Origin of the sequence: Novilysobacter erysipheiresistens, assembly GCF_036663935.1 — a bacterium.
Taxonomy (GTDB): domain Bacteria; phylum Pseudomonadota; class Gammaproteobacteria; order Xanthomonadales; family Xanthomonadaceae; genus Novilysobacter; species Novilysobacter erysipheiresistens.
The window spans coordinates 1-114719 of record NZ_JAXGFP010000008.1; the positions used below are offsets into that span (position 1 = coordinate 1).

General features: G+C 69.0%; 95 protein-coding genes, 4 tRNA genes and 5 pseudogenes (1 of these 104 running past the window's edge). 42 read left to right on the plus strand and 62 right to left on the minus strand.

All coding sequences use genetic code 11. From position 1 onward, the window contains the following. The 12 genes from SNE34_RS13900 to SNE34_RS13955 all read right to left on the minus strand — a co-directional run. Positions 1–330 (minus strand): GTP-binding protein (locus tag SNE34_RS13900; RefSeq protein WP_332618216.1); only part of this gene is annotated, 330 nt, incomplete at its 3' end. Positions 331–365: 35 nt separating this feature from the next. After that, positions 366–441 (minus strand) — tRNA-Thr (locus tag SNE34_RS13905). Positions 442–476: 35 nt separating this feature from the next. Next, positions 477–550: transfer RNA gene (locus tag SNE34_RS13910), tRNA-Gly, on the minus strand. 100 nt (positions 551–650) lie between these two features. Next, a tRNA-Tyr gene (locus SNE34_RS13915) sits at positions 651–736 on the minus strand. 72 nt (positions 737–808) lie between these two features. Further along, positions 809–1900: a redox-regulated ATPase YchF gene (gene ychF, locus SNE34_RS13920; protein WP_332618217.1), complete on the minus strand. Its 1092-nt coding sequence runs from the start codon at positions 1898–1900 to the stop codon at positions 809–811. Positions 1901–1970: 70 nt separating this feature from the next. Then, positions 1971–2552 carry an aminoacyl-tRNA hydrolase gene (gene pth, locus SNE34_RS13925; RefSeq protein WP_332618218.1) on the minus strand — a complete coding sequence of 194 codons (582 nt, stop codon included), beginning with the start codon at positions 2550–2552 and terminating at the stop codon, positions 1971–1973. Between the two features lie 63 nt (positions 2553–2615). Beyond that, positions 2616–3287, minus strand: coding sequence for a 50S ribosomal protein L25/general stress protein Ctc (locus SNE34_RS13930; RefSeq protein ID WP_332618219.1), 672 nt, complete (start codon positions 3285–3287; stop codon positions 2616–2618). A gap of 115 nt (positions 3288–3402) precedes the next feature. Further along, a complete protein-coding gene (locus tag SNE34_RS13935; protein WP_332618220.1) occupies positions 3403–4362 on the minus strand; it encodes a ribose-phosphate diphosphokinase in 960 nt (319 codons plus the stop codon). Between the two features lie 57 nt (positions 4363–4419). Beyond that, positions 4420–4496 (minus strand) — tRNA-Gln (locus SNE34_RS13940). Positions 4497–4526: 30 nt separating this feature from the next. Next, on the minus strand, positions 4527–5402 hold the full coding sequence (gene ispE, locus SNE34_RS13945; RefSeq protein ID WP_332618221.1) for a 4-(cytidine 5'-diphospho)-2-C-methyl-D-erythritol kinase: 876 nt from the start codon (positions 5400–5402) through the stop codon (positions 4527–4529). A gap of 12 nt (positions 5403–5414) precedes the next feature. Next, the gene (lolB, locus tag SNE34_RS13950; protein WP_332618222.1) at positions 5415–6074 is read right to left on the minus strand and encodes a lipoprotein insertase outer membrane protein LolB; all 660 of its coding nucleotides are present in this window, start codon (positions 6072–6074) and stop codon (positions 5415–5417) included. Continuing rightward, positions 6071–7807 carry a tetratricopeptide repeat protein gene (locus tag SNE34_RS13955; protein ID WP_332618223.1) on the minus strand — a complete coding sequence of 579 codons (1737 nt, stop codon included), beginning with the start codon at positions 7805–7807 and terminating at the stop codon, positions 6071–6073. Before SNE34_RS13955 ends, lolB begins: the two co-directional genes overlap by 4 nt. Positions 7808–7906: 99 nt before the next feature. Between SNE34_RS13955 and hemA the strand changes: the two genes are divergently transcribed. The 4 genes from hemA to SNE34_RS13975 all read left to right on the plus strand — a co-directional run bounded on the left by hemA (position 7907) and on the right by SNE34_RS13975 (position 12649). Next, entirely contained in the window at positions 7907–9175 is a 1269-nt protein-coding gene (hemA, locus tag SNE34_RS13960) for a glutamyl-tRNA reductase (protein WP_332618224.1), read from the plus strand. A 101-nt stretch (positions 9176–9276) separates the two neighbouring features. Continuing rightward, complete coding sequence (gene prfA, locus SNE34_RS13965) at positions 9277–10362, plus strand: peptide chain release factor 1 (RefSeq protein ID WP_332618225.1); 1086 nt, start codon at positions 9277–9279, stop codon at positions 10360–10362. Between the two features lie 151 nt (positions 10363–10513). After that, on the plus strand, positions 10514–10966 hold the full coding sequence (locus tag SNE34_RS13970; RefSeq protein ID WP_332618226.1) for a GNAT family N-acetyltransferase: 453 nt from the start codon (positions 10514–10516) through the stop codon (positions 10964–10966). A 3-nt stretch (positions 10967–10969) separates the two neighbouring features. Then, the gene (locus SNE34_RS13975; RefSeq protein WP_332618227.1) at positions 10970–12649 is read left to right on the plus strand and encodes an O-linked N-acetylglucosamine transferase, SPINDLY family protein; all 1680 of its coding nucleotides are present in this window, start codon (positions 10970–10972) and stop codon (positions 12647–12649) included. Between the two features lie 55 nt (positions 12650–12704). On the opposite strand, the gene SNE34_RS13980 is transcribed toward SNE34_RS13975, so the two are convergent. The 6 genes and pseudogenes from SNE34_RS13980 to SNE34_RS14005 form a co-directional block, all read right to left on the minus strand. Next, positions 12705–14576: a S8 family peptidase gene (locus SNE34_RS13980; RefSeq protein ID WP_332618228.1), complete on the minus strand. Its 1872-nt coding sequence runs from the start codon at positions 14574–14576 to the stop codon at positions 12705–12707. Between the two features lie 109 nt (positions 14577–14685). Beyond that, a complete protein-coding gene (locus SNE34_RS13985; protein WP_332618229.1) occupies positions 14686–19764 on the minus strand; it encodes a YadA-like family protein in 5079 nt (1692 codons plus the stop codon). A 146-nt stretch (positions 19765–19910) separates the two neighbouring features. After that, complete coding sequence (locus SNE34_RS13990) at positions 19911–22319, minus strand: winged helix-turn-helix domain-containing protein (protein WP_332618230.1); 2409 nt, start codon at positions 22317–22319, stop codon at positions 19911–19913. Positions 22320–22537: 218 nt separating this feature from the next. After that, complete coding sequence (locus SNE34_RS13995; RefSeq protein WP_332618231.1) at positions 22538–22807, minus strand: acylphosphatase; 270 nt, start codon at positions 22805–22807, stop codon at positions 22538–22540. A 65-nt stretch (positions 22808–22872) separates the two neighbouring features. Beyond that, a pseudogene (locus tag SNE34_RS14000) lies at positions 22873–23448 on the minus strand (TlpA family protein disulfide reductase); the annotation flags it as partial. A 3-nt stretch (positions 23449–23451) separates the two neighbouring features. Beyond that, the gene (locus tag SNE34_RS14005) at positions 23452–24717 is read right to left on the minus strand and encodes a YihY family inner membrane protein (protein ID WP_332618232.1); all 1266 of its coding nucleotides are present in this window, start codon (positions 24715–24717) and stop codon (positions 23452–23454) included. 82 nt (positions 24718–24799) lie between these two features. On the opposite strand from SNE34_RS14005, the gene wrbA reads away from it, so the two are divergent. The 3 genes from wrbA to SNE34_RS14020 all read left to right on the plus strand — a co-directional run bounded on the left by wrbA (position 24800) and on the right by SNE34_RS14020 (position 26376). Further along, the gene (gene wrbA, locus SNE34_RS14010; protein WP_332618233.1) at positions 24800–25390 is read left to right on the plus strand and encodes an NAD(P)H:quinone oxidoreductase; all 591 of its coding nucleotides are present in this window, start codon (positions 24800–24802) and stop codon (positions 25388–25390) included. Between the two features lie 38 nt (positions 25391–25428). After that, positions 25429–25740 carry a DUF2069 domain-containing protein gene (locus SNE34_RS14015; protein WP_332618234.1) on the plus strand — a complete coding sequence of 104 codons (312 nt, stop codon included), beginning with the start codon at positions 25429–25431 and terminating at the stop codon, positions 25738–25740. Positions 25741–25890: 150 nt separating this feature from the next. Continuing rightward, a complete protein-coding gene (locus SNE34_RS14020; RefSeq protein WP_332618235.1) occupies positions 25891–26376 on the plus strand; it encodes an asparaginase domain-containing protein in 486 nt (161 codons plus the stop codon). A gap of 66 nt (positions 26377–26442) precedes the next feature. Here the strand turns inward: SNE34_RS14020 and SNE34_RS14025 are convergent, their stop codons facing one another. The 4 genes and pseudogenes from SNE34_RS14025 to sufT form a co-directional block, all read right to left on the minus strand. Next, positions 26443–28422: a M20/M25/M40 family metallo-hydrolase gene (locus SNE34_RS14025; RefSeq protein ID WP_332618236.1), complete on the minus strand. Its 1980-nt coding sequence runs from the start codon at positions 28420–28422 to the stop codon at positions 26443–26445. A 283-nt stretch (positions 28423–28705) separates the two neighbouring features. Then, positions 28706–29086: a proprotein convertase P-domain-containing protein gene (locus SNE34_RS14030; RefSeq protein ID WP_332618321.1), complete on the minus strand. Its 381-nt coding sequence runs from the start codon at positions 29084–29086 to the stop codon at positions 28706–28708. Then, positions 29075–30832 (minus strand): annotated as a pseudogene (locus tag SNE34_RS14035) (S8 family peptidase); the annotation flags it as partial. The pseudogene SNE34_RS14035 and the gene SNE34_RS14030, both read right to left, overlap by 12 nt. Positions 30833–31207: 375 nt before the next feature. Beyond that, positions 31208–31765 carry a putative Fe-S cluster assembly protein SufT gene (sufT, locus tag SNE34_RS14040; protein WP_332618237.1) on the minus strand — a complete coding sequence of 186 codons (558 nt, stop codon included), beginning with the start codon at positions 31763–31765 and terminating at the stop codon, positions 31208–31210. A gap of 137 nt (positions 31766–31902) precedes the next feature. Between sufT and SNE34_RS14045 the strand changes: the two genes are divergently transcribed. After that, positions 31903–32358: a hypothetical protein gene (locus tag SNE34_RS14045; protein WP_332618238.1), complete on the plus strand. Its 456-nt coding sequence runs from the start codon at positions 31903–31905 to the stop codon at positions 32356–32358. A 25-nt stretch (positions 32359–32383) separates the two neighbouring features. On the opposite strand, the gene SNE34_RS14050 is transcribed toward SNE34_RS14045, so the two are convergent. Together SNE34_RS14050 and SNE34_RS14055 are read right to left on the minus strand one after the other, a co-directional pair. Further along, positions 32384–33805 (minus strand): NAD(P)(+) transhydrogenase (Re/Si-specific) subunit beta, encoded by a 1422-nt coding sequence (locus SNE34_RS14050; RefSeq protein ID WP_332618239.1) that lies wholly within the window; start codon positions 33803–33805, stop codon positions 32384–32386. Continuing rightward, positions 33802–34131: an NAD(P) transhydrogenase subunit alpha part 2 gene (locus tag SNE34_RS14055; RefSeq protein WP_425604555.1), complete on the minus strand. Its 330-nt coding sequence runs from the start codon at positions 34129–34131 to the stop codon at positions 33802–33804. The genes SNE34_RS14050 and SNE34_RS14055 overlap by 4 nt, the downstream gene beginning before the upstream one ends. A gap of 173 nt (positions 34132–34304) precedes the next feature. Between SNE34_RS14055 and SNE34_RS14060 the strand changes: the two genes are divergently transcribed. Genes SNE34_RS14060 through SNE34_RS14070 form a run of 3 tightly spaced genes read left to right on the plus strand, consistent with a single transcriptional unit; the run spans position 34305 to position 35679 of the window. Then, positions 34305–34847: an RNA polymerase sigma factor gene (locus SNE34_RS14060; protein WP_425604552.1), complete on the plus strand. Its 543-nt coding sequence runs from the start codon at positions 34305–34307 to the stop codon at positions 34845–34847. Further along, positions 34844–35236 carry a hypothetical protein gene (locus SNE34_RS14065; RefSeq protein WP_332618243.1) on the plus strand — a complete coding sequence of 131 codons (393 nt, stop codon included), beginning with the start codon at positions 34844–34846 and terminating at the stop codon, positions 35234–35236. Before SNE34_RS14060 ends, SNE34_RS14065 begins: the two co-directional genes overlap by 4 nt. A 2-nt stretch (positions 35237–35238) precedes the next feature. Next, positions 35239–35679 carry a DUF3106 domain-containing protein gene (locus SNE34_RS14070; RefSeq protein ID WP_332618244.1) on the plus strand — a complete coding sequence of 147 codons (441 nt, stop codon included), beginning with the start codon at positions 35239–35241 and terminating at the stop codon, positions 35677–35679. Positions 35680–35834: 155 nt separating this feature from the next. On the opposite strand, the gene SNE34_RS14075 is transcribed toward SNE34_RS14070, so the two are convergent. Both SNE34_RS14075 and SNE34_RS14080 read right to left on the minus strand, forming a co-directional pair. Next, positions 35835–36980 (minus strand): NAD(P) transhydrogenase subunit alpha, encoded by a 1146-nt coding sequence (locus SNE34_RS14075; RefSeq protein ID WP_332618246.1) that lies wholly within the window; start codon positions 36978–36980, stop codon positions 35835–35837. A gap of 64 nt (positions 36981–37044) precedes the next feature. Further along, positions 37045–39285, minus strand: a complete 2241-nt coding sequence (locus tag SNE34_RS14080; RefSeq protein ID WP_332618247.1) for a DUF1631 family protein — start codon at positions 39283–39285, stop codon at positions 37045–37047. Between the two features lie 187 nt (positions 39286–39472). Between SNE34_RS14080 and SNE34_RS14085 the strand changes: the two genes are divergently transcribed. From SNE34_RS14085 to SNE34_RS14095, 3 genes are read left to right on the plus strand one after another with little or no spacing between them, the layout of a single operon-like run. Beyond that, positions 39473–40024, plus strand: coding sequence for a nitroreductase family protein (locus SNE34_RS14085; protein ID WP_332618322.1), 552 nt, complete (start codon positions 39473–39475; stop codon positions 40022–40024). Continuing rightward, positions 40012–40956, plus strand: coding sequence for a 5'-3' exonuclease (locus SNE34_RS14090; protein ID WP_332618248.1), 945 nt, complete (start codon positions 40012–40014; stop codon positions 40954–40956). Before SNE34_RS14085 ends, SNE34_RS14090 begins: the two co-directional genes overlap by 13 nt. Before the next feature lie 30 nt (positions 40957–40986). Next, positions 40987–41538, plus strand: coding sequence for an NUDIX hydrolase (locus tag SNE34_RS14095; RefSeq protein ID WP_332618250.1), 552 nt, complete (start codon positions 40987–40989; stop codon positions 41536–41538). A gap of 12 nt (positions 41539–41550) precedes the next feature. Here SNE34_RS14095 and pip read toward each other — a convergent pair whose 3' ends face one another. From pip to SNE34_RS14110, 3 genes are all read right to left on the minus strand, one after another. After that, positions 41551–42495, minus strand: a complete 945-nt coding sequence (gene pip, locus SNE34_RS14100) for a prolyl aminopeptidase (RefSeq protein ID WP_332618251.1) — start codon at positions 42493–42495, stop codon at positions 41551–41553. A gap of 99 nt (positions 42496–42594) precedes the next feature. After that, on the minus strand, positions 42595–43419 hold the full coding sequence (gene prmC / locus SNE34_RS14105; RefSeq protein WP_332618252.1) for a peptide chain release factor N(5)-glutamine methyltransferase: 825 nt from the start codon (positions 43417–43419) through the stop codon (positions 42595–42597). 89 nt (positions 43420–43508) lie between these two features. After that, positions 43509–46220 (minus strand): M1 family metallopeptidase, encoded by a 2712-nt coding sequence (locus tag SNE34_RS14110; protein WP_332618253.1) that lies wholly within the window; start codon positions 46218–46220, stop codon positions 43509–43511. Positions 46221–46478: 258 nt separating this feature from the next. Between SNE34_RS14110 and ahpC the strand changes: the two genes are divergently transcribed. The 3 genes from ahpC (at position 46479) to SNE34_RS14125 (ending at position 49839) form a co-directional block, all read left to right on the plus strand. Next, the gene (gene ahpC / locus SNE34_RS14115; protein ID WP_332618254.1) at positions 46479–47042 is read left to right on the plus strand and encodes an alkyl hydroperoxide reductase subunit C; all 564 of its coding nucleotides are present in this window, start codon (positions 46479–46481) and stop codon (positions 47040–47042) included. 283 nt (positions 47043–47325) lie between these two features. Further along, positions 47326–48912 (plus strand): alkyl hydroperoxide reductase subunit F, encoded by a 1587-nt coding sequence (gene ahpF, locus SNE34_RS14120; RefSeq protein ID WP_332618255.1) that lies wholly within the window; start codon positions 47326–47328, stop codon positions 48910–48912. Positions 48913–48924: 12 nt separating this feature from the next. Beyond that, positions 48925–49839, plus strand: a complete 915-nt coding sequence (locus tag SNE34_RS14125) for a LysR substrate-binding domain-containing protein (protein WP_332618256.1) — start codon at positions 48925–48927, stop codon at positions 49837–49839. Between the two features lie 120 nt (positions 49840–49959). On the opposite strand, the gene SNE34_RS14130 is transcribed toward SNE34_RS14125, so the two are convergent. Next, a complete protein-coding gene (locus tag SNE34_RS14130; protein ID WP_332618257.1) occupies positions 49960–50232 on the minus strand; it encodes a putative signal transducing protein in 273 nt (90 codons plus the stop codon). A gap of 153 nt (positions 50233–50385) precedes the next feature. Here SNE34_RS14130 and SNE34_RS14135 point away from each other — a divergent pair, with 153 nt between their 5' ends. The 5 genes from SNE34_RS14135 to SNE34_RS14155 all read left to right on the plus strand — a co-directional run bounded on the left by SNE34_RS14135 (position 50386) and on the right by SNE34_RS14155 (position 55365). Next, entirely contained in the window at positions 50386–52122 is a 1737-nt protein-coding gene (locus SNE34_RS14135; RefSeq protein ID WP_332618258.1) for a glutamine--tRNA ligase/YqeY domain fusion protein, read from the plus strand. Between the two features lie 25 nt (positions 52123–52147). Further along, positions 52148–52672 carry a hypothetical protein gene (locus SNE34_RS14850; protein WP_425604553.1) on the plus strand — a complete coding sequence of 175 codons (525 nt, stop codon included), beginning with the start codon at positions 52148–52150 and terminating at the stop codon, positions 52670–52672. A 14-nt stretch (positions 52673–52686) separates the two neighbouring features. Next, positions 52687–53262, plus strand: coding sequence for a nucleoside deaminase (locus SNE34_RS14145; protein WP_332618259.1), 576 nt, complete (start codon positions 52687–52689; stop codon positions 53260–53262). Between the two features lie 120 nt (positions 53263–53382). Further along, positions 53383–54441 carry a 23S rRNA (cytidine(2498)-2'-O)-methyltransferase RlmM gene (rlmM, locus tag SNE34_RS14150; protein WP_332618260.1) on the plus strand — a complete coding sequence of 353 codons (1059 nt, stop codon included), beginning with the start codon at positions 53383–53385 and terminating at the stop codon, positions 54439–54441. A gap of 120 nt (positions 54442–54561) precedes the next feature. Continuing rightward, positions 54562–55365 carry an EF-hand domain-containing protein gene (locus SNE34_RS14155; protein ID WP_332618261.1) on the plus strand — a complete coding sequence of 268 codons (804 nt, stop codon included), beginning with the start codon at positions 54562–54564 and terminating at the stop codon, positions 55363–55365. Between the two features lie 85 nt (positions 55366–55450). On the opposite strand, the gene SNE34_RS14160 is transcribed toward SNE34_RS14155, so the two are convergent. Then, a complete protein-coding gene (locus SNE34_RS14160) occupies positions 55451–56701 on the minus strand; it encodes an FAD-dependent oxidoreductase (protein WP_332618262.1) in 1251 nt (416 codons plus the stop codon). Next, a complete protein-coding gene (gene ubiH / locus SNE34_RS14165) occupies positions 56698–57975 on the minus strand; it encodes a 2-octaprenyl-6-methoxyphenyl hydroxylase (RefSeq protein ID WP_332618263.1) in 1278 nt (425 codons plus the stop codon). The genes SNE34_RS14160 and ubiH overlap by 4 nt, the downstream gene beginning before the upstream one ends. A gap of 42 nt (positions 57976–58017) precedes the next feature. Here ubiH and SNE34_RS14170 point away from each other — a divergent pair, with 42 nt between their 5' ends. From SNE34_RS14170 to SNE34_RS14210, 9 genes and pseudogenes are all read left to right on the plus strand, one after another. Further along, a complete protein-coding gene (locus tag SNE34_RS14170) occupies positions 58018–58593 on the plus strand; it encodes a DUF6580 family putative transport protein (protein WP_332618264.1) in 576 nt (191 codons plus the stop codon). 9 nt (positions 58594–58602) lie between these two features. Then, a complete protein-coding gene (locus SNE34_RS14175) occupies positions 58603–59157 on the plus strand; it encodes a cob(I)yrinic acid a,c-diamide adenosyltransferase (protein ID WP_332618265.1) in 555 nt (184 codons plus the stop codon). A 22-nt stretch (positions 59158–59179) separates the two neighbouring features. Continuing rightward, positions 59180–60139 carry a histone deacetylase family protein gene (locus SNE34_RS14180; protein WP_332618266.1) on the plus strand — a complete coding sequence of 320 codons (960 nt, stop codon included), beginning with the start codon at positions 59180–59182 and terminating at the stop codon, positions 60137–60139. An 88-nt stretch (positions 60140–60227) separates the two neighbouring features. Beyond that, positions 60228–62567 (plus strand): LPS assembly protein LptD, encoded by a 2340-nt coding sequence (gene lptD / locus SNE34_RS14185; protein WP_332618267.1) that lies wholly within the window; start codon positions 60228–60230, stop codon positions 62565–62567. Further along, entirely contained in the window at positions 62564–63922 is a 1359-nt protein-coding gene (locus tag SNE34_RS14190; protein WP_332618268.1) for a peptidylprolyl isomerase, read from the plus strand. Before lptD ends, SNE34_RS14190 begins: the two co-directional genes overlap by 4 nt. 1 nt (position 63923) lies before the next feature. Next, positions 63924–64916 carry a 4-hydroxythreonine-4-phosphate dehydrogenase PdxA gene (gene pdxA, locus SNE34_RS14195; RefSeq protein ID WP_332618269.1) on the plus strand — a complete coding sequence of 331 codons (993 nt, stop codon included), beginning with the start codon at positions 63924–63926 and terminating at the stop codon, positions 64914–64916. Continuing rightward, positions 64913–65773 carry a 16S rRNA (adenine(1518)-N(6)/adenine(1519)-N(6))-dimethyltransferase RsmA gene (rsmA, locus tag SNE34_RS14200; RefSeq protein ID WP_332618270.1) on the plus strand — a complete coding sequence of 287 codons (861 nt, stop codon included), beginning with the start codon at positions 64913–64915 and terminating at the stop codon, positions 65771–65773. The genes pdxA and rsmA overlap by 4 nt, the downstream gene beginning before the upstream one ends. A 73-nt stretch (positions 65774–65846) precedes the next feature. Further along, the gene (gene apaG / locus SNE34_RS14205; protein WP_332618271.1) at positions 65847–66245 is read left to right on the plus strand and encodes a Co2+/Mg2+ efflux protein ApaG; all 399 of its coding nucleotides are present in this window, start codon (positions 65847–65849) and stop codon (positions 66243–66245) included. 13 nt (positions 66246–66258) lie between these two features. Continuing rightward, a pseudogene (locus tag SNE34_RS14210) lies at positions 66259–67113 on the plus strand (symmetrical bis(5'-nucleosyl)-tetraphosphatase); the annotation flags it as partial. A gap of 122 nt (positions 67114–67235) precedes the next feature. Here SNE34_RS14210 and SNE34_RS14215 read toward each other — a convergent pair. The 8 genes from SNE34_RS14215 to SNE34_RS14250 form a co-directional block, all read right to left on the minus strand. Continuing rightward, on the minus strand, positions 67236–67733 hold the full coding sequence (locus tag SNE34_RS14215) for a dihydrofolate reductase (RefSeq protein ID WP_332618323.1): 498 nt from the start codon (positions 67731–67733) through the stop codon (positions 67236–67238). Between the two features lie 22 nt (positions 67734–67755). Further along, on the minus strand, positions 67756–68550 hold the full coding sequence (locus SNE34_RS14220; RefSeq protein WP_332618273.1) for a thymidylate synthase: 795 nt from the start codon (positions 68548–68550) through the stop codon (positions 67756–67758). Positions 68551–68583: 33 nt separating this feature from the next. Then, complete coding sequence (gene lgt, locus SNE34_RS14225) at positions 68584–69459, minus strand: prolipoprotein diacylglyceryl transferase (protein ID WP_332618274.1); 876 nt, start codon at positions 69457–69459, stop codon at positions 68584–68586. Between the two features lie 70 nt (positions 69460–69529). After that, a complete protein-coding gene (locus SNE34_RS14230) occupies positions 69530–70018 on the minus strand; it encodes a TPM domain-containing protein (RefSeq protein ID WP_332618275.1) in 489 nt (162 codons plus the stop codon). A gap of 10 nt (positions 70019–70028) precedes the next feature. Further along, entirely contained in the window at positions 70029–70958 is a 930-nt protein-coding gene (locus SNE34_RS14235; RefSeq protein ID WP_332618276.1) for a TPM domain-containing protein, read from the minus strand. 20 nt (positions 70959–70978) lie between these two features. Next, on the minus strand, positions 70979–71632 hold the full coding sequence (locus SNE34_RS14240) for a LemA family protein (RefSeq protein WP_332618277.1): 654 nt from the start codon (positions 71630–71632) through the stop codon (positions 70979–70981). Between the two features lie 114 nt (positions 71633–71746). Beyond that, a complete protein-coding gene (locus SNE34_RS14245) occupies positions 71747–72472 on the minus strand; it encodes a TerC family protein (protein WP_332618324.1) in 726 nt (241 codons plus the stop codon). 43 nt (positions 72473–72515) lie between these two features. Further along, a complete protein-coding gene (locus tag SNE34_RS14250) occupies positions 72516–72896 on the minus strand; it encodes a diacylglycerol kinase (protein ID WP_332618278.1) in 381 nt (126 codons plus the stop codon). A 261-nt stretch (positions 72897–73157) separates the two neighbouring features. On the opposite strand from SNE34_RS14250, the gene SNE34_RS14255 reads away from it, so the two are divergent. Then, a complete protein-coding gene (locus tag SNE34_RS14255; protein ID WP_332618279.1) occupies positions 73158–73640 on the plus strand; it encodes a VOC family protein in 483 nt (160 codons plus the stop codon). Between the two features lie 25 nt (positions 73641–73665). On the opposite strand, the gene SNE34_RS14260 is transcribed toward SNE34_RS14255, so the two are convergent. From SNE34_RS14260 to nudE, 6 genes are all read right to left on the minus strand, one after another. Further along, positions 73666–74631: an isoaspartyl peptidase/L-asparaginase family protein gene (locus SNE34_RS14260; RefSeq protein ID WP_425604556.1), complete on the minus strand. Its 966-nt coding sequence runs from the start codon at positions 74629–74631 to the stop codon at positions 73666–73668. Positions 74632–74727: 96 nt separating this feature from the next. Then, entirely contained in the window at positions 74728–76017 is a 1290-nt protein-coding gene (locus tag SNE34_RS14265) for a sensor histidine kinase (protein WP_332618281.1), read from the minus strand. A 16-nt stretch (positions 76018–76033) separates the two neighbouring features. Continuing rightward, on the minus strand, positions 76034–76744 hold the full coding sequence (locus SNE34_RS14270) for a response regulator transcription factor (RefSeq protein WP_332618282.1): 711 nt from the start codon (positions 76742–76744) through the stop codon (positions 76034–76036). A gap of 75 nt (positions 76745–76819) precedes the next feature. Then, positions 76820–77626 (minus strand): nucleoside triphosphate pyrophosphohydrolase, encoded by an 807-nt coding sequence (mazG, locus tag SNE34_RS14275; RefSeq protein ID WP_332618283.1) that lies wholly within the window; start codon positions 77624–77626, stop codon positions 76820–76822. After that, positions 77623–78417, minus strand: coding sequence for a 3'(2'),5'-bisphosphate nucleotidase CysQ (gene cysQ, locus SNE34_RS14280; protein WP_332618284.1), 795 nt, complete (start codon positions 78415–78417; stop codon positions 77623–77625). Before cysQ ends, mazG begins: the two co-directional genes overlap by 4 nt. Continuing rightward, on the minus strand, positions 78407–78982 hold the full coding sequence (gene nudE, locus SNE34_RS14285) for an ADP compounds hydrolase NudE (protein ID WP_332618285.1): 576 nt from the start codon (positions 78980–78982) through the stop codon (positions 78407–78409). The genes cysQ and nudE overlap by 11 nt, the downstream gene beginning before the upstream one ends. A gap of 53 nt (positions 78983–79035) precedes the next feature. On the opposite strand from nudE, the gene bioA reads away from it, so the two are divergent. Both bioA and SNE34_RS14295 read left to right on the plus strand, forming a co-directional pair. Then, entirely contained in the window at positions 79036–80502 is a 1467-nt protein-coding gene (bioA, locus tag SNE34_RS14290; protein WP_332618286.1) for an adenosylmethionine--8-amino-7-oxononanoate transaminase, read from the plus strand. Further along, complete coding sequence (locus SNE34_RS14295; RefSeq protein ID WP_332618287.1) at positions 80493–81230, plus strand: 16S rRNA (uracil(1498)-N(3))-methyltransferase; 738 nt, start codon at positions 80493–80495, stop codon at positions 81228–81230. Before bioA ends, SNE34_RS14295 begins: the two co-directional genes overlap by 10 nt. Positions 81231–81357: 127 nt before the next feature. On the opposite strand, the gene SNE34_RS14300 is transcribed toward SNE34_RS14295, so the two are convergent. Genes SNE34_RS14300 through SNE34_RS14855 form a run of 3 tightly spaced genes read right to left on the minus strand, consistent with a single transcriptional unit; the run spans position 81358 to position 85833 of the window. Next, on the minus strand, positions 81358–81861 hold the full coding sequence (locus SNE34_RS14300) for a chemotaxis protein CheW (protein WP_332618288.1): 504 nt from the start codon (positions 81859–81861) through the stop codon (positions 81358–81360). A 26-nt stretch (positions 81862–81887) separates the two neighbouring features. Beyond that, positions 81888–83279, minus strand: a complete 1392-nt coding sequence (locus SNE34_RS14305; RefSeq protein ID WP_332618289.1) for a chemotaxis protein CheB — start codon at positions 83277–83279, stop codon at positions 81888–81890. Next, positions 83269–85833: a response regulator gene (locus SNE34_RS14855; RefSeq protein ID WP_425604557.1), complete on the minus strand. Its 2565-nt coding sequence runs from the start codon at positions 85831–85833 to the stop codon at positions 83269–83271. The genes SNE34_RS14305 and SNE34_RS14855 overlap by 11 nt, the downstream gene beginning before the upstream one ends. A gap of 83 nt (positions 85834–85916) precedes the next feature. Between SNE34_RS14855 and SNE34_RS14860 the strand changes: the two genes are divergently transcribed. Further along, positions 85917–86510 carry a pentapeptide repeat-containing protein gene (locus SNE34_RS14860; protein ID WP_425604558.1) on the plus strand — a complete coding sequence of 198 codons (594 nt, stop codon included), beginning with the start codon at positions 85917–85919 and terminating at the stop codon, positions 86508–86510. 196 nt (positions 86511–86706) lie between these two features. Here SNE34_RS14860 and SNE34_RS14865 read toward each other — a convergent pair. The 5 genes and pseudogenes from SNE34_RS14865 to pilG all read right to left on the minus strand — a co-directional run. After that, positions 86707–89469: pseudogene (locus tag SNE34_RS14865) on the minus strand (Hpt domain-containing protein); the annotation flags it as partial. An 85-nt stretch (positions 89470–89554) separates the two neighbouring features. Continuing rightward, on the minus strand, positions 89555–91576 hold the full coding sequence (locus tag SNE34_RS14315; RefSeq protein ID WP_332618291.1) for a methyl-accepting chemotaxis protein: 2022 nt from the start codon (positions 91574–91576) through the stop codon (positions 89555–89557). A 64-nt stretch (positions 91577–91640) separates the two neighbouring features. Continuing rightward, positions 91641–92195, minus strand: a pseudogene (locus SNE34_RS14320) (chemotaxis protein CheW); the annotation flags it as partial. A gap of 29 nt (positions 92196–92224) precedes the next feature. Further along, positions 92225–92590 carry a response regulator transcription factor gene (locus SNE34_RS14325; protein WP_332618292.1) on the minus strand — a complete coding sequence of 122 codons (366 nt, stop codon included), beginning with the start codon at positions 92588–92590 and terminating at the stop codon, positions 92225–92227. A gap of 19 nt (positions 92591–92609) precedes the next feature. Further along, on the minus strand, positions 92610–93008 hold the full coding sequence (pilG, locus tag SNE34_RS14330) for a twitching motility response regulator PilG (protein WP_332618293.1): 399 nt from the start codon (positions 93006–93008) through the stop codon (positions 92610–92612). A gap of 232 nt (positions 93009–93240) precedes the next feature. Between pilG and gshB the strand changes: the two genes are divergently transcribed. Continuing rightward, entirely contained in the window at positions 93241–94194 is a 954-nt protein-coding gene (gene gshB, locus SNE34_RS14335) for a glutathione synthase (RefSeq protein WP_332618294.1), read from the plus strand. After that, complete coding sequence (locus SNE34_RS14340; RefSeq protein ID WP_332618295.1) at positions 94191–95066, plus strand: energy transducer TonB; 876 nt, start codon at positions 94191–94193, stop codon at positions 95064–95066. Before gshB ends, SNE34_RS14340 begins: the two co-directional genes overlap by 4 nt. Here the strand turns inward: SNE34_RS14340 and tsaB are convergent. Genes tsaB through mrcB form a run of 4 tightly spaced genes read right to left on the minus strand, consistent with a single transcriptional unit; the run spans position 95063 to position 100785 of the window. After that, complete coding sequence (gene tsaB / locus SNE34_RS14345; RefSeq protein WP_332618296.1) at positions 95063–95776, minus strand: tRNA (adenosine(37)-N6)-threonylcarbamoyltransferase complex dimerization subunit type 1 TsaB; 714 nt, start codon at positions 95774–95776, stop codon at positions 95063–95065. The genes SNE34_RS14340 and tsaB overlap by 4 nt on opposite strands. Further along, the gene (yoaA, locus tag SNE34_RS14350) at positions 95773–97851 is read right to left on the minus strand and encodes a DNA repair helicase YoaA (protein WP_332618326.1); all 2079 of its coding nucleotides are present in this window, start codon (positions 97849–97851) and stop codon (positions 95773–95775) included. The genes tsaB and yoaA overlap by 4 nt, the downstream gene beginning before the upstream one ends. A 1-nt stretch (position 97852) precedes the next feature. After that, a complete protein-coding gene (locus tag SNE34_RS14355; RefSeq protein ID WP_332618297.1) occupies positions 97853–98383 on the minus strand; it encodes a tetratricopeptide repeat protein in 531 nt (176 codons plus the stop codon). Further along, positions 98380–100785 (minus strand): penicillin-binding protein 1B, encoded by a 2406-nt coding sequence (gene mrcB, locus SNE34_RS14360; RefSeq protein WP_332618298.1) that lies wholly within the window; start codon positions 100783–100785, stop codon positions 98380–98382. The genes SNE34_RS14355 and mrcB overlap by 4 nt, the downstream gene beginning before the upstream one ends. Positions 100786–101181: 396 nt before the next feature. Here mrcB and SNE34_RS14365 point away from each other — a divergent pair, with 396 nt between their 5' ends. Together SNE34_RS14365 and SNE34_RS14370 are read left to right on the plus strand one after the other, a co-directional pair. Beyond that, a complete protein-coding gene (locus tag SNE34_RS14365; RefSeq protein WP_332618299.1) occupies positions 101182–102222 on the plus strand; it encodes a glycosyltransferase in 1041 nt (346 codons plus the stop codon). Further along, on the plus strand, positions 102219–103550 hold the full coding sequence (locus SNE34_RS14370; RefSeq protein WP_332618301.1) for a glycosyltransferase: 1332 nt from the start codon (positions 102219–102221) through the stop codon (positions 103548–103550). The genes SNE34_RS14365 and SNE34_RS14370 overlap by 4 nt, the downstream gene beginning before the upstream one ends. Here SNE34_RS14370 and SNE34_RS14375 read toward each other — a convergent pair. Continuing rightward, the gene (locus SNE34_RS14375; RefSeq protein ID WP_332618302.1) at positions 103547–104980 is read right to left on the minus strand and encodes a hypothetical protein; all 1434 of its coding nucleotides are present in this window, start codon (positions 104978–104980) and stop codon (positions 103547–103549) included. The two genes, SNE34_RS14370 and SNE34_RS14375, sit on opposite strands and share 4 nt — an antisense overlap. A gap of 209 nt (positions 104981–105189) precedes the next feature. After that, positions 105190–107397, minus strand: coding sequence for a RelA/SpoT family protein (locus tag SNE34_RS14380; protein ID WP_332618303.1), 2208 nt, complete (start codon positions 107395–107397; stop codon positions 105190–105192). Between the two features lie 82 nt (positions 107398–107479). Between SNE34_RS14380 and SNE34_RS14385 the strand changes: the two genes are divergently transcribed. Continuing rightward, positions 107480–108028 carry a hypothetical protein gene (locus SNE34_RS14385; protein WP_332618305.1) on the plus strand — a complete coding sequence of 183 codons (549 nt, stop codon included), beginning with the start codon at positions 107480–107482 and terminating at the stop codon, positions 108026–108028. On the opposite strand, the gene hrpA is transcribed toward SNE34_RS14385, so the two are convergent. Further along, positions 108021–112028, minus strand: a complete 4008-nt coding sequence (gene hrpA, locus SNE34_RS14390; RefSeq protein ID WP_332618306.1) for an ATP-dependent RNA helicase HrpA — start codon at positions 112026–112028, stop codon at positions 108021–108023. The two genes, SNE34_RS14385 and hrpA, sit on opposite strands and share 8 nt — an antisense overlap. Positions 112029–112112: 84 nt before the next feature. On the opposite strand from hrpA, the gene SNE34_RS14395 reads away from it, so the two are divergent. Continuing rightward, positions 112113–112697 (plus strand): Dps family protein, encoded by a 585-nt coding sequence (locus tag SNE34_RS14395; RefSeq protein WP_332618307.1) that lies wholly within the window; start codon positions 112113–112115, stop codon positions 112695–112697. A gap of 315 nt (positions 112698–113012) precedes the next feature. On the opposite strand, the gene SNE34_RS14400 is transcribed toward SNE34_RS14395, so the two are convergent. Then, complete coding sequence (locus tag SNE34_RS14400) at positions 113013–113231, minus strand: hypothetical protein (protein WP_332618308.1); 219 nt, start codon at positions 113229–113231, stop codon at positions 113013–113015. A gap of 94 nt (positions 113232–113325) precedes the next feature. Between SNE34_RS14400 and recQ the strand changes: the two genes are divergently transcribed. Beyond that, positions 113326–114719, plus strand: the 5' portion of a protein-coding gene (gene recQ, locus SNE34_RS14405; protein ID WP_332618310.1) for a DNA helicase RecQ. It continues 418 nt past the right edge of the window; 1394 of the gene's 1812 nt are visible here — the first part of the coding sequence; its start codon is at positions 113326–113328; the stop codon falls past the right edge of the window.

Genomic DNA, 114719 nt, shown 5'->3' on the forward strand with positions numbered 1-114719 from the left:
GTCAGCGGCCGAGCACACCAGGATCGCGCCGTCCATCTGCGCCGCACCGGTGATCATGTTCTTCACGTAATCGGCGTGGCCCGGGCAGTCGACGTGGGCGTAGTGACGGGTCTCGGATTCGTACTCGACGTGCGCGGTCGAGATCGTGATGCCGCGCGCCTTCTCTTCCGGCGCGGCGTCGATCGCCGAATAATCCTTGAACTCGCCGCCGAAACGCTCCGCGCCCACCTTGGTCAGCGCTGCGGTCAGCGTGGTCTTGCCGTGGTCGACGTGACCGATCGTGCCGACGTTCACGTGCGGCTTGGTGCGCTCGAACTTACCCTTGGCCATGGCTGCTTACCAATGGTGTGCGGTGGTAACGAATATGGTGCTCACGAAAGGAATCGAACCTTCGACCTCCTCCTTACCAAGGAGGTGCTCTACCGACTGAGCTACGTGAGCAAGTTGTTCCAGCAGGTACGACGTCGCGGCATCAATGGAGCGGGAGACGGGGATCGAACCCGCACCATCAGCTTGGAAGGCTGAGGTTCTACCATTGAACTACTCCCGCGCCGGACAAACCTGCTTGGGTACTGCGCCGGTTGCTGGTAAGGCATCCGGGTGGTGCATCTCCACCTGCCATGTCGACGTGTCGTATGTCGACGGGAAGCTGGTGGAGGGAGGTGGATTCGAACCACCGAAGGCGTAAGCCAGCAGATTTACAGTCTGCCCCCGTTGGCCGCTTGGGTATCCCTCCAAAGAGCCCGCAATTCTGGAGCGCGTTTGCCGGGAAGTCAATGCCGGATCGAGGATTTTTTCGCTCCGGCAACTACACGTTGAAACGGAAGTGCAGCACGTCGCCTTCCTGCACACGATACTCCTTGCCTTCCAGCCGCAGGCGCCCGGCATCGCGGGCACCGGCCTCGCCCTTGTACTTGATGAAGTCGTCGTAGCCGATCGTCTCGGCGCGGATGAAACCCTTCTCGAAATCGGTGTGGATGACCGCGGCGGCCTGCGGCGCGGTCGAGCCGCCCTTGACGGTCCAGGCGCGGACCTCCTTGATCCCGGCGGTGAAGTAGGTCTGCAGGCCGAGCAGCTTGTAGGCGGCGCGGATCACCCGGTTCAGCCCCGGCTCGTCGAGGCCGAGCGAGGCCAGGAACTCGTCGCGGTCGGCGTCGTCGAGCTGGCTCAGTTCTTCCTCGATCGCGGCCGACACCGGCACCACCTCGGCGCCCTCGGTGACCGCGCGGGCGCGCACGGCGTCGAGGTGCGGGTTGCCCTCGAAACCGTCCTCGAGCACGTTGGCGACGTACATCACCGGCTTCAGGGTCAGCAGGAACAGGTCGCGCACGGCGAGGCGGTCGTCATCGGACAGCTCCAGCGCGCGCGCCGGCTTGCCGGCGTCGAGGCCTTCGCGCACCCGCGTCAACACCTCGACCCGAGCCTTGGCGTCCTTGTCGCCGGTCTTGGCGCTGCGCTCGGCACGCTGCAGGGCGCGCTCGACCGAGTCCAGGTCGGCCAGCGCCAGTTCGGTGTCGATCGTGTCGATGTCGGCGATCGGGTCGATCCGGTTGTTGACGTGGATGACGTCGTCGTTCTCGAAGCAGCGCACCACGTGGGTGATCGCGTCGACCTCGCGGATGTGGGCGAGGAACTTGTTGCCCAGGCCCTCGCCGCTGGCCGCGCCGGCGACCAGCCCGGCGATGTCGACGAACTCGACCGCGGTCGGGATGCACTTCTGCGGGTTGACGATCGCCGACAGCGCATTCAGCCGCGGGTCCGGCACCGGCACCACGCCGACGTTGGGCTCGATCGTGCAGAACGGGAAATTGGCCGCGGCGATGCCGGCCTTGGTCAAGGCGTTGAAGAGGGTCGACTTGCCGACGTTGGGCAGGCCGACGATGCCGCATTTGATACCCATGACTGCTGAATCCGGGACGGGGAATTAGGGGCTGGCGACTGGCCACGGCCAATCACCACTCCGCAATACCCTAGGCTTTCGGGGTGTGCAGGCGCTTCATCGCCTCGTTGAAGTCGCCGTTGACCGCCAGCGGCAGGACGTCGATCGCATCGTCGATCGCGCGCAGGATCATTGCCTCGTCGTCACCACTGGCACGCCCCAGCACCCACGGGGTCACGCGGTCCTTGTGGCCGGGATGGCCGATGCCGATCCGCAAGCGCTGGAACTGCCCATGACCGAGCAGGCGCATGGTGTCGCGCAGGCCGTTCTGGCCGCCGTGGCCGCCGTCGAACTTGAGCCGCGCGGTGCCGGGTGGCAGGTCGAGCTCGTCGTGGGCGAGCAGCGACTTTTCGGGCTCGATCTTCCAGTAGCGCTGGGCGGCGGTGACCGACTTGCCCGACAGGTTCATGAAAGTGGCCGGCTTCAACAGCCAGACCGGCTGGCCGGCGATTTCGATCTTGCAGGTCTCCCCGAACAGCTTGGCGTCCACGTTGAAGCGGCCGCCGAACTTCTCTGCCAGGGCGTCCACAAACCAGAACCCGGCGTTGTGCCGGGTCCGGGTGTATTCGGGACCGGGATTTCCCAGCCCGACGATGAGGCGCAGATCGGCCATCTCAGGCGAACAAGCCGCACGCCGGCGCACCCGCAATCGCGGACACGCCGGCGCGAGTGCGGCTTATTCCTCGTCCTTCTCGACCTTGGCCGCCGGCACTTCGGCCGCGGCGGCCTCGGCTTCGGTGGCGCCCTCGGCGGAGTCCGCCTCGACCTCGACGCGACCCTGGCGGGCCACGGCCACGGCGACGTCGTGCTCCTTGCCGAGCTTCAGTTCCGGGATCTCCACGCCCTTCGGCAGCTTCAGCTCCGACAGGTGGACGGTCTGGCCCAGGGTCAGCTCGGCCAGGTCGACCTCGATGAACTCCGGCAGGTCCTTCGGCAGGCAGCTGATGTTGACCTCGTTGAGTTCGTGGGTGACCACGACGTCGGAGGCCTTGCCGGCCGGCGACTTGTCGACGTTGAGGAAGTGCAACGGCACCGCGACCTTGATCGCCTGCTTGGCGTCAACGCGCTGGAAATCCAGGTGCATGATCAGCTGCTTGTACGGGTGGCGCTGCATGTCACGCAGCAGCACCGGCTCGACCTTGCCGTCGATGTCCAGGTTCAGGATCGACGAGTAGAACCACTCGTGCTTGTTGGCCAGCCAGATCTGCTCGTGGTCGAGCTGGATCGGCTGCGGCGCGGCCTTGCCGCCGTAGACGATGGCCGGGATGCTGGCAGCGTGGCGCAGGCGGCGGCTCGCACCCTTCCCCTCGACACTGCGGCCAGTGGCCTCGATGGTGTGTTCGGACATTTCGATTACTCACTTTGCTTGCATTGAACCGCCTCGCGGCGGTGGAAACGCTCACCCGCGACCAGGTGAGCGCATTGCGATGCCGGACGGATCCGGTGTCGCGAATTCGGTTTTGTCAGTCGACGTACAACGAGCTGACCGATTCGCCGAAGGCGATCCGGCGGATGGTTTCGGCCAGCAACTCGGCGACGCTGAGCTGGCGGACCTTGCCGCATTCGCGGGCGGCGTCGGTCAGCGGGATGGTGTCGGTGACCACCAGTTCGTCAAGCTGCGACTTGCTGATGTTGCTGATCGCCGCGCCCGACAGCACCGGGTGGGTGCAGTAGGCGACGACCTTGGTCGCGCCGTGCTCCTTCAGAGCGGCGGCGGCGGCGCACAGGGTGCCGGCGGTGTCGACGATGTCGTCGACCAGCACGCAGGTCTTGCCCGACACGTCGCCGATGATGTTCATCACCGTGGCGACGTTGGCGCGCGGACGGCGCTTGTCGATGATCGCCAGGTCGGCGTCGTCGAGGCGCTTGGCGATCGCGCGGGCGCGAACCACGCCGCCGACGTCCGGGCTGACCACGATCAGGTTGTCGGTGCCGTGCGCACGCCAGATGTCGGCCAGCAGCAACGGCGAGGCGTAGACGTTGTCCACGGGCATGTCGAAGAAACCCTGGATCTGGTCGGCGTGCAGGTCGACCGTCAGCACCCGGTCGCAACCGACCGCACTGAACATCTTGGCCGCGACCTTGGCGGTGATCGGCACGCGCGAGGAGCGCGGGCGGCGGTCCTGGCGGGCGTAGCCGAAGTACGGCACCACCGCGGTGACCGAGCTGACCGAGGCGCGCTTGAGGGCGTCGATCAGGACCAGCAGCTCGACCAGGTTTTCGGCGCTGGGGGCGCAGGTCGGCTGGATCACGAACGCTTCCTGCCGGCGCACGTTCTCCTCGATCTCGACCTGAACCTCGCCATCGGAAAAACGGCCGATCTGGGCCTTGCCCGGGCGGATGCCGAGTTCCTTGCACACCGCCTGCGCGAGCGGGCGGTTGGCGTTGCCGCTGAAGACAAGCAGGCTTGGATCGTTTTGCATGTGTACTCCGCTTGCTCTGACCTGGCGGTGCCCGGACGCGGTGGTGCCGCGCGTGTTTGGCAGGGGCGGTAGGATTCGAACCTACGAATGCCAGGATCAAAACCTGGTGCCTTGGGCCTCTTGGCGACGCCCCTGCAGTGACTTGTTGTGAACTGACGCGTCGACTAAAGCGTGTTGGCCTCGAGCGCCAGGTGCAGCGGCGAGCGCGCCGCCCCCGCCGCCAGCCAGACCTTGAAGCCCGGTGGCAACGCCGCCAGCGCCGCCTCGGCGGCTTCGCGGCTTGCGAACTCGACGAAACAACCGCTGCCGGTGCCGGTCAGGTGCGGCGTGCCGACACGCGACAAGGCTGCAAACACGGCCTCGACGGCCGGTTCGCGCCCGCGCAAGACCGGCTCGAACGCGTTCCCGAGCGGTACGCCCGAAACGAAGTCGGCTATTGTCGCGGGCGGCGCATCGCGCGTCAATTCGGGTGCCTGGAATAATTCGGCGGTTGGCACATGCACGCCGGGATCGACCAGCAGGTACCACGCCGGCGGCAGTTCGAGCGGAGTCAACTGCTCGCCGACGCCTTCGGCCCAGGCATTGTCGCCGCGGACGAACACCGGGACGTCGGCACCGAGTTGCAGGCCGAGTTCGGCGAGCAGTTCCATCCCCAGACCGCAATTCCACAGCGCATCGAGCGCGACCAGCACGGTCGCCGCGTCAGACGAGCCACCGCCGAAGCCACCTCCGACCGGGGTACGCTTTTCGACGACAATGTCGACGCCTTTGATGATTTTTGCCGTTTTTTTCAGAAGTTTAGCGGCACGGACGACCAGATCATCGGCCTCGGCGATGCCCCCGACGGACTCGCCGTGGCGAACGATACGACCGTCGCCGCGCGGCCGCAGCCGGATCGTGTCGCCCCAGTCGAGCAGGCGGAACACGGTCTGCAGCAGGTGGTAGCCATCGGCGCGGCGGCCGGGGATGCGCAGGAACAGGTTGAGCTTGGCCGGCGCCGGCCAGACGCTCCAGTCGGGGCCGGAAAGGTGTTCGGTCATCGCGGAATCGCCCTACGCCCCGCCCCACTCGTCGACCAGCAGCTTCACCGTGGCCTCGCCGCGGCTGGCGTCGAGGCGCGAGGGCAGCTGCAGGGGTGGCGCCGGTGCAGCGGGATCGATTTCAGGCCACTGGTATTCGATCAGCCAGCCGCCCTGCTCGATCGACCACGGCAAGCCGTTGGCACCATAGGTGATGCGTGCCGGGCCGAGCGCCGGGGCGCGGGCGCCACGGACCCATTCCGACAGCGCGGTCACCGGAATGTCCCAGCCGGTCGCGCGCAGCAGCAGTTGGCGGGCGTCGTCGCCGCGGCGCGGACCGCCTTCAAGGCCTTCCAGCAGCGCGTGGTCGGCGTCGCCGGACAGGCGCCAGCCCTGGCGCGTCACCGGCGCACTCAGCGAAACCCGGTAGTTCGGGCCGTCCTGCGCCCAGTCGATCCGGCCGCTGCCGCCCTTGCCGCTGTTGGACACCGCGATCCGGCCGGACAACGACCAGTCCTGCTGCGTGCGCAGCGCCGCCTCGCGTTGAACCTGCGCGGCCTCGGCGGCGGCGACCTGAGCCGGATCGAGGTCGGGACGCACCGGTGCGGCGGTACAGGCAGCCAGCAGCAACGCCACCGCCAGGATGGCAACGGTTCGTGGGCTGAAGCGGTCGAGGATAGGGGTAAGCGTCATGCGCCGGTTTTTTCCAGTGCGCGCTGGAGGGCGCGGTTGTCGGGATCGATCTCGCGCGCCTGCTCGAAGTATTTGCGCGCCTCCTCGCGCTTGCCGAGCACCCACAGCACTTCGCCGAGGTGGGCGCCGATCTCGGCGTCCTTCTGCAGCGCGAACGCGCGGCGCAACTCGCCCAGCGCGTCTTCTGGGCGACCGAGGCGATACAGCACCCAGCCGTAGCTGTCGATGATCGCGGCGTTGTCGGGGTCGGCCGCGCGGGCGCGGTTGATCAGTTCCAGCGCCTCCTGGTAGCGGTCGGTGCGGTCGGCCAGGGTGTAGCCCAGGGCGTTGAGCGCGGCGACCGATTCGGGCTCGATTACCAGGATCTTGCGCAGATCGGCTTCGGCGCGGGCGATGTCGTCGCGGCGCTCCCAGGCCAGGGCACGGGCGTAGAGGATCTCGAGGTCATCGGGGAAGGCCGCCAGCCCGCGCGAGAAGGCGTCCATGACCGCCTCGTCATCGCCGGCCTCTTCGTGCAGCGCCGCTTCCAGCAGGTAGGCATCGCGCCGCGTTGGGTCGGGGGCGGCGGCGTCGGCCTGGACTTCATGCAGCGACGCATAAGCTTCGTCGGCGCGACCGAGCTCGTGCAGCACGTTGGCGCTGCGCAGCTTGGCCGGCCAGCGCTGGGGGCCGCCGGGAACGCCGCGGTACCACTCGAGCGCCTCGTCGAAACGTTCGAGGAACTCGGCCATCTGCCCAAGTAGCAAGCGCCGCTGCGGGTCGGGTTTGCTCGCGGTGCGGCGCAGTTCGTCGTACAGGTCGACCAGCGCGGTCTTGTCCTCGGCGCGCGCCAGCAACGAGGCTCGCAGGGCGTAGGTCTGGTCGTCCTGCGGGCCGCGGGCGAGGATCGCGGACGCGGCGGCGAGGTCGCCGAGGGCGTCGTATTCGTAGGCCATCGCGAGGCGCAGCTCGGCATCGCCGCTGGCCTGTTCGGCGACCGATTCGAGCACCTTGCGGGCCTCGTCGTCGCGGTCGGCCTCGCGCAACTGGCTGGCGCGCAACAGGGCGACGCGGGGCTCGCCGGGGAAGCGTTCGACCACTTCGGCGACGATGGTTTCCGCCAGCTCGGGCTGTCCCAGCCGCTGGGCGAGGCCGCCAAACGCCAGCCAAGCCTGCAGCAGGTCCGGGATCCGGCCGTCCTCGATCAGGTCTTCCAGCACCTTGGCGGCCTGCGCCGGATCGCGGGCGCCGCCGGCGATCACCCCCAGCGCCTGGCGCCAGCCATCGTCGCCAGGCACCTGCAGCAGTTCGACCAGGTGTTCACGGGCCTTGCGCAGTTTGTTGCCGCGCAAGGCCAAAGTGGCCTCGGCGGCCAGCAGAGTGACACCCTCGCCGCCTTGTTCACGCCACAGCTCCAGTGCCTGGGCGGCACGGGAGTTGTCCTGGGCGAGCAAGGCGATCCGGGTCGCGCGTTCGGCGAGTTCAACGTCCTGGGCGGCGCGCGCAGCGTCGAGGTACCAGCGCGCGGCGTCATCGAGGCGACCGGACTGGACCGCGAATTCGGCGGCCAGCAATGGCTCCAGCGCGCGCACGACCGGATCGGTCGATGCCTGCGGCGCAACCGGCTCGAACTCGACCGCCGCGGTTTCGAGGCGTTGCCGGGCCAATGCCGCGGTCGGCCACGCCAGCACCAGCAACACGGCGACGACGGGCAACCGCGACAAGGTCGTGAACGAACGCAAAGCTTCAGGCATCGGGCGCAAATCCCCACGTTGGTCAGGGCCGGTAGAATGGCGGCCTTCAGCAGCCAGCAGCTTATCGCAAGCACCTGAACGGGTAGCCCCACCTTCGTCATGTCCCTGTTTGTCCTCGGCCTCAACCACCAGACCGCGCCGGTCAGCCTGCGCGAGCGGGTGGCGTTCGCCGCCGACGCGGTTCCCGAGGCGCTGGCGGCGCTGCGCGCGCTGCCGCAGGTGCGCGAAGCGGCGTTGCTGTCGACCTGCAACCGCACCGAGGTCTACGCGGTCAGCGACGACGACGGCAGCGCGGTCGCCGACTGGCTGGCGACCCACCCCACCGACGCCGGCGACCTGCACGCCTACCTGTACTGCCATCGCGACGCCGATGCGGTGCGGCATCTGTTCCGGGTCGCCACCGGGCTGGACTCGCTGGTCCTTGGCGAGCCGCAGATCCTCGGCCAGGTCAAGGATGCGTGGGCCACCGCGCGCGCGGCCGGTTGCCTGGGCAGCCAGCTCGACCGGTTGTTCCAGCACACCTTCAGCACCGCCAAGCGCGCCCGCACCGATACCAGGATCGGCGCCAACCCGGTGTCGGTCGCCTCCGCCGCGGTGCGGCTGGCGCAGGAGTCGTTTGCGCGACTGGAAGACTCGACCGTGTTGCTGGTCGGTGCCGGTGAAACCATCGAACTCGCCGCGCGGCATCTGGTGCAAGCGAAGGCCAAACGCCTGCTCATCGCCAATCGCACGCTGTCGCACGCGCAGGAACTGGCCAGCCGCCACGGCGGCGTGGCATTGCCGCTGGGCGAGCTCGATCGTCACCTCGGCGAGGCCGACATCGTGCTGTCGGCCACCGCCAGCCGCGAACCGGTGCTGCAGCGCGCACAGGTCGCCGCCGCGCTGGCCAGCCGCAAGCATCGGCCGATGCTGCTGCTCGACCTGGCGGTGCCGCGTGACATTGCCGCCGACGTGGCCGGGCTCGACGACGTGTTCCTGTACACGGTCGACGACCTCGAACGGGCGATCGAGGACAACCGCCGCAGCCGCCGTGAAGCCGCGACCGAGGCCGAAGCGATCGTCGAACTGCAGGTCGCGCGCTTCATGGAAACCTTCGCCGCCAGCACCCGCACCGGCCCTCTCAAGCAGTTGCGCGGCCATGGCGAGCGCGCCCGCGCCGAGGTGCTGGCCAAGGCCCGGGCGCAACTGGCGGCCGGCGAAGACCCAGTCGCGGTGCTCGACTTTCTCGCCCACACCCTGACCAACCGCTTGCTGCACGCGCCGACCGTGGCCCTGCGCGAGGAAGCCCTGGCCGGCAGCAACGAGCTGGCACGCGCCACCGAGAAGCTGTTCCCGCCGACCGCGTCCGACGACGACGTCGCGCCCTAGCGTCGCCCGTTTATTCTTGTCGCGGCTCCGCGCCGATCCGCGGAGCGTTGCGATGTCGCGCCCGCGCCGCACCGCCCCATTTCCTCCAGCCGAAGCCGTCGATGACCCCCACCCTGCGCCGCAAGCTCGAAGCCCTCGCCGAACGCCGCGAGGAGCTCGAACGCCTGCTCGCCGACCCCGGCGTGATCGGCGACGCCAAGCGCTTCCGCCAACTCTCGCGCGAGTTCGCCCAGCTCGAGCCGATCGCCACCGCGCTGGCCGACGAGTCCGCCGCCAAGGCCGATCTCGCCGCGGCGCAGGCGATGCGCAACGACCCGGAGCTGGGCGAGCTGGCCGAGGAGGAGATCGCCGCCGCGACTGCGCGACTGGAACAGCTCGACGCCGAACTGCTCGCGCAGATGATCCCGAAGGACCCGCGCGACGACGGCGACATCTACCTCGAGGTCCGCGCCGGCACCGGCGGCGACGAGGCCGCGATCTTCGCCGGCGACCTGTTCCGCATGTACTCGCGTTACGCCGAGCGCCAGGGCTGGCGGGTCGAGGTCGAGTCGGCCAGCCAGGGCGAACACGGCGGCTTCAAGGAAGTGGTCGCGCGCATCGAGGGCCGCGGGGCGTATTCGCGACTGAAGTTCGAATCCGGCACCCACCGCGTGCAGCGCGTGCCCGAGACCGAATCACAGGGCCGCATCCACACCTCGGCGGCGACAGTCGCAATCATCGCTGTCGAACCCGAGGGCGAGCCGATCGAGATCAACGCGTCCGACCTGCGGATCGACACCTTCCGTTCCTCCGGCGCCGGCGGCCAGCATGTCAACAAGACCGATTCGGCGATCCGCATCACCCACATCCCGACCGGCTTCGTGGTCGAGAGCCAGACCGAACGCAGCCAGCACGCCAACCGCGACAAGGCGATGAAGCGCCTCGCCGCCAACCTGGCCGAGGCGCAGGCCGCCAAGGCCGCCGCGGCGATCGCGCAGGACCGCAAGCTGCAGGTCGGCAGCGGCGACCGCAGCCAGCGCATCCGCACCTACAACTACCCGCAGGGCCGGATCACCGACCACCGCGTCGAAGGTCTGACCCTCTACGACCTGCCGAACGTGCTGACCGGCGAGCTCGACGGATTGATCGCGCGGTTGCAGCAGGAGCACCAGGCCGACGAGCTGGCGCGGTTGACGCAGGGTGCGTGAAGAAGCTCGGCGGACTTTGCTGCGGCCCGGGCTGTCTGCTTTTGTAGGAGCGGCTTCAGCCGCGATCGGATGGTCGGTCGATCGTCCGACTCCCGATCGCGGCTGAAGCCGCTCCTACAAAAGCCCGGGTGTCGTCCGTAAGCTGGCCTCCATGACCATCAACATCCGCCGTGCCACCGCCACCGACCTCGACGCGGTCGCCCCGCTGTTCGACGCCTACCGGCGCTTCTACGGCCAGCCCGGCGACCTGCCGCGCGCGCGGGCCTTCCTCGCCGAGCGCATGCAGGCCGGGCAGTCGGTGGTGCTGCTGGCCGAGCGCGACAGCCATGCGGTCGGCTTCACCCAGTTGTTCCCGATGTTCTCGTCGGTGCGCACCGCGCGGATGTGGGTGCTCAACGACCTCTACGTCGACGCCGAGTCGCGGCGCGGCGGGATCGCCCGCGGGCTGCTCGATGCCGCCGCGCGATTCGCCCGCGACGACGGCGCGGCGCGCATCGTGCTGGAAACCTCGGTCGACAACACCGCCGCCCGCGCGCTGTACCGCACCGCCGGCTGGCACGAAGAGACCAGCCAGTGGTACGCGCTGCCATTGGACGGCGGCTGAGCGATGCAGCGCGCCGACCCGCGCCAGCAGGCCCGCCTGGCGACCCAACGCGCGCCGCACGATGCGATGGCCTGGATCATCCTTGCCGACGCCGAACTGGAAGCCGGCGACGCCGCTGCCGGCGAGATCGCCTGCCATCGCGCCCTGGCCTTGCGTACCGGCCACCCCGAAGCCCTCGCCCGGCTCGGTCGCGCGCAATGGATGCAGGGCCGTCGCGGCGACGCCGTGGCCAGCCTGCGCGCGGCCTCGGACGCCGCGCCAAACCATCCCGGCATCGCGGTCTGGCTCGGGCACGCGCTGGAGGACGACGGCGAGGCCGAAGCCGCGGCCGACGCGTACGCCCGCGCCCATGCGCTGGCACCGAACGAACCGCAACTTGCGGCCTACCTGCTGGCCTGGCGCCGCAAGCTGTGCGACTGGCGCGATCTCGAGGCATTGTCGGCGCAGGTGCGCGACGCCGTGCGCCGCGGCCATGCGGCAGTCGAGCCGTTCGCGTTCCTCAGCGAGGACGCCAGCGCCGCCGAACAATTGCAATGCTCACGGCTGCGCGCGGCGCATATCGCGCGCCACGTGCGTCCGTTGCCGCCACCGCCGCCACGCATTCCCAGCACAGTCCGCACCGGCTTCCTGTCCAACGGATTCGGCGCGCATCCGACCGGATTGCTGACGGTCGCGCTGTTCGAATCACTGGCAAGCCACGCCGACCTCGACATCCACCTGTTCGCGCTTAACCACGACGACGGCAGTCCGATCCGCCAACGGCTGCAGGCCGCGACCAGGTTGCACGACGTCGCCGGCCGCAACCACCGTCAAGTCGCCAACGCCATCCGCGATACCGGTATCGACGTACTGTTCGACCTGCGCGGCTGGGGCGGCGGTGGCGTACCGGAGGTACTCGCGATGCGAGCGGCGCCGGTGCAGGTCAACTGGCTGGCCTACCCCGGCACCTCGGGCGCGCCGTGGATCGACCATGTGCTGGCTGATGGCTTCGTGCTGCCGGAGGCGCTGGCGCCGCACTTCAGCGAGCGGGTCGTGCGGCTGCCGCGTTGCTTCCAACCGTCCGACACGTCGCGTGAACTGGCGCCACCACCGTCGCGCGCCGATTGCGGGTTGCCGGCCGAGGGCGTGGTGTTCTGCTGCTTCAACAACAGTTACAAGCTCAACCCGCGCAGCGTCGGCCGTGCGTTGGCGGTGCTGCGCGGCGTGCCGGGCAGCGTCTTGTGGTTGCTGTCGGGCCCGGGCCGGGCCGACGACCGACTTCGCGCTGTCGCGCAGGCACAGGGTGTCGATCCGCAGCGGCTGGTGTTCATGCGCAAGCAGCCGCATGCCGGATACCTCGCCCGCCTGCAGCATGCCGACCTGTTCCTCGACACCGAGCCCTACAACGCCCACACCACCGCGTCCGACGCGCTGTGGGCCGATTGCCCGCTACTGACCCAGCCCGGCGAGACTTTCGCGGCGCGTGTCGCCGGCAGCCTCAACCATCATCTCGGCCTGCACGCGATGAACGTCGATACCGACGATGCCTTCGTGGCCCGTGCGATCGCGCTGGGTCGCGACCCACAGGCGCTGGCGGATGTCCGTGCGGAACTGGCCGCTCGCCGCCGCGACAGCGGGCTGTTCGACATGGACGGCTTCGCGCGTGACTTCGCCGCGGCAGTACACGGCATGGCGAAGCGCTAACGCGCGGCGCAACGCAACGACGGCCGGCCCAAAGGACCGGCCGCCCGGCAAGACCTCAGTTGTGCCGCGCCTGCAACGTGACGGCCGCGAACGCCTTCACTCCGACCACCTTCACGTAGTAGGTACCGACCTGCGGCGTGGCGATGCGGATCGTCTCGTTATTGCCCGGCCGGGCCGAACTGAAATCAGCAGCGTCCTGGGTCGGCTCCGCGCCGAAGCTCACCAGCAGCGACACGTCACCGCTGCCGCCGTAGCTGATGAAGCTCAGGCCGGACGCGCCGGCCGGAACCTCGATCGAGAACAGTTGCGCCTCGTCGACGCCACCAGCCAGCCCGGTCACCGGGACCCGGTTGCTGATCGGGGTCGCTTCCGGCACCGGTTCGCACTCGTCGCCCTCGCACGGTTCGGCGACCGCCGCGACCGCGGCCTGCGCATCGAGGATGCCGCTGCCGACCGGCGTGCCGGCGGGGATCTCGACCGGGAACGGCCGCGCGGTATCTTTCAGCAGGGCGCGCATCTCGTCCGGCGCCAGCGGGGTTTCGGCCACGCTCTGCACCAGCGCGACCACGCCCGCCACGTGCGGCGCCGCCATCGAGGTGCCGGCCATGCCGCCGTAGGTCGGCGTGCCCAGTTCCGGCGAGGTCGCGCTGTCGTTGATGCTTTGCCAGACGTAGCCGCCGGGGTTGCCGTCGGCACTGCCACCGCCGCCGGGGCCGGACAGGTCCACGCGGCTGCCGTAGTTGGAATACCCGGCCCGGCCGCCGCCGATCCGCGTCGCGCCGACGGTGACCACGCTGGCGCAGCTGGCGGGCGTGAAACCGCCGACGTCGGCGTTGTCGTTGCCCGCCGCGACCACCACGGTGGTGCCGTTGGCGATGGCAGCGTCGATCGCGAGCTGCATCGTCGACTCCGCCCCGCAGGCAGCGGCGCCGCTCAGGCTCATGTTGATCACCTCGGCCGGGTTGGCGTTGTCGGGCACGCCGTCCACGCTGCCGCCGGAAGCCCAGACCACCGCGTCGGCGATGTCCGACAGGTAGCCGCCGCAGCGACCCAGCACGCGCACCGGCAACACCCTGGCGTCATGCGCGACGCCGGCCATGCCGATTCCGTTGCCGGTGGTCTCGGCCACGGTGCCGGCGACATGGCTGCCGTGGAACGAGCTGGGCGACACCGGGCACTGGGTCGGGTCGTCGTTCCAGTCCCCGTAGTCGTGCGCACCGGCGACCCGCTCATCGGTCTCGCGGCGCGAAAGGAAGGTGTCGGTGATGAAGTCGTAGCCTTCCAGCACGTTGCCGTCTAGGTCCTCGTGGTCGGTGATGCCGGTGTCGAGCACCGCGACGACCACGCCCTCGCCGCTTGTCGCGTCCCACGCCGCCGGCGCGCGGATGCCGCCGGTGGCGCTGTGCAGGTGCCACTGGTACTGGGCGTAGAGCTCGTCGTCGGGCACCATCGCCGGGCTCACTCGCGCCGGAAGGCCGGTGTGCGACAGGAGGATGTCCGGCTCGACATGCGCGACAGCGGGATCGGTGGCAATGCTGCGCATCAGCGCCGCGGCGCTCACGCGATCGAGTGGGCGCGAGACCTCCACCACGTCGCCACCCAAAGCAAGACTGCGCACGTGGCGGACAGACAGTCCCGCGCCGCCAACCAGGCCGGAACGGGCGACCACCTGCTGCAATGACTGCACCAGGCGCTGCGTGTCGTGGCGCTGCGGGCTGCCTTCGCGATAGCGGACGATGAAGCGGTCATGCTCCTGCCGGTCCGCCGCCAACGCGGAGGTGGCATCGGCAACCGGCAAGGGCGTGCTGTTGCCGGCCATGGCCAGCGGCGCCGACAAGCCGAGCAAGACCGCCGCGGCGAGGATGCCGGGCAGATGGTTGCGGAAGACGGGCCGGCGCTTGTGGGCACGGATGATCTGGATCGACATCGGATTCTCCTGGGAGGATTTCGCATGCCGTCTGTCGGCATGCCACGGGATTGCCGGAAAAGACAGCCGTCCGTGGCCGTCGGGGGTAAAAAGAAGAGCGGCGCTGCGATTACCAGCCGAAGCCGAGGCCGACGCCGACCGAGCTTTCGTCGTCGCTGAAGGCGCCACCGATGGTCATCGTTGCGCGGTCGCTGAACGCACGCTGGAAGCCGACCGAGAGCGCCTGCTCGCCGCCGGAGAATCCAACGCCGACACCGACCCGGTTGGACGTGCGGATGCCCGCGGCACTGGTCGCCATGTTGAGCATCGCGGCGTTCATCGCGCCCATGCGGTCGATGCGCTCGTCCTGTTCGATGAAGCGCTCGCCGACTTCGGTGCGCAGGTCGTCGATGGCCGCCATCGGCACCGCCACCGCCTGGGTGATCTTGGTGTCGGTGTAGGCGTTGGCCTGGCTCAGGGTCTGCGCGTTGGCGGTGGCGGTCGGCTGCGCGGCTTCGGAGTCGTCGGTCGCAGCAGTCGTCTCGGTGGTCACGCGGCGGGGAGCGTCAGCGCTGGCGGCGGTGATGGTTCCGCCGCTCCCGTGTTCCCCGCCATCCTCGCTGGCGACGGTCGCAGTGACGTCGACATCCCCTGCATCCGCAGTCGCAGCTGCCGATGGCGACGTGGCGGCGGTCCTTGAGGAGGCAATGGCCGTGGACGCCGTATCGCTTACGCCGTTCTCCAACCCATCCACACGCTGGTCGAGTGCGGCCAGACCATCATCAAGCGCGGTCAACGCATCGCCGACCGTACCGAATGCCGATTCCATCACGTGGTAGGTGGGCGCGATGATCCCCCCGGTCGCACTGAGCATGGCGCCACCGCCGAGGGCGTTGACCAGGGCCTGGTTAGTGTTGAACAGCTGCCCGCCAGTCACCGCCTCGCTGCTGGTCGCATTGAGCGTCCCGGCGGCGAGGTTGCCCAGCGTCGTGCCATCGGCACCGGCCAGGCGCAGGCTGGCTTTTGCATCGTCCTCGTAGGTCACGGCGTCGGCGACCGAACCTTCCGCGTCGACCAGTCCGATCTCGCGCAACTGCGCCAAGTTGACCGCGTCGGTGTCTTCAGTACCCGCCGCGACGTTGGTGATCTGGCGTTCGGCGCCGGCGCTGCCGACCGACACCGTGTTGTCGCGATGGGCGATCGAACCACTGCCCAATGCCACGCTGTTCGCCCCGATGGCGCTGCTGCGCCAGCCGAACGCGAGGCTGCCGTCCGCGCTGGCACGCGACTGGCTGCCCATGGCGATGCTGTCGGCGCCCGATGCATTGCTGCCGGTGCCCAGCGCCGTGCTGCTGTCACCACTGGCACGGCTGGACTCGCCCACCGCCGTGGCGAAGGCGCCCTCGGCAATGCTCGACGCGCCCAGCGCGGTGCCGGCACGCCCGCTGGCAATGCTGTTGGCGCCCACCGCGGTGGCATCGAAGCCGCTGGCCGCACTGTCGATGCCGTTTGCCGTCGACTGGATGCCGCTGGCATTGCTGCGGGTGCCGGTGGCGGTGGCTTCGTCGCCGGCGGCGGTTGAGTCCGCACCCAACGCAACGCCGTACTTGCCCAGCGCATAGCTGCGCATGCCCAGGACGGTACTCAGGTGGCCGCGCGACTCGGCGAACTGGCCGACCGCGGTGGAGCCGGTGCCAACCGCGAAGCTGGCGCTGCCGATCGCCACCGTGTGCGATCCGTAGGCATGGGCGTGGCGCCCCATCGCGGTCGCGAACTCGCCGCGTGCGGTCGCATCGGAGCCGACCGCGGTGGTGAAGTCCGCCAGCGCGCTGCTGGCGACGCCGAGCGACGTGGACGACGACCCGCGGGCGATCGCCACTCCGCCGAGCACCGTGCTGCCGTCGCCGGTGGCCTGCGAACCCGCGCCAACCGCCGTGCTCTGGTTGCCCGAAGCCAGCGGGTTCCACACCTCGAACTCACCGGTCTCCATGTTGAACATCTCGTAGCCTCCGCCCAACGCGGTGCTGGCCACCCCGGTTGCCTGCGCGCCCTCGCCGAACGCGGAGCTGTGCACACCGCTGGCGGTGGCGCCGTAGCCGACTGCAGTGCCGTAGTCGGCGGTGGCGAAGGAACCACTGCCAAAGGCCGACGTGCCGATGCCGAGCGCGTTGCTGCCCGAGCCGGTCGCGGTCGCGTATTCGCCTTCGGCCAGCGCATCGTCGCTGCCATCGCCGTTGCCGTTGGCCGCGAAGTAGTGGCTGGCCTCGCCAACACTGTCGGCGACGTCCTCGAGCTGGCCGAGGTTGACCGCGTCGGTCGCCTCGGTGCCGGCCGTCACGTGGGTGATCTGGCGCGTCTCCGGGAAGCCGTCGATGTTGGCGCCGGCCCCGACCGACACCGCATTGGCCCGATCGGCCACCGAGCCGGTGCCCAGCGCCACACTCTGCTCCTCCAGCGCGAAGGCGTAGTACCCCAGCGCCATCGCGCCTTCGGCATTGGAGAACGCCGAGCCGCCCAACGCCACGGAGCGGCGCGCGTAGGCCGATGCCGATTCGCCGACGGCAGTCGCACTGACCCCGCTCGACGAGGCGTTCCAGCCCAGCGCGGTCGACTGGATGCCGGTAGCACTGGCGCCCGCGCCGAACGCCGAGGCGCGATCGGCCGAGGCGGTGGTCGGGATATGACCCAGCACCCGCCCGGCAGGCTGACTGCCGCCCACCGCGGTGCTCTGCGCGCCGGTCGCCTGTGCCGATTCGCCGAGCGCGACACTGCTGGCGCCGGCGGCGTTCGCGCGCGATCCGGCCGCGGTCGACCACATGCCCGAGGCCATCGAGGCGGTCCCGAGCGCCGTGCCGAGTTCACCGCTGGCCTGGGCGCCGGCGCCGAACGCGCTCGTGGCGCCGCCACTGGCAACCGTGCTGCCTTCCAGTACTACCTGCTGGTGGGTTTCCGCATCTTCGTAGCTGTAGTCCAGCCGGCCGCCAACCGCCGTGCCCGAGGCCGACGAAGCCAGCGAGTCAACACCGATCGCGGTCGCGTTGTCGGCCACCACGGTGGCGCCGCTGCCGTACGCGGTCGCGCCGATGCCCAGCGCGTTGCTGGCCGAGCCCGACGCGGTGGCGTATTCGCCTTCGGCCAGCGCATCGTCGCTGCCGTCGTCGTTGCCGTTGGCCTCGAAATAATGGGTCGCGTCGGCGACTTCCGCGCCAAGTTCCCGCAGTTGCGCGAGATTGACCGCGTCGAATTCCTCCGTGCCCGCAGCGACATTGGTGATCTGGCGCTGGAACGGTCCCTGCCCGTTGAGCGGGCTGGTCACCGCGCTGCCCACCGAAACGGTGTCGGCACGGTCGGCATACGAGTACGCCCCTAGCGCAACGCTGTTCTCGGCGATTACGTCGGTCTCGGCACCCAGCGCGGTGGTGCGGTCCAGCCGCGCCCGGGCCTGGCGGCCGAACGCGCTGCTATGCGTGCCCGCGGTGCCGGACATCTGCCCGACCGCGGTGTTTTCGTCGCCGTAGGCAACGCCGCCGACCGCGACGCTGCGGTCGCCGTGGGCTTTCGCCCACGAGCCCAGCGCAGTGCTGAAGACGCCATAGCTGCGGGTCTGCTGGCCGATCGCCACGCTCCAGTCGCCGCGCGCGGTGCTGGCCGGGCCGATCGCGACGGTGCTTTCGCCACTGGCCTCCGACACCGCGCCGACCGCGACCGAACCGTAATTGGTCGCACGCGCCGCCACGCCCAGCGCGGTGCTTTCCTGGCCGGAGGCCACCGTCGACCAGGTTTCCTCCTCCCAGGTCTGGCCATTGATGACCGTCATCTGGCCGCCGATGGCGGTGCTGCTCTGCCCGCTGGCTTCGCTGCCGACGCCGTAAGCCGCGCTCCAGTCGCCGCTGGCAACGCTGTTGAAACCGCCCGCGGTAGCCGTCTCGCCGAGTGCGAACGCACCGCTGCCGAACGCCGACGCGCCAACGCCGAATGCGGCGCTGCTGGCGCCCAGGGCGGTGCTGTAGTCCGCATCGGCGATGGCATCGGCGCCAAGCGCTGTGCTGTCGCCTCCACCGGCGATGCTGCCGTAGCCGTTGGCGGTGCTGGCGAGGCCGCTCGCCTCGCTGAGTGTACCGGTGGCGGTCGCGTGCTCACCGCTCGCCAGCGCGCCGGCACCGACCGCGGTGGCGGCCTCGCCCTGCGCGCGGGTCTGCACGAGCTCGCCGGTCCACCCGCTGCCGTCGTCCGCCGCGCCGACGAAGTAGGCGCCACCGAGCGCGGTGCTGTTGGCGCGTCCGGCATTGGCGCCGACGCCGACCGCGGTGCCGGCATGGCCACTGACTCGGCTGTTGCTGCCGACCGCGGTTCCGTAATCGGCCGACGACGTGCTGTCCGGTCCGAGCGCCGCGCTGTTGTCCGCAGCCGCGTAGCTGCGCGCGCCCAGCGCGGCGCTGTTGAAGCCGGCCGCCTCGCTGCCGATACCGACGGCGGTGCTGTAGTCGGCGCTGGCACGGGATGCCGTGCCCAGCGCGGTGCTGTCCATGCCGTCGGCCAGCGACAGGTTGCCGAGCGCGCTGGCGTTCTGGCCCAGCGCGCGGGCGACGCTGCCGAGCGCGGTGCCGAAGTCGCCCTCGGCGGTGGCGCCGGCTCCGACCGCGACCGCATGGCCGCCGGTCGCCGATGTGTTCTCCCAGCCGGCGAAGGTGTTGAAGGCGCCGCCGATGGCGACGCTGGAGCCGCCGGCGGCGACCGCCTTGGCGCCGATCGCGATATCGCCGAGCGCGCTGGCGTCGGACTCGCTGCCGACCGCAATGCTCCACTGGTTGCTCGCGGTGGCCTCATGGCCGCTGGCCACCGAGCGGTAGCCGCTGGCGCTGCTGCCGGCGCCGCTGGCGACCGCGTGCTCGCCGGTGGCCTGGGCATCGTCGCTGCCGTCGCGGGCGCCGTCGGCCGCGAAGTAGTGTTTCGCGTCCTGGATGCTGGCATTACGGCTACCCTTGCCGGCGATCCGCGCCGCGGCAACGGGCGCGGCGCCATCGCATTCGACTACGGCCCGATAGCGACCCGACGCATCCGGTTCGCCCGCCTCGACGATCCGGCAGCCCTCCGCGGTATCGATGTCCGGCGTGTCTGCAGCCGGCCTGGGGGCTTGTGACTGGGCCCAACCCGCCTGGGGGGCGGCGAGCAATAACAGGATGGCGACGTGCAACGGCGTGCGCTTCATGAGGCGTGGATCTCCCGGAGTGGACGAACGCGCCCTGCCCGGGGGAGGGCAAGTCGCGGCATGGCTTCCGGACGCTGTCACGCCCCTGCAGGACCGTCATTCCAGTTGCATGACGATTGCATTACAGGGAGGTTTGTTCTTTCAAGTCAGTGGCTTGCGACCTCCTCGGGGTGCGTCGGCATCGTCGGCGACGGGGCCACCAGGGTCAGCTCGGCCGGGATGTTGCGTTCGCCGGCGAGGCGACGTGCATTCTCCAGTGCGCGTTGCCACGGGTCGTGCTGGCCGAGTTTCTGGAACAGGCGCGCCTGCAGCAGCGCGAGGTCGAAATCGCGTTCGGCCCAGGGCGCCACCCGACCGACCAGGGCGCCGGCATCATCGAGTCGGCTGCGCTCCAGCAGCCAGGTGGCATGAGCGTCTACCACCTCGGCGATCTCGGCGGCGATGCCGCGTTGTTCGGCCAGCGCCAAGGCCGCGCGATAGCTGGAATCGGCAGCCTGTTCATCCCCGCGCACCCGCTGTGTCACCGCACGTATCAACACTTCCGGCAGGCTGTCGCCGGAGTTGGCGACGCCCGCGTCTGGCAATGGCAGGTCGGCCCGCAGCGAAGCCTGCTGCCGACGCAGCCGGGTCCATGCCCGCAACCGCGGCCGCATGCGTTGCGGCCATTCGCGCAGGGCCTCCTCGGCCAGCAACGCCGCCGACCGCGGGTCACCCGCGTGCCACGCCAACTCCATCTGCAGGAACTCGCGACGACGGAAATCGCCCGGCACCACCGTACCGGCCTCCGGCCGCTGCAGCAGTTCGCGCGCTTCGCTCAGCTGGCCGGTGGCGATCAGCACCTCGGCGCGACCCAGCAGTAGGTTGGCGCGCTGGGCCGGGTCGCGTATCCGCTCGCGCAGCGCCCAGGCGCGCTCGCTCTCCTGCAGCGCCCGGGCCGGTTGCAGCAACTGCAGCCGGGCGGTCATCAGCATCCCGCTCATCGCCGCCAACTCGTTGACCGCGCCCATCGACGCGAAGTCGTCGGCGGCCTTGTCGAAGTAGCCGACTGCCTGGGCGGGGCGGTCGCGGTCCATCTCGACATTGCCCAGGTTGGCGTCGACCCTCGCCACCGCCAGCCCGTCGCCGGCACGGACGAGTTGCACGCGCGCCGTGCCGAGGTCGGCCAGGGCCTGGGCGAAACGTCCCTGCGAGGAGCGGGTGACAGCGCGTGCGTTCAACGCCCGACCCAGCTCGGCGGGGTACTTGCCGCCATCAAGCAGGCGCACCGCCCGGTCGTAGCTGCGCTCCGCCTCGGCATAGCGGTCAAGCCGGATGAGCATCGCCCCGCGCGCATTCAGCAGCCGCGCGTGAAACAGCGGGTCGGCCTGCAGTCCGGGCATTTCCAGCAACTCGTCGAGGCTGGCAAGACCGCGCTCGTACTCGCCAGCACGGAAGTCCACCTGGGACAGGCGGTAACGCAACTGCGGTTGCGAGCGCTGCAACTCCGGCGCCTCGTTGAGGATCCGCCGCGCGGTGTCGAGCTCGTTGGCCAACATCGCCGATTGGGCACGTTGCAGGCGCTCGGCCAAGCCAGGATCGGTCTCGGCCTCCGTCGCGGGCGGCAGGTGGCCGCCGAGCGCAGCCAGCAGGCGATCGCCGGCGGCACGGGTTGCATCGAGCAAGTCCTGATGCACGCCATGTCCGCGCTGCGCCACGCCGTGCACATCTGTCGCGACCAGCGACACGGCCCATCGATCTTGTTCCTGCGTCGCCTGGCTGGTAACCACCCAAGCCGTGCGCGTCGCCTCGCGCAATGCTGTTGTATCGCTGGCCAGTCCGGGATTCTTGCGCAGCACGCCCAGGGTGGTTTCGCTGGCCAGCACCGGCAAGCTGGCACGACGCAGGCGGTCGGCCAGATAATCCATCAGGCCCAAACGCGCCCACGCGACATCGCCCGCTCCGGTGACATCGGTTGGCAGGACCATGATCGCGCCGCGCGGCACGGCGGCGTCGGCACGGGACTGCGTTCCGCCGATCCGAACCGAGGCGTGCGGAACCCACCATGTCAGCAATCCCGCGAGCAGCGCGAACGCGGCACCAAGCAGTGCCGGTCGCAATACGCGTTCCAGCGGCGGTGCCGGCGACGGTCGGGCGGGTTTCCGTGCGGCGGCAGGGTTGGTCGCCGCGAGGTCACGATGTGTGACTTGGGCGGCCGCGACATCGGAGTCGCTCTCCGCGACGGCGGCAGCCTCGGCGAACTCCTCCGCAATCGCGGCCGTCCAGCGGAACCCGAAGCGCGGAACAGTGCGGATCGTGTGCTGCTTCTGGCCATCATCGCCGACGGCGCGACGGGTCCGCAGGATGATCTGCGCCAATTGCGCGTCGGACACGTCGGCTCGCCCAAAGACCGCCCCGACCAGTTCATCGCGACCCACCGCACGGTCCCGATGCTCGATCAGGCAGCACAGGCATTCGAACACCCGCGCCTGCAACGCCACCGGCCTGTCCTCGCACCTCAGCTCCCGCCGGGCCAGATCCAGCGTATGGCTTCCGAAGCGATAACGGGCGATGGTCATGCGTGCGGGGGACTCGTCTTCCGTCGGGGCCGCCGGCCCGGGAATGCCGCCTGATCATCGCCCATCCGGGCAAGCAGTATCGCTAGGCAGTTGGCAGTTCCGACGATGCGCGCCCTGCCCGGCGGCCGCTGAGCGCGGGAAACAGCATCCCGTCATCGTCATCGTCCGCCGGCATACGCACATGGAACAAACCGGTCGCGACCTGAGCCTGCTGTCGCTCAGCCGAGCGTGAACCCGGCGGAGGCTTCGTTGTCTGCCGCCGCGGTGCGCTCGACCCGCTCGACCCGGGCCGATGGCGGTCCGTGCCGCAACCAGTCGGCCAGCGTTTCGATTGCGGCGTCATCACCCGCCGCGAGGACCTCGACCCGGCCGTCGTCGAGGTTAATCGCGTGACCGCGCAAGCCGAGCGCGATCGCCTGCTCACGGGTGCTGGCGCGGAAGAACACGCCCTGCACCTTGCCGCTGACCAGGAAGCGCGCGGCGCTCATGACGGTTGCGCGGCGTTGGCCTCGTCGGTGCCGGCTTCGTTGCTGCCGACATCAGCCGCGGGACCGCCGGCGGCGGCGATCGCGGCCTCGATCTCGCGCGCCGTGACCGGGCCGACCACCTGTTTGGCGACCGTGCCATCGGGGGCGATCAGGTAGGTCATCGGCAACCCGCGCGGGGTTTCGAAATCGGCCGGCGGGTCGTAGGTGTCGACGATCGCGATCGGGTACACCACCGGATGCGCATCGAGGAAATCGCGCATCGCCTCGACCTCGATGTCCTCGTAGGCCAGGCCGATCACCTCGATGTGCTCGTGCATCGCATCCAGCGCCGACAGCTCCGGCATTTCCTTCAGGCACGGCGCGCACCAGGTCGCCCAGAAGTTGACCACCACCCAGTTGCCGCGATGCGCGGCGAGATCGTAGGACGTGCCGTCGAGGGTGGCGATCTGCAACTGCGGCACCTGCTTGTCGGCCGCGCCCGGCGGTTCCGGCGCCGTATCCCCCCCATCTGGCGCGTCGGTGGCGAGCGGCGTCGCCGCATCCGACACATCCGCGTCGGGTGCACCGGCCGGTTGACACGCGGCCAACACGGTGGCCAAGACCATACCTACAAACAACAAGACAATCGCACGACTACCCATCGATCATTTCTCCTCGGCGTGGATGCTGCCCACGCGGCGTTTGAGCAGGGCCCGCAACGGTACCCGCAGTTCGTCGAGCGCGGCGACGGTGGCCTGCCCCAGCGCATCCTCGCGGCACGGCAGGTGGGCCTCGGCGATCGGGATGCGCAACTGGCAGGCCTCGTACAGTTCGGCCAGACTCAGTTGGTCGAGGTCGCGCGCCAGCAGCCACTCACCGCCCTCTGCGCGCCGCACCACGTTGATTTCGCACAGCTGAGCCAGCATCTCCTGCACCAGCGCGTCGGTCAGGATCGGCTCCAGTTGCTGGATGTCGTCGCTGTGCAGGCCCTCGCCGCGATCGCGCGCTTGGTTGAATCGCGCCAGCATCCTCAGCAGCCCATAGAACTCGTAGCCGTGCGGCAAGCGCATGGACGCGGGCTGGTAGCGGAACGCGGAGATGGTCGACGCCAGCGACGCTCCCAGCAGCACCGCGAACCAGCTCAGGAAGATCCACAACAGGAAGATCGGCACGAACGCGAGGGTGCCGTAGATCTTCGAGTAGTTGCCGAACGTGCCCAAGTACAGGCCGATGCCGCCCTTGATCAACTCGAACAGCAGCCCCGCCAGCAGCGCCCCGGCAACCGCGTGGCGCCAGTGCACGGTGCGGTGCGGCACCACCTTGTAGATCGCCGCGAACGCCAGCAGCTCCAGCGCCAGCGGCGCGAGCTGCAGCATCAGGTTCTCCAGCACGTGGCCGGCCTCGGTGTCGAACACCGACAGGGCGAAGAACCGCGCCGACAGCGCCAGGCTGGCCGCGGCCATCAACGCACCGAGGGTCAGCACCGTCCAGTAGACCAGGAAGCGGCCGAACTTCGGCCGATGCGAGCGCACCCGCCATATCCGGTTGAACGCGGCCTCGACCCCATTGAGGGTGATCAGCAACGACACCACCAGCGCGATCACGCCGGCGACGGTGAGCTGGCCGGCGTTGCTGGAGAACTGCAACAGGTAGTCCTCGACCGAGCGGGCGGCGTTGGGCACGAAGTTGGAGAAGATGTAGTCGCTGAGCCGCGCGCTCCATTCGGCGAACAGCGGGAACGCCGACAGCACCCCGAACACCACCATCGACAGCGGCACCAGCGCGAACACGGTGGTGAACGACAACGCGCCGGCGGCCTGGAACAGGTCGTCCTCGAGCACGCGCTTGCCGAGGAACCGGGTGAACGCCCCGGCCCGCGCCTTGTCGCGCATGCGGTCGCTCCAGCGATAGAAGGAGTCCAGCGGTTCCATTGGCCGGAGGTTACCCGATGGGCCGCAAGTCGGCGCGTGATGTTGCTTTATCCTTGCGGCCTGCCCTGCAAGAGATGCATCGATGCGCGAGATCCTGGTCCTGTACTACAGCCGTGGCGGTTCGGTCGCGCGGTTGGCGCGGCAGGTCGCGCGCGGCATCGGCGAGGTCGAAGGCATGAGCGCGCGCGTGCGCACGGTGCCGCCGGTGGCGGCGGTGACCCAGACCGCGGCACCGCCGGTTCCGGAAGACGGCGCGCCGTATGTCGAAGCGCGTGACCTCGACGAATGCGCCGGCCTGCTGCTCGGCAGCCCGACCCGCTTCGGCAACATGGCCGCGCCGCTCAAGCACTGGCTCGACGGGCTCGGCGCGCAGTGGGCCAGCGGCACCCTGGTCGGCAAGCCGGCCGGCGTGTTTACTTCGACCGCAAGCATGCACGGCGGCCAGGAGTCGACCCTGCTGACGATGATGGTGCCGCTGCTGCACCACGGCTGCCTGGTGCTCGGCATCCCGTACACCGAGCCTCTGCTGAGCACGACTCGCGGCGGCGGTACGCCATATGGCGCGAGCCATGTCGCCGGCAACAATGACGACCCGCACCCGAGCGACGACGAGGCGGCGCTGGCCCGCGCGCTAGGCCGGCGGGTGGCGACGGTCGCGGCGAGGCTGGCATGAGCGCGACGGAGCAATGGCCGCCGGCGCGGCGGGTTTTGATGGCCAGTCTGTGCGCCCTGGTGGCGCTGTACGTGTTCTGGTTCCTCCGGGTGCACCCGGACAACGTCGCGCTGGTGGTGTTCGCCTTGCCGCCGGCGCTGTGCGCGCTCGGGGTGTGGCGTCGGGCGCGGACCGCTGGCTTGTGGAGCGCTGTGCTGGCGCTGGCGTGGTTCAGTCACGGCGTGTTGATTGCCTGGATCCGGCCTGAGGAGCAGGCCTTGGCGTGGATCGAACTGACGTTGGCGGTGGTAGTCGTGTTTGCGGCGAGCCTGCCGGGGCTGCGGGCGCGGTTCAACCGCAAGCGCGGGTGATTGCCGGTTCCGGTGTAGGAGCGACGTCAGTCGCGAACCGCCGAACGCTGGAGGCCATGTACAGGTCGCGACTGATGTCGCTCCTACCCGGGACCGCCTCCAGACAAGCGGCCGTATAATTCACGGCCCCCACCGCATTCCCGGCGTCCCATGGACCAGCTCTGCATCGTCACCACCGGCGGCACGATCGACAAGATCTACTTCGACGACAAGTCGGACTACCAGATCGGCGAGCCGCAGATCGGCCGCATCCTCGACGAGCTTGGGGTCGCGTTCCGCTACGACGTGGTCCCGATCCTGCGCAAGGACTCGCTGCACATCGGCGACGACGACCGCGAACTGATCCGCGCGACCATCGCCGCGCAGGATGCACGCCACGTGCTGGTCACCCACGGCACCGACTCGATGGTGGCGACCGCCAAGGTGCTGGCCCGCATCGAAGGCAAGACCATCGTGCTGACCGGCGCGCTGAACCCGGCCCGCTTCCGCGGCTCGGACGCGGAGTTCAACATCGGCACCGCGGTCGGCGCGGTGCAGTCGCTGCCACCCGGCGTGTACATCGCGATGAACGGACGCATCTGGGACCCGGCCAGGGTCCGCAAGAACGTCGAGGCGAACCGTTTCGAGTCGTTGTAACGGCAAAAAAAAGCCCCGGTGGGAACCGGGGCGAAAGTACGGAGAGATGTGGGGGGATTTATCCGCTCAGAACTCGATGCTCCAGCCGTTGATATAGCCGTCGTCGTAGGTGTAGTTGTCGTTGACCCGCAGTTTCCAGCTGCCGTCGAGCGGCTCGCTAGACAGGTCCCGGGTGTAGCTGCCGATCAGGTCGTCGGCGCTGCCGCCACTGCGGTTATGCAGGTTGTAGATGCTGCCGTCGGGGGCGACCAGGTCGACCCGGAGGTCGGCACGGTAGCTGTGGCGGATGTCGACCGAAACCACCGCGTCGGCCGGCGCGTTGCCGCTGCGGCCCGACACCGCGATCGGGCTGTCCACCGTGGCGTTGTCGTTGATGGTGTAGTCGCCGCTGTTCTCGTAGGTCTGGCGATCGCCGCCGTCGCCACCGCCGGTTTCGTAACTGGCGACCAGGCCGACCCCGCTGAATCCCGAGTACGCCTTGGCCCGCACGTGCCAGGTGCCCGCGGCGGGCGTGGCGAAGCTGCAGGTCTCGGCGTTGCCGCTGCGGTAGGGCCGGCAGTCGTAGCCGCTGTCGGTCGGCGCACTGCCGTGGTTGACGTACAGGTCGGCATCGCCGCTGCCACCGGACATCACGAATTGCAGGTCGCTCGCGCCGGCCGGCACCTCGAAGGTGTAGCGCAGGTCGGTGCCGGTGCTCGCCGCCAGCCCGGTCACCGGCACGCCGTTCTCCAGCACGTTGCCGTCGTCCGGCGGATCGGTGTCGCCGCCACCTTCGGTCTTGGCCAGTTCGCCGAGGAAAGCCAGCCCCAGCTTGGCCAGAGGCACCGAGGCATTGGCGTTGTTGCCCATGTTGGACAGGGTGTCGTACGGGGTGTGGATGTCGTTGTTGAAGCTGGCCTCGAACATCATCGCCGCCGGGTAGCCGGCGCTGGTCCACGAGGCATGGTCGGAGCAGCCGTAACCGCAGGTGTAGGTGCCGCGGACCAGGCCCAGCGGCGCCAGGTACTCGTCGAAGATGTCGCGCAGGAACTGCTGCAGGTCGGCGTTGGAGTAATCGGTCAGCAACTGCATGTCGACCGACGAGCCGGCCGCATAGTTGGTCATGTCCAGTTGCAGCACGCCGACCACGTTCTTGCCCTGGTCGGCGAACGACTGCGCGATCGCGTTGGAGCCGCGCAGGCCGACTTCCTCGGCGGCGTAGCCCATGAACTTGACCGTGCGCCGCGGCTTCCAGTCGCCGGCCAGGGCGACTCGGACCACCTCGGTCAGGGTGGCGATGCCGGAGGCGTCGTCGTCGGCGCCGGGCGCGTCCATCGCGTTGCCGCTGCCGGAATTGGAGATCGAGTCGAGGTGGCCGCCGAGTACGACGATCTCGTCGGCCAGGTCGGTGCCATTGATGGTCAGGATCACCGACGGCTGGGTCGAGCAGTTGCTGCACCCGGTGAACAACTCGGCGCTGGCATCGCTGCGGCCGTTGGCAAGCGCCGCCCAGCTGTCGCGGATCCACAGCGCCGACTCGCGGCCGGAAGTGCTGGCGTAATAGCGGTTCGGGTAGCCGTTGGAGAGGTGGTCGATGGTCGCGCGGATGTTGCCTTCCTGCACCTGCGGCAGCCACGGGCCGACCGTCGCCTGGTTGTCGACGCTGTAGTCGGCGAAGGTCGTGGTGATCGCCTGCGCGCTTTGCTCCTGCGCGAGGAAAGCCTCGGCTTCGGCGCGGCTGGCGAACGCGAAGAAGCCGCCGCAGCGCTTCTCCCGCTCGTGGATCTGCTCGCTGACCGCGGACAGCTGGTGGGCCTGGACCTGCGAGATCACCAGCGTGTTGCCGATGCCGTCGCTTTCGGTGCTGGGCGCGCGGGCGATCGCCTGCAGGCCGCCCTGGTAGGTGTCGAGCGAGCTGACGATGTAGACCGGCGCGAAGGGGTCGTGGGCGAGTCGTTCGGTCAGTTCGGGGCTGGCATGGTGGTGATCGCCGGCCTGCGCGTGGGCGCCGCCTGCGATCAGGGCCGCCGCGACCAGCGCGACAAGTCGATGGGGTCTGCGAATCATCGGGACACTCCTTGTGGCTGCGCCGGTTCCGGCGCGTTCCCTGCGTTGGTTGGTACGGCAACGCCCCCCTGTCCGGAATCCCCTGTCGATCCGGTCGACGCCTGCGGACTGACAATAATTGTCAGCATGCTGACGCTACGCGACAGCAGGGCCGCAACTCAAGCGACAGACTCGGCAAAGTCCCTCGCCAATCGTGACAGCCGTCACGACTCTTGAATCCGGCGCCACAAACCAATACCCCGGCCGAAGCCGGGGTATCGGGTGGAACATGCTGCATGGCGGATTAGAAGTTGATGCTCCAGCTGTTGATGTAGCCGGTATCGCCGTTGTACGCGTCGTTGACCCGCAGCTTCCAGGTGCCGTTGAGCGCTTCGCCGGACAGGTCCAGGTTGGCATAGCCGATGATGTTGTCGGCGCTGCCGCCACTGCGGTTGTGCAGGTTGTAGATGCTGCCATCCGGCGCCACCAGGTCGACCTTCAGGTCGCCTTTGTAGCTGTGGCGGATGTCGACGTCGACGCGGCTGCTCGCCAGACCGTTGCCGCTGCGGCCGGACACGCTGATCGGGCTTTCCACCGTCGCCCGGTCGTTGATCGTGTAGTCGCCGCTGTTGGTGTAGGTCTGCGGCTCGCTACCACCGCCGCCACCGGCGGTGTAGTCGGCCACCAGGCTGACGTTGGCGAAGCTCGAATAGGCCTTGATCCGGACGTGCCAGGTGCCGGCCGCCGGTGCCGCGAACGTGCAGGTTTCGGCGTTGCCGCTGCGGTACGGACGGCAATCGTAGGAGCTGTCGGTCGGCGCGCTGCCGTGCTTGACGTACAGATCGCCATCACCGCTGCCGCCGGACATCACGAAGCTCAACCCGGAGGCACCGGCCGGCACCTCGAAGGTGTAGGTGACATCGCTGCCGCTGGCGGCCGACAGACCGGTCTCGGCCACGCCCTTCTCGAGGCTGCCGTCACCCGGTTCCGGATCCGGATCGCCACCGCCGCCGGACACCGCATCCACCGCGGCCTTGGAGTTGACGATGCCGTCGCCGATGTCACGGTCGATCGACACCGGGAACGCCCGCAGGGTGCTCTTCAGGGTCGACTCGACCTGCGCCGGGGTCAGCGACCCGCCGGCCGCGGCCTGCATCAGCGCGACCACGCCGGCCACGTGCGGCGACGCCATCGAGGTCCCCGACATCAGGCTGTAGCCTTCGGTCGACGGCGTGGTGGCGCCGCTGTTGACGGTCGAGGCGATGTCGCTGCCCGGCGCCGCCACGTCGATCAGCGAACCGTAGTTGGAGAAGCTGGAACGCGCGCCGGTGCGGGTGGTCGAGGCGACCGCGATGACGTTGTCGCAGCTGGCCGGGGTGAAGCCGGAGGTGTCGGCATTGCTGTTGCCGGCCGCGACCACCACCGTGGTGCCACGGCTGACCGCGCTGTTGACCGCGTTCTGGTAGCTGGCCGAGCAGCTGCCGCCGCCGCCGAGGCTCATGTTGATGACCTCGGCGGGGTTGGCGTTGGCCGGCACCCCGGACACGCTGCCGCCCGACGCCCAGACGATGCCGTCGACGATGTCGGAGGTGTAGCCACCGCACTTGCCGAGCACGCGCACCGGCACGACCTTGGCGCCATAGGCGACGCCGGCGACGCCGGAGCTGTTGTTGGTGACCGCCGCGACCGTGCCGGCCACGTGGCTACCGTGCCAGCTGGAGTCGCTTGAGGGCGGAGCGTTCGGTCCGCATTCCGAGTTGGTGAACCAGTCGCCCTCGTCCTGGGCGTTGCCGTCACGACCGTTGCCGTCGCGGGCCATGCCCGAATCGCTGATGAAGTCGTAACCCGGCAGCACGTTGGCGTTGAGGTCGCTGTGGTTGGTGATGCCGGTGTCGATCACCGCCACCACGACGCCGGCGCCGGTGGTGGCGTCCCAGGCCTCGTTGGCCTTGATGCCGCCAGCCGCTTCCCAGTAGTGCCACTGGTGGCTGCTGTAGTAGGTGTCGTTGGCGGTCGCGACGGCCTTCATGAGGCGGTCGACCTCGACGTACTCGACATTGGGATCGGCAGCCAGCTGGCGCATCAGCGCCTCGGCCTCGCTGCGGCCGAGCTTCTTGCCGGTGGTCAGCACTTCGGCACCGGTGGCGGTGCGGCGCAGCTTCTTCAGCCCCAGCGCCTTGCCGTGCAGGGTCGCGTTGGCGGCGGCGTTGAGCGAACGGTTGAGCGCGGCGGCATTGCTGCGCTGCGCGCTGCCTTCCTTGTACTTGACGATGAAGCGGTCATTGCCGGCGTCGGACCGCAGGCCGGCGGTGTTGACCAGGCCCTGGCCGGCGGCGAAGGCCGGCAGGGCGAACATCGAGGCGGACAGGGCGGCAACGGTGGCAGCCGCGAGCGCATGGGTACGAAGCCCACGCAGAGAACGGTCAGACATTTGGTAGAACCCCCGAACGGTGAAATACGCCGCAATCGCGGCAAAAGGTTCGCCTGGTTCCTCGCACGATGCTGCCGGGGCAGGCCGAGCGGGCCGGACGATGCAAATCGGGCGACATCCATGAAAACGCCCGAAACGCAACCTAGGGGCATCGGGATTATTCAGACAAGAAATGCATGACTTTGGTCATGGCCAGACGATGCCCCGGGGAGGCGCTAGGACGGCACGATGCCTGCCGCTGTTGACGATCAGCAGGAAAATCGACAACCCAGCGCGGCGCGCGCCATGCTGCAGCACAGCATGGAAACGCGCAAAAACGTCAACTAGTGACTGGAACGGCCAGGCGATCGACGCGTTCCCTGGGGCAATCGCGACTCAAAGCATCCCGGTTTCGAGGCGGGCCGCTTCCGACATCATGTGGCGGCCCCACGGCGGCTCGAACACCAGGTCGACGTCGGCCTCGGCCACCGTCGGGATCATCTCGATCTTGTCGCGCACGTCCGCCACGAGGATGTCGCCCATGCCGCAGGCCGGTGCGGTCAGGGTCATGTCGATATGGACCAGGCGGTGGCCGGCGTGTTCGGGGTGGGCCGTGATGGTGGCGGTATAGACCAGCCCCAGGTCGACCACGTTGATCGGGATCTCGGGGTCGAAGCAGGTCCGCAACTGCTTCCACACCAGTTGTTCGACCGCATCGTCGTCGGCGCCTTCGGCCAGTTGCAGCGGCTCGGGCGGCTCCTTGCCGATCGCGTCGGCATCCTTGCCGGCGATCCGGAACAGGTTGCCCTCGACGAACACGGTGTAGCTGCCGCCCAGCGCCTGGGTGATGTAGCCGACGCTGCCGGCGGGCAGGTTGACCACCTCGCCCTGCGGCACCAGCACGGCGCTGCAATCGCGTTCGAAACGGACGGGTTCGCTGCTGCGGGAGTACATGTGGCGGGACGGCTCGGTGGAATTCGAATAGGACCATTCTAGTCCAATATGCCGGTCCCATAGAGGGTGACCGCCGCGCCGGCTATGCTGTCGCGTTCGCCCGCCACCCGGTGCACCGCCTGCATGAGCCGCCGTCCGTGACCCGCCCCGCCTCCGCGCGCAGGAGTGCCTGGCGGCCCAGCCCCGCGCTGACGCGACTGGCAACCCCGTGGCTGGCCTGGGCGTTGCTGGGGCTGGGCACCTGCGGGTTTGCCGCCGCATGGATCACGCTCGCCTTCTTCAACGGTGCCCAGAACAGCTGGATGGCGGTGATCGGTGCGCTCGACATCGCCTGGATGCTGCGCCTGGGCGGCTGGCCGCGCGGGCCGCGACGGGTCGCGATCGGGATTTTCGCCACCGCCTGCATCGTAGCGCTGGCCAACTGGGGCGTCATCGCCGCCCAGTTGGGGCTGATGCTCGGGCTGGCGCCGTGGGAATCGGCGCTGAAACTTGGCTTCCACCACGCCTGGACACTGGCGCAACTGGCCAACGGCGCGTGGGACCTGGCGTGGCTGGCGTTGGCGTTGCTGGTGGCGGCGCTGGCCTCGCGCTGATCCGGCCACCGCCCACCGCGTCGGCTCAGTGCCCGCCGTCGAGCGCCTTGAGTTCCGACACCAGCGCGCTCGCCATCTCCGCGCCGTCGCCGTACAGCATCCGGGTGTTGTCTGCGTAGAACAGCGCGTTCTCGATGCCGGCGAAACCGGTGCCCTTGCCGCGCTTGATCACGATCGTGTTCTTCGCCTCGACCACGTCGAGGATCGGCATGCCGTAGATCGGGCTGGACGGATCGGTCTTGGCCACCGGGTTTACCACGTCGTTGGCGCCGATCACCAGCGCGACGTCGGTGTTGGGGAACTCGGGGTTGATATCGTCCATGTCGGCGATCAGGTCATATGGGACGCCGGCTTCGGCCAGCAGCACGTTCATGTGGCCGGGCATGCGGCCGGCGACCGGGTGGATCGCGAACTTCACCTTGACCCCGCGCTCGATCAGCTTCTGGCTCAGTTCCCATATCTTGTGCTGCGCCTGCGCGACCGCCATGCCGTAGCCGGGCACGATCACCACGCGCTCCGCATACGCCATCATCGCGGCGACGTCGCCGGCCTCGATCGGCTTCTGGCTGCCGGCGATCTCCTGAGCCTCGCCTCCGCCGCCGAAGTTGGAGAACAGCACGCCGCTGATCGGCCGGTTCATCGCCTTGGCCATCAGCCGGGTCAGCAACATGCCGGCGGCGCCGACCATCATGCCGGCGATGATCAGCGCCTGGTTGCCGAGCACGTAGCCTTCGAACGCCACCGCCAGTCCGGTCAGCGCGTTGTACAGCGAGATCACCACCGGCATGTCGGCACCGCCGATCGGCAGCGTCATCAGCACGCCCAGCAGCAGCGCGAGGGCGAAGAACGCGAGGATCACCGGCACCTCCAGCGTCATCACCGCCCAGCCACCGGTGACCAGCATGGCGACGAACACCAGCGCGTTGAACAACTGTTGACCGGGGAACATCACCCGCCGGTCGAGCCGGCCGTCGAGCTTGGCCCAGGCGATCACCGAGCCCGACAACGACACCGCGCCGATCGCCGCGCCGAGCACGGCCAGCACCAGGGTCACTGTCGACGGCGCCAGTTGTCCTGCGCCCTGCACCAGCAGCGGGTCGCCCGGCACCAGCGCGGCATATTTGAGCAACTCGACCGCGCCAATCGCCGCCGCCGAGCCGCCGCCCATGCCGTTGTAGAGCGCGACCATCTGCGGCATGTCGGTGATCGCGACTTTCTTGCCCGACCACCACGCCGCGCCGGTGCCGATCACCAGCGCGGCCAGGATCAGGCCGAGGTTGTCGAGGTCGAGCAGGAAGGTCGCGGCGGTCGCGATGACCATGCCGGCGCCGGCCCAGCGGATGCCGCTGCGCGCGGTCTTCGGCGAGGCCATGCGCTGCAGGCCGAGCAGGAACAGAGTGGCGGCGGCGAAGTAGCTCGCCGCGGCGAGCCAGTGCGCGCCGGTCATCGCCGGCCTCCATCGGGGGCATCCCCGCTGGGCTTGCCGGCGGGCGACTTGCTCGACTTGAACATGTCCAGCATCCGCTCGGTCACCACGTAACCGCCGGCGGCGTTGCCGGCACCCAGCAGCACCGCGACGAATCCGATGACCTTCTCCAGCGTGGTGTCGGCATGCCCGAGCACCACCATCGCGCCGATCAGCACGATGCCGTGGATGAAGTTGGAGCCCGACATCAACGGCGTGTGCAGGATCACCGGCACCCGCGAGATGATCACATGGCCGGCGATCGCCGCCAGCATGAAGATGTAGAGCATCGTGAATGCCTGCACCATCGACCCCTCGCCCATCGCTGCCGCTCCATGCAAGACCTCCGGCATCATAACCGCGGCGTCGCGCCCTCCACACGGTGTCAACCGCGACCGGGCCGGTGCGTTCCCGTCCCTGCAGCCCGGGCTGCGCCCCCTCGCCTGTCGGCCGCCGCGCTGGCGACGAACCAGAGCCGTATATGCTCGACCGCGTGAGCCCCCATGCCCAAGACCACGCCTCGCTCGAACACTTCCTCGCAAGCATCGGCCCGCGCGCGTTCCGTTTCGCCGAACTCGGCCTGCGCCATCGCGAGGATTCGCTCGATGCAGTGCAGGACGCCATGATCAAGATGCTCGACTACCAGCACCGGCCGGCGGCGGAATGGACGCCGCTGTTCTGGAGCATCCTGCGCAGCCGCATCGTCGACACCCAGCGCCGTCGCACGTTCCGCCTGCGCTGGCTGGCGCCGATGCCGGAGCGCGACGACGGCAGCCAACCCGACTGGGCCGACGAAGGTCCGGACCCGTCGCGCACCCACGACGGCCGCGAGGCCTACGGTCGCTTGGCCGATGCGCTGGGACGCCTGCCGCGGCGCCAGCGCGAGGCGTTCAGCCTGCGCGTGCTCGAAGAGCTCGACGTCGCCACCACCGCCCGGGTGATGGGCTGCGGCGAGGGCTCGGTGAAGACCCACCTGTCGCGTGCCCGCGAGGCGCTGCAGCGGCAACTGGAGGATTGGCGATGAACCCGCACGACCACGATTTCGATCTCGAAGCCCGCCGCCTGCACGCGCAGGCGCTGCAGCACCTCTCGCCGCAGGTGCGCGGGCGGTTGCGCGACGCCCGCCGCGCATCGGCGTCACCCGAATCCTCGCGGCACCGCTTCGGCTGGCTGCTGGCCGGCGGCGCCGTGGCCGTGACGGCGGCGCTGGTGCTGGCGCTGCAACTGCGACCGGCGGCCCCGGAACCCGCGCCCGCGCTCGCCGCCGCACCGGGCCCGGCCGAGCGCGCCAGCCAGCGCGCCGAGCTCGACCGCGAGCTGGACGACATGCTCGTCGCGCTCGACGAGAACCCCGACCTCTACCTGTGGCTGGCAGCCAACGACGACGCCCTGCCGCCGCCTTCGGAGTATTGACGATGACCCACCTCACCGCCGGCTCGCGGCTCGCCCGCTGGCTCCTCCCGATGCTGCTCGCCGCCGCACCCGTGGCCGCCGCGCAAACGCAGGCGCTGCCTGCGTGGGACCAGTTGACCCCGACCCAGCGCGAGCAGTTGATCGCACCGACCCGCGAGCGCTGGAACGCCGAACCCGGCCAGCGCGACGAATTGCTCGAGCGCGCGCAGCGCTGGCAGCAGATGACCCCGGAGCAACGCAAGCACGCCCATCGCGGGGTCAAGCGCTGGCGCCACATGTCCGACGAGCAGCGTGCCGAGGCACGTGCGCTGTATGCGCGCATGCGCAGCCTCGACGAAGACCAGCGGCGCGCGCTGAAAGCCAAATGGCGGGCGATGACCGCGGCGCAGCGCACGGCCTGGGTCGAAGCCCATCCGGCGCCGGAGCGCGATTGCGAGGAGTAGGCATTTCGGCTTGTGCGCCGCAGCTTTCAGCCAGGAGCATTCTCCGATGTAGGAGCGACGTAAGTCGCGACCTGTACATCTTCCCGAACGCTCGGCGGGTCGCGACTTACGTCGCTCCTACAAGAATCCGACTCTCGTCGCGCAGGCGATAGCCGCTATGCAGATGCCGGTGGTGCGTCGACTGGGCCGCCCGGGTCGACCGCGACACGTTCCGGCCACACCGTCTTCGCCAGCAACTCGTCGTCCCAGTCGAACGCCAGCGCCGGGTCCCGGACCAGCAGGCTGACGAAGTTGTAGACGTTGCGCGCATACATCTCGCTGGCATGCACCGCGCCGCTGCTGGCCAGGTTGAGTGGACCAGCGACGGTGACGCCATCGATCTCGACCGTCTCGCCCGGCCGGGTCGACTCGCAATTGCCGCCGGTCTCGGCCGCGAGATCGACGATCACGCTGCCGGGTTTCATCCCGGCAACCATCGCTGCGCTGATGATCTTCGGCGCCGGCCGCCCTGGCACCGCCGCGGTGGTGACGATGACATCGATCCCCTTCAGATGCTCGCCGAGCCGGCGCTGCTGCTCGGCCCGCTCCTCGTCGGTCAGCGGACGCGCGTAGCCGCCCTCGCCGGCCGCGCTGACGCCGAGGTCAAGAAACTTGCCGCCGAGCGATTCGATCTGCTCGCGGGTCTCGGGTCGCACGTCGAACCCCTCGACCTGCGCGCCCAGCCGCCGGGCAGTGGCGATCGCCTGCAGGCCGGCGACGCCGGCGCCGACGATCAGCACCTTCGATGGCCGGATCGTGCCGGCGGCGGTGGTCAGCATCGGGAAGAATCGCGGCGCCAGCTGGGCGGCGATGAGCACCGCCTTATAACCGGCCATGCCGGCCTGTGAACTGAGCACATCCATGGCCTGCGCGCGGGTGGTGCGCGGCAGGCGTTCAAGCGGGAACGCGACCAGGCCGCGATCGGTGATCGCCGCGGCACGATCGGGATCGGCGTGCGGGGCGAGCAGCCCGACCAGCACCGCGCCCTCTCGCAGGACCCGCAAACGCTCCACCGGCGGCGGCTGCACGCACAGCACCACGTCGGCGTCGTCGAGCGCAGCCGCGGCATTGTCGACCGGCTGCGCGCCCGCCGCGGCGTAGGCTTCGTCGGTGAAGCCGGCGGCGAAACCCGCGCCGCGTTCGATCCGGACCTCGGTGCCGGCGGCGACCAGTTTCTTCGCGGTTTCCGGGGTCAACGCCACCCGGCGTTCGCCGGGCGCGGTTTCGCGCGCCACACCAATCGTGATCTTCGCCGCCGCCATGCGCACGCTCCGTACCGGGTTCAACGCATCGTAGCGAAAGGCCCGGGCCTGCGCGACGCACCGCTCAGTGGCGGGTGACGCCGCGGTCGAGCTCTTCGCGCATGTGCCGCATCGCCTGTTCGAACGCGGTCGGCTCGCAGCCCACCTGCAGGCGTCCCGCGGTCGCAAGGCTCGCCAGCTCCTCGGCCGAGGCGACCAGTACGCGCAGGCCGCGACGGTTGACCAGCAGGCGGCGTGCGCTCAGCGGGCTGATCCAGGCGATTTTGGCGTCGACGGTTTCGCCCTGGATGTCGGTCAGCTGCAGCCATTCGCCGGGCTGCAACGCGCGCATGCGCTCAAAGACGGACGGATCGAAACGCAGCGGATCCATTCCGCCCACCAGCCAGCGCTCGCGCTCGGCCGCGTCGTCGTCGACGTGCGCCGCCGGCGGATCGTGCAGGTCGCGCGGCGCGTTGGGGTAGACCAGGCCCTTGACCAGCACTGCCAGCGCATGGTCGGCGGAGCTGGGGTCGAGGCCGGAGCTGCCGAGGCAGGCGACGATCGTCGGTTCCAGGGCCAACAGGCGCTGGGCGAGATCGCGCCCGCGGCCGTCGGCGGCGATCCGGTCGGCCTCGACCAGCGCATCGCCGAGCGCCACCGCGGCGGCGAACGATTCGCTGTCTTCACCTTCGCGCAGCAAGGTCTGGACGAGGTGGTGGCGCCAGGAGGTGCCAAGGAAATCGGAGACCGCGCGACTCAGCGGTGGCGCCGCGATCCGCCGCGTCAGCACCGCATCGGCCTGCTCGCGCGCGTGGTTGAGCCGCTCGCGGCCGAAGGTCGCCTTGGCGGCGCGCTCGGCCTGCAACTCGATCCGTCGGCGCTGTTGCTGCAACAACGCATCGAGTTCGGCATGGGCGGTCTCGAAGATCGCCAGGTCCTCGTTGTACTCGGCGACCACCCGCTGCGAGGCGGCCGCGGCGCGGTCGAGCAGTTCGCGCTCCTGCGGGGTCTCGGCGCGGTTGCCGGCGCAGGCCTCGGTGATCGCGTCGAGCAGGCGCCGGGCGGGGTGCGCGGACTGCACGAACATCGCCTGGTCGGTCAGCGCGACCTTGATGAAGGGCAGCACCAGCCGCGCGTACAGGCGTCGCGCACGGTCCTGCAGGTGATGGCTGCTGAACACCGAGTCGAACAGCAACGCGACCAGGTCGATCGCGTCTTCTTCCTCGACGCTGAAACTGATCTGTTCCGGGTTGAGCCCGAGCCGGCGGGAGCCATCGTTGAGCTGGTCGCGGATCGCGCTGGCGAGCCGGCCGGAATCGGCCAACGCGCGCGCGAACACGTCGGACGGCTCGCCCTGCAACAGCGAGGCGACGCTGACCACTTCCTCGACCCGCAACTGCCGTCGCGACGGCGTCGGCGGCTGCCCGGCCCCGGCGTCGGCAGCGTCGTTGTTGAGGCGACCATCGCGCCAGGCATGCAGCATGCTGCGCAGTTCGCTCAATTCGGCCGAGGTCGGAGCGGCGCCCGGCGCGCCGGACGCGGGCGGCGCGTAGGTACCTTGCTCGCGGCGCTCCTCGCGCTCGTAGCGGCTGCCGGCGGAGTCGGCCTGGCCGACGCCGTCGAAGTCGGCTCGCGGCGCGGGCGGCCGGATCGGCATCGCCCCGGTCGGTGCTCGTTCGGCCGCACCATATCCGCTGTTTGCCAGCAGCTCGTTGACCTTGGCGTAGAGCTCGCCGAGTTCGGCGTCGAGCGCCCGCTGGTACTGCGCGAACAGCAGCACCCGCAGCGGCGCCGGCACCTGCTCGTCGTTGAAGGTCTCCACGAACGCGGTCGCCAACCGCGTCGGGCCGATCGGATTGACCGTCGGTGGCAGGCCAAGCACCGCCGCGACCGCCTGCAGCCGCCCGGCCATCGTTTCCAGCGCGCGGGAGTGGCTATGTTCGATGGCTTCGGCCAGGCCCTGGCCGGCAAGGTGGAAGTCGATCTGGCTTTCGTCGATCAGGCCCAACGGCAGGTCGCCGCGGTTGCGGATGCGCAGCACGCGGAAGTCGTCGAAGCCGCGCGCGACCTGTTGCCGGTAGCGCATCACGTGGGTGGCGTGATGCTGGCGCAGGACCCACAATGCCGCCTGGTTCTGATACAGCAATTGCGGCGCGTCGTGGCCGTCGTCACCCTGCACCGAACGCTTCAGCGCGTCCTCCACCGGCTCGTACAAGCCGCCAGGCAGGCCACCCAGAGTCTCGAGCGCGAGGCGCTTGATCTCTTCCAGCACGCGCATCGGTTCGGTGCGCGGGGCGTGGGCGCCGCCAAGCGGATGAATGGACACGTTCTGCTCCCCAGACGGATGTGACGCGGAGGGTCTGTAAAGACGTACGGCGGAGCATAGTGGCAATATGCGTCAGCGCTTCCGCCCGCCTTCCATCCTGTGATACATGTCACCAATTGACCGTGGCGCGCCCGCCAAACCGGCCGCGCAAGTCCCGTTTCCCTTATCCGAAATCGATCCGCTGGCGATGCTCGATTCGCGCCGCTCGGTGCCGTTCCTGCAGTTGCAGGCGCCCGGCCCCGACGACGCCACCCTGCGCCGGTTGCTGCGCAGCGCGGTGCGGGTGCCCGACCACGGCAAGCGCGTGCCGTTCCGCTTTCTCAGCCTGCGCGGCGATGCACGCCGCGAGTTCGGCGAGCGCCTGGCCAACCGCCATCGCGAGGCGGACCCGGACGCCGGCGACGCGGTGATCGACAAGGACCGCGATCGCTACCTGCATGCGCCACTGATCGTCATCGCGATCGCCCGGCTCGGCCCCGACGCCAAGATTCCCGAGCAGGAGCGCCTGCTCAGTGCCGGCTGCACCTGCTTCGCGCTGCTGCAGGGCGCGCAAGCGCTGGGCTTCCGCGGCTGCTGGCTGACCGGCTGGGCGGCCTATGACGGCGAAGTCGCGCGCTTGCTCGGGCTGGAGGCGGACGAGCGGGTGATCGGCTTCATCCACCTCGGCACCGCGAGGATCGACGTGCCCGAACGCGACCGTCCCGACCCCGACGCGCTGCTGAGCGAGTGGACCCCGTGAGCGACGGCGACACCGCGCGCGCGCCGACGCGCACCCTCTACCTGGTCGACGCCAGCCTGTACGTGTTCCGCGCCTGGCATTCGATGCCGGACGATTTCCGCGATGCCGAGGGCTGGCCGACCAACGCCGTGCACGGGTTCGCGCGTTTCCTGCTCGAACTGCTCGACCGCGCGCGACCGCAGCACGTCGCGGTGGCGTTCGACGAGGCGCTCGATTCCTGTTTCCGCAACCTCCTGTACCCGGCGTACAAGGCCAACCGCGACCCTGCGCCGGAAGAACTCAAGCGCCAGTTCGCGCACTGCCGGGCGCTATGCGTGGCACTCGGGCTCAGCGTGCTCGGCCACCGCGAATACGAGGCCGACGACCTGATCGGCAGCGCCTGCCACGGCGCCCGCGCGCACGGCTTCCGCTCGGTGATCGTGTCGGCCGACAAGGACCTGTCGCAACTGCTCGGCGAGCACGACGAGCAATGGGACTTCGCCCGTGGCCAGCGCTGGGGCGCCGACGGGGTGCCGGCGCGTCACGGCGTGCAGGCGCGACAGATGGCCGACTACCTGGCGCTGTGCGGCGATGCGGTCGACAACATTCCCGGCGTGCCCGGCATCGGCGCCAAGACCGCGGCGGCGTTGCTGGCCCACTTCGACACGCTCGACGCGCTGCTCGATCGGGTCGAGGAAGTGCCATTCCTGCGCCTGCGCGGAGCCAAGGCCTGCGCCGAGCGGCTGCGCCTGCATCGCGAGCAGGCGCTGTTGTGCCGGCAGTTGTCGACGATCGCCTGCTCGGTGCCGTTGGCGGAAGTCGACACCCACTTCGTCCGCCGCCGCGCCGACGGCGATGGTCTGGCGACGTTGTGCGACAGCCTGCGCTTCGGTCCGATGACCCGGCGCCGGCTGTACGACGCCGCCGGCCTCGAATTCGCCCCGCCGGTGTAGGAAGCGACCCGCGCGGTTAGCATCGGACACATGAACGAACACGACGAAACCCCGGAAATCCTCTACGACGGCCAGTGGCTGCGCATGGTCCGCCGCGGCCGCTGGGAGTATGCCGAGCGCACCCACGGCAACGGCATGGCGGTGATCATCATCGCCGTCACCCCCGACGACCACGTGCTGTTCGTCGAGCAGTACCGCGTGCCGCTGGGCGCGCGCACGATCGAGATGCCGGCCGGACTGGTCGGCGACGACCACGCCCACGACACCCTCGAATCGGCCGCGCGCCGCGAGCTGATCGAGGAGACCGGCTGGGAGCCGGCACGGGTCGACGTGCTGCTGGTCGGCCCGACCTCCTCGGGGATGAGCAGCGAGCGCATCGCGTTCGTGCGCGCGCTCGACCTGACCAAGGTTGGCGACGGTGGCGGGGTCGACAACGAGGACATCACCGTGCACAAGGTCCCGCGCGCGCAGGCGCCGGCGTGGCTGATGCAGAAGCAGGCCGAGGGCTTCGAGCTGGACCTCAAGTTGTGGGCCGGGTTGTGGATGATCGACCACAACCCGGATGGCTCGCCGGCCGGTTGATCAACGAGCAGATCAACCAGCGAAACCGTCGGTCGCCCGCACCAGCGCGTCGATGTTCTCGACCTCGAACGCGGAGTGCCCCGACGCCGGGGTGATCGCCAGTTCGGCCTTCGGCCAGGCTCTGTGCAGGTCCCAGGCGTTGGCGACCGGGCAGACCACGTCGTAACGGCCGTGGACGATGATGCCGGGGATGTCGGCGATGTTGCCGGCGTCGCGCAGCAACTGGTCGTCGACTTCGAAGAAGCCGCTGTTGACGAAGTAGTGGTTCTCGATCCGGGCGAACGCCAACGCGAACTGCGGGTCCTCGTGGCTGTTGGCGAAGTCCTCGTCGACATGCAGGAAGCTGGTCGCGCCTTCCCACACGCTCCAGGCCTTCGCCGCGGCCAGCCGGGCCGCCTCGTCGTCGCTGGTCAGGCGGCGGTGGAACGCGCTGATCAGGTCGTGCCGCTCGACCTCCGGGATCGCCTTGAGGTAGTGCTCCCAGGCGTCCGGGAACAACCGGTTGGCGCCCTCCTGGTAGAACCATTCCAGCTCCCAGCGACGCAGCATGAAGATGCCGCGCAGGACCAGCTCGGTGACCCGCTTCGGGTGCTTCTCGGCATACGCCAGCGCCAGGGTCGAGCCCCAGCTGCCGCCGAACACCTGCCACTGGTCGATGCCGAGCTTGACCCGCAGCTTCTCGATGTCCTCGACCAGGTGCCAGGTGGTGTTGTCGACCAGGTCCGCATGCGGGGTCGAACGGCCACTGCCGCGCTGGTCGAACAGCACGATGCGGTACTTCGCCGGGTCGTGGAAACGCCGCATCTTGTCGCTGCAACCGCCGCCCGGCCCGCCATGCAGCAGCACCACCGGCTTGCCGTCGGGATTGCCGCACTGCTCGTAATAGAGCGTGTGGCGCTCGTCGACCTTGAGGGTGCCGGTGTCGTAGGGCTGGATCTCGGGATAGAGGCTGCGCATGTGGACGCTCGCGGGGGGAAACCGCCAGTTTAACGAGGCGGTGGGCCCGCAGTCGCCACGGCCGGCCGCCACCTTGCGCGCTGCGGGATCGTCGCGACCTTAGCCGCGGCGGCGGCCGAAGCTGACGCGGTCGCGATGTTCGAGGTCGCGCGCGGTATCGACCTCGTCCAGCCCGGCGGTCGCCAGCAACGCACGCACGGCGTCGCCCTGCTCCCAGCCGTGTTCCAGCAGCAGCCAGCCGCCGGGGAGCAGGTGCCCCGGTGCGTTCGCCACGATTCGGCGGATGGCATCGAGGCCGTCGGCGCCGGACGCCAGGGCGCCGCGCGGTTCGAAGCGCAGGTCGCCTTCGTCGAGATGGGCGTCGTCGTCGGCGATGTAGGGCGGGTTGCTGGCGATCAGGTCGAAGGTTTCGCCGGCCAACGGGGCGAACCAGTCGCCATGGCGGAACTGCACGTTGCCCAGCCCGAGCGAGCGCGCGTTGGCGTCGGCGACCGCCAGCGCGTCGGTGCTGGCGTCGGTGGCGATGACGGCGGCGCCCGGCCGTTCGTGGGCGAGCGCCAGCGCGATCGCGCCGCTGCCTGTACCGAGGTCGGCGACCCGCAACAGTCGGTCGGTCGGCAGGCGCTCCAGCGCCAGTTCGACCAGCAGTTCGGTGTCCGGCCGCGGGATCAGTGTCGCCGGACCGACCTGCAGGTCGAACCGCCAGAAACCGCGGTGACCGGTGAGGTAGGCGACCGGCTCGCCGGCACGGCGGCGCGCGAGCAGCGCGTCGAACCGCGCCGTGGCGTCGGCATCGAGTTCGTCGTCGCCGTGCGCGTACAGCCAACTGCGCGACCGGCCGAGGGCGTGGGCAAGCAGCAGCTCGGCGTCGCCGGGCTCGAGGCCGTCGCCGGCAGCGCGGAGCGTGGCGTCTATGCGAGGCATCGGCGGGCCTGGGCGGCGGTCATGGCGTGTCCTGCAACGAGGACGACCATGCTACGCGGAGGCGACCGAAGCCGCCTCCGCCACCGCACTCAATACTCGATCGGCCGGCCTTCGCGCGCGGCCTTGGCGGCGGCGCACAGGTTGATCTCCTCGACCTGCTGCTTGAGGTCCAGCGGGCCACCTTCGACGGTTTCCATGCGCTTGCCGAAGCGCGCCTGCAAGGCGGCCGCATCCTCGGTGCTGCACATGCCGGCGGCATAGGCGCTGGCGATCGCCGAGCCACCCGGGTCGAGCTTGGCCTGCAGGGCGTCGTAGTTGGCTTCCAGCCACTCGCGCAGGGCCGGGCGCAGTTCCTCGTGGTCGGCTTGGCTGAAGATCACCGAGAAGATCTCGTTGAGCCGCAGCAGTCCCGGCTCCAGCACGAAACCGCGCGCACGGGCAGCCAGCGCGGGGTCGGTGACACCGCCCATCGCCGACAGCAACTCGCGGCGGATCACTGCGTCGTCGCTGGCGCGCAGGTGCTTCTCGGCGAGCTCGAAGGCCGCCGCCCCGCCCTCCTGCACGGCCACCGCGACCGCGGTATCGCGCAGGTCGCGGGCGACCGCGTCGGCATCCAGCTGACCATCGCCACCGAGGCCGAGTACGCGGTTACCACGTTCGACGAAATCGGCACGCACGGTCGGGTCCTCAACCCCCTCGGCGAAGTAGCCGATCAGCTGACTGCGCAACAGTCGTTCGTCATCGCTTTCGCCCTCCTTCGATTCCATGCCCAGGGCCTGCAGGCGCGGGCGGTAGATGTCGGCGAAATGCGCGCGCAGCTTCGCTTCCTCGGCTGCGTCGTCGAGCAGGTGCTCGTTGATCCACTCGAACGTCCACATGCCGGCGGTCGCGGTCTGGCGCGCGTCGGCGGTGGCGAACTGCGGCAGCGCGGCGATCATCTGCGACACGCTCAGGTCGCCGGCGCCGTAGGCGGCGATGGCGGAGTCGGCATAGACCCGCTGCTCGCGCTCGTCGAGGTCGGCGAACGCGTCCGACAGCGACTGCTGCCACTTCGGCGCCAGCGCGAAACGGTAATAGCCGTCGCCGTGCGCGTTCGGCATCACCCACGCGGGGCAGCTTTGTGCGTCTTCAAGCTCGAAGCGGGCCTGTTGGCCGTCGACCAGCCCGCATTGCTCATGCACCTTGCCGTCGGCCGCATAGCGCACGCACATCGGGATACCCCAGGTCTGCGCCGCGCTGGCGGTCGAACCCAGCGGCAGGTAACGCTGCTGCGACAGGGTCAGCGCCGGCGACTTGCCGTCGGCGCAGTCGACGTCGACCTTGACCATCGGCACGCCGGGCTGGTCGATGAAGCTCAGGAACGCGGCGGTGATGCCCGCCGGATTGTCGCTCTGCGCGGCTACCGACTGGATCAGGTCGGTGCTGGTGGCATTGCCGCGGGCGTGCTCGACCAGGTAGTCGTGGATGCCCTTGCGGAAGTTCTCCTCGCCGACGAAGTTCTCGAACATCGACAGCACCGCACCGCCCTTCTGGTAGGTAATGCCGTCGAACGCCGAGGCGATCTGGGTGAAGTCGCTGATCGGCTGGTGGATGCGGCGGGTCGAGGCCAGGCTGTCGGCGCCCATCGCGCGCAAACCGCCTTCGAGGATGTTGCGGTCGGTGTGGAACTCCGGCTGCAGCTGGCCGGTGATCTTGTTGCCCATCCAGGTCGCGAACGCCTCATTGAGCCACAGGTCGTCCCACCACGCCATCGTCACCAGGTTGCCGAACCACTGGTGCGCCAGCTCATGCGCGCTGACGCCCCAAAAGCCCTGGCGCTGGCCGACCGAGGACTCCTCGTCGAGCAGCATCAGGGTGTCGCGGTAGATGATCAGGCCGGCGTTCTCCATCGCGCCGGCGCCGAAATCGGGCGCGGCGACGTTGTCGAGCTTGGCAAACGGGTACGGGATGCCGAAGTAGTCCTCCAGCGCGAGGGTGATCGCCGGGGTGTGCTCCAGCGAGTAGGCCATGCGCTCGCCCTCGCCCGCGGCGGCGACGCCACGCAGCGGGATCGGTCGACTGCGCTCGCCATTGGGCGCGATGTCCGGCGCCACCGGCACGTCCCACGGGCCGACCACGAACGCCAGCAGATAGGTCGGCAGGGCTTCGGTGCGGGCGTAGGTGATCTTCTTCCACGGCCCGTCGAGGTCCTCGGTCTTCTCCGCCGGCGCGTTGGCGATCGCGGTGTCGGCGTCCGGCACGATCAGGGTCACGTCCCACGGCTGCTTGAAGCTGGGCTCGTCGAAACCGGGGAAGGTGCTGCGCGCGCCGAGCGGTTCCATCTGGGTGACGATGTAGTTCTGCTCTTTCGGCTTGACCCGGTAGGCGCCCATCAGGTTGCCGTAGGGCGCCTCGAACGCGATCGCGATGTCAACCTTGCCGGCCGGCAGGGTCTGCGCGGCGGTGAGCTTGAGCACGCCCGAGACGTGGACCTGCTCGGCGTCCAGCGCGACCTTGCTGCCGTCGGGCAACACCGCCTCGGCGGACTTGATGTCGAGGTCGCGGCCGTGCATCCAGACCACGTCGGTCGGCTCGGCGACGTCGGCGTGGATGACCGTGCGGCCGGAGAAGCGCTCCTGCGCGGGATCGAGCTTGAGTTCGAGTTCGACCAGGGTCGGCACCACCGTACGTGGCAGTTGCCCGGTCGGGATGGCGCTGTCTGCATTTGCGGTTGCGGCAGATTCCGACTGGGCGGCCACCGCCGCGGTCGAGGTGGTCAGCGCCAGCGCGACGGCGCAGGCAAGGTGGCGGATGCGATGCACGGCGGAACCCCCGGGTTGTGTTCAGGCAAAGGCCGACCTTAACGGCCCCACCCGAGCGCGCCCCATGACGATAGTCATGCCCGGGCTGCAACGCCCGGCTTACGGCCGCCGCCGTATCGTCGCGTTGGCCTCACCATCGCCGATAGATCGATAGACCACCTCTATCACATCTATTCCATCAATCGATTTGATCGAATCGATACCCCCGCCTACCATGGCTGCACTTTCCACCCACCCCACCCACCAAGGACTGATTCCATGTCTCTGATCAACACCGAAATCAAGCCGTTCAAGGCCCAGGCGTTCAAGGGCGGCAAGTTCTTCGAAGTCTCCGACGCCGACCTGAAGGGCAAGTGGTCCGTCGTGTTCTTCTACCCGGCCGACTTCACCTTTGTCTGCCCGACCGAGCTTGAGGACCTGGCCGACAACTACGCCGAGTTCCAGAAGCTGGGCGTGGAGATCTACAGCGTCTCCACCGACACCCACTTCGCCCACAAGGCGTGGCACGACAGCTCCGAGGCGATCAAGAAGATCCAGTACACGATGGTCGGCGACCCGACCGGCCTGGTCACCCGCAACTTCGGTGTGATGATCGAGGAAGTGGGCCTGGCCGACCGCGGCACCTTCGTGATCGACCCGGACGGCAAGATCCAGATCGTCGAGATCAACGCCGGCGGCATCGGCCGCGACGCCAGCGAGCTGCTGCGCAAGGTCAAGGCCGCCCAGTACGTCGCCGCCCACCCGAACGAGGTCTGCCCGGCCAAGTGGAAGGAAGGCGAAAAGACCCTGGAGCCGTCGCTCGACCTGGTCGGCAAGATCTAACACCCGCGACGAAGTCCGGGTCGGTGCGGGTGGCTTGGGCGAGACCTTAGGCAACATGGATGTTGCCTAAGAGCCCCCATGGATGGGTTCACGGCGAGTCTCGCCCAAGCCGCCCGTGCCGGCCCGGACGCTCCCGATCAAGACGCCTCACCCGCCATCTGGATGCTTGCACCAGCGGCCTGCGCCGCGCCGGAACTTTCCCGCCGGCTCCCTCTCCCTCCCGGCCCAGGCCGCTCTTGCAAGCACCCCTTCACTTTCGATTCCAGTCACTGGAGCCATCCCCATGCTCGACGACAAGCTCAAGACCCAGTTGAAGGCCTACCTCGAGAAGCTGGTCCAGCCGATCGAGCTGGTTGCCTCGCTCGACGATGGCGACAAGTCGCGCGAACTAGACGCGCTGTTGCACGACATCGCCTCGATGTCCGAGAAGATCACCCTGCGCCGCGACGACAATGCCGATGCGCGCAAGCCCTCGTTCGCGATCAACCGCGCCGGCACCGACGTCGGCGTGTCGTTCGCCGCGATCCCGATGGGCCACGAGTTCACCTCGCTGGTGCTGGCGCTGCTGTGGGTCGGCGGCCATCCGCCGAAGATCGACGAGGAACTGGCCAACCAGGTCCGCGACCTCGAGGGCGAGTACCGGTTCGAGACCTTCATGTCGCTGTCGTGCCAGAGCTGCCCCGACACCGTGCAGGCGCTCAACCTGATGAGCGTGCTGAACCCGAACATCCACCACGTCGCGATCGACGGCGCGCTGTTCCAGAGCGAGGTCGAAGCGCGCGAAATCATGTCGGTGCCGACCGTGCTGCTCAACGGCGAAGCGTTCGATACCGGCCGCATGACCGTCGAGCAGATCATCGCCAAACTCGACACCGGCGCCGGCGCGCGCGCGGCCGAGCAGATCAAGGCCAAGGAGGCGTTCGACATGCTCGTGATCGGCGGCGGCCCCGCCGGCGCCTCGGCGGCGGTCTACGCGGCGCGCAAGGGCATCCGCACCGGTATCGCGGCCGAGCGTTTCGGCGGCCAGGTGCTGGACACGATGGCGATCGAGAACTTCATCTCGGTCCAATACACCGAGGGCCCGAAGATGGCGACCGCGCTGGAACAGCACGTGCGCGAGTACGACGTCGACATCATGAACCTGCAGCGCGCCACCAAGCTGATCGCGGCAAAGGAGCCGGGTGGCCTGGTCGAGGTGCAACTGGAGAACGGTGCGAGCCTGAAATCGCGCAGCGTGATCCTGTCCACCGGCGCGCGCTGGCGGCAGATGGGCGTGCCCGGCGAGGAGCGGTACCGCAACAAGGGCGTGGCCTATTGCCCGCATTGCGACGGCCCGCTGTACAAGGGCAAGCGGGTGGCGGTGATCGGCGGCGGCAACTCCGGCGTCGAGGCGGCGATCGACCTGGCCGGCATCGTCAGGCACGTGACCCTGGTCGAGTTCGATTCCAGGCTGCGCGCCGACGAGGTGCTGCAGCGCAAGCTGCGCAGCCTGCCCAACGTCGACATCATCGTCAGTGCACAGAGCACCGAGGTGCTGGGCGACGGCCAGAAGGTCACCGGTCTGGTCTATACCGACCGCGAGAACGGTGGCAGCCACAACGTCGATCTGGACGGCATCTTCGTCCAGATCGGCCTGCTGCCGAACACCGAATGGCTCAAGGGCGACATCGAATTGTCGCCGCGTGGTGAGATCGTGATCGACGAACGCGGCGCGACCTCGATGCCGGGCGTGTTCGCCGCGGGCGACGCGACCACGGTACCGTACAAGCAGATCGTGATCGCGATGGGCGCAGGCTCGACCGCCGCGTTGAGCGCGTTCGACCACCTGATCCGCACCTCGGCTCCGGCGCAACAGGCGCAAGCCGCGTAAGCGCCCACCGCGATGAACCTGCGCGACCTCAAGTACCTGCTGGCGCTGGCCGACCACAAGCACTTCGGTCGCGCCGCCGCGGCCAGCTTCGTCAGCCAGCCGACGCTGTCGACCCAGATCAAAAAGCTGGAGGAGGAGCTCGGGGTGTCGCTGGTCGAGCGCGCGCCGCGGCGCGTGATGCTGACCCCGATCGGCCGCGATATCGCCGAGCGCGCACGGCGGGTGATCGCCGAAGTCGACCAGATGGCCGAGGTCGCCCGCCGCAGCCAAGACCCGGAAGCGGGAACGGTACGGCTGGGGCTGTTCCCGACGCTTGCGCCGTACCTGCTGCCGCACGTGCTGCCGGACCTGCGCCAGCGCTTCCCGCGGCTGGAACTGCTGCTGGTCGAGGAGAAGACCGACCAGATCCTCGCGCGCCTGCGCGACGGCCGGCTCGACGCCGGCATCCTCGCGCTGCCGCTGCACGATGACCAGTTGCACGTCGAACCGCTGTTCGACGAACCGTTCCTGCTGGCCGTGCCGCGTGGCCACGCGATGGCCACACAGGACTCGCTGGAGCTGGGCCAGCTCGACGACCAGCATCTGCTGTTGCTGGAAGAGGGCCATTGCCTGCGCGACCAGGCGCTCGACGTCTGCCGCATGTCCGGCGCCGACGAACGCGACGGCTTCCGTGCCACCTCGCTGGAAACCCTGCGGCAGATGGTCGCCTCCGGCGTCGGCATCACCCTGCTGCCGGTGCTTGCGGTGCAACCGCCGGTGCCGCTGTCGCCGGATATCGCACTGCTGCCGTTCCGCGGCCAACCGCCGCATCGGCAGATCGCGATGGTGTGGCGCAAGAGCTCGGCGATGGATGCGTTTTTGCGGCAGTTGGCGGACGCGTTCCGGCAGGTGCCGGCGGAATTGCTGCAGCCGCCGAAGGTCGCCTGAAGGCCGCCAACCGGACTCCTGTAGGAGCGGCTTTAGCCGCGATCGGAAACCGGCGTGGGCGCACGATTCCAGATCGCGGCTAAAGCCGCTCCTACAAAAACCCGGCGATCAGCCCGGTGATCAGCCGGGTGCGGGTAGCGGGCCGCCTTCCCAGCCCGGCGCTTCCTCCGCCCCGACCGACGGCGAACCGAGATCAAGCGCATCCACCACCTCCCGCGCCTCCGGCCACGCACTGTCGGGCACGCAGACCTGGACGACGCCGAACAGCGGCAATTCGCCCATGCCGCCCAGCAGCGCCTCGCCTTTCAGGAACACCGGAATCTCCACCGCCTCCAGCGCGTGCTTGACCAGGTGCGCGTCGATGAGGCCGGCGGCTTCGTAGACGACTCTCATCGGCGAAACTCCACACGGGTCTGCTACGAAGCATACGCCGGCGGGGCTAGTGGCCGCCGAGGGGCCACCGGTCATGCCGCGCGCCGGTAACCGTCGGCGGATCGGCCAACCAACCGCTAAACTGCCTGATCCCCACCCGCTCGCAGCCGCCGCATGTCCGCCACGCCAGACCCGACCGCTCCCGTCCGCCAGGATTTCGTCCGCCAGATCGTCCGCGACGACCTCGCCAGCGGCAAGCACGATGCGATCAAGACCCGCTTCCCACCGGAGCCCAACGGCTACCTGCACATCGGCCACGCCAAGGCGATCTGCCTGGATTTCGGCATCGCCAGCGAGTTCGGCGGCGTCTGCAACCTGCGCCTCGACGACACCAACCCGATCAAGGAAGACCCCGAATACGTCGCCGCGATCCAGGAAGACGTGCGCTGGCTCGGTTTCGAGTGGAACGAGCTGCGTCACGCCTCCGACTATTTCGAGGTGTTCTACCTCGCCGCCGAGAAGCTGGTCCGGCAGGGCGATGCGTTCGTCTGCGACCTGAGCGCCGAGCAGGTGCGCGAGTACCGCGGCAGCCTGACCGAACCGGGCCGTCCCTCGCCGTTCCGCGACCGTTCGGTCGAGGAGAATCTCGACCTGCTGCGCCGCATGCGCGCGGGCGAGTTCGCCGACGGCAGCCGCACCCTGCGCGCCAAGATCGACATGGCCGCAGGCAACATCAACCTGCGCGATCCGGCGCTGTACCGGGTCAAGAAGGTGCCGCACCAGAACACCGGCGACGCCTGGCCGATCTATCCGATGTACGACTACGCGCATTCGCTCAGCGACGCGATCGAGGGCATCACCCATTCGCTGTGCACGCTGGAGTTCGAGGACCACCGGCCGCTGTACGACTGGTGCGTTGACAAGGTCGACCTCGCCAACTCGCCGGAACTGTTGAAGCCGCTGACCGACAACCGCCTGCCGTTCGAGGCCCGCAAGCCGCGCCAGATCGAGTTCTCGCGGGCCAATCTCAACTACACGGTGATGAGCAAGCGCAAGCTCATGGCGCTGGTCCAGGCCGGGCTGGTCGACGGCTGGGACGACCCGCGCATGCCGACCCTGCAGGGCATCCGCCGCCGCGGCTACACCCCAGCATCGCTGCGATTGTTCGCCGAGCGCCTCGGCGTCAGCAAGCAGAACTCGCTGATCGATTTCTCGGTGCTCGAAGGCTGCCTGCGTGAAGATCTCGACGCCGCCGCGCCGCGCCGGATGGCGGTGGTCGAGCCGCTGAAGCTAGTGTTGACCAACCTGGCCGACCACCACGCCGAAACGCTGACCTTCCCGAACCACCCGAAGGACGAAAGCTTCGGCAGCCGCGAAGTGCCGTTTTCCAACGAACTGTGGATCGAGCACGACGATTTCGCCGAAGTCCCGCCAAAGGGCTTCAAGCGCCTGATCCCGGGCGGCGAAGTGCGCCTTCGTGGCGCCGGCATCGTCCGCTGCGACGAGGTCGTCAAGGACGACGCCGGCAACCTGGTCGAGCTGCGCGGCACCCTCGACCCCGAGTCGCGTCCCGGCATGGAAGGCGCAAACCGCAAGATCAAGGGCACCATCCACTGGGTCAGCGCGCGCCACGCGGTCGAGGCCGAGATCCGCCTGTACGACCGCCTGTTCTCGGTGCCGAACCCGGACGACGACAGTGACGGCAAGACCTACCAGGATCACTTGAACCCGGACTCGCGCCGTACCGCCACCGGCTACGTCGAGCCGTCGGCAGCACAGGCCGCACCGGAGCAGACCTTCCAGTTCGAGCGCCTGGGCTACTTCAGCGCCGACCGCCGCGACCACACGCCCGCCAAACCGGTGTTCAACCGCAGCGTCACGCTGCGTGACATCTGGGCGGGTAAAGCTTGAGCCATCCATCCGACGGAGACCCGTGATGCCACTTCCCGCACCGATCTTCGCCTTCGTTCGCCGCTGCGGCCTGTTGCTGTCGACAGCACTGGTATTCGCCATCGCCGGCTGCGCCGCACCCTCGACCAACGACCGCGGGGGCGCGCCGACCCAGGACGCCGCGGCGGATGTCCCGGCCGAGCCGGCAACGCCGGCGCCGACCGCGGCACCGGTCCAGAACCCGCCGCGCCCGCCGCAGTTGCCACCGGTCAAGCGCCCTTCACCACGACCGTCGCTGGGACCTGGACTCGGCAACGCCAACCCCGGCGGCGACACGGTCCAGATCGACCGCAGCTGCAACACCGACGCCGAGTGCACGGTCAAGGACGTCGGCAACTGCTGCGGCTACTACCCGGCCTGCGTCAACGTCGACAGTCCGACCGACCCGGAAGCGGTCAAGGCGAAGTGCGCAAAAACCGGCATGGCCTCGGTCTGCGGTTTTCCGGCGATCACCAGTTGCCAGTGCGTCGCCGGTCAGTGCCAGGGCAGCAGCAAGGCACTGCTGGAATGAGTCGGGGCGGATAGATGTTGTACGCACAGATCCACCTGACCCTGCCCGCCTGGGTGCATGAGGCGGTCGACAGCGATCGCCGCTATCCCGGCGACGCCAGCAAGGTCGACCTGGCGATCGAGCTGTCCCGCCACAACATCGACGCCCGCAGCGGCGGCCCGTTCGGCGCCGCGGTGTTCGGGCCGGATGACCGCATCATCGCGGTCGGGGTCAACCGGGTGCTGCCGCAGTCGTGCTCGCTGGCGCACGCCGAGACGATGGCCGTCATGCTCGCCCAGCAGCGCACCCAGCGCGCCCGGCTCAACGAGCCCGAACCCGGCGTCACGGCCGGCCCGATCACCCTCGCGACGTCGTCCCAGCCGTGCTGCCAGTGCTACGGCGCGATGTTCTGGGCCGGCATCGACCGCCTGTTGATCGGCGCCCGCAGCGCGGATGTCGAAGCGCTGACCGAGTTCGACGAAGGACCGCTGCCGGCCGACTGGGTCGGCGAACTGCAACGCCGCGGCATCGAGGTCGAGCGCGACCTGCAGCGCGACCAGGCCGGCGCGGTACTGCGCGACTACGGTCAGCTTGGGGGCCCCGGCTACTGAGCTTTTGCGTGTCTGCAAGGAAGGCGCGCGACCCGACACGGGCAGACGCCGACGACCGGGACGCGTATGGTCACACCGATTATCGAACGCGGCGAAAGCCGCTCCCACACAGCGCCCCCAATGACCGACGCCCTGTTTTGCTGGTGCCGCGCCGGCTTCGAGCCCGAGCTGGCCGCCGAACTCACCGAACGCGCCGCCCTGACCGGCCAGCCGGGATACGCGCGCGCCGAGCGCGGCGCCGGCTATGTCGAATTCATCGGCGAGGACGGCGCCGCCCTGTCGCGCGCATTGCCCTTCGACCAACTGGTGTTCGCCCGGCAGAAACTGCTGCGGCTGGCCGACCTTCGCGGCCTCAACCCGACCGACCGGATCAGCCCGGTGATCGACGCCCTGGCCGCGCTGGGACCGACCCGGTCGTTCGGCGAGTTGTGGACCGAGCATCCCGATTCCGATACCGGCAAGCCGCTGGCCGGCCTCGCCCGCAGCTTCGGCAACGCGTTGCGCCCGGCCTTGCGCAAGGCCGGCTGGCTGACCCCAAAGGACGAGCCGGCACTGCCACGCCTGCACGTCATCCTGCTCGGCGGCCACCACATCGTGCTGGCCTGCAGCGATCCCGACGACAGCGCCCGCTGGCCGCTGGGCATCCCGCGCCTGCGGATGAACGCCGACGCGCCGAGTCGCTCGGCGCTGAAACTCGAAGAGGCCCTGCTGACCCTGCTCGACGACGACGAGCGCGAGCGCCTGCTGCGCGACAACATGCAGGCGGCCGACCTCGGCGCCGCGCCCGGCGGCTGGACCTGGGTGCTGATGCGCCACGGCATGAAGGTCACCGCGGTCGACAATGGCCCGTTGAAACAGGCCTTGCTCGACAGCGGCCGAGTCGACCACCTGCGCGCCGACGGCTTCCAGTGGCAACCGCGGCGCCGGCTCGACTGGATGGTCTGCGACATGGTCGAGCAGCCGCGCCGGGTCGCCGAACGCATGGCCACGTGGTTCCGCGAGGACTGGTGCCGGCACGCGGTGTTCAACCTCAAGCTGCCGATGAAGAAGCGCTGGGAGGAAACCCGGATCTGTCTGGAAGCGTTCGAACACGGCAGCCACCGCAAGCTGACGATCCGCGCACGCCAGTTGTTCCACGATCGCGAGGAAATCACCGTGTTCGCGACGCCGGCGGGCTGAAGATCCTTCGTTCAGGCGCGGGCACGTCCCCGTTCAGCTTGGGTTTGGCGCGTTTACAAGCGGTTGACCCGGGCCGCTCTAGCCTCGGAACGTTCCCCATAACCCGCGAGGGACTTCCGAATGAACACCACCACGCTTGCAATCAGACCGTGTGCCCTTGCGCTGTCGCTGCTGGCCGCACTGGGCATGAGCGGCACCGCGCTCGCCCAGGACGCACTGACCGCGGTCGAAGGCCAGGTCGAGGCCACCGCAGAAGCCGAGGCCGCACTCGATGACGCCCGTGCTGCCCAGCTCGACGCCCAAGCCGCACAGGAAGCCGCCGTCGCCGCCGAGGCGATCAGCGATACCCCGGCAGCCAGTGTTCGCGGCGGTCTGACCGCAGAGGCGACCGCCGAGATCGCCGACCAGGCATCGCTCGATGCCCAGGCGGCGGCGCAGCAGGCATCACAGGCCGCACAGGATGCCGTCGCGGCGCAGGGTCTTGCCGAGGTACAGGCCGACCAGGCCGCAGCCGAGGCCGCCATCGCCGGCGCGGCTGCCGACGATGCCAGCAATGTCGCCGAGGCGGCCGCGGTCGCCACTGCACAGGCCACCACCGCCCCGCCGGTGCCGCCCGTGCCTCCTGTCCCGCCGGTTCCGCCGGTGCCGGCCAGCCCGACGCCGCCCCCGGCGCCGCCAGCCGCACCGATGCCGGAGACGGGCATCGCGGCCGGTGCCGACGCCGAGGTCACCTTCACCTCGAGCCCGTCCAATTCGGTGGTCGGCGACTACACGATCGACTTCGCCGCGATGGACAGCAATGGCGACGGCAATATCAGCCGTGCCGAAGCCAAGTCGAACGCGACCCTGACCGCCGAGTACGCTGCGGTCGACATCGACCAAGACGGCCGGCTCAGCAAGTCGGAATTGCAGGGCTGGATGTAACGGACGGGTCCCACCGTCAAACCTGCCACGACGCCCCGCCCCGAGCGGGGCGTCGTCATTTGGGTCGCCAATCCGGTCCGCGCGGCTACAAGCCGGCGGCGTGGCGCCATAGCGCCGCGGTCAGCGGCGGCAACCGGCCGGCCAAACCCAACAGGGGCCCGCGCAACAGCGTCGGCGCCAGCGCGTCGTTGGAGAACAGCCGGTTGAGACCTTCGAAGGTGTAGGCGGCGACAGCGTTGTCGCTTCGGCACTGGCGCGCCCAGCGTTGCAGGCGGGCCGGGCGACCGGGATCACCGCCGCGGCGGGCGGTGTCGGCCAGGGTCGCGCGCAACGCGGCGACATCGCGCAGGCCCAGGTTCACCCCCTGTCCGGCGAGCGGGTGGACGACATGCGCGGCATCGCCGACCACCGCGACCCGTCCGGCCACCTGGCTGCGGGCGAGTTGGCGACGCAACGGAAACGCGGCCCGTTTCGATACCGACAGCATCGGCCCCAGCGGCCCGTCGAATGCACGCTCCAGTTCGACCAGGAACGCCGCGTCGTCGACCGCGAGCAGGCGCGCGGCCTCGTCGTCGGGCAAGGTCCAGACGATCGAACTCCGCCCCGCTTCGCCATCGAGGTCGCGGCCGTCGAATGGCAGAAATGCCAGTGGTCCGCGGGGCAGGAACCGTTGCCAGCATGTCGCCTGGTGCGGCGCGGCGTGTTCGACGAACGCGACCAGGCCGCGCTGCCGGTAATCGTGGCGCGGCGCATCGATCCCGGCCAGTTCGCGCAATTGCGATTCGGCGCCGTCGGCGGCGATCACCAGCCGCGCGCGCAGGCGCCGGGCGGCTGGTGCACTACCCGACCGATCCGACTCCACCGACTCGATATCCAGTATCGCGCCGTCATCGTCCTGCTCCAGCGCGACCACCCGCGCCGGACAATGCAGTTGCACCCCGGCCGACGGCAATGCCGACCATAGGCGGTCGACCAGCAGGCCGTGCTCGACGATCCAGCCCAGCTCGGGCCGGGCCAGGCGATCGGCATCGAACACCAGCTCGCCACCGCCGCCGGCATCCCACACCCGCATCGCCCGGTACGGCTGCGAGCGCCCCTCGCGGATCGACGTCCAGACGCCGAGGTCGTCGAGCAGCGCGGCGTTGTCGGGCGCGAACGCATACACCCGCAGGTCCGGGGCGTCGGCGCGCCACGGCGATGGCTCGCGGCTTTCGACCAGCGCCACCCGCAGGCCATCGCGGGCGAATGCCAGCGCGGCGGCGGCACCGACCACGCCGGCCCCGACCACGACCACGTCCAGCAACTCGCCTCGGCCGCTGCGCCGGCTCGCGTTCATGCGTCCATCCCGGGCGCGCGGCACAGCGCCGGCACCTCGCCGCGGTAACCCAACGCGCCGCCCACCAGCGCCGCCTGCACCGACGGCAGGCGGTCGATCGCGAACAGGCCGACGCTGCGCAGCGGCCGCAGCAGCCCGCTCGGATTGGCACCGAGCCGCGCCAGTCCGTCGGAAAACCGCAGGGTTCGCGCGCGGTCCACGCGGCGACGCTCGAAGTAACGTTCAAGCAAATCCGCGTCGCCGCAATCGGCGGCAGCATCTTCGGCGCGCGCGCGCGCGATCAGCTCGGCCAGCGTCAGCGCATCGCGCAGGCCGAGGTTGAAGCCCTGCGCGCCGATCGGATGGATCGTCTGCGCGGCGTTGCCGACCAGCACCGCGCGCGCCGCCGTGGTCCGTCGCGCCAGCACCCGCTGGGCCGGATGCATCGCGCGCGCGCCGCAGGCGAGAAAACGCCCGACCCGCCAACCGAACGCCGCCTGCGCGTGCGCGAGGAAATCGGCCTCGTCGAGCGCGGCCACGGCATCGGCCTGCTCGCTCGCAACCGCGTGGACCAGCCCGAAATGGCCGTCGCCACGCGGCAGCAGCGCAGTCGGGCCATGCTCGCCCAACCGTTCATAGGCGGTGCCATCGGGACCGCGTTCGGCGCGCAGCCGGGTCACGAACAGGGTCTGGCCGTAGTCGTGGCTATCGGTATCGATGCCGAGCGCCGCGCGCACGCCGCTGCGGGTGCCGTCGGCGCCGATCAGCAGCCGCGCCCGCAGCACCCGTTCGCCGGCGTCGTCGGCGACACGGATCGCACGGAGGTCGTCGCCACCCTCGCCCCCGGCCAAACCGAGGAAGCGCATCGGCCGGTAGCGGGTCAACCGCTGCAGTTCGGCCAGCCGCGACTCCAGCGCCTCGCCGAAATCACGCGCGACCACCACCCGGCCGAACTCGCGGCGCCCGTGGTCGGCCGCCCGCAACAGGCTTCGACCAAAGTCACCCGCGCGGCTGATGTGGATCCGCTCGATCGCGCCGCCGGGTGCGCGCAAGTGCTGCATCACCCCGAGCGCGGCCAGGGCGTTGACCGTGGCTTCGGCGAAACTCAGGTTGCGCTCGTCGAACACGGCCGGCAGCGCGCCCGGCGGGGTCGCCTCGACCAGACCGACATCGACGCCAACGCGATCGAGCGCGATCGCCAGGCTGGCGCCGACCAGGCCACCGCCGACGATCAGCACGTCGTGCAATGGCGTGGGCGCGGCGGACGGTTGCGGAGCGGAAGCTGAAGCGGGCATTGCGCTATGCTAACGGCTCCTGTCGGCCCGTACCGAGTCACGATGAACCGTCCTGCTGCCTCCTCCGTTTTCGCCGCCGGCCCGCTGGTCCTTGCCGGCCTGATCGTGCTCGCCGCGCTGACCCGGGTGCTGCCGCATCCGCCGAATTTCTCGCCGGTGGCGGCGATCGCGCTGTTCGGCGGCGCCTATTTCGCCAACCGCAGCTGGGCGCTGATCGTGCCGCTGGTCGGTCTGTTCCTGTCGGACCTCGCGCTGGCCTCGATCAACGGCGGCCTCTACGCCAGTTGGTTCAGCGGCACCGGCATCTGGCTGGTCTACGGATGCATCGCGTTGACCACGGTCATGGGTCTGGGCCTGCGCGGCAAGGTCGGTGGCGCCCGCGTGCTCGGCTACTCGCTGGCCGGCTCGGTGCTGTTCTTCGTGGTCACCAATTTCGGCGCCTGGCTCGGCGACCCGATGTATCCAAAGACCCTCGCCGGGCTGACGGCCGCCTACGCCGCGGGCATCCCGTTCTTCCAGTGGTCGGTGCTGGGCACGCTGTTCTATTCGGCGATCCTGTTCGGCGGCTTCGCCCTGCTGCGTTCGCAGTTGCCGGCGTTGCGCGCGCAGACGGTCTAAATCCGGCCAATGGGCAACCGGCTGTCGAAAATCTACACCCGCACCGGTGACGACGGCACCACCGGCCTCGGCGACGGCACACGCGTCGCCAAGGATTCGGCCCGGGTCAACGCCTACGGCACCGTCGACGAGGCCAACTCGACGATCGGCCTGGTGCTGGCAAGCGAACTGCCCGACGACGTCCGCACCCTGCTGGTGGCGATCCAGCACCAGTTGTTCGACCTCGGCGGCGAGTTGTGCGTTCCCGGCCACGAGGCGATCAGCGATGCCGATGTCGACCGATTGGAACAGCATCTCGACGCGTTCAACGAACCGCTGCCGGCCTTGAAGGACTTCATCCTGCCCGGCGGAGGCGAGGCCGGCGCGCGTTGCCATATCGCCCGCACCGTGGTCCGCCGCGCCGAGCGCGAGGCCGTTGCGCTGTCGCGACTGGAACCGGTGCGCCCGCAGGCGGTGCGCTACCTCAACCGGTTGTCGGACCTGCTGTTCGTGCTGGCGCGCGTGCTCGCCCGCGCCAGTGGCCACGGCGAAGTGTTGTGGAACCACGATCGCCGCAAGGCGTGACCCCGGCGACGGTCGTTCGACCATGGACGCCCCGCATCTCTACACCCATCCCGCCTGCCTGGCCCACCGGCCCGGCCCGACCCATGTCGAGCGTCCGGCGCGGTTGCAGGCGGTGACCGAGGCGATCGACGTCGCATTCCCGCAACTGCAGTGGCACGAGGCCCCGCGCGCCAGTCGCAGCCAGTTGCTGCGGGTCCACGACGACGCCCTGCTCGCGCTGGTGCTGGACACCGAACTCGAGGCAGGCGACGCCGCGTTCGCACTTGATCCGGATACCGCGCTGGGCTTCGGCTCGGCCGAAGCGGCGCTGCGCGCGGCCGGCGCCGGAATTGCCGCGGTCGACGCGGTCATGGCCGGCGCTGCCCGTCGCGCGTTCTGCGCGGTGCGCCCGCCCGGCCACCATGCCACCGGTTCGGTCGCGATGGGTTTCTGCCTGTTCAACAACATCGCCGTCGCCGCCGCGCACGCCTGCGAACGACACGGGCTAGATCGCATCGCGGTGGTCGATTTCGACGTCCACCACGGCAACGGCACCCAGGCGATCTTCGAAAGCGATCCGCGGGTCATGTACCTGTCGTCGCACCAGTCGCCGCTGTACCCCGACAGCGGCCGAGCCGACGAGCGCGGGATCGGCAACGTGCTCAACCTGCCGTTGCCGCCCGGCACCGCCAGCCAAGCCTTCCGTGCCGCCTGGCGTCGACAACTGCTGCCGGCGCTGGACGGTTTCCGTCCCCGGTTGCTGCTGGTTTCCGCCGGCTTCGACGCGCACCGGCTGGACCCGCTGGCGCAGATCGAACTCGACGCCGACGACTACCGGTGGCTGACCGGCGAACTGGTCGCGATCGCCGAACGCCATGCCGACGGTCGCCTGGTCTCGATGCTCGAAGGCGGCTACGACCTCGCCGCGCTGCGGGAGAGCAGCGTCGCCCATGTCGGTGCCTTGGTGTCGGCACCGGCGCCGCGAGCCGCGACGCAAAAATGAATGTCGCGGGCCGATGACAGTGGCGCGCGTTGCCGCCATCCCGGGGATGCGGCAAGCTAGCGACCGTTTCCGCCCACCGGATGGCCGCGTGCGCCCCAGCTTCCGCCTGCTTCCATTGTCGTTGTGCATCGCGCTGGCCCTGCCCGCCTATGCCGACGAGGATCCCGAGAACTGGGGGCTGTGCCCGATCGAGGATGCGGTGCCGGCGTTCGAGGACGCACCGGTATCCAGCGGCCTTGCCGCCGCCGAAGACCGCGCCGACCAGCCGACCGACATCGCCGGCGACGCCCTGACCGCCAGCGAAACCGACAGCACCGTGTTCCAGGGCAATGTCGAACTCAGCCGCGGGGACCAGTTCCTCGGCACCGACAAGCTCACCTATAACAGCGAGGACGGCACCTACGTCGCCGAGGGGAGCGTGCGTTACCAGGATTCCGGCCTGCGAATCCTCGCCGAACGTGCCCACGGCGACCAGCAAGCCGACCGCCACACGATCGAGGACCTGCGTTACCAGTTGATCGCGCGTCGCGGCAACGGCGGCGCCGAGCAGATCGAGCTGCACGGTACCGAGGGCGCCCTGACGGGCTCGACCTACTCGACCTGCCCGCCGTCACAGCGCGCCTGGGAACTGCGCGCCAAGCGCATCGACATCGATACCGCCGAAGGCCTCGGCGTTGCCCACAACGCCACCATCCGGATCGGCCGGGTGCCGGTGCTGTACGTGCCGTGGCTGATGTTCCCGATCGACGACCGCCGCCGCACCGGCCTGCTGTATCCGAAGATAAAAATCTCGGGCCGCAACGGATTCGACTGGCTGCAGCCGATCTACCTCAACCTGGCTCCCAACTACGATGCCACCCTCAATCCGCGCTACATGAGCCAGCGCGGCGTGCAGCTCGGCGGCGAGTTCCGCTGGCTGTATCCGGGCGGCCATGGAACGCTGTCCGGCGAGTGGATGCCCAAGGACGAACTGCCTGAGCGCGAGCCCGATCGCTACGTCGACGACCCGACCCTGCCCACCGACAACCGCGGCAGCTTCCGGTTCAACGGTCGCCATCATCTAGGACTCGGCTGGTCGGCGAGAGCGAATCTTGCCTGGGTCAGCGACACCCATTACCTGGAAGACTTCAGCAACAGCCAGTACGGCATGTCGGCCTACCACTTGGCTAGTTCCGCCGGCCTGTATGGTCGCGGCCGTTACTGGGATTCCAGTTTGATGGTAACCCACAACCAGTTGGCCGATTACACGTTGTCCGAGCGCAGCGTACGTTACGACAAACTGCCGCGCGCGCACCTCAACTGGCAGCAGCCACTGGGCACTTGGTTCGAGGCCGGTCTCAACGCCGAAGCCGTCAGCTTCAGCCACGACGTCCTCAACGAGGGCAGCCGCGTAGACCTCAAGCCCTTCATCAGCGCACCGCTGGAAGGCGCCGGCTGGTTCGCGACGCCGAAACTCGCCTGGCGCCATACCGCCTACCGACTCGACGACGCGCTCACCGCCGCCAATGGAGGCGACGCCTCACCCAGTCGCAGCCTGCCGATCGCATCGCTGGACGCCGGGCTGTTCTTCGACCGCAACTTCAGCTTCGGCAGCGAGTCCTACCTGCATACGCTGGAGCCGCGGATCTACTACCTCAATGTCCCGTACGAAGACCAGAGCGGGTTGCCGCTGTTCGACACCCGGCCGATGACTTTCAGCTGGGGCCAGTTGTTCCGCGACAACCGCTTTACCGGCGGCGACCGCCAGGTCGATGCCAACCAGTTGACCACCGCTCTCACCACCCGCCTGATCAGCCGCGAGGATGGCCGCGAGCGACTCTCGGCCAGCATCGGCCAGATCCAGTATTTCGAGGACTCCAGGGTCACCACCGGCGGCCCGCCGATCGAGCAGGGCAAGTCGGCCTGGGTCGCCGACCTCGGGATCTCGCCGTCCGAGCGCTGGGACATCCATGCCGCCTACCAGTGGGACCCGAATTTCCGTCGCGAGGACCTCGCCAGCCTGCAGGTGCGCTACCTGGTCGGCGACGTTGGCGTAGTCAATTTCGGCTACCGCTATCGTCGCGAGCTGACCGAGCAGGTCGATCTCTCGTTCCTGTACCCGGTCACTCCGAACTGGAGCGTGGTCGGGCGCTACTACTACTCGATCGAGGACGACAAGCTGATCGAATCGATCGCCGGCGTGCAATGGGAAAGCTGCTGCATGGCGGTACGCCTGGTCGCGCGTCGCTACATCCGCGAGCGCAACGGCGACCTCGACGATTCGTTGCGGCTCGAGTTCGAGCTCAAGGGCCTGGGCTCGGCCGGCCAGAAGACCGAGGACATCCTGAGCCGTGCTATCCTCGGCTACGATCGCGACGATCTCTATCTAGTGCCGCCCTCCTCCCTGGACGCCGGCGACCTCGACAACCCCCTCGATCCGATCCCATGAAGAATTTTCTCGCGTGTGTCCTCACCGCCGCGCTGCTGTCGGCGCCTGTCCAGGCGCAACAGATCCAGCCGATCGACGGCATCGCCGTGGTGGTCGACGAGGACGTCATCCTGCAGAGCGAGCTCGATCGCGCAGTGGCCAACATCCGCGCCCAGTACGCGGACCGCACCCAGCAACTGCCGCCGCCCGAGGTGCTCGAGCGCCAGGTCGCCGAGCGCCTGGTGCTGCTGCAGCTGCAGGTGGCGCGCGCCGAAGCCACCGGCGTACGCGCCACCGACCAGGAAGTCGACCAGGCCATCGCGGCGATTGCCGCGCAGAACCAGGTAAGCGTCGAGCAACTGCGTGCGCAACTGGCCGCCGATGGCAGTTCGCCCGACCAGTTCCGTGACTCGATCCGCGATGAACTGCTGGTCCAGCGCCTGCGCCAACGGTTCGCCCAGACCCAGATCTCGGTCAGCGATGCCGAAGTCGACGCGGCTCTGGAGTCGCAGCAGGCCGGTGGCGAGCAATTCCACCTCGCCCACATCCTGGTCGCCTTGCCGGAAGCCGCGACTCCGGAACAGATCGCCACCGGCAAAACCAAGATCGAGGGCATCAAGAGCCTGCTCGAGCGCGGCGAGATGAACTTCGCAGCCGCCGCGGTGCGCTACTCCGACAGCCCCAACGCCCTGGAAGGCGGCGATCTCGGCTGGCGTGCGGCCAACGAAATCCCGGCGGCCTTCGCCGAGCTGGTGCGCGGCATGCAGCCCGGCCAGGTTACCGATCCCATCCGGGGCCCCAGCGGCTTCCAGTTGCTGCAACTGGTCGAGACCCGCGATGCCGCGCAGGCCGGCCCCAGCAACGTTACCCAGTTCCAGGCCAGCCACATCCTGATCCGGATCGACGAGAACACCAGCGCCGAACAGGCCCAGGCGGAAGCAGCCACGCTGCACGCCCGTATCGTCGGCGGCGCCGATTTCGCCGAGCTCGCCCGTGAGCACTCCGAGGATCCCAGCTCACAATCAAAGGGTGGCGATCTCGGGTGGTTCACCCAGGATGAGTTCGGTCCCGATTTCGGTGGCCAGATCGCCGCGCTCGCCGACGGCGAAGTGTCCGCGCCATTCCGTACCCAGGCCGGCTGGCACATCGTCAAGCGCACCGGCGTCCGCCAGGCCGATGTCGGCGATGACAACCGGCGCGCGCAGGTGCGCGAGACGATTGGCCGCCGCAAGCTTGAGGACGAGTGGAACCGGTTCCTGCGTGAACTCCGTGGCGAAGCCTACGTCGACTATCGCAACGACGCCGATCCGCAGGCGACCCCGGACGCCGCGCCGACCGCCGAGCCACCGGCGACCCCGCCGGCCGACGGCGGCTGAGATGACACCGACCCGGCTCGCGCTGGTCCCGGGAGAACCGGCCGGCGTCGGGCCGGAGTTGTGCGTGCGCCTGGCCCAGCAGCCGCGCGACTATTCCCTGACCGTATTCGCCGACCGCGCGACCCTGCAGGCGGCCGCCGACGCGCTCGCCCTGCCCCTGCAGTGGACCGACCCCGGGCACGCCACGGGGGCCGCGGGCGAACTGGTCCTGACGGAGGTTCCGAACGCCGTGCCGAGCAGGTTCGGCCACCCGGATCCGCACAACGCCCGTGCGGTGGTCGACGCGCTGCAGCTCGGCGGCGCCGGCTGCCTGCGCGGCGACTTCGACGGCATCGTCACCGGTCCGGTCCACAAGGCGGTGATCAACCAGGGCGGCATCGCCTACAGCGGCACCACCGAACTGCTCGCCACCCAGGCCGGCACCGACGTGGTGATGATGCTCGCCAATCCGACCGTGCGCGTCGCCTTGGCCACCACCCACCTGCCGCTGCGCGCAGTCGCCGATGCAATCACTCCGGCGGCGCTGACCCGCACCCTGCAGATCCTGCATGCGGCGTTGCGTACGGATTTCGGCATCGCCGAACCGGTCATCGCGGTGCTCGGCCTGAATCCCCACGCCGGCGAAGCCGGCCACCTCGGCCGCGAAGAGATCGAAGTGATCGAACCGGTCATCGCCGCGCTGCGAGGCCAGGGCATGAACCTGGTCGGTCCGCTGCCGGCCGACACCGCGTTCCTGCCGGCCAAGCTGCGCGGTTTCGATGCGGTGCTGGCGATGTACCACGACCAAGGGCTGCCGGTGCTCAAGTTCAGCGGCTTCGAGCAGGCGGTCAACCTCAGCCTCGGCCTGCCCTACCCGCGGGTCGCGGTCGACCACGGCACCGCTTTGGACCTTGCCGGTACCGGCATCGCCGACCCGTCGAGCCTGTTCGCCGCGGCGCAGACCTGCGCGCGAATGGCGCGGGCGCGATGCGCTTTCGCCGATAATGCCGCATGACCCGTAACCGCCATTCCAGCGCGCCGTCGCTCGGCCCCGATGGTTTCGCCAGCGAGGCCAAGAAGCACCTCGGGCAGAACTTCCTGCACGAGCGCACGATCATCGACAAGATCGTGCAGGCGGTGAACCCCAAGCCCGGCGACCGTCTGGTCGAGATCGGCCCCGGTCAGGGCGCGATCACCTTCCCGCTGCTCGACCGCCACGGCGAGCTGACCGTGATCGAGTTCGACCGCGACCTGATCTTCCCGCTGACCGAGGCCGCCCGCGCCCACGGCACCCTGACGGTGATCCACCGCGACGTGCTCAAGGTCGACTTCAGTGCGCTCGCTGCCGACGACGGCCACCATGGCGAGGCGTCGTCCCCATCCGGCCGCACCATCCGGCTGGTCGGCAACCTGCCCTACAACCTGTCATCGCCGATCCTGTTCCACGCGCTCGACCACGCCACGGCGATCAGCGACATGACCTTCATGCTGCAGAAGGAAGTGGTCGACCGGATGGCGTCCGGCCCGGGCAACAAGGTGTACGGGCGGCTCAGCGTGATGCTGCAGGCGTACTGCACGGTGACGCCGCTGTTCACCGTGCCGCCGGGCGCGTTCCGGCCGGCGCCGAAGGTCGATTCGGCCGTGGTTCGGCTGGTGCCGCGCGCGCCGGAAGCGATCGGCATCCGCGACCGCGAGGTATTCGCCCGCGTCGTGCGCGATGCCTTCGGCCAGCGCCGCAAGACGCTGCGCAATGCGTTGTCGAACGTTTGCGATGCCAGCGCGCTCGAGGCCGCCGGCGTGCCACCGACGGCGCGCGCCGAGCAGATCGATGTGGCCGACTTCGTGCGGCTGGCCAACGCCTTGACTACATGAATTCGCATGCGCGCGCCCGCCGCGACGTGCATCGCGATGTCCGCTTCACCTGCCGACGTCATACACTACCGGCATGGAACGCCGCACCGACGAAAGCCCGAGCAAGTATGCCGTCGACATCGATGTCGCCACGCGTTATCTCGACGACCAGTCCGAGCCCGCGAAGGATCGTTACGTCTTCGCCTACACCATCCAGATCCGCAACCGCGGCAGCATCGCCGCGCGCCTGCTTTCGCGCCACTGGCTGATCACCGACGCCAACGGCAAGGTGCAGGAAGTCCAGGGCGAGGGCGTCGTCGGCGAACAACCGTGGCTGCGCCCCGGCGAAGGTTTCGAGTACACCTCCGGCGCCGTGCTCGAGACCGACCTGGGCACGATGGAAGGCAGCTACGCGATGCTGGCCGACGACGGCACCGGTTTCGACGCGCCGATCGCGCCATTCACCCTGACCGTGCCGCGCACCCTGCACTGATGGCGAGCGCGGCATGAGCGTCTGGGCGATCGGCGACCTGCAGGGCTGTTACGACGTGACCCAGCGGTTGCTGGAAAAGATCGCGTTCGACCCGGCGCGCGACCGCCTGTGGTTCTGCGGCGATCTGGTCAACCGTGGCGGACAGTCGCTGGAAACCCTGCGGCTGGTGCACTCGCTGCGCGCCAATTCCATCGTGGTGCTCGGCAACCACGACCTGTCGCTGCTTGCGGTCGGCCAGCGTCGCGAGGACGAGCAACGCAAGGTCAATCCGGACCTGCAGCGCATCGTCTTCGCCGAGGATGGGCCGGCCCTGCTCGACTGGCTGCGGATGCAGAAGCTGGTGCATGTCGACCGGACACTCGGCTGGATGATGGTGCATGCCGGCCTGGCACCGAAATGGACCACGCAGCAGGCCGAGAAGCACGGTCGCGAGATCGAGGAGCGGCTGCAGGGCGACCAGTACGGCCGGCTGCTGAAGAACATGTACGGCGACGGCCCGGTATGGAACCCGCGCCTGGCCGGCATCGACCGCCAGCGCGCGATCATCAACATCCTCACCCGCCTGCGCTATTGCTCGCCGCGTGGGCGCATCTCCTACGAGGACAAGGGCGTACCCGGTACCCAGCCGCCCGGCCTGTACCCCTGGTACGCGGTGCCGGGGCGCGCCGAGCGCGACCTGAAGATCGTCTGCGGCCACTGGTCGGCGCTGGGCCTGTTCCTCGGCCACGGCGTGCATGCGATCGACACCGGCGCGGTCTGGGGCGGCCAGCTGACCGCGTTGCAACTCGATACCGACGAGCTGCGGATCGTGCAGGTGCCCGGTCGCGACGTACCCGCGAATCCGCCGAAGGCGCGGCAACGCTCGCGGCGGTGAGGGTTGAAGTCCGGACGCCGTGCAGGAACGACATTTCCAATGTAGGAGCGACGTAAGTCGCGACCCGCCGAACCCGTGAGGCGATGTACAGGTCGCGACTTACGTCGCTCCTACAACTACCTGATCCTCTGATAGTCGACGAACTCGAACGCGCAGGCATGCTTTGCGTCGGCCGCGTGCACTTCCCGAGCCAACACCTGCCACTGCGCCGGATCGAACGCGGGGAAAAACGCATCCGCGTCTTCCACCTCGGTATCGACATGGGTCAGGTGCATGCGCACCGCCTGCGACAGACACAACGCATACACCTCGCCTCCGCCGATCACGCAAAGCTCCGCCGCACCATCCTCGCCCGCGAGCGCGAGCGCATGGCCGACCGTCGCCACCGCCTGCATGCCCTCGAATGGCACCGCGCCCGAGCGCGTCAGCACCAGGTTGCGCCGCCCCGGCAACGCGCGCCCGAGCGACTGCGCGGTCTTGCGCCCCATCAGCACCGGCTTGCCCAGGGTCAGCGCCTTGAAGCGCTTGAGGTCGTCCGGCAGGCGCCAGGGCAATGCGTTACCGCGACCGATCGCGCCGTTGCGATCGAGCGCGGCGATCAATGCCAGCTCGATCATGCGGCCGCCAACCCCGGCGTCATACCGCCACCGGCGCCTTGATCGCCGGATGCGGGTCATACCCTTCGATCACGATGTCGTCGAAGCCGAACCCGAAGATGTCGGTCACCGCCGGATCGAGCTTCAACGTCGGCAACGCCCGCGGCTCGCGCGTGAGCTGCTCGCGGGCCTGCTCGTAATGGTTCGAGTACAGGTGCGCGTCGCCCAGCGTGTGCACGAAGTCGCCGACGCCGAGTCCGCAGGCTTGCGCCACCATGTGGGTCAGCAGCGCGTAGCTGGCGATGTTGAACGGCACGCCGAGAAAGATGTCGCCGCTGCGCTGGTACAGCTGGCAACTCAGCTTGCCCTCGACCACGTAGAACTGGAACAGGGTATGGCACGGCATCAGGGCCATTTGCGGCAACTCGGCGACATTCCAGGCCGACACGATCAACCGGCGCGATTCGGGATTGCGCTTGATCTCCTCGACCACCCGCCTGATCTGGTCGATCTCGATGCCATCGGCACCGGCCCAGCGCCGCCACTGCTTGCCGTACACCGGGCCGAGTTCGCCGTCCTCGTCGGCCCACTCGTCCCAGATCCGCACCTTGTGTTCCTGCAGGTAGGCGATGTTGGTCTCGCCGCGCAGGAACCACAGCAGCTCGTGCACGATCGAGCGCAGGTGCAGCTTCTTGGTGGTGACCAGCGGAAATCCGGCATTGAGGTCGAAGCGCATCTGCCAGCCGAACACCGAACGGGTGCCGGTGCCGGTGCGGTCGGATTTTTCGGTGCCGTGTTCCAGCACGTGGCGCAGCAGCTCGAGGTATTGCTTCATGACGACTCCAGGCTGGTTTCCGGTCGGCGGATGTCAGGCCGACGGCACGGGCGGCGCCGGCTGCAGCGTCGGCGAACGTCGCGACAACCACAGCCAGAACAGCCCGATCGCAATCAGCGGCAGGCTCAACAGCTGGCCCATGGTCAGCCAGCCGAACGCGAGGTAGCCCAGTTGCGCATCCGGCATCCGGACGAACTCGACCAGGAACCGGAAGGCGCCGTACAGCAGCGCGAACAGGCCCGCCACCGCGTAGCGCGGCCGCGGCTTGCGCGAGAACCACCACAGGATGCAGAACATCGCCAGGCCTTCCAGCGCGGCCTGGTAAAGCTGCGAGGGATGGCGGGCGAAACGGTCGAGCGCGCCGCTGGCGAACTGCGCCTGCAGCTGGGCCTCGCTCCAGCCGGCGAACTCGCGTGCGCGCGGGAACACCACGCCCCAGCCGCCGTCGGTGAACTTGCCCCACAACTCGCCGCCGATGTAGTTGCCGAGCCGGCCGAAACCCAATCCCGGCGGCACCAGCGGGGCGATGAAATCGGCGACGTCGAAAAAGTGCAACCGATGCCTGTGCGCCCACCACAAGGTCGCGGCCATCACCCCGAGCAGCCCGCCGTGGAAGCTCATGCCGCCTTCCCAGATCCGGAACAGCATCAACGGATCGTCGAGCAACTCGCCGAACGAATAAAACAACACGTAGCCGATGCGGCCGCCGAGGACTACGCCAAGCATGCCGTAGAACAGCAGGTCGCCAAAACCCTGCTCGTCGACCCCGGGCAACCTACCGGCGCGGATCCGGCGACGGCCCAGCCACCACGCCAGGCCGAAGCCGAGCAGGTACATGATCCCGTACCAGTGGACTTGCAGCGGGCCCAGGTCGAGGGCGATCGGGTCGATCTGGTGCAGGATGATCATCTAGCGCGTGGCTTCCTACGGGGCAGCGGACATTGTGCCCGAGCCACCGCGGGCTTGCCCGGCGCGGCGATCAGAAAACGTGGGGCGCATTCGGCAACTCGTTGTCGTCGACGTCGTCCGTGCCACGCGGAAAGTGTTCGGCCACCAGCGCCGACATTGCCTCGATGCCACCGACTACCGCCGCCTCGGGTTCGCCCGAGCGCAGCCGCTCCTCGATCAGTTTGCACACCCCGCGCCATTGTTCGGCGCTGACCCGGTCGCGGAACCCGCGGTCGGCGATGATCTCGATCCGATGGTCCGCCAGCAGCAGGTACAGCAGCACGCCGTTGTTGGCCTCGGTGTCCCAGACCCGCAACTGGCTGAATATCTCGCCGGCGCGGTCGCGCGCCTGGCGACCGGCAAGCACGGCCGATGCCGGAAGCGCCGCTTCGACCGCGAAGCAGATCTCGCCACGATGGCGCAGTTCACCGGCGGCAATCGCGGCGGTGATCCGTTGCAGCCGCGCTTCCGGGAACAGGCGCCGCGCCGAGGGCGCGAACAGGTGTTTGAGCACGCGCATCAGGCCAGCCTCACCAACTGCCGGAGGCGCCACCGCCCCCGCTCATGCCACCGCCGCCGGACCAGCCGCCGCCGCCAAAACCGCCACCGCCTCCGAAGCCGCCACCACCCCAGCCAACGCCGCCCATGCCACCAAAACCGCCCCAGCCGCGATCGCGCGCGAAGCGACCGCCGGATCCACTGGCGAGGCCGTACAGCAGGCCGATCAATGCACCCGCGCCACCGACCAGCAGCAACGACGACAACAGCCAGGCGACCCCGCCCGCCGCCAACCCGGCGCCGATGCCGCGCACCGCGCGTGGCGCTCGCCCGAGGATCCCGCGCGCGATCTGGGCGACGATGAACGCGGCGAACACCGCGAACAGCCAGCCGCTGCCGCCACTGTCCGATTGCCCCGCCGGGCTGGCCATCGGTGGTGGCAACGGCTCGCCATCGACCAGACTGACCAGCGCCGCGGTGGCGTCCGTGATGCCGCCCGCGTAATCGCCGGCGCGGAACCGCGGCACCATGTATTCCTGGATCACCCGCATCGCGGTCGCGTCCGGAATCGCGCCTTCCAGGCCGTAGCCGACCTCGATCCGCACCCGCCGGTCGTCCCTGGCGACCACCAGCAACAGGCCGTCGTCGACCTTCTCGCGCCCCAGCCGCCACTGGTCGTAGGCCCGCACCGCGTACTGGGCAATGTCCTCCGGCTGGGTCGTCGGCACCACCAGGATCTGCAACTGGCTGCCCTTGCGCTGCTGCAGCGCCAATGCCTGCGCCTCCAACTGCTGCCGAGTGGCAGCGTCCAGCGTGCCGGTGGTGTCGACCACCGGCGAATCCAGCGGTGGAATCGGCGCCAGTTGTTGCGCGGTCGCCAGCAGGCTGGACAGCGACAACGCCAGCAGCAACGCCAGCCGTGCCGGCCAACCCGGCGCCCGGACGTACCGCGCGAAGTTCATGGCACCCGGCCCCGAATGACTCACCCGTTGGCGGGCGTGGGCTGTTGCGGAGCGGGCTGTTGCGGAGCCGCCCGCTGGGGCGCCGGTTGCGGCGACGCCGCCGGCGCACCGAAGTCGACCTGCGGCGGCTGCTGGATCTGCGCCTCGTTCTCGACCGTGAAGTTCGGCTTGACGTCGTAGCCGAACACCATCGCGGTCAGGTTGGTCGGGAACTTGCGGATGTAGGTGTTGTAATCGCGCACCGCCTCGATGTAGCGCATGCGCTCGACCGTGATGCGGTTCTCGGTGCCTTCCAGCTGCGCCTGCAACTGCAGGAAATTCTGGTTGGCCTTGAGGTCGGGATAGTTCTCGCTGACCAGCAGCAGGCGGCCGATCGCGCTCTGCAACTGCCCTTGGGCCTGCTGGAACTGCGCCAGCGAGGCCGGGTCATCGGCATTGACGTTGATGGCGCCGACCCGCGAGCGCGCTTCGGTGACCTCGGTCAGCACCTGTTGTTCGTGGGCGGCGTAGCCCTTGACCGTGGCGACCAGGTTCGGCACGAGATCGGCGCGGCGCTTGTAGACGTTGAGCACCTGCGACCAGGCCGCGCTGACCGCTTCTTCCTTCTGCTGGATGGTGTTGTAGCCACAACCTCCCAGCAACAAGGACAACAGCAGCACGAGAAACAGGCGCATGGCACGACTCCACGATGGCCGCGGGGGCAATGGCCGGCATTGCACCACCGGCCTTCACGCCGCGCAATGGACGCGGCGTGAAGCCGACGACCGGCCGCGGCCTGTCGTATGTGGTCAGCCGTCCGCGTGCGGCAACGATGCCCGGCGCTTGGCCCACAGGTTGAGCACCTCGACCAGCGCCGAGAAGCCCATCGCGCCGTAGATGTAACCCTTCGGGATGTGCATCTCGAAACCGTCCAGCACCAGGTAGACGCCGATCAACACGATGAAGGCAAGCGCCAGCATCTTGACGGTCGGGTTGCGCTCGATGAACTTGCCCAGCGGGGTGGCCGCCAGCAGCATCACCGCGACCGCCAGCAGGATCGCGCAGACCATGATCCAGGTCTGGTTGGCCATGCCGACCGCGGCGATCACCGAGTCCAGCGAGAACACGATGTCGATCACCGCGATCTGCGCGATCACCGCGCCGAACGAGGTCACCGGACGGGTGTGGATGTCCTCGGATTCCGCCTCGCCGATGATCCCGTCCTTGATCTCCATCACGCCCTTCACCACCAGGAACGCGCCGCCGAGGATCAGCACCAGGTCGCGCACCGAAATGCCCTGCCCGAACAGCTGGAACAGGTCGTGGGTCAGCCCGGCCAGCCAGGCCAGGGTCAGCAGCAGGCAGATCCGGGTTAGGCAGGCGACCGCGATGCCGAACTTGCGCGCCACTTCGCGCCGGTGCGGAGGCAGCTTGCTGACGGCGATCGAAATAAACACCAGGTTGTCGATGCCGAGCACGATCTCGATCGCGCTCAGGGTGATCAGGGTGATCCAGACTTCCGGATCCATCAGCATTTCAATCACGAGCAATTCCCAGTGTTCAAGAAAGTTTTGTAGGTCAGGCCAAACGCGGCAGCAGGATCGCGCCCCAGGTCAGCACCACGTTGAGCATCAGCACGAACACCGCCGCCGACCCCATGTCCTTGGCACGGCCGGCCAGTTCGTGGAACTCGGCGCCGTAGCGTTCGATCACCGCCTCGACCGCGGAATTGAGCAACTCGATGCTCAGCACCATCAGCAGCGAGCCGACCAGCAGCACGCGCTCGACCGGAGTCTCGCCGAGCCACCAGCCCAGCGGTGCCAGGACCACGAACAGGTAGACCTCGAGCCGGAACGAGGATTCATGCAGCCACGCCGCAACCAGCCCCTGGATCGACCATTTGGCGGCCTTCAGCATGCGAGCCGGGCCGCGCGGCAAGTGACCGATCTCGTCGGCCATGTCAGGGGCGCTGCTCGTGGATCAACATGGAATCGGCATCATTCGCGGGGGCGCCATCGCGCGGTGTCGGGACGGCGCAGCGAAAGCCGCGCCAGACCGCCAATTTTGCCACAAGGGCCCCGCTCCCGCCCGCAGCGCGGGAAAATCCCGGGACCGCACCGTAACCGGGCCGGCGGCATCCGGCCTTCGCATGGTGTTAGCACCCGTGGCGACACACTGCCGACCCCCGTTGGCCCCGCCATCGCAGCAAGGCACTCTCCCATGGCCGTGAACACCACTCCCGAGGGCTATCACACCGTCACCCCGTACCTGATCGTCGACGACGCCTCCGCGGCGATCGAGTTCTACCAGAAAGCGTTCGGCGCGCAGGAGCTCTACCGGTTGCCGATGAAGGACGACGACGGTCGCGACAAGGTCGGACACGCCGAGATCCGCATCGGCGACTGCACCCTGATGCTGTCGGACGAGTGGCCCGACATGCAGGCGATGGGCCCGACCGCCCGCGGTGGCACCACGGTCGGTTTCGTGGTCTACGGCGACGACGTCGACCGTGCCTACCAGCAGGCGCTCGACGCCGGTGCCCAAGCCAGCAAGCCGGTCACCGACGAGTTCTGGGGCGACCGCATGGGCACGGTGCTCGATCCGTTCGGACACAAGTGGACGCTGGCGACCCATGTCGAGGACGTGCCGCCGGAGGAGATGGAAAAGCGCATGGCGGCCTGGTCGGAGCAGCAGGGCGGGTAGGCGCGCCCTGTTCCCCGCAGCGTGCCTATTCCTCGAAGATTGCGATGCCGCGGCTGCCGTCGGGCTTGATCCAGGCCCGGTACATGGTGCCGGTATTGAACGGCATCGCGATGTTGCCCTCGCCGTCGAGCGCGATCGCGCCGCCGTCGCCGCCGGCGGCCGGGACGATCCGGTTGACCACCTCCTCGGCCGCCTCCGCCAGCGAGTCGCCACGGTAGGCCACGCGCGCGCAGATGTCGTGGGCGACCGCGTTGCGGATGTAGAACTCGCCCCAGCCGGTGCCTGACACGCCGCAGTTGTCGTCGGCCCAGGTGCCGGCGCCGATGATCGGCGCGTCACCGATCCGGCCCCACTTCTTGTTGGTCATGCCGCCGGTGCTGGTCGCCGCGGCGATATGGCCGTGGCGATCAAGCGCAACCGCGCCGACGGTGCCGAAATATTGCCCGGGCGTGTCGCCGCCCACGGCGGCCTGCGCCTTCTCCAGCGCGCGGCGGCGATGCTCGGTGTCGAACCAGTCGTTCGGCACCCGCTCGATCTCCGGTCGCGAGTCGGCGAACGCCTCGGCGCCGTCGCCGGCCAGCATCACGTGTTCGCTGTGTTCCATCACCGAGCGGGCAAGGCTGACCGGGTGGCGCACGGTGGTGACCCCGGCGACCGCGCCGGCGCGGCGGGTGTGGCCTTCCATTATCGAGGCATCGAGTTCGTGACCGCCCTTGGCGTTGAACACCGCGCCCTTGCCGGCATTGAAGCGCGGCGAGTCCTCCAGCACCAGGATCGCCGCCTCGACCGCATCGAGCGCGGTGCCACCGTCGGCGAGGATCGCGTGGCCGGCGTCAAGTGCGCGGCCGAGGTCGGCCCGCGCGGCCTGTTCGTCCTCGGCGCTGAGCGAGGCGCGCGGGACGTAGCCGGCACCGCCGTGGATCACCAGCGCGATCTTCGCGGCCGGCGTGGTGGCAGGCGCGCTTTCGGACTGCTGGGCATGGCTGTTCATGGCGGCGAGGGCAAGCAGCAGGATGGGCAACAAGGTGATTCGGCGCATGGTCGGCTCCGCGAGGTCCAGCCGCGAGCATAGCGCGGCGGCCTGCCCCTAGCCGATGAAGCGGATCGTCGCGATGGTGCCCTGCCCCGGCTGGCTGTCGAGGCTGACTGGCCAGCCCATGCGCTCGCCGAGCCGGCGCGCGATCGACAGGCCCATGCCGGTGCCCTGCTCCCGCGTCGGGTCGGCGCGAAAGAACGGGGTGAAGGCCTTGCCGAGGGTCTCGGCGTCCATGCCGATGCCGCTGTCGCGGATCTCGACCCGGTCCGGAGCCAGGTGGATGTCGATACTGCCGTGATCGGTGAAGTGCGCGGCATTGTTCAGCAGGTTGCCGATCATGACCGCAAGCACGTGCGGCGGCCCGAACAGCCGCGGCGCGCCGTTGTCGATCACCTCGACCGCCACCGGCTTGTCCTGCAGCATCGGCCGCATCCGCTCGACCTGGTCGTGGACGATGTCGCGCACCTCGAACTCGGCGCTCTGCGGCGCGATGTCGGCCTCGCGGGCGAGGATCAGGAAGGCGTCGATCACCGACTCCATGTCGCGACCGGCGCGTTGCACCCGGGCCAGCGAACGGATGGTCCGCGGTGGCGATTCCGGATCGGCCAGCATCATGTCGGTGGCGACCCGGATCACCGTCAGCGGGGTGCGCAGCTCGTGGCTGGCGTCGCGGGTGAAGTCGCGCTCGCGCTGGACGAAATCGGCGACCCGGTCCGCCAGGCCGACCAGTGCGCGTGACAGGTGCCGGACCTCGTTGCCGGCCTCGGGCGGCAGGTTGCGCGGCTTGATCGCGCTGGCGTCGGGATCGCGCGGGTCCCATTGGGCGACGGCGTCGGCCAGCCAGCTGACCGGCCCGACCAGCCGTTTGGAGGTGCGGTAGGTCAGCCACGAGATCAGGTAGGTCGCCAGCAGCGACAGCACCAGCGCGACCACCGCGGTCAGCAGGATCGCGCGGTCGACGTGGGTCGGGTCGAGCGTGAGGTACAGGGTGCCCTGCGGACGCCGGTCGACCAGCACCGCCAGTGTCTTGTCCGAGGCGCCCGGCACCGGCTGCTGGTGGCTGCCCGGTTCGAGCTGGCGCAGTTCGAGCGGCGCGCTGCGGTCACCGGGGGCGGCCGGGTCGAGGTAGCCGGCGATCACCGACGACCGCGGCAACGGATAGGCCGGACTGGCCTCGCGCCCGGTCCAGAACACATCGGCTTCGCGTTGCATGTGCGCCGACAGGATGCCGTGGCGCACCAGCAACCCGGCCAGCAGGATCGCGGCGGTGATGACGATGCTGCCGAGGATCGCCTGGCCGATGAAGGCCAGCTTGATGCGGCGGGGAAGACCTTGCGTCATGGCACGCGCAACACCGTCACTCCGGCGGCTGCGAAATGTCCGCGACCCGGTAGCCGGCCGACTGCACGGTGTGCAGCAACTGCTTGTCGAACGGCTTGTCGATGGTCTTGCGCAGGTTGTAGAGGTGGCTGCGCAAGGTGTCGGAATCGGGCAGGCCATTGCCCCAGATCTCGCGCTCGATCTCCTGACGGCTGACCACGCGCGGCGATTCGCGCATCAGGATCGTCAGCAGGCGCAACCCGATCGGCGACAACTGCAATTCGCTTCCGCCACGGGTGACGCGCAAGGACGCCGGGTCGAGCACGAGGTCGGCAACCTTGAGCACCTCGCCGCCGACCTGGCGGCGCTCGCGGCGGATCAGCGCGCGCAGGCGGGCTTCCAGTTCCTGGATCGCAAACGGCTTGGTCAGGTAGTCGTCGGCGCCGGCGGACAGGCCGGTGAGCTTCTCGTCGAGGGTGTCGCGCGCGGTCAGCATCAGTACCGGGGTCGACTTGCGCGCTTCTTCGCGCAGGCGCTTGCAGACCTCGATGCCGTCAAGCCGCGGCAGCATCAGGTCGAGCACGATCACGTCGTAGCTGTTTTCCGCGGCCAGCCGGTAGCCATCGAGGCCATCGGCGGCGAAGTCGACCTCGAAGCCGCGGCTCTCGAGATACTCGCCGACCATCTCGGAAATATTGCGATTGTCCTCGACGATGAGGACCAGACCACCATCACGCGTGCCCGGCATAGATGCTCTCCACCCTTCAGTTTTGTGAAGGCTGCCGATATGCAGGTCGACGCGCCGTGAAGACGACCCCGGCATTCATGACTCGGCGGCCTTGACCCGCTGCCAGTAGGCTTCCTGTGCCCGCAACCGCTGCCCGTCCAGCGCAGTGCCGTCGGCGGTGGCCAGTGCCTCCATCGCCCGGAACCGCCGTTCGAACTTGTGGTTGGCCCGACGCAGCGCGCTGCCGACATCGATCCGGGCATGCCGCGCGAGGTTGGCGGCGACGAACAGCAGGTCGCCGATTTCCGCCTCCAGCCGCTCCTGCACCGCGGCGTCGTCGGGCGAGGCCGCGCGGGCGGCGAATTCGGCCCGGACCTCCTCGATTTCTTCATGCAACTTGGCGATTACCGGCTCCGGCGAGGGCCAGTCGAAACCGACCCGCGCGGCACGCTTCTGCAGTTTCACCGCGCGCTGCCATTCCGGCAGGCCGCGGGCGATCCCGGCCAATGCGGAGGTGTCGCTGTCACCGGCGGCCTCGCGCTCGCGACGCTTGCACTGTTCCCAGTCGCTCGCCTGCGCCTCGGCGTCGGCCGCCGACGAGTCGCCGAAGACATGCGGATGGCGCCGCACCATCTTGTCGCTGATCGCCGCGACCACGTCATCGAAGTCGAACGCGCCCTGCTCCTGCGCGATCCTTGCATGGAACACGACCTGCAGCAGCAGGTCGCCGAGTTCGTCCTTCAGCGCGTCGAGATCGCCGCGGTCGATCGCGTCGGCGACCTCGTAGGCCTCCTCCACCGTGTACGGCGCGATCGTCGCGAAAGTCTGCTGCAGGTCCCACGGACAACCGGCCTGCGGATCCCGCAGCCGCGCGATGATCTCGAGCAGGCGCCCGATGTTCACGCCTGCGCCCAGTCCCGCCACGGCAGGCTGGTGTCGCCGATCGCGATGAAGCCACCATTGAGCAGGGTGTCGCGCTGGTTGTAGCGGAACGGCCGGCCGGACAGGTCGAGCACCGCGCCGCCGGCACCCTCCAGCACCGCCTGGGCGGCGGCGGTATCCCATTCGCTGGTCGGGCCGAAGCGCGGGTAGACGTCGATGTCGCCCTCGGCCACCGCGCAGAACTTCAGCGACGAGCCGAGCCCGACCGGCTCGCACTCGCCCATGCGCTCGATGAAGGTGTTGGTGCGCTCGTCGCGATGCGAACGGCTGGCGGCGACCCGCCGCGGCGCGGTCGCCGGCACGCGCGTGCGTAGTGGCCGGTCCTCACCGTCGCCGTCGCGGCGGAACGCGCCCAGTTGCTGACCGCCATGCCACAGCGCACCGGTCACCGGTGCCTGGACCACGCCGAAGGTCGTCACGCCATCCTCGATCAGGGCGATGTTGACGGTGAACTCGCCGTTGCGCTTGACGAACTCGCGGGTGCCGTCGAGCGGGTCGACCAGCCACAGGCGCGCCCACTGGCGTCGCTGCGCGGTGGTGATGCCGGCCGATTCCTCCGACAGCACCGGGATATCCGGCGTCAGTTGCCGCAGGCCGTCGACGATGCAGTGGTGGGCTGCGAGGTCGGCGGCAGTCAGCGGCGAGCGGTCGTCCTTGTGCTCGACCGCGAACTCACTGTCATAGACCTTGATGATCTCGGCGGCGGCGGCTCGGGCGATGCGGATGACGCCTTCGCGCAGGTCACGGGTCATTTGGTTGTCCTGGTTGCTGGCCACGCGTTTGCAGCCACTCTCTTGCGATGAACAGTGCCGCGATGCTGCGGCCTTCGGAAAAGTCCTCGCGCAGGATGAGCTCGTGCAGCGCGTCGAGCCGCCACGGCAGCACCTCGAGCGGTTCGGGCTCATCCCCGGGCAGGCGCTGAGGGTACAGATCGCGCGCGAGCACCAGGTGAGCGACATGGCTCATGTAGGTCGGCGCCAAGGTCAGTTCGCGCAGCGCCACCAGCGAACGGGCGCCGTAGCCGACCTCTTCCTTGAGCTCGCGGTCGGCGGCCTGCAGTGGCGTCTCGCCCGCATCGATCCGGCCCTTGACCAGCCCCAACTCGTAGCGATGCATGCCGGCGGCGTACTCGCGCACCAGCAGCACGGTGTCGTCGTCGAGCATCGGCACCACCACCACCGCACCATCGCCGCGCCCGTGCAGGCGCTGGAACCGGCGGCGCTCGCCGTTGCTGAACTCCAGGTCGAGGTGGTCGATCCGGTACGGGCCGGCATCGTCGGTGACGATGTTGTGGATCGTGGGCAGGCGCCGGCTCATCGCGCGCCCGCCAGGGCCAAAACGCAGCGCCGATGAAAAGCGATAATGGACGTATGCAAAAGACGATTCACGATCCAGCGATGCTAGCAGAGGGCCACGGCCACAATGGCAGCGATGCCGTGGCCGATGCGTGGCGCGAGCGCGACCTGTCGGTGTTGTGGCACCCGTGCACGCAGATGCGCGAGCACCAGCGCGACCGCGCGCCGGGCCCGCGCACCGACACCCTGCCGTTGCTGCCGATCGCGCGCGGCGAAGGCCCTTGGCTGATCGGCCGCGACGGCCGCCGTTACCTCGACGCGGTATCGAGCTGGTGGGTCAACCTGTTCGGCCACGCCGAGCCCCGCATCGCCGAGGCGATTGCGACCCAGGCGCGCGAGTTGCAGCACGTGATCCTGGCCGGCTGCTCACATGCGCCGGCGGTCGAGCTGGCCGAGAAGCTGCTGGCACTGGCGCCGCGCGAGTCGGGCCGCGCGCCGCTGGCCAAGGTGTTCTACGCCGACAACGGCTCGGCCGGGGTCGAAGTCGCGCTGAAGATGGCGTTCCACTGGTTCCGCAACCGCGGCGAGGACCGGCGGACCAAGTTCGTCGCACTGGAGGGCGGCTACCACGGCGAGACGCTCGGCGCGCTCGCGGTCGGCGACGTGCCGTTGTACCGGCGGGTCTACGCCCCACTGCTGACCGAGGCGCTGTTCACGCCGTCGCCGGATGCGTTCCTCGCCCGTCCCGGACAAAGCGCCGCCAGCCACGCCGAGGAAGCCGCCGACGCCCTCGCCCGGTTGCTCGACCACCACGCCGGCGAGATCTGTGCGCTGATCCTGGAGCCTCGGGTGCAATGCGCCGGTGGCATGCGCATGCACGACCCGGTTTACCTCAAGCGCGCACGCGAGTTGTGCGACGTTCACGGGGTGTTCCTGATCGCCGACGAGATCGCGGTCGGCTTCGGCCGTACCGGCACGATGTTCGCCTGCGAGCAGGCAGGCATCGCGCCGGATTTGCTGTGCCTGTCGAAGGGCCTGACCGGCGGCAGCCTGCCGCTGTGCGCGGTGCTGGCGACCCAGGAGCTTTACGAGGGCTTCCTCGACGACTCGCGCGAGCGCGCATTCCTGCATTCGCACAGCTACACCGGCAATCCGCTGGCCTGCGCCGCGGCGCTGGCGACGCTGGGAATCTTCGAATCCGACGACGTGCTGGCGCGCAACCGCGCGACTTCCACGCGAATGGCCGAGCTGGCCGCATCGATCGGTGCGCACGCCCACGTCGCCGACGTGCGCCAGGCCGGGATGATCGTCGCCTTCGAGTTCGGCCGCGACGGCGACAAGGCCACGCCGTTCGACCCCGCCGCGCGGTTCGGCCTGCACGCCTACCGCGCCGCGCTCGACCGCGGCGTGCTGCTGCGCCCGCTCGGCGACGTCCTGTACTGGATGCCTCCCTATACGGTCGACGATGACGCTCTGGCCCTGCTGGCCGATACCACGGCCGCGGTGATCGACCAGGCGATCCGGGAAACCCGATGCGCCTGACCCGCGTCCACGTCGAACTGCCGCTGGCCCCGGGCATTGAAGTGTCGCTGCCGGAATCAGCGGCCGTGCACCTGGCTCGGGTGTTACGGCTCGGCGTCGGCGATTCTTGCGTATTGTTCAACGGCGACGGCTACGACTACGCCGCCCGAGTGGCCGCCCTCGGCAAGCGCGAGTTGCGCGTCGCAGTCACCGACGCGGTGGCGGTCGAATCGGAATCGCCGTTGCGGGTCACCCTGCTGCAGGGCATCGCCCGCGGCGAGAAGATGGACCTGATCCTGCAGAAGGCCACCGAACTGGGCGCGGCCGAAGTGCGGCCGCTGAGTTCGCAGCGCAGCGAAGTCAAGCTCGACGCCGCGCGCGCGGCCAAGCGCCTGGCGCATTGGCGCAACGTGGTGGTCGCCGCGTGCGAACAGAGCGGGCGCGCGACCGTGCCATCGGTGGCAGCACCCGGATCACTGGACGAAGTGCTGGCGGGACTGCCCGCGGGCGGCCTGCGGCTGACCCTCGATCCCGAAGGCACGTTCGCGATCTCCGCCCTCAAGGTGCCCGCCGGGGGCCCGGTGCTGCTGGCGGTCGGGCCGGAAGGCGGCTGGTCGCCGGCGGATCGCGAGCAACTGCGGGAAGCCGGCTTCCAGGGCTTGCAGCTGGGCCCGCGGATCCTGCGGACCGAGACTGCCGGGTTGGCCGCGATCGCGGCGCTGCAGGCGGGGTTTGGCGATTTGGGTTGAACAGGCCCGACGAGCCTGAACCTAACGACATACATCTGTAGGAGCGGCTTTAGCCGCGATCGGATGCCTGGTCGCTCGTCCGACTCCGGATCGCGGCTAAAGCCGTCCTATAAGGGTGTTGCGGCGATCAGGCCGCTTCGGCCAGCGCTTCGGTGATCAGCTTCTCGATTGCCACGAGGTCGGGCACCAGGGCGTCGTCCTGGTTGAGGATCACTCGCGCCAGCACGGCCATTGGCAGCTCACCGCCGTCGGCATCGACCTTCAGGGCCTCGCGCGAGACCGTGACCAGACGCGGGAAGCCTTGGGTCAGGATCGCGAAGTACGGCGCCTTGGCATCGCCGCCAAGTGCCTTGAACACCAGCACCTTGCTGCCCAAGCCACCCTGCTCGTCGGCCAGCCCGGCCAGTCGCGAGAAGCTGATCAGCGGCAGTTGCCAGCCGCGCCAGCGCATCCGGCCGAGCAGCCAGTCCGGTGCCCCGGCCACCGGCTCCGGCGGGGCGTACGACAGCACTTCGGCAATCGCGGCATTGGGCAGCAGCAGGCGTGCGCCGGCCAGTTGGATCACCACGCCGCGGATATCCGCTTCGGGGGTCACCGGAGCCGTCGGTTGCGCCGCGGTGGAGTTCGACATATCGGGTGTCCTGGAGTGGCGCGGCGTCATGACCAACGCTCCGTGAGTCGCTGTGCGAGTTCGATCGCCGGGGCGGTGTCGCCACCGCGGGCGGCCAGCGCATTGGACGCCGCGGCGTCGTAGCAGCCATCGGCGGCCTGTCCCGCGACCACGGCGCCGGCCCAGCTGTGCTTCATGGCCGCATCGACCTGTTCGGGGTCGCTACCGCTGAGCAGCAGCACCGCGCTGTCGGCCGACGGCAGTGCCGCCAGCGGGTCGCCGCCCTGGTTGAAGCGTATGCCGGCGTTGCCTACATCGATCCCGACCTCGGCCGGGAGGATGTAGATGGAGCCCGCCTGCGCGACTTCGCCCGGCTCGGCCAGGTTTACCGGCAGCGAGGTCGCACGCTGCATCTGCGCGACCAACTTGTCGTAACGCGCGCCATCGAGACGCTGCTGCACCAGCACCGGCCGCGGGAAGTCCGGCGACAGCGCACCGAGCAGTTGCCGCACCGCATCCGGGCCGCCGATGCCGGCCAGCACAAGGACCGCGCCATGCGCCTGCTCCGGCCCGCGTACCGGAGTGTCGTCGACCAGCTCAAGACCGGAGATGCGACGTTCCAGCTCGCTCAGGTCGTGCTTGAACTTGTGGTCGGTTTCCGGACTCTCGCCGATGCTGGCGGTCCCGTCATCGAGACTCAGTTCGCCGAAGCGCGAAACCGTGGCCGGCGCAGACCCATCGCTGTCGCTGACGTCCTGGGCCGGTTCGGCCAGGTCGAATTCGTTGACGAGCGGGTCGTCGTCGCCTGGTTTTTCATCCACGCCCAGACTGAAATCGGCATCAGATTCGAACGCCGTGACGGTTGGAGCCGTGGTGGGCTCGTCCACCTGGAAGCCTGATTCGAACGCGGAGGCGAACGACTCGTCCAGTTCGAAAGTCTGGTCGTCGGATTCGGCCGCGACCGGATCGAACGGGTTATGCGCCTCCGCCGTGGGCAACGCCTCGTACTCCATCGCCGGCGTCGAAGCGATGACAGGTGCTGTCTTTCCGGAGCCGTCGCCCGCAGCATCCACATCGTCGGGCTCGCGGCCGGGCGGCAGCACGTCGCCATGGCGCTGCAGCTTGGCGACCAGATGGCGTTGCCAGCGCGCCACGTCCCAACCCTCGCGCGAGGCGGTCAACTCCGCCTCTTCGTAGATCACGTCGATCGCCGGATCGAACAGCACGTCGTCGAAGCGGCCGAGTACGTCTTCGGTCGCCGGGTCCAGCGCGACCAGCACCACCTGCGGAGCGGCCTCGACCAGCGCCGGCAATTCCAGCGCGGTCGGGTCGGCCTCCAGCACGCGCCGGGCGCCGGCCTCGTCAAGCACGCCACGCAGGCGGTCGCAGGCGACCCCTGGCCTGGCCAGCAGGGCGACGCGCAGGGCTTCAGCCACCATGGCGCGGCTCGATCCCGAGCAACTCGAACACGTTGCGCATCAGTTCCGGTTCCTGGTACGGCTTGCCGAGGTAGCGGTCGACACCGATGTCCATCGCACGCTGGCGATGCTTGTCGCCGGTACGCGAGGTGATCATCACGATCGGGACGTTCTGCAGGCGCGGATCGGCCTTCATCTGGGTCGCCAGCTCGTAACCGTCCATTCGCGGCATCTCGATGTCGAGCAGCATCAGGTCCGGCACCACGTCGACCATGCGCTCGAGCGCGTCGATGCCGTCCTTCGCGGTGGCGACCTCGAAGTTGTGGCGCTCCAGCACGCGGCCGGTGACTTTGCGCATGGTCACGGAATCGTCGACCACCATCACCAGCGGCACCTGGCGGTGCTCGACCACCGGCGCCGGCGCCGCGCGCAGGTCGCGCGGCAACGTTGCCTGCCGGCGCACCAGCGGAGCGACGTCGAGGATCACGACCACGCGGCCGTCACCCATGATCGTCGCGCCGAAGATACCCGGCACCGAGGCGACCTGCGGGCCGACCGGCTTGACCACGATCTCGCGGTTGCCGATGACCTGGTCGACGGTGACCGCAGCGTGCAGGTCGCCCGAGCGGATCAGCAGCACCGGCATCTGCAGTTGGCCCTCGGCCTTCGACGTGCCCTGCCCGACCAGGTGGCCGAGGTCGTGCACGGCGTAGTCGTCGCCACCGTAGCGGTAGACCGCGTCGACCGGCTGGCCATTGGCATCGACCAGGTCCTCGCGGGCAATCCGGCCGACACCGCGGACCGAGGCGATCGGCACCGCGAACGTGGTCTCGCCGATCTTGACGAACACCGCCTGGGTGACCGCGAGGGTCTGCGGCAGGCGCAGGGTGAATCGGACGCCCTGGCCCGGAGTGGAATGGATGTCGAGCAGGCCGCCGAGCTGGCGCACCTCGCTGGCGACGACGTCCATGCCGACGCCGCGGCCGGCCAGGCGGCTGACCGCATCGGCAGTGGAGAAGCCCGGCTCCAGGATCAAGGCATCGAGATCGGAATTGCTCAGCACGGCGTCGCTGCGGATCAGGCCGCGCTCCTCGCCACGGCGACGGATCGCATCGCGGTCGAGGCCGCGGCCGTCATCGGCCACTTCCAGCACGACTTCGGAGCCTTCGCGGCGGATCGCGATGCGGACGCTGCCCTCTTCCGGCTTGCCGGCCGTCTTGCGCTCCTTCGGCGTTTCCAGGCCGTGCGCGACCGAGTTGCGGAGCATGTGCTCCAACGGCGCGGTCATGCGCTCGAGCACGTTGCGGTCGAGCTCGCCCTGCGAACCGTCGAGCTTGAGCGCGACCTGCTTGCCGAGCTCGCCGGACGCCTGGCGGATGACCCGGCGCAGGCGCGGCAACAGCGCGTCGAACGGCACCATGCGCGTGCGCATGAGGCCTTCCTGCAACTCCGAGCTGACCCGCGACTGCTGCAACAGCAGGGTCTCGTACTGGCGGGTCAGGTCGTCGAGGGTGACCTGCAGGCTGCCCTGGTCGGCCGCCGACTCCGACAGCGCGCGCGAGAGCTGCTGCAGGGTCGAGAAGCGGTCGAGTTCGAGCGGATCGAAGGCCTGCTCGGCGTCCTCGACCTCGCGCTGGTAACGCGCGACGATCTGCGCCTCGGTCTCCATGTCCAGCCGCCGCAACTGGTCGCGCATACGGGTGTTGGTCGCGCCCATTTCGGCGATCGCACCGCGGAACGCACCCAACTGCTGCTCGAGGCGGGCGCGATAGATCGCGACCTCGCCGGCGTAGTTGACCAGTCGATCGAGCAGGTCGGCACGGATTCGCACCTGCTCCTGCGGCGCGCGGACGCCAATGTCGTCCTCGTCGCCGGCCTGGGTGTCCTCGACCGGGGCCGACAGCGGCGCAAGGGTGGCCAGCCCGGTCGCGACAGTCGGCTGCGCACGGCTGGCGACGGCGTCCACCGCGGGTTCGGCCGTGGCAACGGTGGTGATTGCCGGCACTTCGGCGTCGGGGGTGTCCACGACGGCCGCGTGCAGTCGCGTTTCACCGCGCGAGCGCGCCTCGAACTCGGCGATCAACGCTTCGGGCATCGCAATCGCACGACGCGAGCCGACCCGGGTGATCATCGCGTGCAGCCGGTCGAAACCACGCTCGAGCAATGGCACGCCATCGGCGCCAAGTTCGCAGCGCTGGTCGACGACCGACTCCAGCAGCGACTCCATCACATGGCCGAGTTCGCCGACCGCCATGATGCCGGCCATCCGCGCGCCGCCCTTGAGCGTATGCAGGTCGCGCTGCAGCCCGACCAGCGGCTCGCGCTCGGTTGGCGATTCGCGCAACTGGCTGAGCAGGCCGTCGGAATGATCGAGCAGGTCACCGCCTTCCTCGACGAAGATGTCGACGAGTTCCGGGTCGAGCCCGTCGAGATCGAGCGCTTCGTCCGGGTCTTCGACCACGGCCAGCGCGGCGATCAGCGTTGAGGCTTCGGACTGCTCGATTTTCGGTTGTTCGATTTCCGGTTCGGCTTCAGGCTGTTCGGGTTCGGACGGTTGTTCGGAGGCGGATGCCACGGAATCCGTATCGGTGCCGATGTCCGCCGGGGCGGAGTCGGCCGGTTCCGGTGGGTGAATGATGGTTCCCGAAGCCGCCGCCAATGCCGCCGTTTCGATTTCGGCTTGTTCGCGAGCAACGCGTTCGGCCTCGGCGTATTCGGCTTCGAGACGCGCGTATTCGCGCTCGTCTTCCGCCTGGCGTTCGGCTTCGGCGCGCTCAGCTTCGACGCGTTCGGCTTCGACGCGTTCGGCTTCAAGACGTTCGGCTTCGACACGCTCGGCTTCTAGGCGCTCAGCGTCGAGACGTTCCGTCTCGGCACGTTCGGTTTCGAGACGTTCGGCTTCAATGCGCTCGCCTTCGAGACGCTCGGTCTCCAGGCGTTCGGCTTCAGCACGCTCCGCTTCGGCGCGTTCGTTTTCGAGGCGCTCGGCTTCTACGCGCTCAGCCTCCAGACGCTCGCTCTCGGCGCGCTCAGCTTCGAGACGTTCTGCTTCGAGACGCTCGGTCTCCGCGCGTTCGGCTTCGAGGCGCTCGGCTTCGAGACGCTCGAGCTCGAGACGCTCGGCTTCGACCCGCTCCGCGTCAAGGCGTTCGGCTTCGCCGTCTGCGGTTTCGTCGAGTTGCGGCAGGCCGAGATCGGCAACGTCCCAGTTGGTGGCTTCACTGTCAGCCTCGAGACCGGCGAACGGGGTGAGGTCGACCACCGACACCCCGCTGGTACGTCGCGTCGGCAGCGGTACGTCGAGCTCATCGTCCGATGGCGGTCGCGCCGGCGGCAGGCTGTCGCGCAGGGCGAGCATGCGCTTGGACAGGCCCTTGAACTCCGGGATCCGCGGCGCGCTGGACTGCAGCGCGGCCAGGGTGCGGGCGACGGCATCGGCGACCGCGGCAATCGCGGCAACGCCCTCCGTCCCGGGAGCCTGGGCCGAAGCGAGCAGGCGCTTGACGTAGGCCTCGGCCGGCGCGGTGATGTCGGTGATCACCGGCACCTCGGTCATCGCGAGCGCGCCGTTGAGGGTGTGGATCGCGCGTTGCAGGCGATCGTCGGCGAGCTGCGGCTGATCCTTGCTGGCGGCAAGCCACTGCTCGATGGTGGCCAGGTGGCCGGTGACTTCGTTGTCGAGGATTTCCAGCAACACAGAGTCGACCGATGCCGGGACGCCGGGCTCCTCTTCGGGCGCATCGACTTCAACTGCGAGATCATCGAACGCGCTGTCGAACGAAATGGCATCGTCCGCGGCGGCAACCGGTTCCGTCGCAGATGCAGGTGCAAGTGCAGGTGCGGTGTAGACCGCCTCCTCGCCGGCGGCGACGCGCTCGGCGACCGCGGCGATCGCGTCGAGGTCGGCACTGATTGTCCCGGTGCCGGCCAGTGCCTCATGCAACTGCGGCAGCGCCGCGCGGGCGTGGTCAACGACCGCGACCACCGCCGGGCTGGCCAGGCGGCTGCCATCGAGCACGCGGTTGAGCATGCTCTCGATCTTCCAGCTGAACTCGCCCAGGGTCTTGGCGCCGACCAGGCGGCCGCTGCCCTTCAGCGTATGGAACACGCGGCGGATCGAGCGCAGCTGCTCCATGTTTTCGGGCGCGCGACGCCACACGACCAGCAACTGGTCGAGGTTGCCGATTTCTTCTTCGAGTTCCTCCAGGAACACCTCGCGGATCTCGTCGTCGATGTCGTCGCTGTGCGCGAAACCATCGATTCCGCCGGTCGCGGCGACCATCGGCGCAGCGCTGGGAATCGGTGCGGCAGCCTCGGCGACCGGGACAGCGACCGGTTCCGGCATCGCGACCTCGACCTCGGTCTCGACCGGCGGACTGGCGACTGGCGGTGCGGCGGTGTCCGGCACGGACATGCTCTGCGATGCCATGTCGAGCGCTGCGGCGGCGAGGTCTTCCTCCTCGACCGAGATCAGCGAAGGCAACTCGGTATGCGAGGCCACGGTTTCGACCGGCAGCGGCCAGTAGCCGAGCGACTCCAGGCTGTGGCGGGCGATTTCGAGGATGCGGTCGCGGTTAGGCCGCTGCTCGCGCAGGGCCTCGAGGTAGTACTCCACGCTCGCCAGCGCGTCGGCCATGATGTCGAGCTGCTGGCCATTGGGCACGCGCTTTCGGCCGATCAGTTCGACCTCGGTGTAGCGCTTGATGCCGACCAGGTAGTCCGCCGGCAGGCTGAAATCGAGGATCCGCAGGGCGCCGCAGACTTCGTCCAGCAGGCGCGGCACCTCGACCAGTTCGGCGTGGTCCCAGCTGGTTTCGACAAACGCCACGAACGACTGCCGGGCATCGCCGAAATTGGCGATCGCCTCGCGCACGACCACTTCCAGCACCTTGCGCGACTCGCTGGCCAGCAGGTCCTCGTCGGCGCGGTTGTCGTTGAGGCCGAGCCGCGAGACCTGCTCGTCGAGCGAGGCATCCACGTACAGCAGGGCACCGGCAACGTCGAGCAGGGCCGATTCGTCGGCCGCACGCTGGCCGGCGACGATCTCGTGCATCGCATCGCGTTGCTGCAGCACGACGCCACGGGCGATGCCCAGGCCCATCATGCCGAGGGTGTCGCTGACCCGGCCGAGGGTCTCGACTTGCGGACGCAGCTCCGACACGTCGGTCTTGCCGGTGCGCAGGTGCAGGTCGAGCGAATCCTTGACCCGCAGCAGGTCTTCCTTGATCGCCGCCGAAACGGTGTCGAGCAACGCGCGGTTGCGGCCGCTGAGGCTGCCGCGGGCGTGCTCGATCTCCGACTCGCTGGGCAATACGGCGTCGAGTTCGAAGGTCTGGCGCAGGTTGTCCAGTGCCGGGTGGCCGCCGTCGCTGTGGGCGACGTGGTACAGCAACTGGCGGGTCGGCTCGGCGTTGGGCTCGTTGGCGGGCGCGCTGAAGCCGTTGTCGTCGAGCATCTGCCGCGCTTCGCGCTCGACGCCGCCGAACGCCAGGCGCAGCGCACGGGTCGGCGGCAGGGCGCCGTCACGCAGGGCGCCGGCCACCGACGAGGCCACCCACAGCATGCGTCGCAATGGCTCCACCGAGACTTCGGCCAGAAGGCCGTCGACCACCGTGGCCAGGTGCGCGGCGTCGGCCGGCGCACCATCTTCCGGCCACTGCGCGAGCGCATGGCGCAGCGCGGCGAGGTTGGCGCTGGCCGGTTGCACGCCGGTGCGGATCGTCGTGGAAGCCACCGGCGCGGGCGCCGGCAAGTCGGTCGGCAAGGGGCGGTCGAGGTTGGGTGCGAACAGCACGCTCTCGTTGAGTCCGGTCTCGCCACGGGTCGCGCGCAGTTCATTGAGCAGCGGCAGCAGCACGATCGGGATGTCGCGATGGCCGCCCTGCAGGCGCTCCAGGTAATCGGGCAGCTGCACCACGCCGCGCATCAGCATCGCGCAGGCGTCGTCGCGGTCGCCGATGTCGCCGTGGACCAGCGCCAGCGACAGCCGCTCCATCTCCTCGGCCACCATCGCCGGCGCGTACAGCTCGACCATGCGCAGGGTGCCGTGCACCTGGTGCAGGTGGCTGGCGCAGGCGCGCATGCGGTCGCTGTCGCCGGGCGATTCGACGAAAGCCTCGATTTCCTGCCGGGCCTGGCGCAGGGTTTCGTCCAGCTCCGGCTTGATCCAGCCCAGCGTGGTGGTGTCGATGGCGTCGCGCATCACGGTCATCGCGCGCCCCACCGGTCAGCGGGGCCGCGCCGTGGGCGTCGTCGGCCGGGGGTCATGCTGTTCATTACGCGATCCAATCCCGGGCTCAGGCCGGCAGCTTGAAGTCGGCGACCGAGCGACGCAGGTCGGCGGCGAGCTGGGCCAGGTTTCCAATCGACTGCGCGGTCTGGTTGGCGCCCTGGGTGGTCTGCGAGGTGATCTGCTGAATCGTGTTCATCGTCTGGGTGATGTTGGCCGCCGCGCCGGACTGCTGCTGCGCCGCCGACGAGATGCCCTGAATCAGGCCCGAGAGATCCGACGACACTTTTTCGATCTCGCCCAGCGCGGTACCCGCGTCCTCGGCCAGTCGCGCACCGGCGACCACTTCGGAGGTCGTCTGTTCCATCGAGCTGACCGCCTCGTTGGTATCGGCCTGAATGGCCTGCACCAGCGATTCGATTCGCTTGGTCGCGTTGGACGAGCGTTCCGCGAGTCGCTGCACTTCGTCGGCCACCACCGCGAACCCGCGGCCGGCCTCACCGGCCGAGGCCGCCTGGATGGCAGCGTTCAGCGCCAGGATGTTGGTCTGCTCGGAGATGTCGTTGATCAGTTCAACGATCGAGCCGATTTCCTGCGAGGACTCGCCCAGGCGCTTGATGCGCTTGGAGGTTTCCTGGATCTGGTCACGGATGTTGTCCATGCCCTGGATCGTCTGTCGCACCACGCCGGCGCCGGCCGTCGCGATCTGCACCGAGCGCTGCGCCACGTCGGCCGACTCGGCGGAGTTCTTCGACACCTGGTCGATGCTGGCCGCGATTTCGCTGATGCGGCTCGACGCGGAGGTGATTTCCTGCGCCTGGTGTTCCGCCGCTTCGGCCAGGTGCATCGCGGTCGCCTGGGTTTCCTGCGCGCTGGACGCGACCTGAACCGAGGTGTCGGTGATGGTCTGCACCAGGCTGCGCAGCTGCTCGACGGCGAAGTTGATCGAGTCCGCGATCGCACCGGTCATGTCCTCGGTCACGGTCGCCTTCACGGTCAGGTCGCCTTCCGCGAGCGAGCCCATTTCGTCCAGCAGGCGCATGATCGCCTCCTGGTTGCGGTCGTTGAGTTCCTTGGTGGTCTCGTAGCGCTTCTTCTGCTGGCTGTTGAGCGACAGCACCAGGAACACGATCGCCAGCAACGCGATCGCACCGGAAACGATCGAGATCCACAGGTTGCCGAGCAGGCTGGTGTCCTTCAGCGAGCCGAACGCGGTGAATGCGTCGAACAACGCGCGGCTGTCGGCCAGCAGCTTGTCGGAACCATTGGTGATCGCCTCGGCCGCGGCCTGCGCGCGGAACAGGTTCTGCGAGCTGGCGACGATCGCGTCGAGGTCGCCCTGCATCTCTTTCCACAGCGTCTCCGTCTGCTCCAGCGCGGCCAGCGCACCGGCATTGGTGAGCTTGTTGACGCCACCGGCCTCGTCGCCATTGCGCAGGCCGGTCAACACGTTGTTGAAGATCGCCGCATCGCGGACCAGGCCGTCACCGGCGGCCTGCGCACCGGCGCCACCGGCGCGGATCTCGGTCACCCGGCGGGCCATGGTGCCCGACAACACCACCTGGCGCAGCGCGTAGTACACCTGCGACGACGGCGAACCGCTGCCCGACATCGCGCGGACCAGTTCGTCCAGGCGCGCCTGCAACTGCGGGACCTGGTCGGTGAAGCTGTCGGCGTTGTCGGCCAGGCCGAGCACCGCCTTCTGGCTGGCGAGTACCTGCTGGGCGCTCTTGTCGAGCGGCGCCCAGGTCTGGGTCACCGCCTCGATCGGCCCGGTCACTCCCGGGGTCGCGCCGAAGTTGGCGTTGAGGTCGCTGATGTTCTCGTCGATCTGCGCCTGGGTCGCCTTGAACGCGTCGAACGCGGCGGCATCACCGCCGACCGCCTCCTGGCCCTGCACCGCCAGCTGCTGCGACTGCACCTGCAGGCTCGAAGCCGAGGCGCTGGCGCCGCCGAGGCGCGCGGCTTTCCAGGTCGCGTAGCCGGTGTTCAGGCCGAACACCAGCACCGCCAGGCCCAGCACGATCAGCCAGGTGTTGACGCCGACATTGCGCGCCTTGCCGGCGGCGGAATTCATCTCAGTGCTCATTTTCGACCTCAGGTACGTTGCTGGCGCGGGGTGTACCGCTGTGGTGTTCGGGCCGCGGCATGTCGGAAGCGGCTTGTCTGAATTCGGGGGTGCGCGCCAGCCGGTCCAGGCTGAAGATTCCCCACGTGGTGTCGTCCAGGCGATAGGCCCGGCCGATGAAATTGGCATAGCGGCCGTCGGCCAGGTGCGCCGCGGCGTCGTCGGCGTCGCCCTCCAGGTCGAGCAGGTGCTGCTCGTTGAAGCTGCGCTGGCCGTAGAGCTCGTCGATCAGTACCGCGACGTCGCCGCCGGGCTGGCGCACCAGCAGGATCCGCTGGCTCTCGTGCAGCACCGTGCGCTCGCCTTCGAGGAACTGCTTGAGGTCGACGATCGGCAGCAGGTTGCCGCGGACATTGGCCAGGCCGAGCATCCACGACTGCGCGCCGGGCACCGGGGTGACTTGCGGCAACGGCAGGATTTCCAGCACCTCGCCGAAGCCGGAGGCCAGCCGGCGATTGCCGATCCGGTAGCCCACGCCACGCCACAAACCAGGCGCGTCGAGCTGCTCGGGCAGGCCGGCGACATGCGCCAGGCTGCGGCGTTCGTAATCGACCAGTACGTCGAACGGGGCAACGCCCATTGCCGGCACGCCCACTGACGGCGACCCGTTCACGATCCCAGCAGCGCGTTGATCCGGGCGATCAACTCGTCCTCGCGCGGCGGCTTGACGATGTAGTCCTTGGCCCCCTGGCGCAGGCCCCAGGCCTTGTCCGTTTCCATGCCCTTGGTGCTGACGATCAGCACCGGGATGGCCTTGGTGTCATCGCCACGCGACAGCGCGCGGGTGGCCTGGAAACCGTTCATGCCCGGCAGGATCACGTCCATCAGAACCAGGTCGGGCTGCTCGCGGCGGCATACGTCGATGCCGTCCTCGGCGCTTCCCGAGGCCAGCACGTCGTGCCCATTGCGTTCCAGCAGTTGGGTCAGGACCGCCGTATCGGTCGGCGAGTCCTCGATCAGAAGAATACGTGCCATTTGGTGCCTTACCCCCCGGTCAGGCGTTGACGTGTGTGCGGATGGCGTCGAGGAGTTCCTCGCGCGTGAATGGCTTGGTGAGGTATTGCTGCGAACCGACGATGCGGCCGCGCGCCTTGTCGAACAGGCCGTCCTTGGACGACAGCATGATCACCGGCGTGTCCTTGAACACCTGGTTGTTTTTGATCAGCGCGCAGGTCTGATAGCCATCCAGCCGCGGCATCATGATGTCGACGAAGATGATCTGCGGCTGCTGGTCGGCGATCTTGGCCAGGGCCTCGAAGCCGTCGGTCGCCGTCACCACCGCGCAACCCTCGCGCTTGAGCAGTGTTTCAGCGGTACGGCGGATGGTCTTGGAGTCGTCGATCACCATGACTCGCAAACCATCGAAGCTGCCGCTGCGACCCTCGTCCTGCATTGTGCTGTATCCCCTGTCTCGACTTGCTTGTTTCGCGGCTTGCTTGCTGCATCAGATCGCCGACGCCGAACCCCGGGGCGTCGCGAGGCTCCCTTTATTCCAAGCCTGACGCGGCCTGTCAAGCACGCATTTCGCCGGCACCAACATGAATGCGGACGTGGTGCCGCGGCGGCATGGGATCCGCCTGCTACCATCGCCGTGGCTTCCAATCCCCTCCCCAACCATTGCCGCCATGCCGCTGGACATCGTCGTCATCATGGACCCGATCGGGTCGATCAAGATCGCCAAGGACTCCACCTTCGCGATGCTGCTGGAAGCGCAACGGCGCGGGCACCGGCTATGGTACGTGATGCCGGGCGGACTTGCCGCGCGTGACGACGCGGCGGTCGCCAGGATGGCCCAACTGCGGGTCCACGACGATCCCGGGCACTGGTTCGACCTGGGGCAGCCGTCGCATATCGAATTGCGAGACGGCCATGTGCTGCTGATGCGCAAGGACCCGCCGGTCGACGACGAATACATCCACGACACCCATATCCTCGACCTCGCCCGGCGCGCCGGCGCAATGGTGGTCAACGATCCGCAGGGCCTGCGCGACTACAACGAAAAGCTGGCCGCGCTGCTGTTCCCGCAATGCTGCGCGCCGAGCGTGGTCAGCCGCGACGCGGCGAGCCTGAAGGCGTTCATCGCCGAACACGGCGAGGCGGTGCTCAAGCCGCTGGACGGCATGGGCGGGCGCTCGATCTTCCGGGTCGGCCACGGCGACCCCAACACCAACGTGATCCTGGAAACCCTGACAGACAACGGCCGGCGGCTGGCGATGGCGCAGCGCTTCCTGCCCGAGATCGGCGAGGGCGACAAGCGCATCCTGCTGGTCGATGGCGTGGCGGTCGACTATTGCCTGGCGCGGATCCCGCAAGGCGACGAGTTCCGCGGCAACCTCGCCGTCGGTGGCCGCGGCGAGGGCCGGCCGCTGAGCGAGCGCGACCGCTGGATCGCCGCCCAGGTCGGGCCGGAAATGAAGCGCCGCGGCATGCTGTTCGTCGGCCTCGACGTGATCGGCGACTACCTGACCGAGGTCAACGTCACCAGCCCGACCTGCATCCGCGAACTCGATGCCCAGTTCGGCCTGAACATCTGCGCCGGCCTGTTCGAGGCGATCGAAGCGCGCGCCAGCGCCGCATGAGCGCGGCGGTCGTCCAGCCGCCCGGCATCCACGAGGGCCAGCGCCTCGGCGCGACCCTGGTGTTGTCGTTGCTGGTCCACGGCGTGCTGCTGCTCGGCGTCGGCTTCGCCCTGGAAAGCGCGGCGCCGGTGATGCCGACGCTGGACGTGATCCTGACCCGGACCAGCACCGCGCTGACCCCGGAGCAGGCGGATTTCCTCGCCCAGGCCAACAATCAGGGTGGCGGCGAACACGACAAGAGCAACCGGCCGACCGAACGCCAGTCCGGGCCGTTGCCGCAGGCGGCCAGCGGCGTGGCCCCGCGGCAATTGCGCGCGCAATCGCCGGCGCCGCAACCGCCACCGCAGGCGCGGGTGATCAGCAGCGTCCGCGGCGACACCGCCACCGCAACCGCGCGCGCGACCCCCGACCCGGACGAGCGCCCGCTACCGCCCGGCGACCGCAAGATCGCCCATGACATGGAGATGGCGCGGCTCGCCGCCGAGATCCACCTGCGCTCGGAACGCTACGCCAAGCGACCCACGCGCAAGTTCGTCTCCGCCAGCACCACCGAGTACGCGTGGGCCGGTTACCTGCGCGGCTGGGTCGACCGGGTCGAGCGGGTCGGCAACCTCAACTATCCCGATGAAGCGCGGCGACGCCGGCTCGCCGGACAGGTCGTGATCAGCGTCGCGGTGCGCCGCGACGGCAGCGTCGAGAACTCGGAGATCGTGGTCTCCAGCGGCATCCCGCTGCTGGACGCTTCTGCATTGCGCATCGCCCGGCTGGCTGAGCCCTACCCGCCGCTGCCAAAGACCGAGGACGACCCGGACGTCCTGCATGTCACCCGGACCTGGGCGTTCCTGGCCGGTGGTGAACTGGTCGACCGCTAAGCAGGCGGGGGATTATCGCGAGCGTCGCGCAAGGCTTGCTGATCGCGGATGGTGAGGGCGACGTTGTTGCGCAGGTAGGCTGGCTCGACCCGCTCGGGCGCGACCGCTTCGCCGCGGGCGAGGGCCAATGCCGCGAGTCGCGCAACGTCGCCCGCGTGCGGCAAGGCCGTGGCATCAATGGAGTGCAATCGATCCGACAGGCGCTCGCGCAGGGCGCCGTCGCAGGCGTCGAAGCCGGTGCCGACGCCATGCCAGCCTTCGCCGACATCGGTCAGTTGCACCGCACCGGGCGCGCCGACAGCTTCGTGATCAAGCGCGATCGCATCACCGTCGCGCAGTTCGAATGCGGCGCTGTAGACCTCGCCCATGCGCGCGTCGATTGCCGCCAGCACGCGCGGACCCGGCGCCTGCAGTGCCAACGCCGCCAGCGTCGAGACCGGCACGATCGGCCGGTCCAGCGCCAGCGCGATGCCCTGCCCGATCGCGATCGCCAGTCGCACGCCGGTGAACGCGCCCGGGCCGCGACCGAGTGCGATCGCGTCGAGCTGGGACCGGGCGATGTCGGCGTCGGCCAGCAGTTGCCCGGCCCACGGCAGTGCCAGTTCGGCATGGCGGCGCGGGGCGATCTCGAAGCGCTCACGCACCTCGCCATCGATCCATAGCGCCACCGAGCAGGCCTCGGTGGCCAGTTCGAACGCCAGCAGTTTCATTGGTGGACCTTCATTGCGCCGGCTTCATCGTCAACCTGGACCGACGATTCTGGCGCAAAGAATGCCTGCACGTCTTCGAGCTTCCGGGTTTTCGGCAGCGGCGGCAACGAGTCCATGAACACCCGGCCGTAGCTCTTGCCGAGCAACCGTGGGTCGCACAGCACCAGCACGCCGCGGTCGGTCTCGCTGCGGATCAGCCGGCCGGCGCCCTGCTTGAGCGCGATCACCGCCTGCGGCAATTGCTCGTCGCGGAACGGGTTGCCGCCACTGCGGCGGATCGCCTCCAGCCGGGCTTCGAACACCGGATCGTCCGGCGCGGCGAACGGCAGCTTGTCGATGACAACCACGCTGAGCGCGTCGCCGGCGACATCGACGCCCTCGCGGAAACTGGCGGCGCCGAGCAGCACGCCGTTACCGGAGGCGCGGAAGCGCTCCAGCAGCAGCGAACGCGGCGCCTCGCCCTGCACGAACAACGGCCACGGCCCATCGCGCAACAACTGTGCTGCCTCGCGCAGGGCGCGGTGCGAGGCGAACAACACGAACGCGCGCCCGGCAGAGGCTTCGAGCACGGGCTTGATCGCTTCGACGATCGAGTCTGTGTAATGGCGCGCCGCTGGCTCCGGCAAGCCGCCGGGCAGGTAGCACAGCGCCTGGGTCGGCCAGTCGAACGGGCTTGGCGCCAGCAGGGTGGCCGGATCCTTCAGCCCGAGCTTGATCGCGTAGTGCTCGAAGCGGCCACCGATCGCCAGCGTCGCCGAGGTGAATACCCACGCCGCCTGCGAGCGCGCGCGGTGCTGGGCGAGCGGCCCGGCGACGTCGAGCGGGGTGCGGCTGAGGCGGAAGCCGCGCGCGGTGAGTTCGTACCAGAGCACGCTGGGCGCGTCGTCGGCGCTCAGGGGACCGCGGTCATCCGGTGGCTCGGAGCCGGCATCGGTATCGGTCGCTTCGTCGGATGCATCAACGCCCTCGACTGCTTCATCGGATCCTTCGTCGCGCCAGCGCCGCAGGCGGTTCTCGAATTCCTTCGCCCGCGCCGTGCAGCTGTCGAAACCGGGTGCCGCCTCGCGCAATGGCAGCAGCGCCGCATGCAGGTCGCGCAGCGTCTGAAGCAAGCCGTCGATGGCGGCTTCGACACTCGCATCTTCGGCCGCGCGGCGGCGGGTGCCGCGCACCGGCAGTTCGTCCATCGCGGCACGAAGGCCGCGGACCGATTGTTCCAGCGCGCGAGTCGGCTCCTGCAGCACCGCCAGCGCACCGGAGGCCTGCTTGCACTCGGCCAGTGCATCGCGCGCGAGTTCGACCAGCGGCCGTGCGCTCAATGCCTCGCCGAAGAACTGCCCGGCGAGCTCCGGCAACTGGTGCGCCTCGTCGACCACGAACGCCTGCGCGCCGGGCAGGATCTCGCCGAAGCCCTCCTGCTTCAGCGCCAGGTCGGCCAGCAGCAGGTGATGGTTGACCACCACCAGGTCGGCCGCCTGCGCGCGCTGTCGTGCCTGCACGACGAAGCATTCGGAGAAGAACGGGCACTCGCTGCCGAGGCAGTTGTCGGTGGTCGAGGTGACCATCGGCAGCAGCGGCGAGTCGTCGGGCAGGGTCTCCAGCTCGGCAAGGTCGCCCATGCGGGTGCGCCCGGCCCAAGCGACGATGCGCTGGAACTGGCCGGCCATCTCGCGGCTGTGGAAGCGACCCTCGCCCTTGGCCTGCTCCAGCCGGTAGTGGCACAGGTAGTTGGCCCTGCCCTTCAACAGCGCGGTCTTGAGGCCGATCCCGAGCGCATCGCGCACCCGCGGCAGGTCGCGGTGGTAGAGCTGGTCCTGCAGCGCGCGGGTACCGGTGGAGACGATGGTCTTCAGTCCCGACAGGATCGCCGGCACCAGGTAGGCGAAGGTCTTGCCGGTACCGGTGCCGGCTTCGGCGAGCAACATGCCGCGGCGGTCGAATGCGTCGGCGACGGCGACGGCGAGGTCCTGCTGGGCGCTGCGCGGCGCGAACGCGGCGATGTTGCGCGCCAGGTCTCCGCCCTCGCTCAAGGCCGCGCGGCTGGCGCTGCCGAGTCGGCTGCCACCCTCGCCCATCTCAGTAGCGCGGCGGCGCGGCGACGGTGCAGGCGTCGCGCTGGCGGCGGGCATCGGCCGCCGACGGCGCGGGCGACGCTGTGTCGTCGGCAGCCACGGGGCGCACCGTCAGGACCTGGACGATCGTTTCCCAGTGGCGACGGCATTGCGGGCCGACCTCGGTGCCGATCGCGATCGCCCGCCGCGCCAAGCGCTCGGCATCGTCGAGATCATGCAGCAGCAGTGCCGCTTCGGCGCGTTCCTGCAGCAGCGCCGGGTCGTCCGGGCTGATCGCCAGCGCCTGGTCGAGCGCGGCCGCGGCGTCGGCGTGGCGACCTTGCGCCTGCAACGCGCTGGCCTGCTCGCGCAGGTCGCCTACCTGGGGATTGCCGAGGGGCTTGACCACCAGTTCGGCGGAGCCGGCGGTACCGGCCGCGCGAATTGCCGCGACCGCGGCGACCGCATCGAACCGGGGTTGCGGCGGCGCCGGCTCGATGCCGGCGCAGGCGGCCAGCATTGCCAGCAACGCCATCGTCGGCAGCAGGCGCTTCATGGCGTCTCCACCGGTTGCGGGGGCGGTGGCGGCGGTTCCGGTGGTGCCTCGCGCTCGTCGTCATCGTCGCGGCCAAAACCGAACCACTCGCGCCATCCGCCCTGGCCTTCCTCGACCACCGGCTCCGGCGGTTGGCAGGGTTGGTAGGCCGGCGCGAACCCGGCCACGAACGCGAACCGACGCGCCCCGGGACAACCGGCGTCGGTGGTGTTCGAGCCGACCACCCACTGCCAGTCCAGACCCTTGTCGCCGACCTTCAGCGGCGCGCTCGGCAACCGGCTGAACAGGTTCGACCACACCCGCATGCCGCCGGTCGAGCCGTACAGGCCGGTCGGCTTGTTGTCGTCGTTGCCGACCCAGACCACCGCGAGATGGTCGCCAGTGTAGCCGGCGAACCAGCTGTCGCGGCTGTCGTTGCTGGTGCCGGTCTTGCCCGCCGCCTGCAGCTCGCCGAGGCCGTCGGCGACCAACCGCCGGGCGGTGCCGCTGCTGACGGTGTGTTGCAGGGCGATGGTGATCAACCGTGCGGCGATCGCGTCGCCATCCTGGGCCGGCGCCGGCTCGGTGTCGTAGCGGTTCAGCGCGCGCCCTTCGGCATCGAGCACGCCGCGCACCGCGTGCAGCGGCTGGATTTCGCCGCCCGACGCGAGGAACTGGTACAGCTGCGCCATCGCGTACGGGCTCTGGCCGACCGAGCCGAGGATCAGCGACGGGTTCGGCTCGGCCTCGATCCCGGCCAGGGTGTGGATCAGGCTGGCGATCCGGCGCGGATCGACCTGCATGCCGATCCGCACGGTGGCCTGGTTGTACGAATTCGCCAGCGCGTCGATCAGCCGCACGGTGCCGTGGCTGCGATTGTCGGAGTTGCCCGGGGTCCACCGCTTGCCGTTGCCGAGGGCGACGGTGACCGGCGAATCGTCGACCCAACTCGCCAGCGACCAGCGATCGGGCTGCGCCAGCGCCAGCAGGTACACGAACGGCTTGAGCAGCGAGCCGACCGGCCGGCGCGCCTCGACCGCGCGGTTGAAGCCCGGCCGCGCCGGGGTGCCGCTGCCGACCACCGCCAGCACCTCGCCGTCATGGACGTCGGTCAGCACCAGGCCGGCCTGCAGGTCGGGGCGGTTCTTGCTGTCGAGGCTTTCCAGGGTCTTGGTGACTGCGCCCTCGGCATAGGCCTGGGCCGACGGCGACATCCCGGTCATCACGCTGAGGCCGGCGCCGGCGAGCGCGTCGGCCGGGTAGTCGCTGGCGAGCTGACGCCGGACCAGGTCGACATAGGCCGGGAAGCGGTTGGCCGACAGTCCCGGCTGCTCGGTCACGCCGAGCGGCGCCTTCAGCGCGCGCTGGTGTTCGGCGTCGTCGATCAGCCCGGTTTCGTGCATCTCGCCGAGCACGAAGTTGCGCCGGGCCGTTGCGCGTTCGGGATTGTCACGCGGGTCGTAGTACGACGGCCCACGGACGATGCCGATCAGCAGCGCGATCTGCTCGGTACTGATATCGGGCAGGTCGCGGCCGAACCAGAACTCCGATGCCGCGGCGACGCCGTGGATCGCCTGCGCGCCGCGCTGGCCGAGGTAGACCTGGTTGAAATAGGCCTCGAGGATGGTCTTCTTGTCGTAGCGCGCCTCGATCAGCAGCGCATAGATCATCTCGTTGAACTTGCGGGTGAAGGTCTGCTCGCGGCCGATCCCGAGCAGGCCGCTGCGCGCCAGCTGCTGGGTCAGGGTACTGGCGCCCTGCACCGCCTCGCCGGCCTTCAGGTTGACCCATGCCGCGCGCAGGATGCCGGACACGTCGATGCCGTGGTGGTGGGCGAAGTCGCGGTCCTCGACCGCCTGCAGGCCGGTGACCAGCAACTCGGGCACCTCCTCCAGCCGCACCAGCCGGCGCTCCTCCTGCTGCTGGCCGTAGAGGGTGGCGATGCGTGCCGGATCGAGCCGCGCCGCCTTGAGCTTGCTGTCGGTGGCCGCGTCCTCCAGCCGGGCGACCTTGCCACCCGACAGCCGCACCTCGATGCGACGTGGCGCGACCGCGCCGTCGACATCGTTGAAGCCGCGGCTGGAGATCAGCCACTGGCCGCCATCGCGCCGGTAGCTGCCCGGACGGCTGCCGTCACCGGCGTGGTAACCGGCGGCGTCGAGCTCGGTCTTCAGGGTCTCGGCATCCAGCGCCAACCCCGGCGCCAGCTCCAGCGGCTGCCCGTAGACCCGGGTCGGCAACTGCCAGCGCAACTGGTCGAAGCGCTGTCCGACCTCGTGGTTGAGGTACAGCGAATACGGGATCAGGAAGCCGAGGCCCAGCCCGATCGCCGCCAGGGCCCAAGTGACCAGCCGGCGCCGCCATTGCGGCGCGTCGCCGGTGTCGGGGTTGAGATCGTCGTCTTCGTAATCGATTCGGGCCACAGGTGAGACAATCGCCATAAGTGCTTGGAATTTCCGAGTCTAGCGCACCCCAAAAGCCTGCATCGCCTCGTGTCGGCGCGTCGCCGGTTACCATGTCCTGTTTGTTCATCCAACCGTCGTCGAACCTTCGTGCTCACTTCTCTGCAGTTTTACCTCCGGCGCCACCTGCACCTGCTGCGCCGGGCATTGGGGAGCCTGCAGGCGAAGGGCTGGCATGCCACCTGGCACCGGGTCAGACCGACCGCCGCCGGGGCGTCCACGCGTGATGAGTGCACGACGCCACGGGAACCCCTGCCAGCCGAGGAGGATTGGGGAAAGCACCCTTGGATACTTGTCGTGGACGGCACAGTGCCGGCGCCCGACAGGGACTCGGGATCACTGCGCCTGTGCAACCTGATGCAAGCGCTGGTGTCCGCAGGCTACCGGGTAGCATTCGTTCCCGATGAGGGCGGAACCACTTGCGCGAACGCGACCCGGCTGCGGGCATCGGGTATCCACGTGCCCCGGTTGCACCGCCCCGGCGATGCGCCGACCTGGCTTCGCCTGCATCGCGGGTCGCTGGCCTCGGCGATCCTGTGTCGGCACCATGCCGCGGGGCATTGGCTTCCGTTGATACGAGCCGTCGCTCCTCGCGCATCCATCGTATTCGACACGGTCGATCTGCACTTCCTTCGTGAGATGCGCGAAGCCGAACTGCACGACGACCGGCGGTTGCACCGACACGCAGAATCGACACGCCAACGCGAACTGGGATTGGTCGACCGCGCGGACACCACATGGGTGGTCAGCCCGATCGAGCGCGACTTGTTGCTCGAAGCCAGGCCGAATGCCACCGTGCGGATCGTGTCCAACATCATCGACGAAGACACCCCAGGGCAGCCGTTCGAACAGCGACGCGACCTGCTGTTTGTCGGAGGACTCCGCCACCCGCCTAACCGCGATGCCGTCGAGTGGTTGGCGCGGGACATCTTTCCGCGAATCCGTACGAAGTTGCCGGGGGTACGATTGCACTTTGTCGGTTCCCCCGGCACCGGCCCGGCGATGACCTTCCCCCCGGAGTCCGGCATCCTGGTTCACGGTCACGTGCCGGACATTGCGCCCGTCCTGGACGGTTGCCGGATAGCGCTGGCACCGCTGCGCTTCGGCGCAGGTGTCAAAGGCAAGGTCAACCTCAGCATGGCGCATGGCCAGCCGGTGGTCGCGACGGCCTGCGCAACCGAAGGCATGCACCTGCAACCCGGCATCGACGTGCTGGTGGCCAACGACGCCGAAACCTTCGCCACCGCGGTCGCGCGTCTGTATCAGGACCCGATCTTGTGGCAAACGCTGTCAAACCAGGGAAGAGCCAATGTGCGGCGGTATTTCTCGCCCGAGGCTGCGATCGCTACCGCCAAGGCTTCTCTGGGGCCGCCAGGGACACTGCCACCAAGCCCATGACCACGACGCTCACCTCCGATTTCACCCCGATGCGGATTCTGTTGATCGCTTATGAATTCCCTCCCAGCGCTTCACCGCAATCTTTGCGCTGGGCCTATCTGAGTCGCGAATTGCACCGCCAGGGTCATGAGGTTCATGTCCTCACCATCGACCTGGGTGGTTCGACCCCCGGGTTGCCTGCGTTGCCGGCTGGCGTCACCGTGCATCGTACCTACCCCGGTCCGGTACGCGGACTGGTCGCCATGCGACGGCGCTACCGTGAACGGAAACAGGCGCCGGCTGCGGCTTCCGTTCCCTCCACCACTTCCCCCGCCGCGGCCGCGCCTTCGCGCGGTGGCTGGAAACATCGAGTATCCGCGGCTCTGCAACGCGTGGGCGAACACTTGTGGTTCCCTGATCTGCGCGGCGAGTGGCATGCCCGCGCGCGGGTGCGCCTGGATGAACTGCTCGCCCAGTTGCAGCCCGACGTGGTAATCAGCTCGCACGAGCCTGCTACCACTCTCCAACTCGGGCTCCGCGCCAAGAAATCGGAATTCCGATGGATTGCGGACCTGGCCGACCCGGTCCTCGCGCCCTACACACTGCCACGCTGGCAGGACAAGGCTCGCAAGCTCGAAGCCGATGTCTGCAATCTTGCCGACCACGTGCTGGTGACCACCCCTTCGGCACGGCGACTGCTGATCGAGCGCCACGCGGGATCGACGCCGATCACGGTACTGACCCAAGGCTTCGACGACAGCAAATGTCTTCCCATCGGCCACGTCGATATCGACCCGGATCGACTCGAACTGCTCTATACCGGCAGCTTCTACCGTTTCCGCACCGCGGAGATATTACTGCGGGCCGTCCTGGAGACTCCCGGAGTACGCCTGAACGTGGCGACCATCCACGCTCCGGATGAACTATTGGCCGCCAGTCGACGAAACCCGGAACGGGTCCGCCTGCTGGGTTTCCTGCCACATCTGGACGCACTGGCGTGGCAGCGTCGGGCCGACGTATTGGTAAACCTTTCAAACAGCGATCCGAGTCAGGTGCCCGGCAAATGCTACGAATACATGGGCGCCGGCCGTCCGATTCTTCACCTCGGCGATGATGCCGACGATGCGGTGGCCAACCAGGTTCGTGCCCACGATCGCGGTTGGGTGTGCCCGCCGGAATCGTCAGCGGTCGCCTCGAAACTGCGACAGCTGGTGCAGAGGCGTTCCGAGGGCCGCCTCGAGGAAGGCTTGTCGCTGGACCGTGAGGGCGTGTCGGAGTTCGGCTGGAGTCGCCTTGCCGGACAACTGGAGCAAGTGTTGCGCGATTGCTGTGTCCGCGAGAATCGCTAGTCGGGAATAGCCCGCGCCAAGCGATCGGCCAGGTCGGCCACGCCCGGCGTGTTCGGATCCAGTTCACGTGCCTTGGCAAGTGCGGAACGTGCGGTCGCCAGTTCGTAGGCGCCGAGCCTCTCGTTGCCGTATGCCACCCAGCTTGACGCCAGTCGCCGCCGCGCGACGGCGACCTGTGAATCGGTACCGCCCAGCATCCTCCATGCATCCAGGCAAGCACCTGCGCGTGACAACGCATTGGCTTGCAGATTCCGCCGGAAACAGTCCCCCGCAGCCGGAGCCAGTCGTTGCGCCGCTTGATCGACGGCCGGCTCACGCGGGGCAATCGCCTGCGCGGCGCGCACCTTGTCGTAGGCGCTTTCGCCCGGCGGGTCCAACAGGTCGCCGCGCGCCTCGGCCGCCGCCGCGGCGTCGAGCAACTCGCGCACCCGGCGGTCTCGCTGGGCCGGTGGCAGGCCGCTCTCCAACCGGGCCTGCGATCGCCTGGCACGGTCGAGATGGTCCTTCGCGGCGATCACCGCCGCCGCGTTCGGGGCGATCTGTTGCGCTTCGATCAACGCGGCCTGGGCCTCGACGAAACGAAAGTCCGCGGCCAGCCGCTCGCTGCGCGCGGCGTGGGCGTTGGCGACGCGCACCACTCCGCGCGCGGCGGCGACGTTGGCGGCGTCGATCGCGGCGACGGCGCGATAACCATCGAGCGCCTGCGACCAGCGCCCCGCCTCCAGATCCTTATCGGCCTGTTGCAGGCGTTGATCGACGCGTCCTGCCAGCGCTGCCAGCGCCGCCGGCAATCCGACATGGCCCGGGTCGACCATCTGCACCCGCGCGATCAACGCCGCCGTTCCAGTCGGATCATCCCGCTGCATCGCAGACTCGGCACGCTGCAGCAGTTCGGACAGGGTGTCTTCGCGACCTTCCAGGGCTGCGGTGTGGTGCGGCTGCAGCGCCAGCACTCGCTGGTACAGCGGCAGCGCGGCGTCGTCGGCACCATCCAGCCGGCCGGCTTCGAGCGCCGTTTCGGCGGCGGCCAATAACTGGTCGACCCCACCTCCGTCGCCGACGCGCTGGCGCAACCGCCGAGCCAGCATATCGGTCTGCGCGCGTGGAACCGCGAGTTCGCGGGCGAGTTGCAGGAACCGGCGAGCCTCGGCGTCGCGCCCCTGCGCCAGCGCGATCTCGGCCCGGGCCAGCGCCGCGCGCCCGACCTGGACCAGGCCCTCGCGCGCGTCGGGCCGGTCGGGGTCGAGGGCCAACGCGGCTTCGTAGAGTTCGCGCGCGCCGCGGCCGTCGGTCCGGGTCAGTTCGCCGGCCTGCAGCGCGCGCGCGGCGTCGGCACGCAGTTGCTGGACCCGGGTTTCCGGCCACAGCCAGTCCGACAGCGGCTCGCGTGCCAACAGCAGCAAGGCGATGCCGGCAATTGCCAGTATCACCGCGACCCAGCGCCGCTTGCGCGGACGCGGTCTGGCAGGCGGGGGCCGGCCGGGCGGCGGCGCGTCCGGCGCCGAAGGCTGCGGACCCAGCGTCGGCTCGATCCGCTCTGACCGCCGTTCGCCGTATCCGTTATCCGCACCCGACTTGCGCATCTGATCAGAATAGTCCCGATCGATGGTGACGGCGCGTCAAGCGCACGGCGCAGGCCTCAGCCGCGCCGGGCCTGCTCGACCCCGGGCAGTGCGGCAAGCTTGCCGAGCAGGGTCGACAGCTGGCCGTAGTCGTCGACTTTCAGCCGCATCAGGAACCGCACCCGCGCGCCATCGCGCTGGTGGTCGCTGTGGATGCTGGTGAGGTGGGCATCGCCTTGGGCGATCAGGTTGGTGACCTCCTTCAGCAACCATTTTCGGTCGACCGCGACCACCTCGATGTCGACCTCGTAGGCGCTGCCGGGGCGACCCCATTCCACCGGCAGGGTGCGTTGCGGCTGGGCCGCCGCGAGGCGCCGGTACGAGGCGCAGTCGCGGCGATGCACGGTGACCCCGCGGCCGCGCGTGAGGTAGCCGGCAATCGGTTCGCCCGGCAGGGCCTGGCAGCAACGCGCCATCTGCACCAGCAGGTTGTCGACGCCTTGCACGGTGAAGTCCGCGGCCTTGCCGCGCGGCACCCGCCGCGGCAGCACCGGGGCGGCCGGTTCGGCGGCCGGCGGGGCGCTGGCGGCGCGCTCGTGTTCGAGCAGGATCCGGCCGACCTGGTGCGGACCGACGTCGCCGAGCGCGACCAGCACGTGCAGGTCGGCGTCGTGGGCGAGCTTGAAGCGCTCGCGCGCCGGCGCGAGGTCGGCGCCGAGCAGGCCGAGCCGGCGCAGCTCCTTGTCCAGCAGCTCTTTGCCGGCGGCCTCGTTGCGGGCGCGGTCGAGTTTGTGGAACCAGTTGCGGACCTTCTCGCGCGAGCGGCTGCTGGCGAGGAAGCCGTTGGCCTCGATCAGCCAGTCGCGCCGCGGCTCGCCGGTCTTGGCGGTCATGATCTCGACCCGGTCGCCGCTGGCCAGCCTGTGGTCCAGCGGCACGATCCGGCCGTCGACCTTGGCCCCGCGGCAGCGGTGGCCGACCTCGGTATGCACGCGGTAGGCGAAATCCAGCGGAGTCGCGCCTGCCGGCAGGTCGACCACCTCGCCCTTCGGGGTCAGCACGTAAACGCGGTCCTCGACCAGTTCGGTGTCGAGCTCGCGCGCCAGCGCCGCCTCGTCGGGTTCGACGCCGTCGGCAGCCGGCTCCAGCAGCCTGCGCATCCAGGCGATCTTGCGGTCGAACGCGGCATCACCGCCGATCGCGCCTTGCGGGGGCCGGCCTTCCTTGTACTTCCAGTGCGCGGCGACGCCGAGCTCGGCCTGCCGGTGCATCTCGAAGGTGCGGATCTGCACCTCGAGCGTCTTGCCCTCCGGGCCGATCACCGCGGTGTGCAACGAGCGGTAGTCGTTGCGCTTGGGCCGGGCGATGTAGTCGTCGAATTCGCTCGGGATCGGCGTCCAGCTGGCGTGCACCGCGCCGAGCGCGGCATAGCAGTCGCCGACGCTTTCGACCAGCACCCGCACCGCACGCAGGTCATAGAGCTCGCCGATCGGAACGTCCTTGCGCTGCATCTTCTTCCAGATGCTGTAGATGTGCTTCGGCCGCCCGGCGATGTCGGCCTTGAGGCCCTGTGCGGCCATCGCCTCGCGCAGGGTCTGCTTGACGGCCTCGATGTAGCGCTCGCGGTCGGTGCGCTTCTCATCGAGCAGGCGCGCGATCTGCTTGTAGGTGTCCGGCTGCAGGTAGCGGAACGCGAGGTCCTCCAGCTCCCACTTGAGTTGCCAGATGCCGAGCCGGTTGGCCAGCGGCGCGTGGATGTCGCGGGTCAGCGTGGCCAGTGCGAGGCGGCGGTCCCCGGGCAGGCTGGCCGCCTCCTGCATTTGCGCCAGTTGCCGCGCCAGCAGGATCGGCACCACCCGCAGGTCGCGGACGATCGCCAGCAGCAGCCGGCGCAGGCCTTCGCTGCCCCGGCGCGGCCCCTGCTCGGCGTGCAGCGCCCAGACCTGTTCCGCCGCTCGCTGACCATCGAGCAACGGCGCGATCGCCGGATGGTCGCGCTCGAACGCCGGCCCCAAGCGTTGCTGCAGGACCGGGTAGCTGTGGACGATCGCGGCGACCAGGGTGTCGCTGTCGGCGTCCAGGCGCTGCAACGCGGCGAGCATCCGGGTGATCGTTGCCGGCGGGTCGCGCTCCTCGTGCTCGGCCCCCGCGATGGCCGCCTCGCGCAAGGCATTCCGCAAGGGCTCGGCAATGGCGGGATTGGCAAGCAGCGCAGCCAGCGCCGATCCGACGGCGACAGTCGTATCGGTTGTTGCGGGCCCGGGTTCATGGCGACGCGTAGTCATGGCGACGCGATTCATTTCGACGCGGGGGGAGTGACTACACTAGCGAGCAACCGACCGCAGTCATAGCCTCAGGACCCGCCACATGAATGGTTCAACCCGCCCGATCGCGCCGACCTCGCGACTGCTTCGTTCATACGTCCCGGCCAGCGTGCTGCTGGCCGTCCTGTTCGCCGCGCCGCTGGCGTTCGCACAGCAGGCCGGCGAGCGGATCGAACAGCAGATGACGCCCGACCAGTTCAAGGCCGCGGGGCTGGACCAGCTCAGCGCGGAGCAACTGGAGAACCTCAACGCCTGGCTCAATCGCACCCTAGTGGCTGAAACCACCAAGGCCGCGACCGTAGCCGCGCAGCAGGCCAAGGAAAAGATCGAGGACGAGAACCGCGGCTTCCTCAACTTCGGTTCCGACGAGGCTGTCACCGGGCGATTGCAGGGCGAGTTCCGCGGCTTCGGCAAGGGTCGCGAGTACCTGCTCGACAATGGCCAGTTGTGGCGTCAGACCGACAGCGCCAGCCTCGCCGGCGTGCGCCTGGACAACCCGCAGGTGACGATCAAGCCGTCGATGATCGGCAGCGCCTGGTACCTCACCGTCGAGGGTTACAACACCGCCGCCAAGGTCCAGCGGATCAAGTAATCCGCGACAACCGCGCCGCCAGTTTCTTCGGCGAGACACCGCGCGCGCCGAGTTCCTGCGCGAACAGCGACACCCGCAGTTCCTCCAGGTCCCAGCGCAATGCCTGCCATTCGGGTTCGTCGGCCTTGCCGGCCGCGGTGGCGGCGGCGAGCGCGTCGGCGAAAGGCTTGAGCTCGAGCATCTTGTCCTGGTCGCGCATCGGGTCGCGCAGCGCGCGTTCGCCGCGCAGGGCGAGCGCTTTCAGGTAGCGCGGGTAGTCGCGCAACGCTTCGGCCGGGACATCGCGCAGGAAACCCGGCGGGGTCAGCATGGCGAGTTGTGCGCGCATGTCGTCGAGGTTGGCGCTGGCCCAGCCCATCAGCGGTGATTCGAGTTTGGCGCGTACCTCGGACACCGCGGCGAGGATGGCTTCAGCCTGGCGCAAGCGTTCGGTTGCTTCCGGAAACAGTTGCTTGCCAACGTGATCGCGGCGCCTGGAGAACGCATCGGCGTCGCGGATGTCAGCAAGGTCATCGGCGACCAGCGCGGCGAACGCGCCGTCGACCAGGTCGTCGCGCAGGCGGTCGCCGCCGGGTCCGCGCGGCGCCGCGGATTCGATCGCCGCGTACAGCAGGCCGGCCTTCGGCGAGACCGGCAACTGTTTGCGCGCCTGCTTGCGCTTGTCGGCCAGCGCCAGCCACAGCAGCCTTCGGACGCCGCGCGGATGGTGGCGCAGCGCGGTGTCGCGTTCGGCGTGGACCTGCAGCGAGACAGTATCGCCGTCGTCGTGCAGGGCCGGGTAGGCCGGCACGCCGGCGGCGCCGGGGACATTGGCCGGGATCGGGGTTTCGGGGAAATCGACCAGGCCGCGCTGCCCGAGCCCATCGGCCGCGCGCGCGGCGAATGCACGCGCGGCGCGCGCGCCGAAGTCCACGCGCAACGCGTCAAGGTCGCGCGATTCTGCGAGTACCGTGCGGCCGTCGCGATCGTGCAGCCGCAGGTTGGCGCGCAGGTGCGACTCAAGCGCGGCTTCGTCGAAGTCGGTCGGCACAATCGCGGCGCCGGTGACCTTGTGCAGGAAACGCGCGAGCGTGCCGGTGAATGAATCCGCCTCGGGGCCGGGACGCGCCTCGGAGAACGCGCGGGCGAAATCCGGCGCCGGCACGAAGTTGCGCCGCTGCGCCTTCGGCAGCGACTTGATCAGCGCGGTTGCCTTGTCGACCACGAAGCCCGGCGCCAGCCAGCCCAGCCGCACCGGGTCGAGGGCGTTGAGCAGGTGCAGCGGCACCGCGACGGTCATGCCGTCGTCGATCGCGCCGGGCTCGAAGCGGTACTTCACTGCCAGCCGTGCGTCGCCGAGTTCGATCACCGGCGGGAAGCGCGCGGCGTCGGTCTCGTCGCCGATCAGCAGGTCGTCGAGCGACCATTCCAGCGCAGCCTTCTTCGGTGGCGGCAGCTTGTTGAACCACGCGTCGAGCGCCTGCGCGTTGTGCACGTCGGGCGGCAGCCGGTCGAGGTACCAGCGCGCCATCCAATCTTCGTCGACGACGATGCCGGCACGGCGCTGCTTGGCCTCTTCCTCGCGCGCCTTCTCCAGCGTGGCGAGGTTGCGCTTGAGGAAGGCGCTGCGGCTGTCAATCTCGCCGGTGACCAGCGCGTCGTTGACGAAGATCGCGCGGCTCTCCTCCGGATACAGGCCGCCGTAGTGGATCGGCCGCTTCGGCGCGAGTACCAGGCCGAACAGGCTGACCTGCTCGCTGCCGAGCACGCGGCCCTGCGAGCGTGACCAGCGCGGATCGAAATGGCGGCGCGCGAGCAGGTGCGGCAGCTCGTCGATCGCCCACTGCGGCTCGATCGAGGCATTGCTCATCGCCCAGACCTTTTCGGTGTCGAGCAGGGTCGCCGACAGCACCCACGGCGGCGGCTTGCGGATCAGCCACGAGCCCGGGAACAGGCCAAACTTGCGCCCGCGCGGGCCGTCGTAGACCGCCGCGGGCTTGCGTTCGCCGGGCTTCTTGGCGGGTGATTTGGTGTCGGCGGGCGGCACGCGGTGACCGATCTGGGTCGGCAGGCCAGTGATCACGGCGCGATGCAGGTTGGCGTAGGCCGAGGCATCGAGATAGCGGCCGGGCTCCACCGGGTCCTGGGACACGGTTTCTGCCGCAAGCGTCCAGCCGAGGTCCTGCACCATCAGCTTGAGTTGCCGATGCAGCTCGCGCCATTCGCGCATCCGCAGGAAGCCGAGGAAATTCTTCTCGCACCACTTGCGCAGTTGCGACTGGGTCAAGTCTTCGTGCTGCTCCTGGTAGGCGTCCCACAACTTGAGGGTGCCGACAAACTCGGAACTGTAGTCGACGAACTGCGCGTGCGCGTTGTCGGCCGCGGCACGCTGTTCGGGTGGCCGCTCGCGCGGGTCCTGGATGCCGAGGAACGAGGCGACGACCAGCATCTCGCGCAGGCAACCCTTCGCGTTCGCGGCGACCAACATCCGCGCCAGCTTGACGTCGATCGGCATGCGCGCCATCAGCTTGCCGGTGGCGGTGAGCCTTCGATGCTCGTCGGTGGCGCCAAGCTCGGCCAGTTGCTGCCAGCCATCGGCGACTGCGCGCGAATCGGGCGGCTCCAGGAACGGGAAGCTTTCGATGTCGCCCAGGCCCAGCGACAACATGCGCAGGATCACCCCGGCCAGCGCGGCGCGACGGATTTCCGGATCGGTGTACTCCGGCCGCGACTCGAAATCCGCCTCGCTGTAGAGCCGGTAGCAGGTGCCTTCCGACACGCGACCGCAGCGGCCCTTGCGCTGGTTGGCGCTGGCCTGGCTGACGGGCTCGATATGCAGCCGGTCGAGCTTGCCGCGCGGGCTGTAGCGCTTTACCCGCGCCAGCCCGGGGTCGACCACGTAGCGGATCCGCGGCACCGTCAGCGAGGTCTCGGCGACGTTGGTCGCCAGCACGATGCGGCGCAGCGTGCCGGGATTGAACACCCGGTCCTGGTCGCGCACCGACAGCCGCGCGTACAGCGGCAGCACCTCGGTGTGGCGGTACTTGCGGCGATCCAGCGCCTGGTGGGCGTCGCGGATCTCGCGCTCGCCGGGCAGGAAGATCAGCACGTCGCCGCGCGGGTCTTCGCGGGTCAGCTCGTCGCAGGCGGCGACGATGCCGTCGACCACCGTGCGCTCGCCCTCGCGGTCGCCCTCGCCTTCCAGCGGCCGGTAGCGCACCTCGACCGGATAGCTGCGCCCTTCGACATCGACCACCGGCGCGTCGTCGAAATGCTCGGCGAAGCGCGCGGTGTCGATCGTCGCCGAGGTCACGATGACCTTGAGGTCGTGACGCTTCTTCAGCAACTGCTTGAGATAACCGAGCAGGAAGTCGATGTTGAGGCTGCGCTCGTGGGCCTCGTCGATCAGGATCGTGTCGTAGCGCGACAGCCAGCGGTCGGACTGGATCTCGGCCAGCAGGATGCCGTCGGTCATGAACTTGATCGCGGTGTCGTCGCCGACCTTCTCGTTGAACCGGACCTGGTAACCGACCGCGCCGCCGAGCGGCGCCTGCAACTCCTCGGCGACGCGCTTGGCCACCGCGCGCGCGGCGATCCGGCGCGGCTGGGTGCAGCCGATCATGCCGGCCGCGCCGCGCCCGGCGGCCAGGCACAGCTTGGGGATCTGGGTGGTCTTGCCCGAACCGGTCTCGCCGGCGATCACCACCACAGGATGTTCACGGATCAGCGCGATGATGCGGTCGGCCTCGGACGCGATCGGCAACGACGGATCGACCGGCGCCGCGGGCAAACGCACCGCGCGGGCCTGGCGCATCGCGATCGAGCTTGCCAGCGCCTGTTCGAATGCGGCCCGTATAGCGGCGTCATCGGGTTTGCCGCGCCAGCGCGACCACAGGCCATGCAGGCGCCCGCGATCACGGGTCAGCGCGTCGTCGATCGCACGGTGCGCCTGGCGCAACTCGGGCGGCAACGACGGCTTGCGTCGTGACGCGGTCTTAGCGGTGGCGTCGATAGGCTTCATTGATCACGGCGTAAGAAACAAACCATTTCACACGGCGAACCGCGGCACTTATTGTCGCTGCAACAGGCAAAAAGGGAGAAACGCATGGCCAAGACCACCAAGCCCGGCAAGAAAGCCACCGGCAGCAAATCCACCCCGACCCGATCGGCGGCAACCAAGCCGGCGGCCTCGCCGGCGGGCGGCTCGAGCGCTCCTGCGATAGATATCGGGATTGGCAACGCCGATCGCAAGAAGATCGCCGACGGGTTGTCGCATTTCCTCGCCGACGCCTACACGCTGTACCTGAAGACCCACAACTTCCACTGGAACGTCACCGGGCCGATGTTCAACGCGCTGCACGTGATGTTCGAGACCCAGTACACCGAGCAGTGGACGGCGCTGGACGATATCGCCGAGCGCATTCGGGCGCTGGGCTTCAATGCGCCAGGTTCCTATGCGGAGTTCATCGAGTTGTCGTCGATCCCTGAAGAAGCAGGGTTGTCCGACATTCCCGACTGGAAGGAGATGGTGCGCCAGCTGACCGTCGGCAACGAGGCGGTCTGCCGCACGGCGCGCAAGGTGCTCAAGACCGCCGACGATGCCGGCGACGACCCGACCGTCGACTTGCTGACCCAGCGTCTGCAGACCCACGAGAAGTACGCGTGGATGCTGCGGTCGCTGCTGCAGTAGGTTGGCGGTCGCATCCGGTTGCTGGATGCGCATGAAGGCAGGAGACCCCGGGGCTGTCACCTCGGGGCTTTCTGCATCCGGATCCTGCGCGGTAGACGCGGGAGGCGGCCTGCGGGGGATTGCTACTCCCCTCGGTCAGGGCGTCCTGCCCTGACTCGGGGCCGCCGGCCATCCATGGCCGGCTTTCCGCAATTCCCCCGCAGGCCGCCTCCCGCCCGATTGCCCAGGGTTTCGTGAACAGCCTCGGTAGGAGCGACGTGAGCCGCGACCTGTACATCGCCTCAAGGGTTCGGCGGGTCGCGACTCACGTCGTTCCTACATCGGCATCACCGTAGAAGGGTCGTCACCCAAACCACGACGCGGCGCCCCGTCCGAAGCCGAGGAACCGCTCCGCTGTTGCTGTTGCTGTTGCTGTTGCTGTTGCTGTTGCTGTTGCTCTTGCGGTTGCTGTTGCTGTTGCAGTTGCTGTTGCTTATGCTGTTGCTGTTGCTGTTGCTGTTGCTGTTGCTGTTGCTCTTGCGGTTGCTGTTGCAATCTCCACTCCACCCAACCAGCAACCGCCAATCTGACCACCCGAAGCGGACTTTCCCGACCATCCCCGAGACAGGCCCTTGCTACCCTGTCGCCCATGCAAAACGCCGCACTCGACCTGCTTCGCACCACCTTCGGCCACCCGGAATTCCGCGGCGAACAGGCTGAGATCGTCGACTGCGTGGCCGGTGGCGGCGACGCTCTCGTCCTGATGCCGACCGGCGGCGGCAAGTCGCTGTGCTACCAGCTCCCGGCCCTGTTGCGCGACGGCTGCGGCGTGGTCGTCTCGCCTCTGATCGCGCTGATGCAGGACCAGGTCGAGGCCCTGCGCCAGCTCGGCGTGCGCGCCGCCTGCCTCAACTCCACCCTCGACGCCGCCACCGCCGCCGAGGTCGAACGCGACCTGCTGGCCGGCGAACTCGACCTGCTCTACGTCGCTCCCGAACGCCTGCTGACCGGCCGCTGCCTGACATTGCTCGACCGCGCCAAGGTCGCCCTGTTCGCGATCGACGAGGCCCACTGCGTCTCCCAGTGGGGCCACGACTTCCGCCCTGAATACCGCCAGCTCACCATCCTCCACGAGCGCTGGCCCGGCATCCCGCGGATCGCCCTGACCGCGACCGCCGACGCCCCGACCCGGCGCGAGATCGCCGAGCGCCTCGCGCTGGAGGACGCCCGCCAGTTCGTCAGCTCGTTCGACCGCCCGAACATCCGCTACCGCGTCGTGCAGAAGGACGGCAGCGGCCAGCGCGCCCTGCTCGACTTCATCAAGGACCACCGCGGCGACAGCGGCATCGTCTACGCGTTCTCGCGCAAACGCGTCGACAAGACCGCCGAGCAGTTGCAGGCCGCCGGCATCGACGCCCTGCCCTACCACGCCGGCATGCCCGCGGCCGAGCGCGCCGCCAACCAGCGCCGCTTCCTGCAATCCGACGGCGTGGTGATGGTCGCCACCATCGCGTTCGGCATGGGCATCGACAAGCCTGACGTGCGCTTCGTCGCCCATGTCGATCTGCCCAAGTCGATCGAGGGCTACTACCAGGAAACCGGCCGCGCCGGCCGCGACGGCCAGCCGGCCGAGGCCTGGCTCAATTACGGCCTCGGCGACGTGGTCAACCTGCGCCTGCTGATCAACCAGGGCGAGGCCGGCGAGGAGCGCAAGCAACTGGAGTTGCGCAAGCTCGACGCCCTGCTCGGCTACTGCGAATCCACCCAGTGCCGCCGCCAGGCACTGCTGGGCTGGTTTGGCGAGGCGCACCCCGGCGCCTGCGGCAACTGCGACAACTGCCTCAACCCGCCGGAAAGCTGGGATGGCACCGACGCCGCGCGCAAGGCATTGTCTTGCGTGTATCGCAGCGGCCAGCGCTTCGGCGCCGGCCACGTCATCGACATCCTGCGCGGCGTGACTACCGAGAAGGTGCAGCGCTTCGGCCACGACAAACTCAGCACCTGGGCGATCGGCGCCGATCTCGACGCGAAGCAGTGGAGCGG

Bases quoted from the DNA above. Each gene is read 5' to 3' on its own strand.
- prfA (WP_332618225.1), top strand. From the start codon at position 9,277: ATGACCCCCACCCTGCGCCGCAAGCTCGAAGCCCTCGCCGAACGCCGC.
- SNE34_RS14145 (WP_332618259.1), top strand. From the start codon at position 52,687: ATGTTGTACGCACAGATCCACCTGACCCTGCCCGCCTGGGTGCATGAG.
- SNE34_RS14125 (WP_332618256.1), top strand. From the start codon at position 48,925: ATGAACCTGCGCGACCTCAAGTACCTGCTGGCGCTGGCCGACCACAAG.
- SNE34_RS14075 (WP_332618246.1), bottom strand. From the start codon at position 36,980: ATGGCGGCGGCGAAGATCACGATTGGTGTGGCGCGCGAAACCGCGCCC.
- SNE34_RS13975 (WP_332618227.1), top strand. From the start codon at position 10,970: ATGCAGCGCGCCGACCCGCGCCAGCAGGCCCGCCTGGCGACCCAACGC.
- SNE34_RS13970 (WP_332618226.1), top strand. From the start codon at position 10,514: ATGACCATCAACATCCGCCGTGCCACCGCCACCGACCTCGACGCGGTC.
- SNE34_RS14850 (WP_425604553.1), top strand. From the start codon at position 52,148: ATGCCACTTCCCGCACCGATCTTCGCCTTCGTTCGCCGCTGCGGCCTG.
- SNE34_RS14295 (WP_332618287.1), top strand. From the start codon at position 80,493: ATGCGCCTGACCCGCGTCCACGTCGAACTGCCGCTGGCCCCGGGCATT.
- cysQ (WP_332618284.1), bottom strand. From the start codon at position 78,417: ATGACCCGTGACCTGCGCGAAGGCGTCATCCGCATCGCCCGAGCCGCC.
- apaG (WP_332618271.1), top strand. From the start codon at position 65,847: ATGGAACGCCGCACCGACGAAAGCCCGAGCAAGTATGCCGTCGACATC.
- pip (WP_332618251.1), bottom strand. From the start codon at position 42,495: ATGCGCAGCCTCTATCCCGAGATCCAGCCCTACGACACCGGCACCCTC.
- SNE34_RS14245 (WP_332618324.1), bottom strand. From the start codon at position 72,472: ATGCTGATGGATCCGGAAGTCTGGATCACCCTGATCACCCTGAGCGCG.
- SNE34_RS14230 (WP_332618275.1), bottom strand. From the start codon at position 70,018: ATGCGCGTGCTCAAACACCTGTTCGCGCCCTCGGCGCGGCGCCTGTTC.
- SNE34_RS13930 (WP_332618219.1), bottom strand. From the start codon at position 3,287: ATGTCCGAACACACCATCGAGGCCACTGGCCGCAGTGTCGAGGGGAAG.
- SNE34_RS14305 (WP_332618289.1), bottom strand. From the start codon at position 83,279: ATGGTGGCTGAAGCCCTGCGCGTCGCCCTGCTGGCCAGGCCAGGGGTC.
- SNE34_RS14220 (WP_332618273.1), bottom strand. From the start codon at position 68,550: ATGAAGCAATACCTCGAGCTGCTGCGCCACGTGCTGGAACACGGCACC.
- SNE34_RS13935 (WP_332618220.1), bottom strand. From the start codon at position 4,362: ATGCAAAACGATCCAAGCCTGCTTGTCTTCAGCGGCAACGCCAACCGC.
- SNE34_RS14270 (WP_332618282.1), bottom strand. From the start codon at position 76,744: ATGCCGGGCACGCGTGATGGTGGTCTGGTCCTCATCGTCGAGGACAAT.
- SNE34_RS14170 (WP_332618264.1), top strand. From the start codon at position 58,018: ATGAACCGTCCTGCTGCCTCCTCCGTTTTCGCCGCCGGCCCGCTGGTC.
- SNE34_RS14160 (WP_332618262.1), bottom strand. From the start codon at position 56,701: ATGAACGCGAGCCGGCGCAGCGGCCGAGGCGAGTTGCTGGACGTGGTC.
- SNE34_RS14025 (WP_332618236.1), bottom strand. From the start codon at position 28,422: ATGATTCGCAGACCCCATCGACTTGTCGCGCTGGTCGCGGCGGCCCTG.
- SNE34_RS14370 (WP_332618301.1), top strand. From the start codon at position 102,219: ATGACCACGACGCTCACCTCCGATTTCACCCCGATGCGGATTCTGTTG.
- SNE34_RS14325 (WP_332618292.1), bottom strand. From the start codon at position 92,590: ATGGCACGTATTCTTCTGATCGAGGACTCGCCGACCGATACGGCGGTC.
- SNE34_RS14095 (WP_332618250.1), top strand. From the start codon at position 40,987: ATGAACGAACACGACGAAACCCCGGAAATCCTCTACGACGGCCAGTGG.
- SNE34_RS14155 (WP_332618261.1), top strand. From the start codon at position 54,562: ATGAACACCACCACGCTTGCAATCAGACCGTGTGCCCTTGCGCTGTCG.
- pilG (WP_332618293.1), bottom strand. From the start codon at position 93,008: ATGCAGGACGAGGGTCGCAGCGGCAGCTTCGATGGTTTGCGAGTCATG.
- SNE34_RS14180 (WP_332618266.1), top strand. From the start codon at position 59,180: ATGGACGCCCCGCATCTCTACACCCATCCCGCCTGCCTGGCCCACCGG.
- yoaA (WP_332618326.1), bottom strand. From the start codon at position 97,851: ATGGGCGAGGGTGGCAGCCGACTCGGCAGCGCCAGCCGCGCGGCCTTG.
- SNE34_RS14055 (WP_425604555.1), bottom strand. From the start codon at position 34,131: ATGGTGCAGGCATTCACGATGCTCTACATCTTCATGCTGGCGGCGATC.
- SNE34_RS14175 (WP_332618265.1), top strand. From the start codon at position 58,603: ATGGGCAACCGGCTGTCGAAAATCTACACCCGCACCGGTGACGACGGC.
- SNE34_RS13990 (WP_332618230.1), bottom strand. From the start codon at position 22,319: ATGACCATCGCCCGTTATCGCTTCGGAAGCCATACGCTGGATCTGGCC.
- SNE34_RS14395 (WP_332618307.1), top strand. From the start codon at position 112,113: ATGGCCAAGACCACCAAGCCCGGCAAGAAAGCCACCGGCAGCAAATCC.
- SNE34_RS14300 (WP_332618288.1), bottom strand. From the start codon at position 81,861: ATGTCGAACTCCACCGCGGCGCAACCGACGGCTCCGGTGACCCCCGAA.
- SNE34_RS14135 (WP_332618258.1), top strand. From the start codon at position 50,386: ATGTCCGCCACGCCAGACCCGACCGCTCCCGTCCGCCAGGATTTCGTC.
- ahpF (WP_332618255.1), top strand. From the start codon at position 47,326: ATGCTCGACGACAAGCTCAAGACCCAGTTGAAGGCCTACCTCGAGAAG.
- SNE34_RS14355 (WP_332618297.1), bottom strand. From the start codon at position 98,383: ATGAAGCGCCTGCTGCCGACGATGGCGTTGCTGGCAATGCTGGCCGCC.
- pth (WP_332618218.1), bottom strand. From the start codon at position 2,552: ATGGCCGATCTGCGCCTCATCGTCGGGCTGGGAAATCCCGGTCCCGAA.
- SNE34_RS14385 (WP_332618305.1), top strand. From the start codon at position 107,480: ATGAATGGTTCAACCCGCCCGATCGCGCCGACCTCGCGACTGCTTCGT.
- SNE34_RS14085 (WP_332618322.1), top strand. From the start codon at position 39,473: ATGCTCGATTCGCGCCGCTCGGTGCCGTTCCTGCAGTTGCAGGCGCCC.
- ispE (WP_332618221.1), bottom strand. From the start codon at position 5,402: ATGACCGAACACCTTTCCGGCCCCGACTGGAGCGTCTGGCCGGCGCCG.
- rsmA (WP_332618270.1), top strand. From the start codon at position 64,913: ATGACCCGTAACCGCCATTCCAGCGCGCCGTCGCTCGGCCCCGATGGT.
- ychF (WP_332618217.1), bottom strand. From the start codon at position 1,900: ATGGGTATCAAATGCGGCATCGTCGGCCTGCCCAACGTCGGCAAGTCG.
- SNE34_RS14235 (WP_332618276.1), bottom strand. From the start codon at position 70,958: ATGAACTTCGCGCGGTACGTCCGGGCGCCGGGTTGGCCGGCACGGCTG.
- SNE34_RS13980 (WP_332618228.1), bottom strand. From the start codon at position 14,576: ATGTCGATCCAGATCATCCGTGCCCACAAGCGCCGGCCCGTCTTCCGC.
- SNE34_RS14265 (WP_332618281.1), bottom strand. From the start codon at position 76,017: ATGACGCAAGGTCTTCCCCGCCGCATCAAGCTGGCCTTCATCGGCCAG.
- SNE34_RS14020 (WP_332618235.1), top strand. From the start codon at position 25,891: ATGGACCAGCTCTGCATCGTCACCACCGGCGGCACGATCGACAAGATC.
- ubiH (WP_332618263.1), bottom strand. From the start codon at position 57,975: ATGCCCGCTTCAGCTTCCGCTCCGCAACCGTCCGCCGCGCCCACGCCA.
- hrpA (WP_332618306.1), bottom strand. From the start codon at position 112,028: ATGAAGCCTATCGACGCCACCGCTAAGACCGCGTCACGACGCAAGCCG.
- tsaB (WP_332618296.1), bottom strand. From the start codon at position 95,776: ATGAAACTGCTGGCGTTCGAACTGGCCACCGAGGCCTGCTCGGTGGCG.
- wrbA (WP_332618233.1), top strand. From the start codon at position 24,800: ATGCGCGAGATCCTGGTCCTGTACTACAGCCGTGGCGGTTCGGTCGCG.
- prmC (WP_332618252.1), bottom strand. From the start codon at position 43,419: ATGCCTCGCATAGACGCCACGCTCCGCGCTGCCGGCGACGGCCTCGAG.
- SNE34_RS14015 (WP_332618234.1), top strand. From the start codon at position 25,429: ATGGCCAGTCTGTGCGCCCTGGTGGCGCTGTACGTGTTCTGGTTCCTC.
- SNE34_RS14070 (WP_332618244.1), top strand. From the start codon at position 35,239: ATGACCCACCTCACCGCCGGCTCGCGGCTCGCCCGCTGGCTCCTCCCG.
- SNE34_RS13995 (WP_332618231.1), bottom strand. From the start codon at position 22,807: ATGAGCGCCGCGCGCTTCCTGGTCAGCGGCAAGGTGCAGGGCGTGTTC.
- SNE34_RS14860 (WP_425604558.1), top strand. From the start codon at position 85,917: ATGCCGCCGTTTCGATTTCGGCTTGTTCGCGAGCAACGCGTTCGGCCT.
- SNE34_RS14060 (WP_425604552.1), top strand. From the start codon at position 34,305: ATGCTCGACCGCGTGAGCCCCCATGCCCAAGACCACGCCTCGCTCGAA.
- SNE34_RS14250 (WP_332618278.1), bottom strand. From the start codon at position 72,896: ATGGCCGACGAGATCGGTCACTTGCCGCGCGGCCCGGCTCGCATGCTG.
- SNE34_RS14255 (WP_332618279.1), top strand. From the start codon at position 73,158: ATGGCCGTGAACACCACTCCCGAGGGCTATCACACCGTCACCCCGTAC.
- SNE34_RS14260 (WP_425604556.1), bottom strand. From the start codon at position 74,631: ATGAACAGCCATGCCCAGCAGTCCGAAAGCGCGCCTGCCACCACGCCG.
- SNE34_RS14380 (WP_332618303.1), bottom strand. From the start codon at position 107,397: ATGACTACGCGTCGCCATGAACCCGGGCCCGCAACAACCGATACGACT.
- SNE34_RS14005 (WP_332618232.1), bottom strand. From the start codon at position 24,717: ATGGAACCGCTGGACTCCTTCTATCGCTGGAGCGACCGCATGCGCGAC.
- SNE34_RS14340 (WP_332618295.1), top strand. From the start codon at position 94,191: ATGAGCGCGGCGGTCGTCCAGCCGCCCGGCATCCACGAGGGCCAGCGC.
- lolB (WP_332618222.1), bottom strand. From the start codon at position 6,074: ATGACGCTTACCCCTATCCTCGACCGCTTCAGCCCACGAACCGTTGCC.
- bioA (WP_332618286.1), top strand. From the start codon at position 79,036: ATGCAAAAGACGATTCACGATCCAGCGATGCTAGCAGAGGGCCACGGC.
- SNE34_RS13955 (WP_332618223.1), bottom strand. From the start codon at position 7,807: ATGCCTGAAGCTTTGCGTTCGTTCACGACCTTGTCGCGGTTGCCCGTC.
- hemA (WP_332618224.1), top strand. From the start codon at position 7,907: ATGTCCCTGTTTGTCCTCGGCCTCAACCACCAGACCGCGCCGGTCAGC.
- gshB (WP_332618294.1), top strand. From the start codon at position 93,241: ATGCCGCTGGACATCGTCGTCATCATGGACCCGATCGGGTCGATCAAG.
- SNE34_RS14050 (WP_332618239.1), bottom strand. From the start codon at position 33,805: ATGACCGGCGCGCACTGGCTCGCCGCGGCGAGCTACTTCGCCGCCGCC.
- SNE34_RS14240 (WP_332618277.1), bottom strand. From the start codon at position 71,632: ATGCGCCTGTTTCTCGTGCTGCTGTTGTCCTTGTTGCTGGGAGGTTGT.
- ahpC (WP_332618254.1), top strand. From the start codon at position 46,479: ATGTCTCTGATCAACACCGAAATCAAGCCGTTCAAGGCCCAGGCGTTC.
- SNE34_RS13985 (WP_332618229.1), bottom strand. From the start codon at position 19,764: ATGAAGCGCACGCCGTTGCACGTCGCCATCCTGTTATTGCTCGCCGCC.
- nudE (WP_332618285.1), bottom strand. From the start codon at position 78,982: ATGAGCCGGCGCCTGCCCACGATCCACAACATCGTCACCGACGATGCC.
- SNE34_RS14315 (WP_332618291.1), bottom strand. From the start codon at position 91,576: ATGAGCACTGAGATGAATTCCGCCGCCGGCAAGGCGCGCAATGTCGGC.
- sufT (WP_332618237.1), bottom strand. From the start codon at position 31,765: ATGTACTCCCGCAGCAGCGAACCCGTCCGTTTCGAACGCGATTGCAGC.
- pdxA (WP_332618269.1), top strand. From the start codon at position 63,924: ATGACACCGACCCGGCTCGCGCTGGTCCCGGGAGAACCGGCCGGCGTC.
- SNE34_RS14130 (WP_332618257.1), bottom strand. From the start codon at position 50,232: ATGAGAGTCGTCTACGAAGCCGCCGGCCTCATCGACGCGCACCTGGTC.
- lgt (WP_332618274.1), bottom strand. From the start codon at position 69,459: ATGATCATCCTGCACCAGATCGACCCGATCGCCCTCGACCTGGGCCCG.
- SNE34_RS14065 (WP_332618243.1), top strand. From the start codon at position 34,844: ATGAACCCGCACGACCACGATTTCGATCTCGAAGCCCGCCGCCTGCAC.
- SNE34_RS14365 (WP_332618299.1), top strand. From the start codon at position 101,182: ATGCAAGCGCTGGTGTCCGCAGGCTACCGGGTAGCATTCGTTCCCGAT.
- SNE34_RS14190 (WP_332618268.1), top strand. From the start codon at position 62,564: ATGAAGAATTTTCTCGCGTGTGTCCTCACCGCCGCGCTGCTGTCGGCG.
- rlmM (WP_332618260.1), top strand. From the start codon at position 53,383: ATGACCGACGCCCTGTTTTGCTGGTGCCGCGCCGGCTTCGAGCCCGAG.